Raw genomic sequence first — 90822 nt, forward strand, 5'->3', positions numbered from 1 at the left:
GCGTCACGGTGCCTTGGCCTTTGTCGTCCAGAGTGACTGGTTTACCAATCGGCTTGCCGGTCTGGTCCTGCACCTGCACGGTCGCGCCCGGCTTGCCGGTGACCACTACATTGCCAGTGGCTGGATCGACAGTGCCCAACTGCGGTGCCAACAGCGGCACATCAACGTTGGTGGCAGGCGACTGCGTGTCACCGTCCTTGACCACCACACCGACCTGCTGGCCGCTGGTGTTGCCCGGCAGCGTTACGGTGCCTTGGCCTTTGTCGTCCAGAGTGACTGGTTTACCAATCGGATTGCCGGTCTGGTCCTGCACCTGCACGGTCGCACCTGGCTTGCCGGTGACTACTACGTTGCCAGTGGCTGGATCGACAGTGCCCAACTGTGGTGCCAGCAGCGGCACATCAACGTTGGTGGCAGGCGACTGCGTGTCACCGTCCTTGACCACCACACCGACCTGCTGGCCGCTGGTGTTGCCCGGCAGCGTCACGGTGCCCTGACCGTTGTCGTCCAAAGTGACTGGGTTGCCAATCGGGTTGCCGTTCTGGTCTTGCACCTGCACGGTCGCACCTGGCTTGCCGGTGACCGGCAATTCCCCAGTGTCGGGATTTAGCGTGCCCAGCGTAGGCTTCATCAGCGGCAGGGTGAGTGCTACGGAAGGATCAGACTGAAGGCCATTCTCCGTCTGAGTCGTGGTGATAGTTTGATGACTGGCGCTTGAAGGTAGCTCGACCTGCACACGGCCATCATTACCCAGCGTGCCGGAGGCAAGTACCTGACCACCCTCCCCCTTGACCTCAAATGTAGCGCCAGGGCGGCCCTGGATAGCGAGCTTGTTGGCCTGGGTATCGAAACTGATCACAGGCGCAGACGGTTTGGTAGCGCTGACAGCAGCGTCTGCGTTTGCGCCACCACCACCGCCCCCACTGCCGCCACTGTGAGTCGCCAACGCCACCACGCCGCCGAGCCCAAGTGCGCCAAGGAGCCACATGAAGGTGTTGTCACCGTCCTCCACAAGCAGCTCATCTACATTGGAAATCTCTTTTAAAGAAAGTGATGCCTGGCTTGGCTCATAAGTCGCGTGCCAGAATTTCCCTTCGTTTTCCAACACCAACTCATTGTGCAGACCGTCAGCCGCCACAACAAAAAAGCCCTTGAGCACGACCTGCTCACCGGACTTCAACACGATGACCAAATCGTCGCCAGCCCGCGAAGCAGACTTCAGCGTTTCAGGATTCAACGAAATCTTTACGATACTGGGGCTGCCAACGGTGGTGGAATTACCCGTTGCCTGCTCTACCAGTTTTCCAGATTTGATATCTATCAAACTAACCTGCGCCATACGTGCTTTCGCTCCAACTATGAGAAATCGGACTGAGCGCCCTTCAAACAACGTCGAGGGCTGGTCAGCCAAACCAATAACGTCCGGTCACACATGCGGTGATCGGACATTTACCGGTGCACATACTCGTGAGAAATTTCCTGCCAATATGTAGGACATTTCCCAGCAGCATCACGACTGACTCGAGCAGGCGTTTCAGAAAAAAGGAGAGAAAACTCATAGCGATCGTTGACGAGCCAGCCAACGCTGGCCCGTTTTTTTGACGTGACTATCGAGCGGAACTGATCAGTTGAGAGGGCTCCCAACCTCCGCCTAGCGCCTTGTATAGCTGGACTTGACTGTCCAGCTTAAGCAGTTGATCACTCAACAGCCTTTGCTCGGCCGTGAACAACAGTCGCTGGGCATCGAGGAGGGTCAAATGGCTGTCAACACCCGTTTCATAGCGCTGCTGCGCCAAATCGAAATAGGCGCGACTGTCCATCACCAGATCACGCTGGGCTTGCAACTGCTTGCCAAAGGTGCCCTGAGCTGCCAAGCCATCGGCTACCTCGCGAAACGCGGTCTGGATGCTCTTTTCGTACTGGGCAACGCTGATGTCTTTCTGGATTTCGGCGTAATCAAGGCTCGCACGCAACCGTCCTCCATTGAAAATCGGTACGCTGATCTGCGGGGCAAAGCTCCAACTGCCCTGGCCGCCATTGAGCAGGTCACCCAACTCACTGCTGGCCGACCCAGCCGTCGCAGTTAAGCGGATCGAGGGAAAGAATGCCGCCCGAGCTGCGCCGATGTTGGCATTCGCGGCCAATAACTGGTGCTCGGCCTGCAGGATATCCGGACGGTGGCGCAGCAGATCGGACGGCAGGCCCACGGGTATATCTGCCAGGACGGCGCCCTCCAGTGGCGTGCCATTGGGCAGATCATCCGGCAGGTTGGCGCCCAGCAGCAGCCGCAAGGCGTTGACGTCCTGGGCGACTTGCCGTGTGTATTGCAGCATTTGCGCCTTGGCCGTGTCGACTTGAGTGCGCGCTTGACGCACATCGAGCTCGGAAGACGTACCTGCCCGATGCGCCTGGCTGATCAGCTTCAGGCTGGCGCTGTAGCTATCAAAGGTTCTGGTGGTCAGCTCAAGCAACGCCTGGTCGGTACGCCACGTCAGATACGCGCTCGCCACATCGGCGATCAAGCCGATACGGATGCTGTTCTGTGCCTGTGCGGTGGCCAGGTAATTTTCCAGGGCCGCCGCGTTGAGGCTGCTGACGCGTCCAAATACATCCAGTTCATAAGAGGTGATGCCGACATTCAGCCCATATTGACTCTGAATACCGGCGCTCCCCGTACTCGACAGATCAGCCGGCAACCGCTGCCGGTTGCCGCTGCCATTCATATCCACAGAGGGAAACAGCGCCGAGCGCTGGATCCGGTATTGCGCACGATACGCCTGGACATTCAGGGCCGCGACACGCAGATCCCGGTTGTTCTCCAGAGCCACGGCGATCATCCGTCGCAGCCCATCGTCGCGGAAAAAGTCATTCCACAGCACACGAGGTGCATTGGCCTCGATCATGCCGGGCTGGGCATAGGCAGCCCCTTGCGGCCACGCATTTTCAGCAGGAACTTCAAGCCAGGACTTTTCCGGAATCAGGCTGCACCCCGACACGCCAAGTCCGATACAAACGCAGAGCGTCAATGCTTTAAGTCTCATGCTTGCTCTCCCGACGGGGCGTTATCCGGTGTTTTCTTTTTGTTCAAAAGGCCGGTGACGAACGTGTAGAACAGCGGCACGAAAAAGATCGCCAGGAAGGTCGCCGCCAGCGTACCGCCCACCACGCCGGTGCCGATGGAGTGCTGGCTGCCGCTGCTCGCGCCGACAGCCCGGGCCAAGGGCAACACGCCCATAATGAATGCAATCGAGGTCATGATGATCGGCCGCAAACGCAGGCGGGCAGCCTCCACGGCGGCTTCGACCAGCGTGCGTCCCTGGTGCTCATAAAGGTCTTTGGCAAACTCCACGATCAAGATCGCGTTCTTCGCTGCCAAGCCCATGGTGGTGAGCATCCCGACCTGAAAGAACACGTCGTTGGACAGCCCGCGCAGCAAGGTGGCGCACACAGCGCCAAGAATACCCAGTGGCACCACCAACAGCACCGACACCGGAATCGTCCAGCTCTCATACAGCGCGGCCAGGCACAGGAACACAATCAGCAATGACAGGACATACAGCATTGGCCCCTGCGCACCTGCGTGTCGCTCCTCATAGGACAAACCGGTGTAGGACATCCCGATGCCCGCAGGCATTTTTGCGGCAATACGTTCAACTGCCAGCATGGCATCGCCAGTGCTGTAGCCAGGTGCCGGCGTCCCCAGGAGTTCGATGGCAGAGATACCCCCGTAGCGTTCCAGCTTCGGCGAACCATACACCCACTTGCCCGTGGCAAACGCCGAAAACGGCACCATTTCGCCCTGTGCGTTGCGTACGTACCACTTGTCGAAGTCTTCAGGCGCGATGCGTGAATCCTGATCACCCTGCACATACACCCGCTTGACGCGGCCGCCGTCGATGAAGTCATTGACATAGGCCGAGCCCCAGGCGACCGACATCGTCTGGTTGATGTCGGCGATGGACACCTGCAGCGCCCGCGCCTGCTCATCATTGATGATGACCTGGTACTGCGCTTCATCATCCAGGCCGTTAGGCCGGGTCAACATCAACGTCGGATCTTGTGCCGCCAACCCCAGGAACTGATTACGGGCAGCCATCAGGCCGGCATGCCCGACATTGCCGTTGTCCTGCAGGAACACGTTGAACCCGGTCGAGTTACCCATCTCCAGGATCGCGGGTGGCACCAGGGCAATCACGTTGGCGTCTTTGATTGCGCCGAATTTCGCGTTCAAACGCTTGGCGATAGCAAATACCGATAGCTCAGGCGATGTACGCTCGGCAAACGGCCGCAAGGCCACGAACACGATCCCGCTGCTCTGGCCGCGACCGGCAAAGTTGAAACCATTCACGGTGAAGGCCGATGAAATACCAACGCCTTCGTCTTCCAACAGAAATTTACGCACCTGCCCCAGGACGTCTTCGGTCCGTTCTGCGCTGGCGTTCTGTGGCAGTTGCACCTGAACCGCCATGATGCCCTGGTCTTCGTCAGGCAAAAATGCCATTGGGATCTTGGTAAACAGCAACCCAGCTCCCACGGTCAATAACAGGTAAATACCCATGAAACGCCAGCGCCGCGTGAGGATGCCTTTGACGCCGCGCTCATAGCGCAGGGTGTTTTTTTCGAACGTGCGGTTGAACCAGCCAAAGAAGCCCTTTTTCTCGTGCGCGCCGGCTTTGTGCGGCTTGAGCAAGGTGGCACACAGCGCTGGGGTAAATATCAGGGCAACCAGCACCGAAAAGCTCATCGCGGCAATGATGGTGATCGAGAATTGCCGATAGATCACACCCGCAGAGCCACTGAAGAATGCCATCGGCATGAACACCGCCGAGATCACCAGGCCGATACCCACTAAGGCTCCGGAAATCTGGTCCATGGATTTGCGTGTCGCCTCTTTAGGCGACAACCCCTCCTCGGCCATGATCCGCTCGACGTTCTCCACCACCACGATGGCGTCGTCCACCAGCAGACCAATGGCCAGCACCATGGCAAACATGGTCATCACGTTGATGGTAAAACCAAAGGCGAACAACACGCCGAACGTGGCCAGCAGCACCACCGGTACCGCCAACGAAGGAATCAGCGTGGCCCGAACGTTCTGCAAGAACAGGAACATCACCAGAAACACCAGCACGATCGCTTCGAACAGGGTGTAGATCACCGACTTGATCGAGGCTGCCACCACGGGCGAGGTGTCGTAGGGGAATACAATCTCGACCCCTTCCGGCAGGTAAGGTTTGAGCTCATCCGCGGTTTTCTTGACCGCCGCGACCGCATCCAACAGGTTGGCACCGGTGGCAAGGCGCAACGCAAGCCCCGAGGCAGGCTTGCCATTGAATTGACTGGAAATGGAAAAGTTTTCTGCTTGAAGCCCCACTTCGGCCACATCTTTGATACGCACCTGCGAGCCGTCGGGATTGACCTTGAGCAGGATCTCGCGGAACTCGTCCACGGTGGTCATGCGCGTCTTGCCAATGATGGTGGCCGACAGCTCAATACCTTTACGTGCAGGCAAACCACCTAGCATCCCGGATGACACCTGGACGTTCTGCGCCGAGATCGCGCTCATGACGTCCTGGGGCACCAATTGATAGCTGTTGAGCTTGCCGGGGTCGAGCCAGATACGCATGGCGTTCTGTGAACCCAGGACTAAAAAGTCACCGACCCCCTTGGTCCGTGAAATAGGGTCCTGGAGATTGGCGACAATCAGGTTGCCCATGTCGAAGTCCGACATTCGGCCATCGGTCGAGACCAGCCCCAGAATCAACATGAAGTTGACCTGATACTTCACCACCCTAATGCCTTGGCGCTGGACCTCTTCGGGCAACATGGGGGTAGCCAGTTGCAGCTTGTTCTGCACCTGCACCTGGGCGATATCCGGGTCGGTGCCCTGATCGAAGGTGACGATGATCTGCATGCTGCCATCGGTGTTGCTGGATGAGGAGATATAACGCAACCCATCCAGGCCATTGAGCTGCTGCTCGATCACCTGCACCACCGTGTCCTGCACGGTCTGCGCTGACGCACCCGGGTAGGTCACGGTGATCTGCACGGCGGGTGGCGCAATATTCGGATACTGGTTGACGGGCAGCGAAATCACCGCCAACGCGCCCCCCAACATGAGCATCAAGGCGATAACCCAGGCAAAAATCGGCCTGTCGATAAAGAAACGGGACATGGGTATCAGCTCCCTTCGCCGGTCGTGGCGCTGAAGTCGCTGATCAACTCAACGTTAGTGGCCGGGCTGGCCTTGACCTTTGCTCCCGCGCGCAAGCGTTGCACCCCTTCGGTGACCACTTGCTCTCCAGCTTCGATCCCCTTGCCGACCAGCCAGGCATTACCCACGGTGCGCAAGGTTTGCAGTTCACGCAGCTCGACAGTCTCATCCGGCTTGATCACCCAAGCCGTGGCGACGCCCCGGCTGTCGCGAATGATGCCTTGCTGCGGCACCAGTTTGGCCGCCTCGCGCACGCCTTCCTTAAGTTGTGCATGGACGAACATCCCGGGCAGCAACTTACCGTTGGGGTTAGGAAACACCGCACGCAGAGTCACAGAGCCTGTGCCGGGATCAACGCTGACTTCAGAGAACTTCAACGTACCCGGCAATGGGTATGCACTGCCATCATCCAGGGTCAGGGTGACGTGTGCCTGCCCCGCACCCGTGCTCTGCAAGCTGCCAGACTCCAGCGCACGCTCCAGTGCCAACATGCGAGTAATGGGTTGGGTCACATCGACATAGATGGGGTCCAGCTGGTTGACCGTCGCCAGTTCCGTGCCCTGCCCGTTCGTCACCAGTGCACCTTCAGTGATGTTGGAGCGCCCGATCCGCCCGCTGATCGGCGACAGCACCTTGGTGTACTGGACGTTGATGCTGGCGACCTGAACATCGGCCTTGGCCTGCTTCCACGCCGCTTGCGCGTCGTCATGCTGCTGGCGGCTGATGGCTTTGGTTTCCAGCAGGCTCGCGTAGCGTTTGGCCAGGTTTTGCGCGGTGTCCAGGTTGGCCTGCGCGCGGGCCAGGGTGGCCTGATAGGTCGCCGGATCAATCTGGTAGAGCTGCTGCCCTTCCTTGACCTGAGCACCTTCTTCAAACAGACGCTTTTGCAGAATGCCACTGACTTGCGGGCGTACCTGCGCAACGCGATAAGCCGAGGTTCGCCCAGGCAGATCAGTGGTCATGACCAAGGACTCGGCCTTGACCGTATAGACCCCAACCTCCACCGGAGCACTGGCGGTCGAAACCTGTTCGGATTGATTACAGCCCACCAGTAACGCGGTGGTGAGCGGAAGAATATGTACAGCACGCGACGGCCATCTGAGCTTCACCAGAAGCACTCCCCAGGAAGATGAAAAAAAAGATACGTGAACCACGATAAGGTTCAGTGTATCACTATACGATTCACCAAAATCAATCTGTACTTTTCAAAAACCCTTGGCGAACGCTCAAACATCACGCAATCACGTGCGCCAAATGTGGTGATCACCAGGACCTGAGGGCGCTATCGGGTAAGATGGGCGCCCGGCAAAAAGGCGAGCGAATAAGACATGAGCGACGAGACACTCAAGCAGGAACAAAAAAACGGTGGCATTCAGGTCATTGCGCGGGCGGCCGCCATCATGCGTGCACTGGGAAACAACCCAAAGGGCTTGAGCCATGCGGCGATTGCACAAGCCGTCGACCTGCCTCGCTCGACGGTGCAACGGATCATTACCGCCCTGGAAGAAGAACGCCTGGTTGAATCCATCGGCCCACAGGGCGGCTTTCGGCTGGGGACCGCATTGGGCTTGCTGATCAACCAGACCCAGACCGACATCATTTCATCGGTTCAGCCCTTTCTGATCGAGCTTGGCCAGTTGTTGAACGAGTCGGTGACGTTGTCGTCCTTGATCGGCGACAAGGTGTATGTGATCGATCGAGTGGTGGCTGAACGGGAATTGCGCATTGTTTTTCCAATCGGCATCAACCCCCCATCGTTTGCAACGTCCAGCGGCAAGATACTCCTGGCCGACCTGTCATCTCAGGACCTCGAAGCAATCCTGCCAAAACAGCTGCCGGCGCTGACAAGCACCACGCTGAACAAAAAGGCCCTGCTGGCAGAATTGGAACAGATCCGTGTCAGCGGCATCGCCCAGGAAACGGAAGAGTACATCGAAGGTATTTGCTCCTACGCGACCATCATCCGCACCTACCTGGGCAATTTCTCCATCACGGTCGTGGCCCCGGCCTCGCGGGCAAAGGTTCATGCCGAACGTTTTCAGGCCGCGTTGCTCGAGACCAAAGACGCCATAGAACGTGTGATTGGCCGCCAACACAATTGAGCTACAACACCCAACTTGCCAGCCCTGGCTATCACGGCCGAGCGCTGAAAAAGGCGTTGCGATAAGCAATTGGCCTTTATTCTACTCGGTGGCTTTTTTGCGGCCCGGTTTCTATGGCGGCGCATTGACCAACTCCAACTTGAGCAAAGCCCTGGGAAATTTCCTACATAAGCTGGCTCATCCCCCCATGTATTTTTGGGGTTCCTCCTTTGAGTTATCTCATGGCCGCTCGCATCGATGTGCTCCACTTCGCGAAGCGGCTTTTTTACGCCTCTAACCTGCCTGCAGGAGATCATAGAAAGCCTGTCAGTTACACCGACGCAATAACCGCATCCCGGTATCGCCGAGAGTCGAATCCACGGCCGGCAAGAGTCCGAGACTCAACCTGACCCATTTCTCTCTCAGCGTTACAGCGTTTGCCCAGCCAGCGTTTCGAAGCAGCCTTACCGGGGGACTTGCAGCTGGCATGGGTGAACTCCTTTTCTAGTGAAGCATCGCCCCTCAACGCGAAGCAGCCAGATGCCGCTGGTTTGGCAGTGATGCGATCCGTGCGAGGACAGGAGACCGTGATGAGCACGCCACTTCCCTGCTACCACTGCACCCTTCCCGTGCCTGTCGGCAGCCCCTATACCGCAGTCATCCTGGGTACGACCCGCGAGTTCTGCTGCGCGAGTTGTCAGGCCGTGGCCCAAGCCATTGCTGCCAATAATCTGGAGGGTTACTACGGCCACCGCAGTGAAGCCTCGACCAACCCCGAAACGTTGGCAAAGCAGTTGCCGGATGAGCAAGTGCTATACGACCGGGCAGATGTACAGCAACACTTCGTCCAGCATGAGGGTGAGCTGGCCACAACTCTCCTGATGATCGAGGGCATCAACTGCGCGGCCTGCGGCTGGCTGATCGAAAAACACCTGCGCGCTCTGCCGGCGGTGGCTGAAGCGCGACTGAACTTGTCCAACCATCGCTTGAACGTGCGCTGGGATGACCAGCAGCTACCCCTGAGCCAGGTGCTTAACGAGATCAGACAGATCGGCTACGCCGCGTACCCCTATCAGGCCGATCATGCGTCCGAACAACTGGCCAGCGAAAACCGCCTGGCCCTGCGTCAGTTGGGTGTTGCCGGGCTGCTATGGTTCCAGGCGATGATGGCGACCATGGCGACCTGGCCGGAATTCAATTTGGATTTGAGCCCCGAGTTGCACACGATTTTGCGCTGGGTAGCGTTGTTTCTCACCACACCCATCGTCTTCTACAGCTGCGCGCCATTCTTCAAAGGCGCCCTGCGTGACCTGCGCACCCGCCACCTGACCATGGACGTCTCGGTGTCCCTGGCGATAGGGATCGCTTATATCGCCGGGATCTGGACCGCGATTACCGGAGTCGGCGAGTTGTACTTCGATGCCGTGGGTATGTTCGCCTTGTTCTTGCTCGCCGGACGCTACCTGGAACGCCGAGCCCGCGAGCGTACGGCGGCCGCCACCGCGCGCCTGGTGAATCTGCTGCCGGCCTCGTGCCTGCGCCTGGACGCCGACGGCCAGAGCCAACGCATCCTGCTCAGCGAACTGCGCCTGGGCGACAAGGTACTGGTGCATCCCGGCGCCATTCTGCCAGCGGACGGCAAGATCCTCGAAGGCCAGTCGAGCATCGACGAATCCCTGCTCACCGGCGAATACCTGCCGCAACCGCGCAGCCCGGGCGACGCGGTTACCGCCGGCACCCTCAACGTCGATGGCACGCTGACCTTGGAGGTCCTGGCCCTGGGCCAGGACACTCGCCTGTCCGCGATCGTCCATCTGCTGGAGCGAGCCCAGACCGAAAAACCACGCCTGGCCGAAATCGCCGACCGCGCCGCCCAATGGTTCCTGCTGTTCTCGCTGATCGCTGCAGCCGCCATTGGTTTGCTCTGGTGGCAACTGGACGCCTCACGGGCCTTCTGGATCGTCCTGGCAATGCTCGTCGCCACCTGCCCCTGCGCCCTGTCCCTGGCCACACCGACCGCATTGACTGCCGCCACCGGCACCCTGCACAAACTTGGCCTGCTGCTGACTCGCGGCCATGTACTCGAAGGCTTGAATCAGATCGATACGGTGATTTTCGACAAGACCGGCACGCTCACCGAGGGCCGCTTGACTTTGCGTGCGATTCACCCGCTGGGCGATCTCGACAGTCAGCAATGCCTGAGCCTGGCCGCCGCGCTGGAGAACCGCTCCGAACACCCGATAGCCCGAGCCTTCGGCCGTGCGTCGCTGGCTGCCGAACACGTGCTGAACATACCTGGGTTGGGTCTGGAGGGCCGAGTGGGCGAGCAACACCTGCGCATCGGCCAGCCAGCCTTCGTGTGTGACCTGAGCGCTTGTGCAGTTCCGCCGATGCCGAATGAAGCCGGCCAATGGCTGCTGCTGGGCGATAGCCAAGGGCCGCTGGCCTGGCTGGTCCTTGACGACCACCTGCGCAGCGACGCCCCCGCGCTGCTTGCCGCCTGCAAGGCGCGTGGCTGGACCACGCTGCTGCTGTCGGGCGACAGCTCGCCAATGGTTGCCAGCGTCGCCACCGAACTGGGCATTGACGAGGCCCGCGGCGGCCTGAGCCCGAATGACAAGCTGCAAATGCTGCAACAATTGCATCGCCAAGGCCGCAAAGTACTGATGCTCGGCGACGGGGTCAACGATGTACCGGTGCTGGCCGCTGCGGATATCAGCGTGGCCATGGGCTCGGCCACCGACCTGGCCAAGACCAGCGCCGATGCGGTGCTGCTGTCCAACCGCCTGGATGCGCTGGTGCAAGCCTTCCGCCTGGCACGGCGCACACGTCGGATAATCATTGAGAACCTGCTGTGGGGGGCGCTGTATAACGGCCTCATGCTGCCGTTCGCCGCCCTGGGTTGGATCACACCCATCTGGGCCGCAGTCGGCATGTCCATCAGCTCGTTGACGGTGGTACTCAACGCCTTGCGTCTGACACAGATGCCGCGCCAACGCTCCGGCCCAAACCCATGAAAAGGGCATGGAGCGAACCTCCCTGCCCTGGGTGCCGAGTCTCACTCAGCCTGTAGCGCGCCTGCCACCGTCGAGATATCAGCGATCAGCGCCATGGCGGATAATGCGGCTTGATGCACGTGCGGCGCTGCCGCCGCACAGGCATCGGCGGCCACCGTGATGGCATAGCCCAGGTCTGCTGCTTCACGTACGGTATTCTCGACCACCGAATGGGTAGCCACGCCCGCAACGATCAGGTGCTGGACGCCCAACATACGTAGCGTCTGCTCGACGGAGGTGCCCTTGAACGCGCTGATACGTGTGTGCGTCATCACGAACTCACGCTCGCTCGGCTGCGGCGCAAGCGACGCCAAGAACTGCGCGCCCCACTCTCCATTTCGCACCGCGCCCAATTCCACGGTCTTACGGAATATCGGCGTATTCCTCGGACAGTCAGCATAATCGGGGCGAAAAGCAATGCGCACATGCAATATCGGTAGCTCTTTCTCACGGGCGCCCGCAAGCAGTCGTCTGGCCGCCTCGATTACTTGGTCGCGCATCGGATCGTTCTCAGCCAACCCCACGCGAATGCGCCCCTTGGGGTGCAGCACTTCGTTCTGGTAATGCAAGGCAAGCACGGCAGTACGAACAGTCATGAGCTTCATTCCTTATCGGTATCATTGAGTCAGTCAGGAATGACTGCGATGGCTTCGATCTCAAACAACATACCGTCGAGTGCTAGACGCGGTACCGGGATCAACGTACAAGCAGGTTTTGTCGATGCGCCCCACACTTCGCTCAGCGCTTTGCCGAAAATCGCCAAGCGATCATGGTTGTGATCAACGATCAGCACGGTCAGTTTGGCTACCTGGTTGACCTGTGCGCCTGCCGAAGCCAAGGCGATTTGCAGGTTATCCAACGCTTGCCGTACTTGCATTACGTAATCGGCGGCCAGCTCCCCTTTGGCGTTTTCACCGCCCTGCCCTGAGATAAATACTAACCGCGCGCCCGAAGCAATTTGCGCCATGTGGGAGTACCCATTGCCACTCGGATCGTACAACCCCAATGGGTTTGTCAATGTCAGCAGAGGTGCGTGGGTGAAAAGGTCTTGCTCGTTGTGGTTCATGGTGTTCCCTCTGTACCACTTCATTGTGGTGTCTGAGATTGCTAATCACGAGTGGTGGTTATGGCTATCTGCACCTGCACACAAGCACGTTATTTGGCCGTCGATCTGTTGACTTTGCGAAGTACCATGAACACCCCCATAAAGGCGCTGATCAAACCACTGATAAGTCCGGTAATGCCATGTGCTATTGAATTATCCAGAGAGGAAAGAGGAAGAGGTAAGTTCTGATTGACCAAAAAAGACATGACGGCTGACATGGTTGCGCCGATCAGGCCTGCAATCAGCGATTCTTTCAAAATAACGTTCATAGCGGCGTCCCCTTTACGGTTTTCAAAAAGGCAAAAGCTCACAAGTACCCTGAAGGCACATCGTGATAGTTCCCTGGACTCACCAGGCGTGATCAGGCGAGGCGGGCCCTGCCTCAGTCGAGAGGTTCCGGCCTTTCAGAACTACTCCTGGCGAGACGTGGCAAACCAGGCGCGTGGCGAGCGCCCCTGGTCGGGCCCCAGACAACTGAAGCCACCATCGACGGGTATGTCCGCTCCGGTAACCCAGGAAGCCGTGTCAGAACAGGCAAATGCGACCACCGCGCCAACTTCCTCTCCCCTGCCGACCCGGCCGAGCGGGTGAAGCGCGGCACCAACCTCATCGGCCCGATCAATCGATCCCGCGCTGTGTTCGGCCAGCGTCGGCGACCATGTCCAGGCCGGGGAAACACTGAGACAACGTATGCCCCGTGGGGCAAGTGTGACGGCGATGTTCTTCGTAATCTGCAATAAGCCCGCCTTGGAGGCTGGATATACCGCCCGGCCCGAAGCACCGAACTTCCCCCCGGTACTGCCCAGATTGACAATGACGGAGCCCGGTCCCATGACGACAGCTGCCCGCTGGGCAAAAATCGCGGCGGAAACCAGGTTCACCCCTAACGTGCGGTGCCAGTCCTGCCTCGATGAATCAAGCCCCTGATCGAGATAGATACCTGCACAGTTAACCAGTACATCCACCGCACCAAAACGCTCAAGTGTGCGTGCGATACAGGTATCGATCTGCTCATCACTCTGCACGTCGGTCGCAACGAACAGGCAGGTTTTACCCAGCAGCCTAAGCACGTCGTCGCTCAGGCGAATGTCGGCCAACACGACCTTCGCGCCCTGACCAAGCAGCACTCTGGAGATATCCAGTCCCACCCCCTGCGCAGCGCCGGTGACAATCGCCACCTTGCCCGCCAGAGGACCTTTTGCGCTGGCGCCACCAACGCTCAAGGGAACACCTCGATGTTGGTGAAGACACTGTCGCAATTGACCAGGTCAACCCGTTTGAGTGCGATCTTGAAACCTTCGGGCGACTCAACCAGCTTGTGCACCACACGACCGGATAGATACCTCAGGTCGAGCCGGTATTCGCTGACATGCAGCCGGGAACTCACGATCAGCCGCCCTTCAACATCACGTCCCAGCACGCAGACATTGCTCACCACGCGACTGGTTCTTGTCGGCGGCTGTTGTGACCAGTTGCGCTCGTTGAGCAGACGCCGCACGCGCGTCTCACGCAGCATGGCGTTTTCCCAAAAAATTGAAATGTGCTCGTGAGGACTCGCCTGGTCGGGGGCTCGCGGCACCCAGTAGCGACCGTTTTCGACCCAGAGCGCCAGCCAGCCATCGAACGCTCGTTCATCAAGCAACGACGCTTCGCGAAACAGAAATTGCTCCACCTGGAAGGTCAGTTGTGCGTCCGGCAACATCGGTTGTATGGGTTCGATCGAGATATCGAGAAAGCCATCATTCAACACAATGCACCTCCAGCTGCTGTTGTTCTTTATGTGGTGTCAACAGCTCACTTTCCATGTACTGCAGCCAGGCAGCGAACTGATTGCGCATCGGCAGCTCGCTGGTGCCATTGATCGAGACGGCGCCATCGGGCAAGACCACATCCGTACCCGCATAACGGTGCTGGCTGATCCAATCGCCACCTGCCGTCGTATTACCGACCTGGCAGCGGCGATACACCTCGACATCGTCCGGCATGACGTTCGAAGACGGCGAGTTCACCACGTTGGCGTACGTGAGTGCCCGGTCGAACACTTCCGGCGGTGCGCCCACACAGCGGAAAACCTGGATCTCGACCAAAGTCCTGTCCACCGATACCGGGCGAATGACGCGAAACTGCTGGAACACATTGTGAGGAGAGCCACTCCCGTAAATGATCGTGTTATGCCGGCTCATTCCGAGGATTTCATGCGCCCGTTCTTCACCATAGGCCTCGCTCAAGCACGCGAAATGCCGACGTGAAACGTCATCGCGCGTAGCTGCGGCGGGATCGAAAATACCTTCCATGTAGCCATGGCCATAGTGATAGGCACGCAGCTCCAGTTTTTCCCAAAAGCTGTACGGCTCGCCGTTACCATCCTGAATCAACAACTCGAATGGCATCTCGCCGATTTCCTCGGCCTGCTCGCGCGCGGCGATCACCGAGGACTCATGGGTAACCGGCCCATGCATCGTGTCATGCAGGTTTTCGTAGAACATCTTCCAGTTCGACAGCTGCATTACCCGGAATACGCCGCCTGCCACCTCGACCTTGCCAATAGGCGAACGGTCGCAAAGGTTGTCGATCGAACTCGCCGCGCCTCCCAGAAACTCAACCAAGCCTGGGCCGCCCAGGCTCTGTTTGGCAAAGACAAACCCTCGGTAGCTATCGACCTGAGCCACCGGCACCATGGAAACCTCGGGGCTGGTCGGGTCGAAGGTCGTGCCCTCGAAGCCTGCACGCATGGGAGTGCTCAGCAATGAGCCATCCAGCTTGAAAGTCCAGGCATGATAGGAACAACGGAAGAACTTACCGACGCAACCCTCACCATCGGCCACCAGGTTGGCCCCGCGATGTGGGCAGCGGTTATAAAGCACGCTGATCTTCTGGTCATTGACCCGCACCATGATGACTTTCTGATCGCCAAGCTGGGTGGTGTGATAGTCACCAGTCTTCGGCACCTGGCTTTCATGACCCACATAAATCCAGGCCTGTCCGTAGACTCTCTGCATTTCCAGGGAAAAGATCTCGGGGTCGGTATAGACACGCTTGTGAACGCCATCTGGACGTACAAGCTGCCTCAATTCATCCGTGCTGATCATGGAGGGAACCTCTTGTGACTGGCTGATCGAAAGGCCGCTTAAAGCACACTGCGGGCTACGATTTTGCCGCCTCCTCTAACGATCAAATAGCCGAGAATCGCAAGGCACTATCCGTATTTCGCTCGACGAGAGAGGTAATGGCCAACTTCCTCCAGACATAAGGTTAAGTTTTTCGTCGGCCTGAGCCAGCACCAGTCCCGGGATCAATCACCGCAAGTAACCCTCACACAGGTTATGCGAAAGGGGCCGCCACCCAACGGCAACAGCCCCTCATGCAGTCAAAACGACAGCGATGCAGAGATCAAGAAGCTGCCAGGACAGCCTCTTCGATAGCCGCGACAGTCACCTCATGCCGATCGGCAATGCGGTTCAACCCATCTTGAGAAATGGACTCGACAGCTTGCTTCGACACAATTTTTGCACCGCAACTCACGCGAGGGTGCACGTTCAAGGTGAAGATATCTGATCGGGAATAATGTCCGACAGTATCGATGATCGCCTTGGCGACCTTGATGTTGTGCGCCTCACAGGTGGCATAGACAATGGTGTCGCCATAGGTCGGCGGGGTAATCGGAACCCCAATCGGTGAATAGATCGCGCTACCGCCTTGCGCATAGTCGATATTCAAGGTGTCACGCAGCGCGAAGTCCTCGGGGAAATCGCTTTGCGTGATGTAACCGCAGGAACCCAATACAAAAGCGCCAGATTCAGAAGCATGGTTGCGACAACTGGAGTAGCCCCAGAAACTTTGCCCATCGGCATCCAACTCTTCGAGTCTTGGCCCTGTGTGCAACGTAAACGCCCCCGGAAATACCGACACATGAAAATCTTCGCCTTGTGAAATCAGGTGGGCACGGGCCAGTGTTATCAGGTTTTCTCCACAGATCAGACCACTGATACGACCGTAGTCCGTCTCAAAGCTTTGCAGATCGCTTCCATCGCCACGACCCCAGACGGTGCGTTCTGCGAAGGTCGGCATGATCTTGCGGTGCCGCCCAAGAATCCGACCGTGGTTATCAATGTACAGCAGGGTGTTGTAAATGGTGTGGATCGCTGGATGGGGGTCCATTTCGTTACAACCGATCACGACTACCGCATTCGCTCGCGCAGCAGCAGCACATAGCTGGGCGCACTCTTCCTGGCTGATGACCAAAGCATTGTCGAAAAACTTGCCGCGTACATCTACCCAATCACCAATGCGTGACTCCCAGCCTTCCCCCCAATAAGGATATCCGGCAATCCAAGCCTCGCTGAACACAACGATCTGAGCGCCTTGAGCGGCCGCCTCAGCGATTTTCAGACAGGCTTTTTCGATGGTGCGGTCACGATCGAGGAAGACCGGAGCCGTCTGCACGATAGCGACTTTTACTTCAGCGTGACCATTTAGAACTTTTTTTGTAGGCCTCATATAATTTCCTCGCTTTGCACGGTTGTAGGTCGCTGCACATCTGAATTACCGATTATCGGCCCCCTGTTTTTAAGACTTTCGTTCCAAACCATTGTTATGGCTAAAGAGCAATACATAACCGTACTTTCAAGTACGGAGGGCAAGATTGGTCAGAGTCTAGGTAGCGGCAAACAGGACGGATAGCCGGAAATCGCAATCGTGCATTGCGAAATTATCCGTTTCTGGCACTGGCAGAAAGCTGTCGAGCGTGACGTTGAATTTCTTTATTGCCGCTGAACGTAATTCGAACTGTACCTCACGTTTTCTGGCTCATTGATCAGCATTGGAGACAACAGGGCGTTGCGTTCGCCGTCGTATGCTCCAAAGCCGCGTCCTGGACTACTGGAGTGGATCTAGCTGTTGATGATGGTTTCGGTTGCCTGGAACCAGACCAGAGGCACTTGCCACACGCGAGAATTTTCGCGCACTGATAGCAAGCCCCCTCACCAACGGGTTTATCCCATCGGCCAGGTGCAGCCAAATCACGACGGCATGGGACTCTTGTGCAATATCACCGTGTCGCTTGGAAGCTCACCAAACCGATCCTTGTAGTACGCGGAAAACCGGCCCAGATGGCCGAAGCCGACCGCCAGTGCGATGTCCGTAATGCTGTACTGTGACCGGGCCTGGATTTTCCGGCGGGCCTCGTCCAAACGGATATCGCGCAACCACGTCATTGGGCCTACCCCAAACGCTTTCTTGCAGTAGGTATGCAGTGACCGCGAGCTGATTCCTGCCGCCCGAGCCAGATCCTCCAGCGATATCGGCGCCCATAGATGAGACAGGCTGTACTGCCGAGCCGCCTCGAGTGGCGAAAGCGTGTGGGCCTGGGCGAGCGCCGTATTGCAGACTACGCTATCGGGTTGCCTTCGCGCCTGGGTCAGAAGCAGCAACGCGAGGCCGATCTCCAAATACTCCAACCAGGCGGGATGACAGTGACCGAAGCCATCGCCCTGCCCCGGCCCTATCTGATTGATCAGCGATTGAAGGAGATTGCACCACTGCGCCGCCACATCGCTGTCAAGCACAGAAATAGGGGCGAAACCCTCCCATTCATTCACGCTGCTGAGCGGGGTACCAAGGCGCGCCGCCGCATCCTTGGCAAAGGCGTTGGGCACCCGAAGAATGAGCTGCTCGCAATGCTCGCTCCAGCGAAAGCAGATCTCGCGTCGTGGAGCGAGAACCGCAACCTGGCCGGGACCGATGGACGAGGTCTGGCCATCACTTTTGATGACCGAGCGCCCTCGCAGAGGTACCTGCACCAAGATGAACCCATCAAACACTTCAGGCCGGACTTCAACTGCAGGCCCGTAGCGCAGAATCATCAGCCTGAGGTGCCGGGTATCGACGCTGTACAGGGCCGAGTCCACCTCACCTGCGCTCCAGCTCATCATATGGTCATTGAGTGCAAAGCTAAGATGCTTTTGAAACTCCACCGCACAGTGGGACTGAAAGACAAGATTTTTGTATATCCGTGACAAGTCGAGTGTTTGAAAAAATGCGTTCATCATGGCTCTCACGGCAGCAAGAGAAGGTTTAACTTGCGCGCTCAAGCACCGCGCGCATCATCAAAGGTTTTCACTCGAGGCCCAGCGCCGCATCAGCGTGTTCGATGGCAGCGATTCATCGATCAGCTTCTTGGCTGTCTCGATACCTGCGACGGGCAGGCCAACCGGATCCAGCAAGCCGATTTGCACCAGCACCGACGCTTGATCCCAGTAAAGGTGTTCGTGGCAGAGCTTGTCGCCTCTGAAATTGATGACCCCAAGCATGGGGATTTCCACATACTTTCCAGTAGGGGCCACCCCTGGCAGCATCCAGTCGATCTCGGTGGTGTGGGTAAAGCACATGATGAACTCATCGACGACCTGAAACGCACCGACGGTGCGTGAGATAGGGATCGAACGAATGTCCGGTGGATTTGCGTGAACAAAATGATGCTCATAGAAACGTGAGAGCTGTTTACTGCCAACCCCACCTGTCAGAGTCGGGATGTGATTGACGTAGGGCTCCTTTACCATGGTGGCCATGGTCGCCGGTACGTCACGCGTGACGAACTCGTGATGAACGTGCTGATCCCAAAGATGCGAAAGGTTGTATTCAGGGCCGATGTATTTTTTCAACGCTCCAATTGTCCGCCCGTGAGCCATATGGGCAGACGATTTGTGATAGTGCTCGCTGCCCAAACGCGCGAAGGCATGGTCAGCCTCTGGGTATGTATAAAGCTCCACCCCTTTGCGTCCAGCCAAACCTGCAGCAATTCGGGTTCTGGCCTCGACGTCACAATAACTGTCCAGCTCTGCGTGGTGGAGTACCAACCCTCCCTGCAAGGCGTCCGCTTCGTCAAGAAAACCTTCGATGCCCATACCGTAATAACCGATCGATACCGCAAGATCGGTACGGGTTGCTGCCAGAAAAGCCAGCTTCCCTCCCAGGCAATACCCCACGTAGCCAATACTTGGCTGGTCGACTTCGTTGAGTTCACGAAGGGCGTCGATTGAAGCTGCAATGTCATCTACAGCCTTGTCCAGATCCAACGAACCATTCAGCCCCAACGCCTTATCGAAGTCTTTAGGGGTATAGCCCAGTTCTACGCCAGGCTCCAAGCGCCAGAACAAATCCGGGACGAGCACCACATACCCCTCTTCGGCGTACATATCCGCGGTCTCACGCATGTTGGCGTTAACACCAAATATTTCCTGCCCCAACACGAGGCCAGGGCCGTTACCGCAGGCCGGCACGGACAAATACGCCTTGAAAGCCCCTTCGCCATGACGAGCCTGAATATTAATATAGTGCCCCATCAACAAAGTCCTCATACAAGCATGCAATGATAGTTTTTATATGCACAGCGCTCTGAGTTGCGCTGCTTTCGGGTAGACGTTCGTTTGCAATTTGAATACGTTGATCAGGTCAGGCGAGTCCCTGCTGTTTTCGCTCAAGCACACGCTGAATGGCAAAACCGGTATCCCTGTAGTGTTTGGCCAAGAGTGCGCAGGCAAGGTCTGTTTCTCTCGCCAGGGATGCCTCGAGCAAAGCCAAATGCTCTTTGTCTACCCCCCTGACATGTTCATCTTTCATAGAGGCTAAACTGGGCCTTCTATACCGCTCAGTTTGAGCATATAGCTGCGTGGAGTATGTGAGCAGCCAGTCAGAACCACACGAGGAGATCATGCTGTAGTGAAAATCCTTGTGTCGCTGCTCAAGAAGTTCAGCATGCTGAACCATGTCCAGTTCATCAGGACTCGGCCTCTGCCGTGCCAGGCACAGCGCAGCGTATGCCTGAGTCAAGCGCCCCTCCCACGCTGCATCTTTACGCTCAATCGATTTACGTAACGCCTCACAGTCAATGAGGATTCGGGTATTGATTGCATCCCACATCTCGGGGATAGAAATCGCGAGCACCCTGAATCCCTTCGAGGGCGCCAGGAACACTAATTTTTCGGCTTGTAACCTAGTGAGTGCTTCTCGGATAGGCGAAAAACTTATGCCGTATCGTTCTCTTAAAGCTTCCAGCCTCAGAGCCTGACCCGGCTCGAACACTCCGCAGATAATGTCTTTTCTCAGTCTGTTGTAGGCCTGCTCCCCCAGCGTCCCCTCATTGACGCCAGCGCTTTTACCTTCCGGGACGAGAGACAGCTGAGGTTCTTCATCTAATGAGTTCATGCTAGTTCCATTCGGTTACCGGCTCCGCTCATACTGAACGGTGCCGTGTTCACATCCATCGGCCCATCACGTTATCAGTATCTGCCAGATAAAAGAGAGCCACAGCCAGGCGCAGATGTTTTTAGGCCGAGCTGTTTCAATATCATGTAGGTCGTTGCAATCGAGGAGGAAATGACAGGTAACCCTGTACGGTCCTCAATCAACTGGATGGAAGGGAGTGACGGCATTTGCACGCAAGCAGAGCCGACGATGGCATCGACGCCATCGACTTTAAGTTTTTTGGTGATTTCAGCCGGCGCATAGGGATTTAGCAGGCCTACTTCAAGGTTATCGGAGATCTCCAGGGAAATACTGTCGACAACCTCAATCCCTTCATGTTCAAGATAGTCGATCACCAAGCTAGTCAGCGGCTTCATATAGGGTGTCAGAATGGACACTTTTTTAGCGTTCAACGCTTTTAGCCCTTGCACCAATGCGCCTGCACTTGTGACGACGGGGGCCGGGCCACCATTTTCAACAGTTCGTTGATGAAGACGCGCCTCGGAAACACGGTGGTAACCAACCCCCATACTCATGATTGCAACCAGGCAAGCATATCCCAGCACATCCACGCGCGCGTCGGACAACTCCAACGCACATCTTTCGCTGTCCGAGTCCATCGCCGCCAGTTCTTCTTTAGTGACACGCATCATCCGCATGCGGCTGGAGTGAAAGGTAAATCGCTCTAACTCCACTCGCTCACGAGCCTGGAGAATCGCAGGGATTTCAGTCTCCATAGTGGTATTCGAGGAGGGGACTATTTGACCAATACGGTAGATACGTTTGTCCATTACTCTGTCCCCTCTTTACGATTGTCAGTTAGAACATCTTCTTCGCGCTTGACTGCATGCGCTGTCAAATTGTCGAAAAACGTAGCGGCATTCAATGCGCGGCGATTCACTTTCAGGTCAAAGATATCGAAGCGATTATAGTGCCCGGTAATATCATGCATTTGCCGAGGCTGAATGCAGCGTGACAAATCAATATCGGCATACACAATACCCTCCTTGTCGATAAGCGGGTCGCCGATGACTCGGCCGTCCGGACCTAGAATGCCGCTAAAAGCACTATTTTTTCGGGCGAGTAATTGACGCGCTTGCGGGTGCGTCTCGGCCATCGCTTCGATTATTTCTTCCGACACCGTAGAGCACGAAACGATGGTGAATACCTTGCCTTCAAAGGAGTGAGCAGCTGCGCGCAACTTGATAGCTTCGGCCATATCGTAATCCGAGGGGGCTACAGGCAGGGCGATATAGCTTGCTACATGCACTAGCTCGCCTTGAGCAAGGAGACTGAACCTCGCCAACGTATTGGTGTTCTCACCACACGCCAGCGCCCCCAGTGGCCCGATACTCGTTTGGTGGACCTTAAGAGACGAAGCATCACCATTTGACCACGTGAGTTTCTCCGCCCACGTTGGAACCAGTTTCCGATGCCGCCCCAGAATCTCCCCTTCGTCAGAGATCGTGACGACCGTGTTGTATAGAGTGCCAATTCCAACTGGACTACGCTCGTTCACACCGATGACAACATTTATGGAGTTCGCGCGCGCGGCACGTTGGATTCGTTGAATTTCCGGTCCAGGGATTTCAATAGCTGATTTGCAAAGTTTTTCAAACCAAGGACTTCCTTCCACTGGATTCATCAACCAATTCCAGTAGGGATAGCCGGGAATGAACACCTCGGGAAACGCTACTAATTTTGCCTCTTCGCGAGCGGCTTCGGCGATTAAGTCACATGCTTTCTCTACCGTGGCGAGAGTGTCCAGGAACACCGGAGATGCTTGAACCGCTGCTGCTTTAAAAGCATTTAATTTGAGCATCATGCACCTCGACTTGTTTTATACGGCGACCACGGGATTGCGCAGATATCCAATTTTTTCGATTTCAGCCTCGATGGTATCTCCGGGCCATACCCACTCTTGCGGCGTCCTGCCCGCCCCAACGCCTTCTGGTGTCCCCGTGGCAATGATGTCGCCAGGCTCCAGGGTGATTGCAGCGCTGATATCGGTGATCAACTGTGGGATTTTGAACAGCATGTGGCGGGTATTCGAACGCTGCTTGACTACGCCGTTGACCCGCAGACTGAGATCGAGTGTGTGGGGGTCAGGGATTTCATCAGCCGTGACGATGCACGGCCCGAAAGGAGCATAGGTATCCTGCCCTTTGGAGTAGATCCATTGCCCTGCCCGCCGGCAATCACGGGCACTCATGTCGATCATCAGGCTATAACCGAACACATAGGTCAGCGCTTGATCATGGGTGATTTTTTTTGCCGTACTCCCGATGATGACTGCAAGTTCCACCTCCCAATCAAGCTGCTGCGTGATCGCCTTGTTGTGTTCAACGGCATCACCCGGACCAATGACGGCGGTCGGGGGTTTTGAAAAAATCACCGGCTCCGTGGGCAGCTCCCGCGATGTATCCAATGCCTTGCTGGACTCGGCGACATGCTCGACATAGTTGAGGCCGATACCAAAAATATTCTTCTTGGGTCTGGGAATTGGGGCCAGTAACTTTACGTTTTCGAGTGGTATCGAAACGCCCATTGGAAAGTTTCCTTCGAAAACGCTTAACAAAGCCGTAGTAGTTTTTATTGCAGAAGGCCCCATCTCAATAAAATCGAGCATATTATCCGGGATAGGGTGGCCGTGGATGTTTCCTAACTTACACAGATCTACAACGTTGCTACCCACCAATGCCCCTAAGCGGGACGCAGCATTAACAGTTGGACGAAACGTGACTAAACGCATACAAAACCCCTTGAATTTAAATGATAGGTGCGCCCCCGGAAGACTCAGCGCTGATAGCCGTCGTTATCCATAAATGCCTGTTCTCGGTAAAAGTCGAACGACTCCATAACGGGAAGGTCATTGAAACAAAATAGGCAGGCATCTTCGTCGTTTGAACTATTGCTGTGTTCATGAAACGCCCAGGAAGGCACGCAAAATATATCTCGCTCTTTCCAGTCGAAACGCTCTCCATTAATGATGGAGTAGCCATGCCCCTTGGCAACTTGATAGATAAAGCTGCCTGTATGCCTGTGTGCCTTGCCTCGAAAGCCCGGTGCGAGGCGCTGCATACTCGCACCTATGGTCGACATCACATGCCCCCCGGTAACCGGGTTTGTGTAATGCATGAGATGGCCATCGAAGGCATTGGCCGGCGCCGCTTTCGCGTAACGCAAAAGCGAGTTGTAGGTATCTGCCCAACTGTATTTAAACAATGGTGAATACGGTTTGTCCCACATTACGTTTTGCGGGCGCAAGCCAGCCCCACCCCATAGACCAATGGAGTCATCCACAGGCGCGGTAACCGCTTGTGCCAAATCCGGGTGCACCTTGTAAAAACCGGCCTCCAGTGCGTTGGTCAATGGAATATCCAGACCATCTTGCCAAATGCACGTAGTCCCGGTGGCCTCAACACCATGTTCATGCCAGGAGCCATTTGGAGTGAGCACGACGTCATTGGTACCGAGTGTCATCTTGTGACCGTCAACAATGGTGTAGGCCCCTTCTCCTTCCATGATAAAGCGCAGTGCGGACGCGGAGTGTGCATGAGCCGAGGCCGCCTCCCCAGGACGCATGACCTGCAACCCGGAGTACAACATCCCTACGGCCGCCGATACATCCTGCCTGCCGGGGTTATTGAGAAAGACCACCCGGCGGCCTGCCTTCTCAGGCGTTACAAGCTCGACTGAACGCAGCACATGAGACTTGAGATCGCTATAGCGCCATAAAACCGGAACCGAAACAGACTTGGGCTCCCACGGCTCTATCTTGTTAGCTATCGTCCAAAGCGCCCCCGCCTTGAGTCGCTCCAACTCACTGTAATACGCCACTAACTCAGGGGTGTCCTCCACATCAGCACGCCCTGCAACCGTCTCGCGATGCGCATCATATTTCTGGTCAGCCATAGCTACATCCTTATTAGTCCCGACGGAAAAACTTTATAAAATGAAATAAATTTAATCAACTTCAACGTCACACAAAAAATTGAAAAAAATACAAAACTTATATATATCAATGACTTAATATACAAAAATAAATTCGAAAGGGTCGCCACATCATTCATAGACATGATTTTTTATAAAATATTCAAATTTTTACAGACGACACCACGGCCAGCGCCGCCCCTGATCCACGCTGCCTCTTAATTTACATGCCGCGCCCCAGAGCATTGATCCGCGCCATAAACGGATAAGCACACCGCAAAAATTGCGATTTCCGGATATACCCCACCTTCAGTGCTACCTAGACTTCTTTCGCATGCCCATGACGCTCTCCGTCGCCATAAGGTGGTACTGGCAGTCATACAGAGGGTGGGAATTACGCGAGTGAGCACGCCTTTCGTTGCCCCTTCACGGATGAGCACACGTTCGGCATTTAGAAACAGGACTTGATGACTATGCAGCCAATGAAGAATGAGCAGACTTTGTACGTGCAGGTATCCGAGGCGACGATCCTTGCGACGGGTGTACGCATGCTTCGGCTGCGCGCCTGTGCACCTACTCAGCAACTGCCGGACTTTACGCCGGGGGCGCATATTGGCGTTTCAGTACAACTGCAAGACTCGCAAAAGGAGTGGCGACAGTATTCGTTGATCGAGCTCGAACACAGGGACCGCCTGACTACCCCACCCGAGTCCTACCTGATTGCCATTCGTCTCGACGCGAAGGGCCGTGGTGGCTCGCGCTACCTGCACGAGGGCTTGAATGTCGGTGACATCATCGACATCACCGCACCACGAAACGACTTTCCCATGCGTAGCACCGGTAAACGCGTATACCTGATCGCAGGCGGAATAGGCGTAACACCGCTGACAAGCATGGCGGCAGCCTGCAAGTTTCACGGACGTGATGTCAAAATGCTTTATGCCGGACGCGAGCGGGCCTCCATGGCTCTCATCAATGAATTGCAAACCCTGCTGGGCGAGCATTTGCACGTGCACGCCGATAGCGAGGCTGGAGCCCCGGTTGACCTGAGGGCCTTGTTCGACGAATTCACCAATGACGACGACATTCATATCTGCGGCCCTGGCGCCCTAATCGACGGCATGATCGTAGAAGCCGAGCGGCGCGGCTGGGCTCACGGGCGACTGAACTTCGAACTTTTTTCTCCCCCTGCTGCTACCGAGGGCGATAGCGCCTTTGACGTAGTATTGGCCGCCAGTGATCGCACGCTCCACATCCCGGCGGATAAGAGCATTCTCGAGGTACTCATTGAGCAAGGCTGCGACCCTATGTTCGATTGCAAGCGCGGAGAGTGCGGCGTGTGTTCTACAGCAGTCATCTCTGGTGAAATCGATCATCGCGACTACGTGCTGTCGGAGCGTGAACGTGCGACCCACAGCGTCATATATCCCTGCGTTTCACGCAGCAAGTCTGCCGTTCTTGTGCTCGATTTATAACGTACACATCTGTCTATAAGAGCTGCTACCGATCGGAGACGTCTGGGACTAAAGTCCGAAGGGGTGGCGAGGAGTCGATGCGCAGCGCGAAAGTCCTGCCCGGCAGCGCAGCACGGGCAACGCCCAGGCTCTGGCAATTCACACTTAGGGCAAAGTGCCTTTGAAGCTGGATATTTCCAATGGTTTGCAAGTTTTTTGGCCTTCAGACGCATTTCCGAAAGCCCCTTCAACTGCTTGGCGACCTCCTCAGGCTATCCTCCCTGATCTGCACGACATGATGTCCGCCCTTCTTGAGCGGACGCGATTGCCTTTAAATGCGCCAACGAATCTCAGGCATTGTAATTTAGCGGCGTCTGCCCCCTCGACCGCATTCACAAAGGCCTGGAACTCTGAGCTGTTTGTGGTATCCCGCGTGCTGGTTACTTCCAGTCACCCGCGATGAGCAGTACAGCGCCGTTGAACGCAAGAAAATTTCATACATGATCTCCCATTACATTTCATATTTTTTAAATCTGCGTCACACACCCACTGAAAGAGTTGAAAAATACGATTCTTCAGCGATGGAACGTAACGCTGTCGGTGATTGGCGCGCGATCACTAGCTGCCTGATTGCCGGGTGTACTCTCATCCGGGTAACCAAACGACATTCCAAACAGCATTTTCATTTCGTCAGAAATACCGAGCACCTCCCTGATCGCCTTTGCGAAAAAACCGAGGGAGGTTTGCGGGATACCGCCTAAGCCCCGAGCGGCAAGCGATAAGAGAAAGGTTTGACCATACATACCAATATCTCCGGCCGTCCGGACACTGTCACCAAAAACCGGCATAAATAAAAAGACCGCCTGGGGTGCGTTGAAAAAGGAAAAATTCAAGGCTGTTGCTTGACGGCGCCCCGCCTCATCCTCGCGCGTGATGTTCATCGCCTCGTAATAGACTTTGCCCTGCGCGTTCTTACGATCCGCATAAATGCCGTAGAAAGCGTCCATATCGAATGAAAAGTCAGGAGTGAATTCGCCAACTGCATTTTTCGCATGAAGAACCTGCGACAGCTCTACTAATTTCTGGCCACTGACTATATGCACGTTCCACGGCTGGGTATTGCAGTTGGAAGGCGCACACTGGGCGTCTTTCAGAACTTCTTGAAGGATGTGATCAGGTACAGGGGTGTTTAAAAAACCACGGAAAGACCGTCGGCTCCGTGCTGTTTTTTGAAACGACAAAGTGTCATCCATCGGCGTTTCGTCATTCAAACCAGCCATTGCAAGTGTCATAATTTTCTCTTGATCAAGTATAAGAATTTCAGGCGCCCAGTAGTAAATTGAGCAATGAGCCATTGCGACCACATCCTATCAACGCATAAAGCTCCAACGGACGCAGAGGTGTTTGCAGTACCCCTCGAAGGGGAATGTCATGAGCTTTCGCCCAGAGAACCAGGTTTTGACGCTGTTGAGAATTTACGTCGGCAATCGCAACAACCGATAAGATCGCGCGGTATCGGGTAAACAATTTTAAGTTCTCTGCATCGTTAGGCAGGTCAAATGCGTCATACACCAAGTATTCGAAGTGCTTGCCCCCTTCCAGAGCATCGACCACCTCACTGACGTTGTTGCACAAGCAGAGTAAGAAATACCCCAGATCATTGAGCGTGCGGGCATAGGCAAAAAGCGTGCTGGGATTCTTGCTGATGATAAGAATTCGCCCCGATCCGGTATGCACGGCTTGCTCCTCGAAAAGCGCCAAATTACCCCTTTGTCGTCGATGGGCCTACGGGATAAATCTCGGCATTTTCTTGGTTTTTCTTGGAATTCAAAAACCGTACTACTCACAAAGAAAGCAAGATTTTTCTCGATTTCCGGCAAGAAATTTCGCCCCGTTGTAGAGCGCAAAACTTGGAGCTGAGCACATACCGGGTCTGCAATAATGGCTCACTACGATAAACAGACTGTTGACGTAAAAAATTCAACCATACTCAACCAGGTCAGTACCGAGTCGCATGGAAACAGCGCGGCGAACTCCTGAATCCCCTTCTGCATTCCATAAGGCTAAACAACTGAAAAATGAGAAAAAAAGTACTGATCGTCGATGATCACCCAATGGTTCGTCACGGTATTCGCGTAGCCCTTGAGTCCATCGGATTCCAGATAATAGGCGAGACCTCCGATGGAGCCGACGCCGTCCAATTGATCGAGTCGTTGAAGCCAAACGTGGTAATTCTCGACATTGGCCTCGAAAAAGTGGACGGCCTGACGGTGTTGAAACGTATCGTGCGGGAAAAACTTGAAACCCGAGTGCTCGTCTACACATCACAGACCAAAGATACCTTTGCCAGCCGGTGCTTTCAGGCCGGTGCCAGCGGGTTTGTCAGCAAGAGCGAGCCCATGGTCCAACTGCTCAAGGCGATCGAAACGGTCGCTGACGGCTATGTGCTCTTTCCAAGGGATGTCATGCCTTTTTTTTCAGGGACCTCTGTAGCAGGGGAAACTGACGCCTTGGAAAATCTTACAAATCGCGAAATGCATGTGATGCGGTTGCTGGCTGAAGGTTTTTCCAACCGTGACATTGCACAGAAACTCAACCTCAGCACCAAAACGATCAGCGGCCATAAAATCAACATTCTCATGAAGCTAAACGTCACCTCGGTAGTGGAGCTGGCTAACATCGCCAAACAACATAACCTCATCTGAGCCTGCGTTCGTGAAGACGATATTTCCCCAAATTAGTGCCCTCCTCTTTGTGCTGATGTTCGGGACTTGCAGTCAGGTTTTTGCCGAAACCGGTGATCTTCAGCCTAAGGCGCGACAAGCGCTTAACGCCGTGAAAATCCAGCTCGACGAGCAAGAACGGGCCTGGCTCAAGCGCAAGCATGCATTAATCGTCGGCGTGAGCATTGAATCCTTGCCGCCCTACCGGATCATCAACGACCACTCGACTTTTGAAGGACTTACAGCGGATTATCTCGTGGCACTGCAGCGTGAGTTGGGAGTGCCTATCAAGGTCAGGCCGTTCGACTCGAGTGAGGAGGTCTTTTGTGCGCTGCGCGAGGGGAAAATCGATCTGGTTGCGTACGCGACAATCCTGAATACCAGGCGTACCGATGCACTTTTGACGCCCCCCTATGCAGTGACACACCTGACCCTGTTTACCGAAAGTGGCGACCGTAGCGAAAACAACGCGCTGGGTTCCGACCTAAAGATCGCTGTGGCCAATGATATTGCCCTTGCACTGTACAAAAGCAACGGAGGTCAAGGCACATTCACTTCATACCCTTCATCGTTGGCGGCAATGACGTCAGTGTTGAGGGGCACTAATGACGCCTACCTTGGCGATCCTGCCTCCACCTACTCTCTATCCAGCCAGTTGTTCAGCACGAGAGTAGGCGTCAGCCAGCGCACACCGCAGCCAGAGATCAAAATCGGCTTTGCGATTGCCCCCGATAACCCGGTGCTGGCTGGCCTGTTCGAACGCGCACTAGGCGGGTTAACGCGCTGCCAACTGGCTGACGCCCAATATTTCTGGGGTGATAACCAGCGATGTGATGGGTACGGTTTTCGCGACCGTCTTACCGATTCCGAGCGCACTTGGCTGGACACCACCCAGACTGTGAAATTGGCAATAAGCGAGGATTTGGCACCCTACGCCTTTTTCGACAGCGATGGTCGCTTGAACGGAATTGCCTCTGACTTGCTGGAAATTATTCGCCGCAAGTCAGGCATTCAGTTCCAGATCATCCGTGTGAGCTCATTGGGTGAGGTTGATACCCTACTGGCGAATGGCAAGGCAGACCTCGGCATTCTCACAGAGGCCAGTCACGCACCTTTACGGTACCTGCGCAGCCGCCCGGTGGGGGCTAATGCTTACCTTTTTGCCACGCGCAAGGACCACCAGACAGTCCTGAATGACCAAAGCACGGCAACAGTGGCAGTGGCGAAAGGCTATCTTTTGTCCCCGATCCTCGCCCGACAATACCCCCATGTACGTATCCAGGAAACCGACACATTGGGTGAAGCCTTCAAGCTTGCTCGTGATGGCGACGTGGATATCGTCCTCGCTCCCGCGAGCGTCATACGCTACTACCTTTCGTACAAATTCGAGAGCAGTCTGAAAGTTGGAGGCCTTGTTAATATCCCCAACGCCAGCGTTGTGTTTGCTACTTCCAAGCATCATCCACAGCTGATCTCTATAGTCGATAGAGTGATGGCTGAAATCCCCCCGCGGGAGTTCGTGCAGATTCACGGTCGCTGGCGTGCCAACTCGGCAACCGATGAAAAATACTGGGAGGGGATAGCCGCTTACATCTGGCGATCGTTTGAAATTCTGGGCGCACTACTAGTGATCGCCGGGTTGTGGATCGTGACGCAGCGCCGCCGCATTCTGCACAAACGCCAGAACTTGAAGCAACGGCAGATATTGCTGGATGAACTGCAGGTAGCCAAGGAAGCGGCTGAGACGGCCAGCCGAAGCAAATCAGTGTTCCTGGCCACGATGAGCCATGAAATTCGCACGCCGCTCAATGCGATCATCGGCATGCTGGAACTGGTGCTTACTCGCAAAAACAAAGCCGAGTTAAACACACAGTCGGTACACATCGCGTACGAGTCAGCAACCGGTTTGCTGGCCCTCATTGGTGACATTCTCGACATATCGCGGATTGAATCTGGAAAAATCAGCTTAGTTCCAGAGCCCAACCGGATCAATACGCTTCTGGAGTCGACAAGCCATGTGTTCTCAGGCTTGGCGCGGCAGAAGCAGTTAGATCTGCGGCTCGATATCGCCCCGCTGTCGGCGGAATGGGTTTGGGTCGACGGGCTAAAAATCAAACAAATCTTGTCCAATCTTTTAAGCAACGCAATCAAATTCACTGAGCGTGGAAGTATCGAGGTTCGCTGCCAGGTAAAACCGACGAGCGATACACGCCTGCACTTTCAGATCAGCGTTACCGATACCGGCGCAGGCATTCCCGCCGAGCAAATCGATCAAATTTTCAAACCATTCTTCGTGACGAACGCTGCCGTCAGCGACCCTAATGCCGGCGCAGGTCTGGGCCTGGCAATTTGCAAGGAAATCAGCGAATTAATGGGCGCAAGCCTGGACGCTCAAAGTACCCCGGGGGCCGGGACCCGCATAACGCTCAGTGTCGAACTCGAGCGCGTCAGCTCAGAGCGCGCAGTCTGTGAAGACAACGCCTGCAAGCCCGTGAAAGCCGACAGTGATGAGCCCCTGACCGTGTTGATAATCGAAGATCATCTACCTAGCCAGTATTTGCTCTACCAGCAGATCTCCTATCTTGGGCACCACGCGCTGACCGCCAGTAACGGCCTGGAAGGCTTGGCTATGTGGCAAGAGCACGCTGTTGATGTCGTGATCACCGACAGTAACATGCCGGAGCTGAGCGGCCACGAGATGACCAGAAACATCCGTGCAATGGAGCAAGCTCAAGGTATCCGCCCATGTTTGATCATTGGGCTGACGGCCGATGCCCAGCCCGAAGCGCATGAGCGCGCTCTGGCCTCGGGTATGGATCACTCACTGGCCAAGCCGATCACGCTGGCCGTGCTGAACCGCTGGATTCCCATGCTCGACATCGACGCCGAGAACCTCAACCAAGCCTCCTCAGCGATGAACAACATCCGACAAGACTTGGTCGAGCAGGTAGCCGCGAGTAATACCGATGAATCCTTGGCCTTGAAGCAGGCCCTTGATACAGGGGACCTGGCTCAAATCAAACGCATCTCACACAAGCTCAAGGGCACGGCTTACATGCTCAATCACGCAAGGCTGCTCGACCACTGCAATGAGGTCGAAGACATGTGCGCTGAAGGCGTGATATCCGATGAAACCGTCGAGGCTGTGACGGAGCTGATCCAGCTACTGGAAACAATCAGTCAGTCGCTACGACCGGAATGACCACCCATCAGCCACCAAGAAAAATCTCGGTAAAACTCAGGAAAAAGCGCGCCCGAACGACAGATGCTTCTTTAGCAATGCCAAAGAGGATTCCCATAAGCTTTGCGAGTACTAACACCAGGCTTGGCCCTCATGCACTACAGCGCTTCAAGCTCGTTTCTATCGAGCTTGCTTCCCCGAACAAAGGAGATTTTACCCAGGCAATCGGACTGCCCTGACGAATTAGCACCCCCCGCTCAACTGTCCAGCGCGAAAGATGTGCAACTGGGCCTTTGGCTGCGAGAGTTTCGTGCATATCTACAACCCAAATTCGACCTTCACACCGGAGAGGTCAATGCCGCGGAAGTGCTCGCGCGCTGGCACCATCCACTGCACGGCGTACTTGGCCCTGCACACTTCCTCCCGCTCATTAAGCAGGAGCGCTGGCTCGACGACTTGTTATTTGCACTCCTGGAGCAAGGGCTGGCTTACCAGCTCCAGCTTCACCGCATGGGGCGGTCTCTCAAACTTGCGTTTAACCTGTCACTCAGCCAATTAAACAGCAGCAAGCTTGTCGAGCGATTGGAAACACGGTTACTCGAGCATCCCGTAAGACGTTCGTCACTGACTTTTGAGATTACCGAAGACGGCCCTGCCGACCTTTCCGATGCGCACATTGAGCAACTCAACCGCCTGAGCCGCCTGGGCATTCGCCTGTCAATCGATGACTTCGGGACGGGTTATTCATCACTGCTGAGACTGTGCAAGGTGGTGTTCCATGAAATCAAACTGCCCAGAGACTTCATTGGGTCGGTTGACAGTTCAGAGCGCCATCGGGCGGTTGTTCGCAATGCGCTGGCATTAGCTAATGCGTTAGGTATGGAGGCAGTGGTGGAAGGTATCGAGACACTCTCACAACGCAATCTCCTGGTCGACATGGGCGCTCGGGTGGGCCAGGGTTACTTGTGTGCCAAGCCTATGTCGCTTGAAGAATTTGATAGCTGGAAGATAAAGCTGTATCAGCGCTTCCAGACGCTGATCTGCAACTTGAAGTGATAAATACGAGGGGAGCAGGCAAGTAATCTTCTTTAAACGCCTCTTTCCTCCCATCATGATCCAACGCCTCCACCACAGCTACGCGAACACACGCAAACTTCCTATTGATCTCACCAATGACTTGGCTGGACTCGTCAGCACAAGAGTAGACCCGGCTGACTTTAATATAATGATCCTGACTGAGCGCTCGACCCAAGATCCCTCCAGCCAAAAAACAAGAAATTTCCGGTCGAAACGCAAGAATAGCGCTCTCCCCTCCGCTTTTTAATAAGAAGTATAGTTTGTCCGTGAACTCAACTCATGCGTCACTGCAGATGAGTCACCAACAGTTACTTTTTTAAAATATAGAAGAGCCAAAGATGAAATTCAGTAAACTCGTCCTCGCCATTGGCATTGCAACCTCACTCATCAGCGCCGCCCATGCTGCCGCCCCTAAGGATTCAGTATCCAAGAAGATCACGCTGACTGCGCAGATCAATGATGCGATTTTCGTGTCCAAGCCTGATGGTTCGACATGGTATAGCACAGAAGAACTGGACGCAGATGATTACCAGCAGAAGAAATTCAGCAAAACTCTACCAGTACGTGTATGGAGCAAGAACTCCGAATTCAATGTTTCTTTGGCTCAACCATTAAAAATGAGCAACGGAAACTATGAGATGACTAATCCAGAAGTCACCATCGGTAGTGGCCAAGGTGAAGTCCCCGTTTCCTTCGGGAACTCGCAAAAAATCACTCAAATCACTGCCGGCAACGGCGGCTTTGATGAAATTCACGACCTTAACATAAAAGTCGACGCCCCCGTCCAAAATGGCCAGTTGAGCACCAACGGTAGTTACAGTGGTGATCTGGTCATGGTATTCGAACCCGTTGCAGCTACAGGCCCATAATCCCCTAATTATAACTTACCGCTAGAAAGCCTTGAGATACTCGAGGCTTTCCTTTCCTTGGTGCTCTATTAAGAAATGAAAGGCCTCTCTGCTTGTAGGCGCCAGCATTTGGTCACAACATTATTGCTAAGTGCGCTATTTTTAAAATCCGGCTCATCGAGTGCCGAAGTTAAATTCTCCTATGGCATACCTGAAGGCTTCAGCGAAGTGGAAATGGACACTAGCGCAAGCTATGTTGCGACTTACAATGGTCGAACGCTTCCCGGAGTGATGGCCTTTGAACCTTCAGAAAAGACATTAATATTTGACGCGGAAAAATATCATGAGAACGGCATTTCTCTACAAGACATCTCTACTATACGACAAGTATTGAGCAAACTTAACTACAGTCAATGCAAAAGTGGCTGCGACCTAAAACTCATGGACCATTACATCACCGTAGACAAAATCAAGCGTACCGTAGCCATCCGAGATACCCAAGAGGACGTTATTGTTCCAAATACTGCGTGGGGATTAGTAAACAACCAATCCGTCGACTTGCGAGCCTCTACCGAAGGCTACCGCGCCATGAATATAAATGGCAATACCTTTTTGGGCATGCCCGGTCAGAGTTTCGGTTATATGAGTTGGTATGCTGGCCGCCAAAGCACCCGAAACTACAGTCGTAGCAACCAGGACATTTCATCCTTTTATTTTCAGAAAAACTTATCAAATACTTATTTGCGTGCTGGCAAACAGAACAGCCTCGACTACACGTCGGGGTCAGTCAATACTTTATTATCTCCAAGTTTTGATAAATTCATAACCCTGGGTAGCCAAAACCATCTACAAGCGAATCGAAATATTAATACGCTGTTGCTTTACTCGACGACAGAGGGCAACTATGAATTCTACCGAAACGGGCGTCTGATCCTCAAACGACCCGCGACTTTAGGACGAAATCAGATAAACCTGGCTGACTTGCCGGGCGGGTACTATTCAGTACAGCTAAAACTGGTGGACCGGAACGGGAATCAGATCAGTGAGGTTACTCAAGAGATAAACAACCTGGATTTTGTCGGTAGTGGTGGAAATGCCTGGCATCTGACGGTCGGAGAAGACATGACTGAAGGTGGTAGCTTACTCGAAGGTGGCGTGAGCCGAAACTTGCGTCAGTTTTTTTTGAATGCCTCTGTGATAAGCGGAAACCGACACCGCAATGCCGGCGAAATTAATATCACTCGGCCAAGCCAAGTCGGGGAAACTCAGTTCACGCCAACGGTGGGCCTGCTCAGCGGTGAGCGCGCAACAGGCGGTTACGCCAGTGTTTTGGTCAGTCATGAGAAACTAGGTAATCTTATGGTAAGCCGATACCAGAACAACAACATTTCTCAATTCTATCAAGGGTCCCCAAGTTCGAGTATTAGTTACAGCAATATCCTGGGAGGCATCACGCTGGCTTACAATTACCAGAAATACCTGAGCGGCGAGTCACAACAGCTTGAAGCGCGGTGGAACTACCGCCCCAATGGCTTATGGTCGACCTTTTCAGTGGGGCTACAAAAAGGCGGTTACCAGCAAAGTGGCAATGACTTCGGCATATACATTAATACGACTTGGACCCTGGACAACTCCCAATCTTCCGTCAGCTCGACATATTCTGGAGGAAAAACTCAGTTAAGTGGAGACTATCGCAAGGACTTTCAAGACACCTATGGCATTACAACTGCAGGCGTGACAGCCAACCACATCAACGATCGCAACAGTATCAATATGTATGGCAGCCGTTCTGGTACCCGTGGCGAAGCCTCTGTCAATATTGGACACGACAACGACAATAGCAACATTGATGCTAACTACAGGGGTATGTTTGCTGCCAATTCTCAAGGGCTCGCTTTTGGCCGTTATAGCAACAGCGGGGCTTCCATGCTGCTTAAAACCCCGGAAGTAAACAATACCGACTATGGCTTTCAAGTTGAGGGTTACCCCGTGGCTGGAAATAGCCTGTATGCGATCCCTCTTAGCAGCTACAGCGACCTTCCGTTTGCCCGAGTCATCAGCGAAAGCCTCGATATGGACATGAACATCGAAGTGCCGGCGAATATTACTCGCTCACATCCAGGCCAAGTCTACAGTTCAGAGGCGAATGTAAAAATCAGCATGATCTATAGTGGTTTTCTGATTGATGCTGGAGGGAAGCCAATTAGCGGCACAATATTAGAGACCGGCGATACCGTCTACCAGAATGGTTTATTTTCCATTTTCAGCAAGTCGTTATTGACCAAAATCAGTGTGACGCAGATGGGGCGTCGCTATACCTGCGACCTCACTAAAACCACCGGCAGCTACTACCACTGCCTTTAAATGCAAACTTTTACTCACAGGTCTTCCCTTGAAAATTCGAACATTACTGACACCATTTTTTGTATTTTTTTATTTCACCTCAAACCTTGCCTTGGCTGAAGGAGAGTTAATGGTTATGCCTGCCAGCACCAAGGTCTTCAACAGCCACGAGCAGAAAGTCAAACTACGCAACATGGGTGACAGCACGCTGTATCTATCCATCAATCTCCAAAAAGTCATAAACCCCGGATTGGCTCCTGAAAAAAAAGTGGCGTTAGCAGAGCTGGCTCATCCTGAACTGATTTCCAGCCCGGACAAATTATCCTTAGGCCCAAATCAAACTCGCGTGGTCACACTGAAATCTCTTGTCGAACCCGATCAAGAGTCGCTCTATCGACTTTACATAGTGCCAGTACGCTCATTGCGAGTTGAAGACGCGCCACAGGACAAGATTACCGCACCGATGTCAGTCTCTATCGGTTACGGGGTGCTTATTCGACATATGCCCTCCCCCAAAAATCAACACGTGGCCTGGACATACCGTTGCGAAAAGGGTGGCCTTACGCTGGTTAATAACGGAAATGTACGGCAATTATTCACCCGCGTTGTTGTAGGAGAGAGCGTATCGGAGCAAACCATAGCGGTATTTCCTGGTGTACCACGACACTTCAAAAGTTCTCGAATAAATCTGAGCGTTGAAGATCAGCCACAATCGCTGGTATGCCCATGAAAAAACGTTCACACCTGCAGATGCTTGGATTTTTTGCAGCCATATATTCGGCCTCAAGCACGGCCACCGGAATACTTAAACTATCAAGCAACGAACTGTCTCTGCTGCCCGGACATCCCGCCGGAGAGTTGTTTGCAGAAAACGTTGGGGACACACCATTATATTTACAGGTGGATCAAGCTTTGCTGACTAACCCTGGTGAATTACCCGAGCGCTTAGTGCCTATTTCACAGGTTAAAAAACCGAGTTTATTGGTGACTCCGAACCGCATAACCATTGCTCCGGGACAAAGATATAAATTAAATATAAAAATTATCCAGCAGGTTGAGCAAGACCATATCTGGCGCATTACCTTTCGACCAAGCGAGCATCTGATTGTAGAAGGCGAGCCCACTAAAAATGCCACTCCAATATTTTTTAAAGTTGGATACGGAGCAGTCATTTACCAAAAAAAACGACCGAAGGAATTAGTTACCACCAGACAAAACATAGAGGCTACAGATTAAAACTCCGCAGACACATGCCAACACTTCCGTGTAGAAAATACATTATATTACGCACCAGGAAATGCTAACCATTGAATACCACCCCCTACAAAGCAATGAAATCAAAGTTGCCAATGACTTTATACATAGCTGCTATCTTTTTTTCTTGCCCAATCGTAAGCGCGATGGATCAGCCGACCGGAAATATCTCAGGTGAATACCGCAATTGTCGGTTTCAAGACACTGGCGATGGTCAATTGAATTTTTACGTCACCGTTCCATTCAACCAAGTCAAACCTGGTGAAAATTCGTCCTCGCGTCATAGCTTTTATAGCCGGGCAATAGCTGTATATACTTATGGCAAAGATGGAACCCCCTCAAACACATACGATGCCACTGTCTATATTAACGACATCAGTGCTGCCTTTCACTATCCATCATTCAATACCCAAATATATATTTCGGGCCACTACACCTGGACTAATCACGATGCATTTGATGCTGAAATCAGAGTACGCCTTCCCAAATACAGCGTCTCTGATTGGCCAGGTATCGCAATTAGGACAGCAAACTATGCAAGCACACCCCAAGTGAATCAAGAAACTTATTTTGATGCAAAAGGCGCAGTTTACATTCCCCAAACCGATGGCCCCGCCGGTTCCTGCAGGATAATTAACCCAGAAACCCCACCCCCTCAGGATATCACCCTGAACGTCAGTGTACCATCATGGAACTTTGGCGAATTACAACCTGGCATTGCCGAAAAAACACTTGGCAACACTAAAGACCAACTTTGCTTTACTTATAATAGCGCTGAGACCATAGGGCAAAAATTTGTTATAAATGCTTCCAACACCCACGGACTTATCGACAATAACTACCGATTAAGACATCTTACGAATTTAAGTAGCTTCCCTTACAGCTTGATTCTCAACGACGGAAAAAACAAACCACTAAAGATCCCTAACAATACGAGAAATACTATTACTCTCGACTCCAGCGGGCGTACCTGCTTCTCACCGACTATCAGAACAAATATTTCAAAGTCTCAGCTAGAGGGTAGCTACTTTGACATCCTTAACTTTAACGTAACCACCAAACCATAACGACCATGAAAAAAAAATTTATCGCCAGCATCACATTGTTAACTACCCTAGCGTCCAGCCATACATTTGCTGAGGTGGTACTAAAGGGCAATACAAGGACCTGGATTAGTGCTAGCGTCACTCATCCTGACTTATTAATTGTTACAGATGATAAAGGCTCCTGGTTCGACCAAGGCCTGGAGCTACAACAAATGGGGGACAGGGATGCTCCATATCAAGTCGAGGCACGCATACGCGTGTTGTCCAGCAGTGGCGAATTCCAGGTTCGTCTAGATGACCCCGTGCGCATTCAGCATACAAAAAACCCAATGCTCGCTTTTCGAAATCCTACCGTAACATTGGGTAACGAAGGTGGAGTCAACAAGCGGTTGATGATTGAGCAAAGCACAGTGTTTCATAACCCTGCTTCGACTGGACAGGGAGAAGACTCTCTCGGCTACTATAATTTGTCTGTTTCAGCCTACCCGCCCGAAGGCGCGCTCACAGGCACTATCGGAGTATATACAGGAGTGCTCTCCCTGACCTTCGAACCCGTGGTCAAAGTTCCGTGAATCGCTTACCACACTCGCGTTTTATTCCGGCGCTGGTTCTTTGCGTGGCCGGTTCATTTGCCTCCCAACGCGCTGATGCCACAATCGATATTTTCCCCAAGGAAGTTCAGATACGCAATGTTCCTTTGAGTGTCCATATTATTAATAGTGGGGACCGCGCTGAATACGTGTCCATTTCCTTACGTCTGCTAAAGAACCCTGGCGTGCGCATAGAGGAAGAAACACTTGAGGCGGTTGCTGACATAGCGCAACCTGCACTCTACGCATTCCCCTTCCAGGTTACGTTGGCCCCAGGGCAGAGTAAAAAAATCGTACTCAAACCTGTCAGAGCAGTTGAAGCAGAAACAGTATATCGGTTGGACATCAAACCAGTCATACGACCTCGGGAAGAGAACGGGCCAGAAAAATTCAAAGGTGTAATCATTAACCTTAGCTTCAGTGCGCTCGTTCGCCAGTTACCAACCACTGAAACTGACACCCTGAAGGTAGTCTGTGTCTCAGACGGAGCTGAACTGATTGCAAGCGGGACGGTGCGCCATTCAATAAATAGCTTGCACGTCGATGGAAAATCGGAGCCCGGTTTTAATATTTATCCTGGCGTTCCTCACAAAGTGACCGGCCATTTAGTTGAGGTTCCTGGCCATCCTCCGTGCAAATCTGGCCGTTGATAAAGCTGATGATACTGCCGCAGTTAGCATGTAGGGGATCGAATCGGCCCTAAGCCTGCGAGCGGAAATAACTTGAACTATCGTTTATTGGCGGCCGGGTGTGGTGGCGGCCTACTTGAGTCCGGGCCGCAGCCAATCATTTCATAACTCCTGCGGCCATCAGCTAACCGCAGTGCCCTGTGGCCTGATTGTTCCTAGAACGTCCATGAAGCTATGGCAGAGGTGCTCTCGTCGTGAAAGCGCTTACCTATTTCGCCTGTGTACCTCAGCCCCACGGAAAAGGCCGGCGTCAAATCCAACGTAGCGCTGAACGCCAACTGAGCCGTGTCCTGCTGCACGGGCAAGCCGGAAATATTCACGAAGTCTCCTTGGGACTGCAACTTCAAACGAGTGTGCGTGGTTTTCTCCGTGAATGCGTGTTGCAGCCCGGCGCTACCGTTCAGACGCACGGCCATGCCATTGGCCAGAGGATGAACAGCGCTCACGCGTGCACCGAGTCGGGCCGAGGTCACGTCCATGCGGCTTTTTTTGCCACTGAGGGCGAAGAGGTTTTCCTTCTCTGAAAATGCTTTGGTTTCAACGTGGACGTAGTTGAGCCCGATAAAGGGTTCCAGCGTCACTGTGTTGAAGTGAAAAACCACTGGCGAGAACCTTGCTGAAACTTGTCGAGTTCTATTGGCAGAACAAACGGCGCCAATGCCATTCCGCACTTCGGCAGCGCTCCGTCCGGGCGGTTTCACTGAGATACCCAATCAATCGCAGCGCAGGAAATTTCCTACATGAATTTCGGACAATGCATGGAATTAATGGCCCGAACATTCACCCCAATTTGAAAGGTGCTGCCATTGCTACTTATCACTAGGAGGACCGGCGAACGCTTACGTATCGACGACGAAATTCAGATCAAGGTGATTGACGTTATAGGCAGTCATGTCTCTTTAGGCATCCAGGCACCCAAGCACATCTCGATCGCTCGATCCGAACTGCATGAAAGGGCTATAGATGCCGAGGACAAAGACAAAAAGCCAGACTCGCCATCCGCACCTGAATCACCATTGCCAAAAAATCGGTCATGACAGACCGTCCCGCGATTGATAAGCGCAGTCACGCTGCGAACTTATTATTTTGCGTCGCTCTGAATCATATCGAGTACGCAAATGATCGAGGCATACGACATGGCTCTACATTTTCCCTCCCGCAACATCTGTCGGTTTGATACTGCGGGCGAGCGCCGTCTGGCTGAACGCCTGGAAAAGAAACTGTCGGACGATTGGCTGTGCTGGTTCAATGCACCTGTGGGCCCTAAAGGCTTGCGGCCAGACTTCGTGCTGATGCATCCGCAACGAGGATTTTTGGTGCTGGAGGTAAAGGACTGGAAAGTTGAAACCATCGAAAGCATGACCGCTGAGCACGCCAGGATCCATGTCGAAGGTCAATTGAAAACCGAGGCCAACCCGTTAGCGCAGGCTCGGATCAACACCCTTGAGGCCGTGAAGTTGCTGCAAAATGATCCTGCATTGCAACAGCCGACAGGTTCTATCCGCGAGCGTAACTTACTGATGCCCTACAGCTGGGGCGTGGTCCTGACAGAGATCACCCGTAAGCAGTTCGAGAGCGCCGGGCTTGCCAATGTGCTGGCTGAACAGCGAGTCATCTGCCGAGATGAAATGACTGAGGCGGTAGAAAGCGAGGGCTTTGAGGCGCGCCTGATCAGGATGTTTGCTCAGGTGTTCGCCTGCCACCTCACAGATGAGCAAATCGACCGCGTGCGCTACCACTTGTTTCCGGAGGTACGAGTAAACCTCTCACCGGGTCAGTTTGGTCTGTTCAACGCTCACGAAGAGCCGGTGCCGAGCTTGATCAAGGTGATGGACTTACAACAGGAGCAGTTGGCGCGGTCCATCGGCGAAGGCCATCGCGTGATCCATGACAACGCAAGGGGCGCATCCTGGACGATATGGCCGTTATTTAACGACATTGGGCTCAAGCCGAGCACATTGAAAAAATCTTGAAGGACGCTGGCATTCCGTTTGTCTCCACGCGCCTCACCCAAGACCGCAGCAAACTCTACAATGATGCAGATACAGTCAAAATCGTCAGCATGCATTCCAGCAAGGGCCTGGAGTTCGGCTTGGTTATCCTCCCCTATCTGCACGACATGCCCATCAACGGCGCAGATGACGAAGATGAAACACGCGTGCTATACGTGGCCATGACCAGGGCCATTGATCGTTTGGTGATGATGCACCGTGATCACTCCAGCTTTACCCGGCGGGCCCAGGAGGCGATCGGGGCGGTCAGCGAGCATTTGGCGGGGAACGATGCGCAGAACATTGAACTATAAAAAGACCTCGAACTGAGCAGCAGTGAGGTCAATCATTGGAGGTCACGTCGCGCGGACGTCTCATTGCTCCTAGGCTTCAGGCATCGCCGAAGAATGGTGATTGAGAATCTTCCAATGGCCGTCCACCTGTTCATAGACAAAGGTATAGCGCGCCTGCACCTGACGCGTCTTGCCGGTCGCCTCGGTCAGGGTGAAGGTGTAGACGCCGCTGTCCACGGCCACGTTGCTGCCCAGCAGGCTGATGTCGCGGTAGTTGATTTGGCCTACAGGCTTGAGCGCTATGAAGTGATCGAAGTAGTCCTTGATCTGAGCCGACGTGGTGCGCAGCTGATTGGACATGGTTGGCTGCAGCACCGCGTCCGGCGCGTACAGGTCGACCACCGATTGAGCGTTACCGGTCTGCAACATGCTGTTCCAACGGTCAAACAAACCGGCAATCTCACGGTCCTTCACGCCGTCAGGCACTTGGGCCACAGTGTTGTAGACATACGGAGACGTCTGCGCTGCTTGAACAAACGGTGCGCTCAAGGCAAAAAGCAAGGCAATGGTCGGGGTTTTGAATTTCATTGCGATATTCCAGTGGTGGTCGTTGCGCACACTTTGCCAACCCGCCAGCCACCCGACATCGGCCAACCGGAATCATTTAGCTATGCCATTTGGCAGATGGCACACCGTACCGTTAACAAGGTTTAATGACCCTCCCTGCGCCCGTGGCGCTTGCCCCAACGCCGGAGCCCAAGCATGCAAACCCTGCCACACGACCCCGGTAGTGCCTTGGCCATCCGCACCCAATATCGGCAATCGGAGAGTCGCGCGGCGCGCCTGCGGCTGTTGGTACATACCGGGCAGGAGTTGACCCGGCTGGCCCCGGACGCCATGCGCGAGCAAGTATTGGCACGGGCTTGCGCCTTCCTCGCGATGGACCACGGGATGCTGCTGGAGTGGGACGCTGACGGACGCGTTAGCACCACCGCCCGGCATGGCTGCCGTGATCGACTGAACAGTCTGGAGATCGCCGCCGACCGTACAATGCGCACGCCGAACTGGCAGGATCGTCCGGGGGAATCCTTGCCCAATGTGCTGCGGGTGCCGTTACGCGGTGGCGACGGGAATGCCTTTGGCGCCCTGGTGCTGGCCAACAGCGTGAGCCTGCGGGCGCCGGACAACGAAGACAGCGAATCCATGCAACTGCTCGCTACCCTGCTGGCTGCGCACCTTGAAAATGACCGATTACTGACGACGCTCAAAGCCCGGGATCGCACTCTGTCGGATCTGGTCAGCCGATTGTTTTGTGCGCAAGAAGACGAACGTAAGCACGTAGCTTATGACCTGCACGACGGCCTGGCGCAAACCCTCGCGGGCTTGCACCAGCGGCTGCAAGGTTTTGCCGGCCGCTGCCCGACACTGCCGGACACCCTCGGGGCAGACTTGCAGGCAATTCTGGCACTGGCCCAGCATTGCGTGGTTGAAGGCCGGCAACTGATCAGCGGCCTGCGCCCGACGGTGCTCGACGATTTCGGATTGCTCAAGGCGGTCGATAAAGAAGCTGATCGGCTGCGCGAAGCCGGAATCAGCGTGCATTGGTTAACGCGTTGCGAGGTGCGCTTTCCCAGTCAGGTGGAGATCGGTTTGTTCAGGATCGCCCAGGAAGCGATCAACAATATCCTCAAACATGCGCACGCCAAACAGGTGCAACTGGCGTTGGAACTGCACGACGGTCAGGCCTGGCTGCGGGTAAAAGATAACGGCAAAGGCTTTGCTGCCCCCGAACTCCAACTCGATACCGACAAAACTCGACATCTGGGCCTGGCCACCATGCAGGAACGCGCCAGCCTGTTGGGTGGACGCCTCACCTGCACCAGCGCAATCAACGGCGGCACCCAACTGCACGTCGGCGTGCCCGTGAACCTGGATGGAACACCCCAATGACCCACCTCCTACGCCTCGTGCTCGCTGATGATCATGAAGTCACGCGCACCGGTTTTGTCGCCTTGCTGGCCGGTCATCCGCAATTCGAAGTGGTCGGTCAGGCCCGCGATGGTCAGGAGGCCGTCGAGCTGTGCGAACGGTTGCTGCCGGATATAGTGATCCTCGACATCCGCATGCCGTTGCTCAACGGCCTGGGCGCTGCACGTCTGCTTCAGCAACGCCTGCCGACCCTGAAAGTGGTGATTTTCACCATGGACGACAGCCCCGACCATCTGGAGGCGGCCATGAGTGCCGGCGCCGTCGGTTACCTGCTCAAAGACGCCAGCCGCGACGAAGTGATCGACGCCCTGCAGCGCGTCGCTGCCGGTGAAGAAGCCCTCAATCGTTCCGTCAGCGCCCGCCTGCTACGCCGCATGACCGAACGTAATACGAGTGGCGGTACACCCACCGAAAACCTCACTGCACGAGAACGCCAGGTACTTGGGCTGGTGGCCAACGGCATGAGCAATCGCCTGATCGGTGAGAAACTGGGGATTACCACCGGTACGGCAAAAGCCCACGTCGAACGGGTCATCGGCAAACTCGGGGCGGCTGACCGAACCCAGGCTGCGGTGCGTGGCATTGCTCTGGGCCTGGTGACCCCACCATGAAGGTGTTTTATGCCGGACGCTGGGCCGACCTGCCGCTACGGGGCAAGGCCCTGGTGGTGATTTCCCTGCCATTGGTGATCCTGTTGCTGTCACTGGTGTTGATCTACATCACCGAGCGCCAGACTGCCCGTGCCGAAGAAGACGTGCGCCGGGTATTGCTGGTGCAAGGCGATATCCAGACTGTGCACACCTTGCTCGCCGAAGCGGCCGCCAGCGTGCGCGGTTATCTGCTTACACATCGAGAAGATTTCCTGCCGGGCTATCTGAAAGCCAAGCCCCTGATCGAATCGGCCCTGCGCCGCCTCGACAGCCATGTGCGTGATGAACGGGTGCGTGCACAACTTACCGCCATCGCACCGCTGATCAACAGCAAAATCGATGGGCTGGAGCAAATGCTTCGCGATCGAGAGGCTAAACCGGAGTCGCTCACCACCATCCTGGTCAATAACAAATACATCCTCGATGAATTGCGCGAGCATATCGGCACCATGCTCACCCTTGAGGACACGTTGCTGGCCGAGCGGACTGCGGCGGCATACGCGACCCGTCAGCGGCTGTTGTTCTCAACCTTACTGGCCGCCCTCTGCGGACTATTTGGTGCCATCGTGGCGGTACTGTTTTTGTCCAAAGGGATCGTAGCCAGGGTGCAGCAGGTCCAGGGCAATGCCCAACGCCTGGCCCTGGGGCAACCTTTGCAGCCACAACCGCCGGAGAACGATGAGATTGGCCAGTTGGGCACTCGTCTGGTGGAAGCCGGCCTACTGCTGGCTGAACGTGAACGCGCGTTGCGCGACAACGAAGAACGCTTGCGGCTGATCATAGACGGCGTGAAGGACTACGGGATCTTCGCCCTCGACACCCAGGGTTATGTCACCAGTTGGAACGCCGGCGCCGAGCGAATCAAGGGCTATACCGAGCAGGAAATCATTGGCCAACACTTCTCAATGTTTTACCTGCCGCAAGAGTGCCCCCAGCATCCCGCAATGGCCTTGCGTGAGGCCACTCGCGACGGGCATTACATGGAGGAAGCCTGGCGTTGCCGCAAGAATGGCAGCCGCTTCTGGGCCAGCGTGGTAATCACTGCGCAATACGACAGCAGCGGCACGTTGCGTGGGTTCTCTAAAATCACCCGGGACATTACCGATCGCCGCGCGGCCGAGATTGCGTTGCGCACTGCCCGCGAAGAGGCCGAGCGCGCCAGCCTGGCTAAAAGTGAATTCCTGTCGCGCATGAGCCACGAACTGCGCACCCCGCTCAACTCGATCCTGGGCTTTGCGCAACTGCTGGACATGGACGCGCCCCCTGGGCAAAAGGCGCAGATCGGTCACATACTGCGTGCCGGCCAGCACCTGCTGATCCTGATCAATGAAGTGCTGGACATTGCCAAGATCGAAGCCGGACGCCTGCCGCTGAACATCGAATCCGTGCCCTTGGAAATCGCCTTGCAAGAAGCCTTGACGCTGGTCTCGCCAATGGCCGCCGATGCCGGCATCCAGCTGGCACCGCTGCCAATCCTGGCCGCTGACAGTGGGATCGTCGCCGATCGACAACGCCTGACTCAGGTGTTGCTGAACCTGCTGTCAAACGCCATCAAATATAACCGGCCTGAGGGTCAGGTCAGCATCGAGGTCAAGATTGATCAGCAACGAATCGCTGTGTCGATCAGCGATACCGGCAAAGGCATTGCGGCTGATCGCCTGGTTCGCCTGTTCAAGCCGTTTGAACGCCTGGAGACCGACCCGAATGTGGAAGGCAGCGGCCTTGGTCTGGCACTGAGCAAGAGCCTGCTGGAAATGATGAACGGAAGCCTGACCGTGCAAAGTCAACCCGGCGTCGGTTCCCGATTTACCCTGGAGCTGGCGTTTGTACACTTGCAGGACCCCGTCGGGGCAGCCGCTGCCGCGCTCGATAATCGACCGCTGACCCCTGCACTTGCAGACCCCGAAGTTCAGGGCAAGGTGTTGTGCATCGAAGACAACCTCTCCAGCCTGGCGCTCATCGAAACCGTGCTGCAACGGCGACCCGGGATAAAACTGCTCTCGAGCATGCAAGGTCAATTGGGGCTGGACCTGGCTGCCCAACATGCGCCACAGCTTATCCTGCTGGATGTCTCGCTGCCGGACATCGACGGGCTGAACGTTCTGCAGCGCTTGCGCCGGTGCGCAATCACCCGAACCACCCCGGTGCTAATGATCACCGCCGATGCCACCGACCTCACCCGCCAGGCCTTGAGTGACGCGGGCGCGACCGCCGTGCTGACCAAACCGATTCACATTCCTTCGTTCCTTGCCCACCTCGACCAGTACTTTCCGGAGCCCGTGTGAACCCCGACCTGCGCATTCTGATCATCGACGACAAACGCCCCAACCTCGATCTAGTGGAGCAATTGCTGGTACGTGAAGGGCTGACCAATGTGCTGAGCAGCACCCAACCGTTGCGGACTCTGGAGCTGTTCAACAGCTTCGAGCCGGACCTGGTGATTCTCGACCTGCACATGCCCGAGTTCGACGGCTTCGCCGTGCTGGAACAACTCAACCGGCGTATCCCAAGCAGCGAATACTTGCCGATTCTGGTGCTCACCGCCGACGCCACCCGCGACACACGCTTGCGCGCCCTGGCCCTGGGAGCCAAGGATTTCATCAGCAAACCACTGGATGCGCTGGAAACCATGTTGCGCGTCTGGAACCTGCTGGAAACCCGCGTGCTTTACAAGACCTTGCGCACCTTGGTGCCAGCGGATCAAATCAATTTGCTGCAAAGGCGCGGTTCAAAGTCATCAGACTGAATAGCTCGATCACGCAACGCCCAAAGAACGCGCCGAAGCGTCTATTCCCCAAATCGCAGGCAAAAAAAAGCCACTCGTTAGAGTGGCTTTTTCTTTAATGCTTGGAGCGGGAAACGAGACTCGAACTCGCGACCCCGACCTTGGCAAGGTCGTGCTCTACCAACTGAGCTATTCCCGCTTGGTGATGCGCATTCTATAGAATCCTCAGCACCCGTCAACCCCTTGATTCAAAAAAGTTTTATTTCTTTTCAACCGTGGTTCGCAGATGAGGCCAGGCGGCGCGCAGGTATTGCAGCATGGACCACAGGGTCAGGCCGGCGGCGATGAGCAGCAAGGCGTAGCCGGTGAGTACCCAGAATGTGAAGTCCGACGGGTTGGCCAGCAGGATGACCAGCGCGAGCATCTGCGCGGCGGTTTTCCATTTGCCCATGTTGGAGACGGCGACGTGGGCGCGGGCGCCGATTTCGGCCATCCACTCGCGCAAGGCCGAGACGACGATCTCGCGGCCGATGATCACGGCGGCTGGCAGGGTCAGCCACAGGTTGCCGTGTTCCTGTACCAGCAGGACCAGGGCAACGGCCACCATGAGTTTATCGGCCACAGGATCGAGGAACGCGCCGAAGGGCGTGCTCTGCTCCAGGCGGCGTGCCAGGTAGCCGTCGAGCCAGTCGGTGGCGGCTGCGAAGGCGAATACCGAGCTGGAGGCGACGTAGCTCCATTCATACGGCAAATAGAACAACAGAATGAAAATCGGGATAAGCAGGACGCGTAGAACGGTAATCAGATTAGGGATATTCATCGGCACAACTGGCTACGAGGTGAGAAGGCATTCTATTCGCTGTGCAGGTTTGCATAAATCAGCTCAGCGAGCTTTTTACTGATACCGGGTGCTTTGGCTATCTCGTCAATGCTGGCACGGGACAGCTCCTGCAAGCCACCAAAATGTTTAAGCAAGTCGCGACGGCGGGTCGGGCCTACCCCCGCAACCCCTTCCAGGGTTGAGGTTCGCCGGGTTTTGCCACGGCGGGCGCGGTGGCCGGTAATGGCAAAACGGTGCGCTTCGTCGCGGATTTGTTGAATCAAGTGCAGTGCGGGTGAGTCGCCCTTCAAAGTGAACTCATGGGCGGCATCATTCAAGTACAACGTTTCAAAACCAGCCTTGCGCGTGGTGCCCTTGGCGACGCCGAGCAGGATCAGGTCGGGCACCGCCAGTTCGTTGAGCACGTCACGGGCCATGGACAACTGGCCCTTGCCGCCGTCTACCAGCAGGATATCGGGCAACTTGCCCTCCCCGTCCTTCAACTTGCTGAAACGCCGCGTGAGCGCCTGGTGCATGGCGGCGTAGTCATCGCCTGCGGTGACGCCTTCGATGTTGTAGCGCCGGTAGTCGGCCTTGATCGGCCCTTCCGGCCCGAATACCACGCAGGAGGCCACGGTGGCCTCGCCGCTGGAGTGGCTGATGTCGTAGCACTCCAGGCGCTGGGGCGGCTCGTCCAGGTTGAGGACTTCGGCCAGGGCGTCGAAGCGTGCGGCAACGTGCTGTCGATTGGCCAGGCGCGCGCTCAGGGCCTGTTCGGCGTTGGTCACGGCCAGTTGCTGCCAGCGGGCACGGGTGCCGCGTACGCGGTGGCTGATGTCCAACTCGCGACCGCGCAGCTCGTGGATCGCTTCGATCAAGGTTGGGAAGTCTTCATGCACCACGTTGACGATCAGCTCCGACGGCAGGTCGCGCTCTGGGCTGCTCACGTAGTACTGACCAAGGAATGCGGCCATCACCTCGGCAACGTCTTCATCGATACCGGTCTGCGGGAAGAAGTTCTTGCTGCCCAGCACCCGCCCGCCACGCACGCTGATCAGGTGCACACAGGCGCCGCCCGGATTGACGAACGCGGCGATCACGTCGACGTCACCGGTGCCGCCTTCCATGCTTTGCTGGTCCTGGACGCGACGCAGCAGAGAGATCTGGTCACGTAGCTCGGCAGCCTTTTCGAAATCCAGGGTGCTGGCCGCCTGCTCCATGGCCCCGGACAGCTCATCGGTGAGCGCGTTGCTGCGCCCTTCGAGGAACATCACCGAGTGGCGCACATCCTCGGCGTACTCTGCCGGCTCAACCAGGCCCACACAGGGCGCCTTGCAGCGCTTGATCTGGTATTGCAGGCACGGCCGCGTGCGGTTCTTGTAGAAGCTGTCTTCGCACTGGCGTACAAAAAAGGTTTTTTGCAGCAGGCTCAGGCTTTCACGGATCGCACCTGCGCTGGGATAAGGCCCGAAATACTTGCCCTTTTGCTTTTTCGCCCCACGGTGAATGCTCAGGCGCGGGAAGTTGCCATCCGATAAAAACACGTAAGGATAGGATTTATCGTCACGCAGCAGGATGTTGTAGGGCGGCCGCCATTCCTTGATCAGCGTCTGCTCAAGCAGCAGCGCCTCGGTTTCATTGGCGGTGATGGTGGTTTCGACCTGGGCGATACGCGCCACCAGGGCGGCGGTTTTCGGCGCAAGGCCGGACTTGCGAAAATAACTCGCCAGCCGGTTCTTGAGGTTCTTGGCTTTGCCCACATACAGCAGGCGTGCCTCGCTGTCGAACATGCGATACACGCCGGGGCGGCCACTGCAGGTCGAGAGAAAGGCACTTGGATCAAACGGCGTAGTCATGTCAGGCGCTGGCGTCCACCATGCCGTGGCGCACCGCGAGCAGGGTCAATTCAACATCACTGCTGATGGCGAGCTTCTCGAAGATGCGATAGCGGTAGGTATTGACGGTCTTGGGCGACAGGCACAGCTTGTCGGAGATCGACTGCACTTTCTGGCAACCGACGATCATCAAGGCGATCTGGATTTCCCGCTCCGACAGCGTATCAAACGGCGAATCGCTGGTGGGCTGGAAGGATTTGATCGCCAACTGTTGGGCGATCTGCGGGCTGATGTAACGCTGGCCGGCAAAGACCAGGCGAATGGCCTGCACCATCTCCGCCAAGCCCGCGCCTTTGGTCAGGTAGCCCGCAGCACCGGCCTGCAGGAGCCGCGTCGGAAACGGGTCTTCCTCGCACACCGTCACCACCACGACCTTGATGTCCGGGTGGCTGCGCAACAGCTTGGTCGTGGCACCAAGACCGCCGATCCCGGGCATCTTGACGTCCATCAACACCACATCGGGTTTCAATTCCCGAGCCTTGATCAGAGACTCCTCCCCTGACTCAGCCTGGCCGACTACTTGCAGGCCGTCGATGTCAGCCAGCATTCGTGTAATGCCTGTACGAACGAGATCATGATCATCGACTACTAGCACCCTAATCAAGCAGACACCTCGCGATATGGTCTTATAGATTGCTGAACACCTTAGCAAAAAAGCTGGGCGCAGACCTAGCCGCAAGCGTCATATATATGGAGTTTGCCTGCTCGGTAGTCGTCCACCGGCTGGCGGACGACCGGATTTATTGGGCAAAAGGTCAGGAATCCTGGGGCGCACGCCCGCCGTTTTCATATTTGCCTTGAGCGTTGGCTTCAACGCCTCCGATTTCACCAAAAACTTTCTGCGACAGGCCGAGTCGCTCTCTTTCTTGCCTTAAACGCGAACCGATTCCACTCATTTGGATGCATGATCCCATTTTGCACACATCAAGAGGTGACACACTCATCTCTTCGTTGAACGAACTTGAGCGGTTTTGAACCATGCCCGGAATCCGCACCGCTGCACAAGCCAAGGCCTGGCTGGAACATCAAGGGAAGTCGGTTCCTGAATCAGTATGCGCTTATTAGGATTTTGTACAGGGTTTAGCGTACGCGACAGACACGCTCCATCCGCCAGAAACCATCCTCCTCGCCAACAATGCTGAACCCCATGCGTTGATAGAGCCTTCTGGCCGGATTGGTCTTGAACACGGTCAACCGCAACAGCCCAAGCGCCTGCGCCTTCAGCGCTATTTGCTCCAGCACCCAGGTGCCTGCGCCCTGCCCGCGATACGCCTGGAGCAAATGCAACTCGCGGATGTATAGAGCGCCACCGTCACGGCTCAGGCTGATAAACCCCAACGTGTCGTCATCTCGGCAAATCAGCCAGTTTTCCCGACCGGCCCAGGCCGTGTCGAAGCCGGCATTGGACCAAATCAGCTGGTTTTGCACGTAGTAGCGGTTCATCGCCTGGTGGGTCAGGGCTCGCGCAAACGACAGGTCCTGTTCTGTGGCGGCACGCAGGTGAAAAGCCATTTACACGGCCACCACTTGGCCCACCCAATGCTCGTCGTCGCGGCGGGCAATCACCAGCGCTTCGCCGACACCGGGCACCGCTGCAAGCAAACGGCCATCCGCGGCCCAGATCGCACTGCGACCTGCACAGGCCCAGCCACCCGAGGGGCCACCGTGGTTAGCCATCAGCACCAGCAGACGATGCTCCGCGGCATAGCCCTGCAGCAGCGCGCTGTCTTTTGCGTAGCCGCCTTCGCTGATCAGTACGCCTGCTGCGTACACATTGGCACCCGCTTGCGCCGCATGACGTGGATGACTGGCGTGGGAGAAGTCGGCGCAAACCGCCAGGGCAATACGGTCATTGCCCCATTCGAGTGCCTCACCACCCTGCCCGGCCGCAAACGCCACGTCTTCGCCTGGATGCAGATGCTGCTTGGTGTACACCGCCAGTGAGCCGTCGGCCCCCAGCACCAGGGCGCCAATCAAAACATCCGCTTGCGGGGCCAGTCGGATCGGCATACCCACCACTGCCGTCAGCTGCAACTCGCGCGCCATCTCGCGCAGGGGCGCCAACACTGGCGCATCGGGAGCGATGGCCAAGTCAGCGGCCAGCGCAGGTTCATAACCGGTCAAAGACAGCTCCGGAAACACCAGCAATTGCACACCCTGCTCTGCCGCAGCCTGCATGAACACCCGGTGCCGTGCGATATTGGCTTCAACGTCGCCAGCAATGGAAAGGGTTTGCGCCGCAGCAAGGGTCAAGGCAGTCATGGTCGCGTCCTGGCAATCATCGTTTATGAGCCACCAGCATAGCGACACTCACCCCATAGCCGTAAGTACCCTCAAGCAATAGAAATTACTGATTGAATCCACCCGTGCGCCTCTAGTAAGCTCCCCCCATCATTTGGAGAGCCACCATGTTGCAACTCACCCATACTCAGGTTTGCCCTGCTGCCAGCGCCTTGCGCTCGGTGTCGGCTACCCGCGTGAACGGTTCGAGCGCACTGGCCGGCTTTTATTTTGGGTATTGGTTTAGCCACTGGCGCGCCTGATACCTGAAATCGGCGCCCACTACTCAAGGGGTCGCCTACCAGAGAAATCTAAACCCCCGGTCGGCTCCCCGACCGGGGGTTTTGTTTTTCAGCCGCTAACCATTTTGTTTGTTCAAGAACACTTAAAGGAATCACGCCATGAACTACGCCACTTATTACCGCTTCGACACTTGCACTGCATGGCGATTTAGCCAGCTCCGTTCGGGACAGCCTGCCGCCTCCGATCGGTCACCTATTGGTGGCAAACCAACACACCTCGCCAGTACGGCCAATTGTCGAACACCCCAGTAGGCCAAGCGCGCGGGAACAACCCGCCGCTTGCCCAGGAAGCCTTGAATATGAACTCCTCCGTCGCCGCTTTGCCCGTCTGCACCCTCAACAGCGCCAATGAAGCCCTGACCCAGCGCCTGCCCAGCTCCCTTGAGCTGAAACACCAGCTGCCCCTCAGCCCGTTCCTCCATGAACAGATCCACGCCCATCGCCAGGCCGTGCGTGCCATCCTCAATGGCGAAGACTCGCGCTTACTGGTGATTGTCGGCCCGTGCTCGATCCACGATCCGCAATCGGCCATGGAATACGCACGCAACCTGAAGCAACTCGCGCTTGAAGTCAGCGACCAGATGCTGCTGGTGATCCGCGCCTACGTCGAAAAACCGCGTACCACCATCGGCTGGAAAGGCCTGGCCTACGACCCGCACCTGGACGGCAGCGATGACATGGCCGCCGGCCTGACCCTGTCCCGCGAACTGATGCGTGAAATGCTGCGCCTGGGCCTGCCGGTCGCCACCGAGCTGTTGCAACCCATGGCTGCCGGCTACTTCGATGACCTGCTCAGTTGGGTCGCCATCGGCGCACGCACCACCGAGTCGCAGATCCACCGCGAGATGGCCAGCGGCCTGGGCATGCCCGTAGGGTTCAAGAACGGCACCGACGGCGGCGTCGCGATTGCCTGTGATGCAATGCGCTCAGCGTCCCACCCGCATCGCCATTTCGGTGTCGACAGCCAAGGCCATCCCGCCATCATCCAGACGCCAGGCAACCCCGACACACACCTGGTACTGCGCGGCGGTCACCGTGGGCCAAACTACGATGCACAGAGCGTGGTCCAGGTGAAACATGACCTGGCCAAGGCCAAAGTGGCGGCGCGGATCATGGTCGATTGCAGCCACGCCAACAGCGGCAAGGACCCACTGCGCCAACCGGCAGTGTTCAATGACGTAGTGGAGCAGCGCTTGCAGGGTGATACGTCGCTGATCGGCATGATGCTTGAGAGCCACTTGTTCGAAGGCTGTCAGCCGCTGAGCGCGTCAATGCAATACGGCGTGTCAGTAACCGATGGTTGCCTGGGTTGGGACGGAACCGAGCAGTTGCTGCGCAGTGCGGCCGAACGCCTGCGCGCCTCTCACAAAACCAACTGACGGGTGTGGATCAACATGCGGCAGCAGCGTTGAAGCGAAGCTAGGCCCGGGCCACCCGCGCCCGGGACAACTCCCGTAGCCACGGCAGTACCCGCAGGCCATGGGCAGCCTCGGATGGGTCGACGATGTCCATGAAGTGTTCGAGGCTGACGTTGTCCGGCACGCCCGGCAGACGCACCCGCACCGTCGCCCATGAACTGGCAGGCTCGCCCAGGTCGATGTGCTCGTATACCAACACGTGGTGCACTGACTGCTGGAGCCCAATGGCATGGTCCAGCAACCCGGCATTGATGATGAGCGCATCGAAGGGTTCGGCTGGAATGGAGGTCAGAATCTGGACTTCTTCGAGCGTTTGCACCGGCACGATCCGGTAATACCCCAACTGGTTGAGCATTTTCTCGATGTACAGGCGTTGCAGATGCTGTTCATCGGCAATCAGGATGGTCAGTGCTTTGTTTGGCATGGCAAACCCCTGGGGCAGGCAGTGCTCGGCAGTGAGCGTCGCCCATTTTCCAGACATATGCCGACGACAAAATCAGGCATTTTCCCCGTTTACGTAAGAGTTTTCCCAAATCGCCTGAATGGTGATCAACCGCGGTCAAGGCCGATTGCAATACGCGTTCAAGCCTTGCTGCAAAATACCAATCGCTTCACTGACGCCATCAACCGCAGGGCCCAATGCCAGGCGGTCCCGCTGTTCACACACCGCCTCCAATGTTTCACAACACGCGACCAACCCCTGCGCCTTTACCATCCGTGCGCCACCCTTGGCGCGATGGGCCAGGTCGTGCAGCTTGGCAAAGTCGGCCTGGCTTGACAGCTGTGAGAGCAAGGCACGGTCCGTTTCCAGGCTGTCGAGCAACGGCACCAGCAACTCGATAAGCGCGGGGCGATCATCCCCCGTCAATGCGACCAGGGTGCTCAAGTCAAACGCCTGCATTTGTGGCGGGCCCAACTCGGCGGAACGCGAAGCCAATGCCGAGCGCAAGTCGTCCAGCCCGGTGGGTTTGAACAGGCAGCCGTCCATACCGGCTTGCCGACAGCGCTCGGTTTCCTCCGGCTGGGCGTTGGCGGTGAACCCCAACAGCAAGCAAGGTGCCTGACCCCGTTCACGTTCTTGCGCACGAATCTCGCGCGCCAACTGGTAGCCATTCTTGAACGGCATATTGCAATCGGTGATCACGCCGTCGAATTGTCCCGTCCGCCACTGCTCAAACCCTTGTACGCCATCTTCGGCCGTAGTGATCTGGTGGCCCAGGAAGGTCAACTGGCGCGCCAGCAGCAAGCGGTTGGCCGGGTAGTCATCCACCACCAGGATGCGCAGTGCGCGGCCATCTGGCACGGCATCAGCAGTGTGTGCGGCGTGGGTCGGCAAGCTGTCCGTCAGGGCCAGCGCCAGTGTCACATCCACCCGGGTGCCCTGCCCCAACACGCTGCTCAAGTGCAACTGGCCGCCCATCATTTCGCACAAGCTGCGGCTGATCACCAACCCCAGGCCAGAACCGCTGCGGGCCGACTGCTGGTTATTGCTGCCCTGGATAAACAGGCTGAACAATCGCTGCTGATCTTTGACGCTGATCCCAATGCCGGTGTCTTGCACCCATAGCTGCACATTCAACCGGTCGCCCTCGACTACCGCCCGCGCCCCGAGGCTTACCTGGCCGCTGGCGGTAAACTTGATGGCATTGCTCAACAGGTTCGACACCACCTGTTTGAAGCGTAGCGGGTCGACCAGCACCGTCCGCTCAACCAAGGACTCCAGCTGGACTTGCAGCGCCACCCCCTTGGCTCGCGCCAATCCCTCGAACACGCGCGCCACCGATGCCAGCAGCTCACGCAGATTGGCCGGCTCCAGGGTCAGCGACAAATGCCCGGACTCGATCCGCGCGATATCGAGAATGTCGCCAATCAACTCCAGCATGCCGCGCGATGCCACGGATGCCACTTCCAAGGCATCACGGTCGGCCCGCCCCTGTTCGGCATTTTTCAAGGCCAACTCGATCATGCCGATCACGGCGTTCATTGGCGTGCGGATTTCGTGGCTCATGGTCGCCAGGAAGGTAGTCTTGGCGCGGTTAGCGGCGTCGGCATCGTCCTTGGCTTCCTGCAATTGGCCCAGCAAGCGATGACGCTCGCTGACATCCACCCAACCGGCAATCATGCCCACCACCTTCTCGTCGCCGTCGCGATACGGCAGCATCCATTGGTAAATGGTCAGCACGTCGCCGTTGGGTACCTTGAGTATCCGGTCATGAATCTGCGGCTCGCCGGCGGCCATCAAGCGCAGGTAATCCTCATGAAACGACTGGGCCTGTGGAGGATTGTTGACGTCGGTTTCCATCACCGTCTTGCCGATCACGTCTTCAAGCTTGTAACCAAACACATCGAGGTACGCATTGTTACAGGCCATCAACCGACCCTGGCGGTCGCGTACATAAATCGGATGCGGGGTGCCGTCGATCAATACGCTCATGAACCGCATCTGATCGCTGAGCGCCCGCTCGGCCTGCACGCGCTTACGAATCAGGCTGCGCAAGTAGATGATCCAACCCAGCGTGACCACCAACAACAGTGCGGCCAACCCGAAGCCCTGAATGATCACGTTGCGATAACGCAGCCAGTAGCTGTCCTCGATGATGACTTCGCTGCGCCATTGGCCAATCAATTCATCCATTTCCTGCGGTGTGATGCTCAGCAGTGCCTTGTCCAGGATCGAATACAGCTCCAACTGACTGCGGTTGACCCCGAAGGTCACGCGCGCCGGTTCAGTGCCGACCGTACTGGTGATACGCAAGCGGTCTCGGTAATGCCGGGTGATCAGATAGCGCGCACTGATCAGCGAGTTCACGGCGCCCTCGGCGTCGCCATTGGCCACCAGCGCCATGGCTTGCAGCGGGTTTTCAACGTCGATAAACGCAACCCCTGGAAAGTTTTGCGCTATCTCATCATGCAGGCCATTGCCGGTCACCATGGCCAGGCGTTTACCAACCATACCCTCCAGCGTGAGCGGGCTATCAGGGCTGTCGCGGGTCACCAGCACAAACGGGCTGGTCAGGTAGGGCCGGGTAAAGCGCACTTTGTCGGCACGTTCCGTACTGGGGGTAACCACCGCCAGCATATCCGCCGTGCCCGCACTGACAATATTGACCTGGCGCGGCAACGAACTGCCCGGGACCACATCGAACTTCAAACCGGTGCGCAAGCTGATGCGCGACAGCACCTCCGCACTCAACCCTTCGAATTGCCCCTTGTCACCGATAAAAGACAATGGCAGAAAGTCGTTTAGCACCGCGACTCTGACCCGTGGATTTTTCTGCACCCAGCGTTGTTCATTGGCACTCAAGTGCAGCCGGTCGATGCCCACGATGCCCAGGTTGCCACCGCTCCAGCGGCGCAGGATTTCCATGTGCTCACTGGCGGGAATGGCCTCCAGCGCCGCATTGATGATCTGCAGCAGCCGCGTATTGTCCCGGGTGACGGCAAACGCAAACGGGTTGACCTCCAGGGTGGAAAAATCAGCCATGCGTACATTGTTCAGGTGGTTGCGATTGATCAGGTAATTGCTGCTGATGGCATCGCCCAGGTATACATCGGCGCGACCAAACGCCACGGCGCCAATGGCCTCGAAGGTCGAGGCAAAAAGCTCCAACTGTGCACGGGGGTAAAATGCCCGGACAGCGTCGGGCTGCATATAGTGATACAGCATTGCCACCCGCTTGCCTGCCAGGTCGTCACTCAACGCTTGGCTGTCACCGCTGCGAGTCACCAGGGTCGGTTGATCGTTGGCGTAGGAACGAGACAACTGCAATTGCTTGTCGGCAGCCTCATAGCCATTGGCGGAACCGAGAAAATCCACGTCACCCTGCTTCAGGGCCTGGACCACATCATCACGGGTTTCGTAACGCCGAACCTCGATGGAGATATGCAGGGCCTGGCCAATCAGCGCGGCAAAGTCGGCCGTGATACCTTCGAGTTCGTCGTTGTTATTGGTCAGGTCAAAAGGCACGTAATCGGGGGCAGAAATCCCCATGACCAATGTGCGCCGCTCGCGTAGCCAGCGCCAATCAGCCTCGGTCATCTCTACTTTGGGGATTTCGAGGTGGGAGTGCCCCAACAGTTGCAAAGCCTGGGGCTCTTCAAAGGCCACCGCGATCAGGGGTAATAGGCTCATCCAAAGGATCGCGACGAACCTGGTCAACGCGGTGGTGATCATTTGCAGCTCAGATCAGATGGTTGCGCTGGGCAAACTTGGACAAATGCACCACCGAGGACATACGTAACTTCTCCTTGAGTCGAGTCTTGTAGGTGCTGATGGTCTTGTGGCTCAGCAGCATTTTCGCGGCCACTTCCTTATTGCCCAGCCCCAGGGCCAGCATCTGCAATACGGTCAATTCACGGTCCGACAATGACTCGATCATTTGTCGTTCCGTTTCCTGCAGGTCATCACGGCGTACCGAACTGGTCGGCAAACTGGGGAAGCAGCTGTAGCCCGACCTGATCGCCCTGATGGCTTTGATCAACTCGTCCAACTCCCCGGTCTTGGCCACGAACCCCATCGCTCCGGCACGCATACAGCGGGTAGAAAAGAACACCGCCATGTAAGAGGTGAGCACCAGAATCTTGCACGGCAGGGCCAGTGCCTTGACCCGGCTGATAACCTCCAACCCACCCAGTTTCGGCAGCGCAAGGTCGAGAATGATCAGCTCGGGACGTTGCTCCCTGGCCAACTGCATTGCATCTGCCCCATCCCCTGCTTGGTAGATTTCAGTAAACCCTTCCGATTTCAGAAGGTGTTTGACCGTCGCGCAGATAAATGGATGGTCATCCACAATTAATGCTTTGCTCATAAAACTTCCCTATGTGGACAAAATACCCTTACACATAACACCGGGACTGGATACCTGTGAGAAATGACAGTTCCGACGAGCGGCACTGCATACCCTCATGGCGATAACCAGGCGATGTCTGGCCCCTTCAATTAACTCAGCATAACCACGGACGCCGGACCACAACGACCCAACAGCCGCAAGTGCCCAACCTTACCAACGCCAAGATGTTTCAATTGAAGGGATATTCCTGACTATATGTAGGATTTTTCCACAACTAAGCTTAGCCAATCCTGGCGTGCCCAGAGGGATCAGTCGGTGGTACTCGGGCTCCAGAAGGCCTGTACCACCAGGGTTGACGTGGAGATGCGCGTCACCAGTGCATCCAGCTCATCGCCATCGACCGACGTTGCGGCCAGAGTGGCCTCGATTTCCACTTCTTCACTGCCGAATGGTCGCACGTCGACATCGCTGGCCGGGTAGTTACAGCGCGCCAGCTCGGCTTCCAACAGGACCATCACTGCCTGTTGCTGGCTGCGCCGCGCAATCACGTAAAGGATGTTGGTGACCTCTGCCGATACCACGTCCAGTGGCTGACGGTTGATGTTGTTGACGATCGGTCGCAGCAAGGTATTGGCCGCCAGCACAAACAGCGTGCCCAGCAATGCCTCAAGGATCAGGTCGGCACCGGCACAGGCGCCCACCGCCGCCGAAGCCCACAGGGTGGCCGCCGTATTGAGGCCGCGCACGTTGCCTTCTTCACGCATGATCACACCGGCCCCCAGGAAGCCGATGCCCGACACCACGTAAGCGACTACACGCACAGCGCCTTCCGCACCACCGAGGCGGTTGGCCATGTCGACAAAAATCGCCGCGCCCACCGCCACCAGCACATTGGTACGCAAGCCCGCGGTGCGCTGGCGGTACTGGCGCTCGAAGCCGATCAAACCACCCAAAATAAACGCCGCGCTGAGGCTGACCACGGTATCGATCAGGGAGTTGAGGTTGATGTTGTTGATTGCCTGCATAAAAAAATCTCCATGAATGCAGTGGCAAATTGGAAGCACCGCAGGTCCCTGTGGGAGCTGGCTTGCCTGCGATAGCGGCGCGTCAGCCAATGAATCAGGCGACTGATACACCGTCATCGCGGGCAAGCCCGGCTCCCACAGTTTTTGCGGTGTTGCATAAAACGTATTACTGCCAGCCAAACTTGCGGATGTAGTAGCCCTTCACCGCTTGGATCAGCGCCATGTACGCCAGCAAAATCGCGGGCAAAAATACGAAGTACAGCGACGCCAGCGCCTGCAATGTGAAGTAGTGCGCCAGGCTGGGCGGTACTTCGCGGCTGACACTGGCGTCAGTCACAGTCTCAAGCATCTCCAGGCGGAGAAAATGGCCCGCCGGCCGTAAAAGGCAGGCGCGTCCGTAGCATCCAGGCGTTACCCCGGTGCTGGTCAGCGTCGATGAGAGGGATTCAGGCAGGCGCCAGGACGGGCCACTGCCGGGATACCGCTTCTCGCTTTGTGAGGCGAGACAACGGCATCTGGAAAATGCGCGTTACCTTGCCAAGTAGATGCCGGTTACCGAAACCGGCCGACGACTGTCACTCGAACAAGTACCCACTGAGGGTCTCCGCTATTAATGAAAACGCGCGAAGCTTACGCCCCGATGGTGGCCGAGTAAACCGTAGGAAGGTGCCCACATGGAGAACACGAAAATTCTTCAGGATGGGTTCAGGAATGCCTTTCTCAACCCCATCTGCCAGCAAATGTGGGAGGGGGCTTGCTCCCGAAGAGGTGTGTCAGCTACGCATTCACTGCCTGACACACTGAATTCGCAGATACGCCCCAGCTATGGGCCAGGTGCTGTGCTTTCATTCATGAGCTTGCCTGCTATCGGCCGGCGCTTGGACACGATCTTCGAGACTGTAATCGCGCACTACCTGAGCAATACGCAGGTGGTAGTCAGCAAAAACCTGCCGACGGCCTGCTGATTGAGCTGCTCGATGTAGCTCAAGGCTGCGCCACTGCTGGATTGCTTCCTCGTCACGCCAGAATGATAGCGACAGCAGTTTTCCAGGTTCACTCAGGCTCTGGAAACGCTCAACTGAAATGAAACCATCGATTTGAGCCAGCAGGGGCTTGAGTTCGGCAGCGAGGTCGAGATAACGCTGGTAGTGCTCCTCGTGCGGCCAGGCTTCAAAAATAACAGCGATCATTGTTGAGTCTCCTCATCACGGCAGAACTGTGGGATACGGCCATTCAGGGAAGGCAAATAACGCCAGCGATAATCACGGGCAGAAGCGTTGGGCTGTCGATGCAAGAATGCCGAAATCACTTCTGAGGCAATAGCCAATGCCAAGGGTTGGCCTGGACATTGATGTCTGCCTGAGCCGAAGCTGAAGGTTCGTCGTCGCGCCCGCTTGAGCAAGAAGCTGTCGGGGTCTGGGTTGGCGCAGGGGTCTCGGTTGGCAGCAGCGAGCAATAATAAAATGGTATCGCCCGCCTCTAAAACGCTGTCGCCAATCTTGCATCGCCTGGCAACAAACCGCCGAGTGTTTTGTACCGGTGAATCGTGGCGCGCGACCTCTGCCACCCACTCAGCGACAAGCGTCGGTGTGGCTTGCATGCCTTCAAACAGCTCAGGCTTACGTTGGAGCGCTATAAGGGTGTTGCCGATCAGCCCGGCGGTGGCTTCGCAGGTCTGTGACAATAGCCCGATCAGATTCGCGATCAATGCATCATCGTCTTCCCAGGCTGAAGCGTCGTAATCGCTATAAAGACGGCCCAACGCACCACTACCTTTATCATCGTTACTCAGCAGCGTTTGGAACATTTGGCTCAGCCGTGCCGCCGCGCAATGGGCTTTACCGAGTTGAGCCTCGTCACTTAACGGCGACAGACAGGCAACAAAATCCCGTGTCAGCGGCACGACTTCCTTTAGCTGGCTGGATGTGAAACCTATCAAGGATGCAATGACCGAAACCGGCAACGTGAACATCCACTCATTCGGGTTATCGCCCGAGATATCAAATGTCTCGACGACCTGCGCCACGAGGCCTGCGATGTTTTGCGTGCCCATCGAGGCCAGGATGGGCTCGATAACCCTGCGCGGGCACTGATGTTGCGTCCCCTCGTTCATGCGCATCAAACGACCGAAAACATGGCCTGCGGCGCCTTGCGCAAGGGCAGTTGGAATCGGCTCGTGCAGTGGACGTACAAGGCAGTCGGGATGTTCCAGAATGGCCTCGACAACGCCGGCGCCACTGGCAATCCATACACCAAGATCTGCATCGAACAACAGTTCCCTTTGCTGCCTGAGGCATGAGTAATAAACGTAGGGATCGACATGAGTAGCGGCTTCAAACGGCGTCATTTTGGCAGTCCTTTTCACAAAGAACGGCTACTATCGAGCAATCGTCCCCCCCACAATTCGCTCAGGAACGAAATATGGATTCCCAAAGCAATGACACTGCTATTTCCCGTGTCGCAGGCGCCATTGCGGAGCCCGCGAGGACGAAAATGCTTTGTTCGCTGATGGACGGTCACGCCCGTACCAGCACCGAATTGGCAGTCATCGCCGATGTCAGTGCATCCACGGCGAGCGCGCACTTGGCAAGGCTCAAAGAGGACGGTTTGATAAAACTGCACACGCAGGGCAGGCACCGCTACTTCAGCCTGGCAGACGCGCACGTGGCCCAAGCTATTGAAGCTCTCATGGTGATCAGCCGAAACGCGCAGACCCAGTTCGTTTCGACGGCCCCCGGTCGATTGCAGTTGGCGCGGACCTGTTATGACCACATGGCAGGATCCCTGGCTGTACAACTGCACGACTATTTCATCGACGCCGGCTGGTTGAGCATGCCAGTCGCTGGTGACGGTACGTATCAGCTCAGCGTGGAGGGCGAAAAAGCGATGACAGGGCTCGGTGTCGAGATAGAAACCGTAAGGGCACAGCGACGTCGTTTCGCTTGCTCATGCCTGGATTGGAGCATGCGCCGCCCTCACCTCGCCGGCGCACTCGGGGCCGCTGTTCTACAAGCCGTTATAAGCCGCAAATGGGTGATCCAGGACCTTGATAGTCGAGCATTGGCCTTGACGCCCAAGGGGCGAAAGGAGCTGTACGGCAGATTTGGGATCACGGTTGAAAGCAAGGAGCTGGAGAAATCAGGCGCCGCCTCCATATGAGGCCATATTCAATCTCTTCAATCATCCCGCGTCAGCACTTCCAGCAATTCAATCTCGAAACGCAGGTTGCTGTTTGGCTTGATATGCACGCCCATCGAGCGTTCGCCATAGGCCAGGTGCGCCGGTACGTACAAGGTGCGCAGGCCGCCAACCTGCATGCCCATCAAGCCCTGGTCCCAACCCTTGATCACGCGACCGGTACCGATAACACACTGGAACGGTTTGCCCCGCTCCCAAGACGAATCGAACACCGTGCCATCTTCCAGGGTGCCGGTGTATTGGGTGGTGATCAGCGCGCCCTTGACCACGGTTTTGCCGGTGCCCAGGCGGATGTCAGTGACTTGCAGTTCGTCGTTGCTCATGGGGGGCTCATTGAAGGGTGAAAGGCTGGGGTTTTCCCAGATTCGGCTGGGTTTGGCAAGCGTAGGAACAGTCGGAACAATGACATTTCCCTTTAACTTGCAGGACGCTTCCGAGAGAATCCCAACCGCTTGCGCCGTTCGAATCACGTGGCTAGTCTTCGTCGGTCACTGCCAATTAGATAGCCGTCCGCTGTCAGGCTGCCAACAGCCTCGCCACAGAACCAGCGCCGTACCGCAATCTACTGTGGGAGGGGGCTTGCCCCCGATGGCGGCGCATCAGCCCCTGCATCATTGACTGACACCCTGCTATCGGGAGCAAGCCCCCTCCCACATATTGATTTGCGTGCAGCCCCGGTTTCTACAACCAATGCCAGAACCGGCTCCAGAAGCCTCGCCCCAACTCATCCTTGCACCCGGCATATTGCCGCGCATACATCTGCGAACGCGCCTGCACCTTGCTCGCCACCGGTAGCAACCAGGCTTTGCTGGCGTAGGTGCGCTGGCGGTAGCCGCCCCAACCTTCGTGGTAGTTCAGGTATTGACCATAGGCGTCGTATTTGTAGACGCCATTGATGGTGTAAGTCTTGTCCATGTACCAGCCGATAAAATCGATGGCGTCGTCGAAGTCTTCGCGATCAGCGCCGCTGCGGCCGGTGGCTTTGCGGTAGTCGTTCCACACTTCATCCTTGGCTTGGGCGTAGCCCGCAGCGGTGGACACTCGGCCCCAGGGGATGATCCACAACAGGTATTTACGCGGGGTCTTGGCGTCGTAGCGAAAGCCCGACTCCTGATACATGATCGCAAACGGCACCTGGATCGGCACGCCCCAGCGCTTTTGCGTGACCTTGGCGGCGTCGTACCAGTCATCTTTTTCGCGAAAGATGCCGCACAGGTCATTGGGCGTGCGTGGCGGCGAGGTGCCACACGCCGCCAACAGAGAAGTGAGTAATAACAGTCCAACGGCTTTGCCTGCGCTCAAGGGGCACCTTTGCGGGATACGGGTAAAAGGCCAGCATTTTACCCGTTCCCACAGACGGCGTCCTTGCCGCAGACAGTTTTACGCCAAAGGTACGCGACGGGTAGTCAACGCGATACGACCAATAAAGAAGCTCAAAGCCGCGCCCAACAGCAGCATGGCCAAGGTGCTCCATGCAGCGCGGGACAATTGCTTGGCGGCCACTTCACCGGCTTCACGGGCTTTTTGTTCAGCCTGTTTTTTCAGCTCATCGACCTTCTGCATGGCTTGCTGATATGCCTGGGCATAGTTGTCGACAATCTGGGTGGCTTCTTCTTTGCTCTTGCCGGTACGGGCCGCAACGATGTTGACCAGGGCCTCTTTATCCGCTGCATTCAAGGCTGGCTCGCCGGACGCTTTCACGCGTTCAAACCACTGCTTGAGCTCGTCACCGGCCTGGGCAGGGTTGGTCGCTGCATCGGTGGCCGATTGTTTGCCATCGGCAGCCGCCTGGTCGGCTTTTTGCTCAACGTTGGCCGGGTCCAATTCCGCCTTGCCGCTTTGCTTGAGCAAGGTATCGAGCTGGCCTTGCAGGCTGTTCCAGTCCAGCTCGATCCCCTGCTCGTTCAACTGCTGCTTGATGCTGTTGCCGATCCCCGGCGCTGCGGCCGCAATGCCACTGCCGGCAGCAGACAAGCCTTTACCCACGACGTTGCCGGCGGTGCCGACGACGCTGGAAGCCAAGCCTGCCAACAGCCAGGTGGTCAGCAAGGTGGTCAGGGTCCAGGTCAGCACCCCGTGCAGGCCGCCACGATCCGGCGCCGTGCGTCCAGCCACAAACGCACCCAACGCAATGGCGACCAAGGTCGAGACAAACAACCAGATACCCGCACCCGTGCCGAAGCCGCTCAACGGGTTACCTGCTTCCATCGGGTCAACGGCGCTGGCGCCGATAGCCGTACCCAACACACTCAACACCAGGTAGGTCACCAGTGCGATTGCACTACCGGCCAATACCGAGCTCCATGACACACGAAATAGCGATCGATTGGTTTCATAGACAGTGGTCATACAAAGGTCCTTTTCAAATTTAGAAGCAAGGCAATGCGCCTTGTTGAGTGTGAGTGTGGCGAAACGACATACGTTCAGTCCTGGCTCATATGCACCAGGCCGGGTGGTGCATTCGCACTCCTCCCAAGGCAAATTCTCTGCACTATCCTGAAGCCGGGATGTCGTATTCGAATGCACTCAAGCCTCGCCCCTTCGGAGACGTTATGACCCACGATGTTCTCGCCAAAGAAACCAATCGCCGCCAGTTGCAGCAGATCATTTCCGGGTTGTCCGACGGTGTGATTCTGGCCGAGGTCGACCAGACCATCCTCTGGGCCAATGACGCTGCCTTGACCATGCACGGGGTCAGCGCCGTCGAAGACCTGGGCGCCAATACCGAGGCCTACGCCGAGCGTTTCGCCTTGCGCTATCGCAATAACCATCCGTTACAGCTGGACAGCTACCCGTTAAGCCGCGTGGCCGCTGGTGAAGAGTTCAGCGATGTGGTGGTGGAAGTCACCCCTGCCGCCGACGAGAGTCGCTACTGGGTGCACCGCTTGCGTAGCCTGGTGCTGACCGACGCGCAGGGTGAGCCGGAGTTGCTGGTGCTGATCCTCAGCGACGCCACCGAATGGGCGAGCGCCGAGCAACGCTTTGAAAAAACCTTCAACGCCAACCCCGCACCCGCCGTGATCTGCCGCCTCAGCGACCTGCGCTACATCAAGGTCAACCAGGGTTTTCTGGAGATGACCGGCTACAACCGTGACCAGGTCATCGGCAAATCCGTGTATGAACTGGACGTGCTGGAACAGGCCGAGCGCAAGGACCTGGCGATCCAGCGCCTGGGCGAAGGCGCAACTATTCCGCAGATGCAGGCCGAACTGAGATTGCCCGAAGGTGGCAGCAAACTGGTGATCGTCGCCGGCCAACCGTTGGACATGAACGAGGAAGACTGCATGTTGTTTTCCTTCACTGACCTTGAGCCGCGACGCAAAGCGGAAATTGCCTTGCGACAGAGTGAAGAGCGCTTCGCCAAATCCTTCCGCCTGACGCCGGTGCCGACCCTGGTGTGCAGCGCCGACAACCGCCAGGTGGTGGATGTCAACGAAGCCTTCATGACCATCACCGGCTACATCAGCGAGGAGTTGATCGGCAAATCCATCGAAGACATCAACTTTATCGACAGCCCCCAGGCCGGCGCGCAGTTGTTCGCCACCCTGGAAAAAGCCGGCAACCTGGACGGCCAGGACCTCAAGGTGCGCAAGAAAGGCAACGAGGTGATCGACTGCGTGGTGTCAGCCGACACGGTGATCATCCAGGACGTGCCCTGCTACCTGATGGTGCTGATGAACATCACCGAACGCAAACGTTCGGAGCTGGAACTGGTGGCGGCCATCGAGGAAGTCATGCAGGACGCGTCCTGGTTCAGCCAGACCCTGATCGAGAAACTGGCCAACGCCAAGAGCGTCAACAGCCCCAACCTGCCGAATGTCTCATTCACCGACCTGACCGCCCGTGAGCGTGATGTGCTGGGCCTGATCTGCGAGGGCCTGGCAGACAAGGAAATCGCCTCGCGCCTGAAACTGGCGCCCAATACCGTACGCAACCACGTGGCCACGGTGTATTCCAAGCTGGGGGTGCACAGCCGCAGCGCGGCCATCGTGTGGGCCCGTGAACGCGGGCTGTTCGCCGGTGAATTGCGCCTTAAAAACAAACCCTGACCCTTGCAAATGCACTAGTGCACCTAGTGCGAATTCGCCTTATGGCGCGAGGGTGCACGCCATAACCTTCAAGGGATCGTATTTATGCCTTGAAGGAACCTGCATGTTTACCCTCTCTCAACTGCGCAACTGCATCGAAGAAGGCCTGTCACCGCTGACGTGCGAATTCACCCTGTGCCGGGATGCGTCCTTGACCCTCAAGGTCTACGACGCAGAAACCGGCCGTGTCGACCTGGTGGTTACCGGCATCAGCACCAACCGCCTGCAAACCCCGCAGGAAGTGGCGAAGATGGTGGATGAGTTGCGCTACGAACTGCAAAGCAACAACGTCGGCAAGCTCACGCTGGATGATTTGCCTTCATCGCCGCTCCCATGAAATAGAACACCCCGCCGCCAATGATAAACGCCCCCAGCATATAGAACATGTAGTGGGCCGGCAGGCTGGCCAGCACCAGCCCACAAAGCACCGGCCCCAGCGCGGCACCGAGATTGGACAGGTTCTGCGCCCCGTAATACATGCCCCGCAGGTGGTCCGGGGCGATTCGGTCGATAAACATGTACTCGGCCGGGAACACGATGATTTCCCCGACGGTAAACACCGCCATTGCCAATACCCACCACAACACGCTGGTGGACAGCGCGAAACCGATCAACCCCAGCATGAACATGCTCAAGCCCGCGATCAGCCATTGGCTGAGATAGCGATGCGAAATGCGCCGACCAATCAGGTACTGCAAGGCAATCACCAGCACGGCGTTGGTGGTCAGCACTGCGCTGATCACGGTGTAGGTGTATTCGGCGGTGGTGGTGGTTACCAGGTATTGAGACAGGTAGGCCGTGAACTGGCCGAACACCACCGCACTGAGCAAACCGCCGAGGGTGAAACACACCAGGCGACGATCTTGCAGCAGCACACGGGCGACGGCCAGAAACGGCACCGGTTTTTGCGTGGCATCCACAGTGGCCAAGGTGCGGTCGCCCCACCGCCAATACAGCAGGAAAAAACCGAGCCCCAACAGCGCCGACAGAATAAACGGCAGGCTGATATCCAGCTTGGCCACCATCGCCCCGAAGGCCGGCCCCACGGCATAACCGATATTGGTGAGGGTATATTTGATTGAAAACACTTCACTGCGTGCGTCTTCGGGCAACAGGCTGGCGAAGCCGGCTTTCACCGCAATGTCGATGACCGCGTAGGCCAGGTTGATCAGGATCAGGCAGCCATAGAACGCCCAGATATCCTGCGCCAACAGCGTGCCGATAAACCCCAGTACAAACACCAGGCTCAATGCGAGCAACAGCCGATAGCTGTTGATGCGGTCGACCAGGAAGCCGCCGTACACGCTGAGCAGCGAGCCGACGATCAGCGAACTGCCGATCACCAGGCCAACCTGGGTAATGTCCAGGGCGAAGTGGCTGGTGAGGTAGATCACCAGGTAGGGAAAGGTGATGGCCTTGGCCAACGTCAGCAGCAAGGTGGCGCACAGCAGCAGGTTCACCGTGCGGGGGTAGGTTCTTATTGTGGCAAGCATCCTGCTTCTTTCCTGTGAAGGTAACGCGACCATTGCGGTCGGTTACCTTAACGCATGAACCACGAAACGAGCAGGTGGCCCGGCAGAATTATTTCTTGACCGGCGTAATTTCAAGGATGGTGCCGTTGGTGGTTTTGAGCAGGACGTACTTGTCGCCTACACGCGCCCATTGGCTCTCATCCTCAGGCTGTTTGAGGCCGCGCTTTTTCCAGTCTTTAATCGCTGATTCCTCGCGCATCAACATGTCCGGGGCGCGATCACCTTCTTTCAAATCACGGGCGTTGATGTTTGAAGGTTGCACGGTTTCCTGAGGGGTATCGCCGGCCTGCACTACAGCGCTGGCGGTGGAAAAGCTGGCAGCGACCAGCAGGCAAGCGGCTAAGGTTTTCGACTTCATGGGTGCTCCTTCAATTAATGGTGCGTACCCAGGTTCCGACCGCGGCGGCGCAGAATCATTCAGCCCGCTCAGTTTCCCCTGTGGCCAGCTCGGCCTTGCTGACCCATACAGTCCGGCCAACAATTGTCCCACCCGATCCGCATCCGATCGCGTGCTACACCCCTGCAGCTCCTGTTCCAGCAAGAATAAATACGCTTCAAACTCCCTCCCGATTGCCTCCATGAAATTAATCATGTAATTTTTCATGAAATTATTCGAACTAAATTTCATGAACCAGCAACAAGAACTCGCCACTCTCGCGACCCTGATCCACGACCTGCGCAAGCACAAGAAACTCACCCTGGCGCAATTGGCGCAAAAGATCGAGCGCTCGGTGGGGTTTGTGTCCCAAGTGGAACGCGGGTTGTCGCAACCCACCGTCGCCGACCTGACCGCCATCAGCCACGCCCTCGATGTGCCCACCACCTATTTCTACAGCCTGCCCAAACCCAAGGCGGTGGACTGGGTGACACGCCCCAACGAGCGGCGCACGGTGTATTACGCCAATGGCATCACCGACATCCTGGTGTCGCCGAGCATGAACGGTGCTTTCTCGATGCTCGACAGCTTGTTGGCCCCCGGTGCCAACAGCGGCGAGCAAAGCATGAGCGATCGCGCCGAGCAGGCTGGCTTTGTGCTGGAGGGCGAGCTGACCCTGTGGGTTGAGGGTGAGTCCGATGCAGTCACCCTCTACGAAGGCGACAGTTTCCACCTGGCCAGTTTCGCCCACTGCCGCTACGCCAACCTGACCGACCTGCCCGCCCGCGTCCTGTGGGTTTACAACTAGGAGCTGCACCCGTGAAAAGCCCATCTGCAACGTTGCTGGCCGAAGTACGGACCTTTCGCCAGAACCACCCCGACGTGCGTTATGTCGACCTGATCGCCCTGGACATTCCCGGGCATTTCTACGGCAAGCGCTACCCGGTGGAGATGCTTGAAAAAGTCGCCGCCGGCAGCCCGTTGAAGTTGCCGCAGAACGCGGTATTGCTGGGGGCTCAGGGCGGGTTGTTCAAGATTGGCGACTACTGCTTCAACGACGGTGACCCGGATGCCAATCGCCGCCTGGTGCCGGGCACATTGAAGCCGGTTAGCTGGGAATCGCAGCCCTTGGGGCAAATGCTCATCACCTCGGACGGCACCGCAGCGCCGATCGAGTTCGAGCCCCGCGAAGTATTGGCCAAGGTGCTGGAACGCTTGCAGCACAAGGGCATCCACCCGGTGGTAGCGTTTGAGCTGGAGTTCTATCTGTTCGATAAGAAGCTCGACAACGGCCTGCCGCAATTTGCCCGGGACCCGCTCAGTGGTGACGCCGACGACCAGCCCAACCTGCATATCGAGCGGCTCTCGCGCTTCAGCGAAGTGCTCGACGACATGGCGCAAACCGCCCAGGAACAGGGTATCGACATCACCGTGATCACGGCCGAGATTGGTCCCGGCCAGTTCGAGATCAACTTTGGCCACTGCGACGACGGCTTGCGCGCCGCCGACTGGGCCGCGCTGTTCTGCCGCAGCACCCGGGGCGTGGCACTCAAGCACGGTTACCGCGCCAGTTTCATGGCCAAGCCCTACCTGCAATTTCCCGGCAGCGGCATGCATGTGCATGTCAGCCTCTACGACGCGGCGGGCAATAACCTGCTTGCCGCCCATCAACAGCAACCGCTGCGCCACGCCGTGGCCGGTTGCCTGGAGCTGCTGCCGCATTGCATGCCGATCTTCGCGCCCAACCACAATGCCTTGCGCCGCCTGGGTGGCACCGTCAACGCCGCCACCCGTGCCAGTTGGGGCTTTGAAGACCGTGACGCGTGCGTGCGCATCCCCGAGTCCGACCCGCGCAACCTGCGGATCGAGCACCGCCTGGCCAGCGCCGACGCCAACCCCTACCTGGTGCTGGCGGCGATCCTGATGGGCCTGGAGCATGGGCTTGAGGCCAAGCGCGAGCCGATCACATCGCTGAACGAAGACCGTAACAGCGGTACCGATTTCCCGGTGGAGATGCTCGACGCCGTGCGCGCCATGCAGCAGCAACCGGTAGTGCGCGACAAGCTGGGCGCGGAATTTGTCGATGTATATTGCGAGAACAAGCGCCAGGATCACTTGGCTTTCCAGCAAGAGATTCATGCGCGGGAATATCGCTGGTTTCTTTAAAAACTACCGAAACTGACTTGCCCAAAACCTGACTTAAATCAAAGAAAGGCTCTAGCACGGGCCTTTCAGACGGATAAATTGTCGAACAATCCTGGCTTTTGCCGTTGAGACCCATTATCATCCGGCGCCTTCTCGCTACCCGCCGGGTAGCTGTTTCAATGTGTCACCCGAGGCGCCCATGTACCGTTTTTCGTTTCACCGCCCTTTGATTGCCATCAGTCTGGGGCTTGTTTCCCATTCCGTCAGCGCTGCCCTGCAACCTATTGCCGAAGCGCCGTTGGCCAACGACACCGAATTGCACTGCCACTTCAACCGCGACGCCAGTACCGACTGCACCACCACTTACCGCTACACGATCCTCAAGCCCAACGGCCGCGAAATGCTTTCGCGCATCGACTTCGATTACTCCGAAGGCGATACCTTTGAGGTGATCAGCGCACAGTCCACCCAGCCTAGCGCCAAGCCGGTCCCCCTGGCGGCCACTCAAATCGACACGCGCAGCGCGCCCAACCCGGACCAGGGCTTCAGCCGCGACAAACAAACCTCCCTGGCCTTCCCCAACTTGCGCGTGGGCACAAAGATCCGCTACACCGTACGCCAGCACTACCCGGCCAAACCGCTGATGACCCAGTTCCATTACGTGCTCAAGTTCGGCCCCGGCGCGGCCCGCCGTGATCGCTTCAAGGCGCGCTTTACCGCCGAACGCCCGATCCAGTGGCGCAGTGAAATGTTCGACGCGTTCAACGTGACCCCTTCGAGCAACGGCAAGACCCTGGACGTGGCGCTTAAAGCCCCGATCTACCTCAACTACATCAATGAATCCTCCGCTGCCGCCCTGCTGCGCATCCCACGCCTGGAAGTCGGTAGCGCCGTGGAACGCCAGGCTTACTTCGGTGATTTCGCCCAGCGTTACAACCAGATTCTCGGCGCCAACCTGCCGGCGCAAGCCGCCGCCGCCGTGGCCGCCGCACGCAGCCTGGCACCGGCCGAGCAAGTGGCTGCGCTGATGCAGCACATCAATGATCACTACCGCTACCTGGGTGACTGGCGGGCCAGCGAGCGTGGTTATGTGCCATTCAGCCTGGCGGAAATCGAGCAGCATGGCTACGGCGACTGCAAGGACCTGGCGACGCTGCTGACGGCCATGCTCAAGGCCAGTGGCATCAAGGCCGAGACCGCGTGGGTGAGCCGTGGCGATGTGGTCGACTCCTTGCTGATTCCGGGTACCCAGGCGCCTAACCACGCCATCGTGCGTGCCGAAGTGAATGACCAGGTGTGGTGGCTTGACCCGACCAATCCGGTCTTCGCCCCGGGCCAGATCATGCCCGACATTCAGGACCGCTGGGTGCTGGTCAACGACGCCCAGGGCCAGGTGCGCGAAGAGCGCATCCCGCTGGAGCGGCCCGAAGTTTCGATCCGCCTGGACAAACAAGTGCAGTACGGCAAAGAGGGAGATGGCGCGGTGAAGGCGACTATCACCTTCAGCCGCCTGCCACTGATGCAAATGAGCGTCGCCGACCGCCAGCAAGGCACCACCGCCACCGACCAGAATATCTGCGCCAACTTCGGCAACGACATCAGCGACTGCCAGATCACCCGTGAACCTACCGGCTTTGTGGTGCATGACGGTTATAGCGTCACCGCGCGCATGAATGATCAGCGCGCCCTGGAAAAACTGGCCAATGACTATGTCTACACCGACCCGTCGTTGAAAGACCGGTGGGAGGGCTACATCAACTATCGCCGCCAGGGGCAACAGGCCGACCTTTACCTGGGCAACCCGGAAACCTACGACTACACCTACACCCTGACAGGCGGGAAGATGGAAAAAGCCATCCCCGGCTGCACAGTGCGCTCGCCCTGGTACGACCTGGACCTGGACGGAAAACTGCAGGATGGCTCGCTGCGCTACCACTATCGCCTGAGCCAGAAGAAACGCTGGCTGACCCATGCTGAAGTGGCCAGTGATGCGTTCGGCAAGATGATTGACGAGGCTCGGGCGTGTGCCGAGCAGGTGCATCAGGTAGTTAAGCTCTAAAATCAAACTCAGATCAAATGTGGGAGCTGGCTTGCCTGCGATAGCGGCGGGTCAGCTTGCACATGAGTGACTGATACACCGCCATCGCAGGCAAGCCAGCTCGCACCTTTTAGTCCGTGTGTGTCAGCGGGATTCGCCGAGTAGTAAATGCTGCTCCCGTGCACACAACTCCACCACATAATCCCACAACACCCGCAACCGCACAGACTTGTGCAGCTCTCGGCGCGAGCTGATCCAGTAGCTGCGCTGGATGCTCTCTGCCGGCAGCAACGGCACCAAATCCTTGTCGCCCGCCGCCATAAAGCATGGCAACACGGCAATGCCCAACCCCGAACGCGCCGCCTGGTGCTGGGCGATCACGCTGGTGCTGTGGAACACCACCTTGGGGTTGCGACAGAAGCTGTTGAGGAACTTCAGTTCCTGGCTGAACAGCAGGTCATCGACGTAATCGATCCAGGCATGGGCGGCGAGGTCTTCGCGCTTTTCGATCGGCGGGTTGCGCGCAAGATAAGCGCGGCTGGCATACAGCGCCAGACGGTAGTCGGTGAGTTTGCGTGTCACCAATTGATCGACGCTGGGGCGTTCCAGGTGGATGCTGATCTCCGCTTCGCGATTGAGGATGCTGACAAAACGCGGTACGGCCACCAGCTCCACTTCCAGACCTGGGTAACGCTCGAACAACCCGCCCATGCGCCCGGCGAGGAACATCACGCCCAGACCTTCGGCCACCCCCAGACGTATCTTGCCCAAGGGCGCGGCTGAGTGGGTGAGTTCGTCTTCGGCCAGCAGCGCCACGTTCTCCATGACTTCGGCATGTTTGAGCAGCGCCTCGCCCGCGGGTGTCAGTTCGTAGCCTTGGGCGTGTTGCACAAACAGCGCGGTGCCGAGGCTTTTCTCGATGGCCTCGATATGCCGGGCCACGGTGGCATGCGTGGTTTTCAAGCGTTGCGCGGCGGTGAGCAGGCGGCCACTGCGCTGCAACTCGAGAAAAAACCGCAGGTCATTCCAGTCGAACATATCGCCTCCATTGCCTGAGCCCGGACCGCGCTGTTTAAAAACGCACAGCAGCTGGGTAAAAACTAACATTTTTAAGACGAAAACTAACAACTAGGATGGGGCCAACAAGAAAAACAAGCGAGCCCCCAGATGCCCATTGCAACTGCTGAATACGATTACATCGTGGTCGGCGCCGGCCCCGCCGGTTGCCTGCTGGCCAATCGTTTGTCCGCCAACCCGGCCCACCGCGTCCTGCTGCTCGAAGCCGGTGGCCGCGACAATTACCCCTGGATCCACATCCCCGTCGGCTACCTGTTCTGCATCGGCAACCCGCGCACCGACTGGTGCTTCAAAACCGAGGCGCAGGCCGGCCTGCAAGGTCGCGCCCTGAGTTACCCACGGGGCAAAGTGCTCGGCGGCTGCTCGTCCATCAACGGCATGATCTACATGCGCGGCCAAGCCCAGGACTACGACGGCTGGGCGGCAGCAGGCAACCCGGGCTGGGCCTGGAACGATGTGTTGCCGCTGTTCAAACACAGCGAAAACCACTTTGCCGGTGGATCGGAATTCCACAGCGATAGTGGCGAGTGGCGCGTCGAGCAGCAGCGCCTGTCGTGGCCGATCCTCGATGCGTTTCGTGAGGCGGCAGCCCAGAGCGGCATCGCCAACATCAACGATTTCAACCAGGGCGACAACGAAGGCTGCGGCTACTTCCAGGTCAACCAGAAGGCCGGGGTGCGCTGGAACGCGGCGAAGGCGTTCCTCAAGCCGATCCGCCAACGCCCCAACCTGACTGTGTTGACGGAGGTGGAGGTCGACCGTGTGCTGCTGGAAAACGGCCGAGCCTCCCAGGTTGTCGGGCGCCAACACGGCCGACAGCTCAGCTGGAAAGCGCGCAAGGAGATCATATTGTGCGCCGGTGCCGTGGGCTCACCGGGCATTCTGCAGCGTTCCGGGATCGGCCCCACCAACGTGCTCAAACCGTTGGGCATTGATGTGGTGCATGAACTGCCGGGCGTGGGCGGCAACCTGCAAGATCACCTGCAACTGCGTCTGATCTACAAACTGGAAAATGCGCGCACCCTGAACCAGATCGCCGGCACGCTGTGGGGCAAGATGGGCATGGGCCTGCGCTACCTGTACGACCGCAGCGGTCCGCTGTCGATGGCGCCCAGCCAGCTTGGCGCATTTGCCCGCTCCGGGCCGGAGCAGACGTCGGCCAACCTTGAATACCATGTGCAGCCGCTGTCCCTGGAGCGCTTTGGCGAACCGTTGCACGGCTTCCCGGCGTTTACCGCATCGGTCTGCGACCTGCGCCCGCAAAGCCGCGGCCGCGTGGATATTCGCTCGGCCAACCCGGCGGATGCCCCGCTGATACAACCCAACTACCTCAGCCACCCCGAGGACTTGCGCGTGGCCGCCGACGCCATCCGCCTGACCCGGCGCATCGTCGCCGCGCCCGCCTTGAGCCAGTTCAAGCCGGTGGAATACCTGCCTGGCGATGCGCTGCAAACCGAAGCACAACTGCACGAAGCCGCGGCACGCATCGGCACCACCATTTTCCACCCGGTGGGCACCTGCCGCATGGGCGATGACAAGGACGCCGTGGTCGACAGCCAACTGCGTGTGCATGGCATCCCCGGGCTGCGCATTGCCGATGCGTCGATCATGCCGCGCATCACCTCCGGCAATACCTGCTCACCGACGCTGATGATCGCCGAGAAGGCCGCGCAGTTGATCCTTTCACCGAACACTGTAGGCGCGAGCTTGCTCGCGAAAAACCCACCCGCACCGCGCACCGCAGGGCACCCCGCGTGATCGTTGACGATATATGAAGAAAAACAGCGGCGCCGAAGTTGGCGCCGACAGTGGGACAACAATAAATAATCACTGTGAGGGACACCCAATGTCAGAACATGCTCAACCCCTAGGCTCGGCGGCCAGTGCAAGCACTGCCAGCGAATCAAGAAAAGTCATCTTCGCCTCGTCCCTGGGGACGGTGTTCGAGTGGTATGACTTTTTCCTCTACGGCGCCCTGGCGGCGGTGATCAGCAAGCAGTTCTTTGCCGGGGTCAACGACACCACTGCGTTTATCTTTGCCTTGATGGCCTTCGCCGCAGGCTTCGTGGTGCGCCCGTTCGGAGCATTGGTGTTCGGCCGCCTGGGCGACATGATCGGGCGCAAGTACACCTTCCTGGTCACCATCATTTTGATGGGCGTGGCAACCTTCTGCGTCGGGCTGCTGCCGACCTACGCCAGCATCGGCATCGCCGCACCGATCATCCTGATCGTACTGCGTATGTTGCAGGGCCTGGCGCTGGGCGGCGAGTACGGCGGCGCGGCCACCTATGTGGCCGAACATGCGCCACCCGGCAAGCGCGGCCTGCATACCAGCTGGATTCAATCCACCGCCACCCTCGGCCTGCTGCTATCGTTGCTGGTGGTGCTGGCCTGCCGTTACTTCACGGGCGATCAGTTCGAAGTGTGGGGCTGGCGCATCCCGTTCCTGTTTTCCATCGTGCTGCTGGGCATCTCGACCTGGATCCGCATGAGCCTGCACGAGTCGCCGTCCTTCCTGAAAATGAAAGAGGAAGGCAAGGCCTGCAAGGCGCCGATCCGCGAATCGTTCGGTAAATGGGAAAACCTCAAGGTCGTATTGATCGCGCTGTTCAGTATCAACGGCGGGCAGGCCGTGACCTTTTACGCGGCGCAGTTCTATGTGCTGTTCTTCCTGACCCAGTTCCTGCGCATGGACCCGGCTCTGGCCAATATGTTGCTGATCATCAGCGTGGTGATTGGCGCGCCGTTCTTTATCCTGTTTGGCTGGCTGTCGGACAAGGTCGGGCGCAAGCCGGTGCTGATGCTCGGCCTGCTGCTGGCGACCGCGCTGTACTTTCCGATCTTCAAGGGCCTGGCGCACTACACCAACCCAGCGATGGACCAGGCCAGCCGACAGGCGCCGATTACCGTGCTGGCCGACCCGGCCACCTGTACTTTCCAGTTCGACCCGGTGGGCAAGGCGCGTTTTGACAGCCCATGCGACAAGGTCAAGACCTTCCTGGTCAAGCAGGGCCTGCCCTACAGCAGTGCCGCCGCTCCGGCAGGCAGCCCGGTGCAGGTGAGCGTGGGCGATGTGCGCATCGACGGCTTTGACGAGGCGGCACTGCGTGGCGCCGTGACCCTGGCCGGCTACCCGTCTTCGGCGGACGTGGCCCAGGTCAACAAGGTGATGGTGGTGGTGCTGATCGTCGTGCTGATCCTGATCGCTGCCATGTGCTACGGGCCATTGGCGGCGCTGATGGTGGAGCTGTTTCCGACGCGTATCCGCTACACGTCGATGTCCCTGCCCTACCATATCGGCAACGGCTGGTTTGGCGGGTTCCTGCCGACCGTATCCTTTGCCCTGGTGGTGTACACCGGCGATATCTTCTATGGCCTGTGGTACCCGGTGGTGGTGACTGGGGTGAGCTTGATCGTCGGTTTGTTCTGCCTCAAAGAAACCCGGCATGTGGATATCGATAACAACTGAGTTCGTTTGAACACCGAAGATCCCTTGTGGGAGGGAGCAAGCCCCCCCTCCCACATTTTGGTTGTTGTTGCTCACACAAATTGCTGTACATCCATACAGATAATGGTTGCTCAAATCCTTCTGACTAAGCATCCTGCAAGGCATCAACCCGATCTGATGTGATGACCATGCGGCTGTACCTCTGTGAAAAACCCTCCCAGGCCAAGGATATCGCGGCCGTGCTCGGCGCCACACGCCGCGGCGACGGCTGCTGGCTGGGCAATGGGGTTACTGTCACCTGGTGCATCGGGCACCTGTTGGAAACCGCCCCGCCCGACGCCTACGACGCCAAATACAAACGCTGGGTGCTGGCCGACCTGCCGATCGTTCCGGAAAAATGGAAGATGCTGGTCAAGCCCAAGACCGCCAGCCAGTACAAGGCGGTCAAGCGCTTGCTGGGGGAAGCCCAGGAGCTGGTGATCGCCACCGATGCTGACCGTGAGGGCGAGATGATCGCCCGTGAACTGGTGGAGCATTGCCGCTACCGTGGGCCGATCCAGCGGCTGTGGCTGTCTGCACTGGACGAGGCCTCCATTCGCAAGGCCCTGGCGGCGCTCAAGCCGGGCGCCGAAACCTTCAGCCTGTATCACTCGGCCCTGGGCCGCTCCCGCGCCGACTGGCTGATCGGCATGAACATGAGCCGCCTGTTTACCCTACTGGGGCGCCAATCCGGCTATCAGGGCGTATTGCCGGTAGGCCGGGTGCAAACCCCGACCCTGCGCCTGGTGGTGGACCGTGATCGCAGCATCGCCGATTTCGTACCGGTGGCGTATTGGGCCATTGATGTCGACCTGCGTCACGAAAGCATGACCTTCACCGCCCAGTGGCGCGCCAATGAAGATGCCTGCGATGATCAGGGCCGTTGCCTCAACCCGCAACTGGCGCGGGACGCTGCCGACGCCATGGGCAACGCGAACACGGCGCGGCTGGTAAAGCTGCGCACCGAACGCATGCGCGAAGTTGCCCCCCTGCCCTTTGACCTCGGCACACTGCAGGAAATCTGTTCCAAAAAGCTCGGCCTGGGCGCCCAGGAAACCCTGGATATTGCCCAATCCCTCTACGAAACTCATAAGGTCATCACCTACCCGCGCAGCGATTGCGGCTACCTGCCGTTGAGCCAGCACAGTGAGGCGCCAAAGATCCTCTCGGCGCTGGGCCGTGCGGATGCGGCGGTCAACGAATTGATGCCGCACATCGACCCTCAACGCCGCTCGCGGGCCTGGAATGACGCCAAGGTCAGCGCCCACCACGGCATCATCCCCACTGGGGCGGGCAAGGATTTAAGCCAACTGACCGGCAAGCACCGTGCGGTCTACACCTTGATACGCGCGCGCTACCTGGCGCAGTTCCTGCCCAACCATGAATACGACCGCACCCAGGCAGATTTCGACTGTGCCGGCCAGGCGTTGCGTGCGGTGGGCAAGGTCATCATCGAAGCCGGCTGGAAACGCGCATTGCCCGAGGCACTGGCGCCCGCCAAAGGCCGTGAAGCGCCTGCGCCCCAGGCCTTGCCGACGCTGGTGCAGGGCCAGGACTACGCCGTGGCCAAGGTCAACCTCAAGGACCTGTGGACCCAACCACCCAAGCCCTTTACCGAAGGCGACCTGATCAAGGCGATGAAAAACGTCGCCAAACTGGTGCAAGACCCGCTGCTCAAGCAAAAGCTCAAGGACACCACCGGCATCGGCACCGAAGCCACTCGCGCCGGGATCATCCAGGGCTTGCTGGACCGCGGTTACCTGGTGAAAAACGGCAAAGCCCTGTCGGCAACCCCAGCCGCGTTCAGCCTGATTGACGCGGTGCCCCGCGCCATTGCCGACCCAGGCACCACCGCCATCTGGGAACAAGCGCTGGACATGGTGCAAAGCGGCGAAATGAGCCTGGAAGAATTCGTTGCCAAGCAGGCGGCGTGGATGAGCAAGCAGGTGGCGCGCTGTAACGGTATGCGCATGACCATCACCGGCCCCGCCAGCCTGGCAGGTCGAGGTGCCACGCCCTGGAAGAAGAAACGCAAGAGCGGTCCACGCAAGGCTGCGGCCAGTCCAAAGCGCACAAAGAAACCGACAACGGCGGGCTAGAACGCGTAAAAATCCGGCAAATGACGTTTTTCGACAGGTTTAACGCCGCTTTGGGTCTTGCCCTGCCGCAGGCCGTCTAGGATTCTTTAGGGGACCCTGACTACCTAAGAACAACACCGGAGTGGCCGCCATGAAAACCGTCGCACAATTGCTCAAAGCCAAGGATCAGAAAAACCAGGACGTTCACACCATTCAATGGGACCACACGGTGTTCGAAGCGCTGGTGCGGATGTCTGAGAAAAACGTCGGTGCCTTGCCAGTCGTCAAGGAAGGTGTGGTCGTAGGGATCATCAGCGAGCGTGATTACGCACGTAAACTCATTCTCAAAGGCCTGTCGTCGGTGACCACTCGGGTCGACGATGTTATGAGCTCTCCCGTCATCACCGTCGACACCCATAAAAGTGTCGAGGAATGCATGAACATCATGACCGACAGTCACCTGCGCCACCTACCGGTGGTCGAAGACGGCGAACTGTTGGGCCTGCTGTCCATCGGTGACTTGGTGAAGGAAGCCATCGCCGAACAGGCTGATCTGATCAAACAGCTGGAGCAATACATCCGCGGCGAATAGGGGACACCATGCTCGACACGCTGGAACATCAGGCAGACCACCTCGAAATCCTGCACCGGGCTATGGCTGAACGACGCTTTTTAGCCTTGACCGGCGCAGGCATCAGCACCTCGTCGGGCATCCCGGATTACCGCGACAGTGAAGGTGTACGCCGGGGCAAAGCACCGATGATGTACCAGGAATTTCTTGCCACCCCGGATGCGCGACGCCGTTACTGGGCGCGGGCGATGCTGGGTTGGCCGCGTGTGCGCATTGCGCAGCCGAACAAGGCTCACCTGGCACTGGCGACACTGCAACACCATGGCCATATCAGCGGGCTGATCACGCAGAACGTCGACACCCTGCATGACCAGGCCGGCAGCCATGACGTGATCGAGTTGCACGGCAGCTTGCATCGGGTGCTGTGCCTGGATTGCCAACTGCGCAGCGAGCGCGATGTGATCCAGCGGCAAATGGAAGTTGATAACCCGCATATGGCGCAGGTTCACGCCGTGCAAGCGCCGGATGGCGACACCTTGCTCGATCCGGCGTTTGAACAACACTTCCAGGTGCCCCACTGCCCCCATTGCAACGGCGAGCGGCTCAAACCTGACGTGGTGTTCTTTGGCGAGAATGTCGCACCGGCGACGGCGCTGAAGGCGATGGCGGCGGTAGAACACGCTGAGGGCCTGCTGGTGGTGGGGTCGTCACTGATGGCCTATTCGGCGTTCCGATTGTGCAAGGCCATGGTCGAGCAGCGTAAGCCGGTGATTGCGATCAATCTGGGCAAGACACGCGGGGATGAGCTGCTGCAGGTTAAAATCCAGGCCTCCTGCGAGCAGCTACTGCCGTTGCTCGTCGACCGGCTCCTACAGGAGGGTTGAAACGCCCGACCTGCACCTCCAAAAAATGACGCCCAAGTCACGTTTTCCCGCATTCCCCCGCCCCCACAACAAATTATGTAGTGATCAAAAATAATCACTACATAATCGTTGACGTAACCTTTTTGTCCTTGCATGATCTAGACGTCTCCCGGATCGGGAGCGTTGGTAACAAGCGTTTTGAACAGGCTCGTCTGACCGCCGAGCTGTTTTTCCGGATGTGCACTGCCCACAAGGCAGATTGATGAAGCTGACCAGCCCCGAAAGGGTCTGGTACAAGGAGCTAAAACGCTGCTTGTCTTCGTTATGAAAGCGTTGCGTAGCAGTTCATCAGCAAGACTACATGCATCAGGTTCAAGACCCTGCCCGTATTCGGCAGACCGTCACTGACGCCCGGTTTTCGGAACCGGAGACAACTACGCAGTTTTAACGAATCAATTGATAGATCGCCAACTGGTCAAGGGGCTTACACATGAATCTGAACAACCAACCAACTATCGATGAATTGGCTGAGATGTTCGCAGCGCAGAAAGACACACTCGACGACCATATCCTGTGGATTGGCAAATCGGGCGAAGTGCAAATTGACTGCCTGGCGCCCCATACCGAAGAAGCCGAGTTCGACCGCAATAACCGTGAACTGGCGGCGCGCCTGAAGATGTACCGCCGTGGCCAGGGCTATGTCGGAAAGAAGGCTGCGGCTGATCGAAACTTTATCGAGCAGGTGTTCGATACACTCAACAATGCCTGGGCATCTTTCAAAGACAGCTCGCAAGTTAAAGTGATCGACCGCTACTACTAAGTATTACTCAATCAATGCGGGAGCTGGCTTGCCAGCTCCCGCATTTTTTATAACGTTAGAAAGTTGGAAACCTGCCCTTCCCCGCCTCATCCCGAAAAATATCGAACAACACTTGCGCCGCCGCCGACAACTCATGGCCCGGTTTGGTCAACACGCCAATTGGCCGCTCGATCACCGGGCCGGTCAAGGTAATGCAATGAGCACCCGCCTCCTCCATCTGCCGGGCACATAACGCTGGCACGGCGCTGACGCCCAGCCCGCTGGCGACCATCTTCCCCACGGTCGCCAGTTGATGGCTTTCCAACGCTACGGGCAATTTCATCTGCAAGGCACCAAGGTGTTCTTCCAACATCACCCGTACCGTGGAGGGGCGTTGCAACGTGATAAACGGTTGCTCCAGCAAGGTTTTCCAATCGATCTCGGCACGCTGAGCCAACGGCGAATCCCCTGGCACCACGGCGATAAAGCGATCCAGATATAACGGCGTAAATGCCAACGATGACCCCTCGGACGGCTCGAATGCCACGCCCAACTCCACCTGACGGTCGCGCACCATCTCCAGCACTTGCTCGTTGATCAGGTCATGCACCGTCACGTTCACCTGAGGGTAACGTGCGCGGAAGATCTTCAGGATCGGCGGCAACAGGTTACCGGCAAACGACGGCATGGCCGCCACCGTCACGCGCCCGCGTTGCAGGGTAAAACGCTGGCGCAGTTCGTCCTCGGCGTTGTCCCAGTCGGCAATCAACCGGCGCGCCAGGGGCAACAGCGATTCGCCCTCCGGGGTCAACGCGACGTTACGGGTATTGCGGCTGAACAGGCGCCCGCCCAACCCTTCTTCCAACCCCTTGATGGTCAAGCTCAGTGCCGACTGAGAAAGGTGCAGGCGCTCGCAAGCAGCAGCAAAACTCAGACTCTGAGCAACGGCGAGAAAGGCACGCATCTGTTTGACGGTCATGAGGCAGCTCCAGACAGCAGTTGGACTATGCTGTTTTCTAAATCAATCAACCTTAAAAAACAACTTAACAAATCAATCCACTGGCGCAACACTCAACGCACTGGCTGGACCACAAACAATAAAAGAGGTGCATATGGCAGGTTTCGATAAACGCGTGGCGTCCTATGAAGAAGCACTGGCAGGCCTGGAAGACGGCATGACCGTGCTCTCCGGCGGTTTTGGCCTGTGTGGCATTCCGGAAAACCTCATTGCCGAGATCAAGCGCAAAGGCACCCGCGACCTGACGGTGGTTTCCAACAACTGCGGCGTCGATGGCTTCGGCCTGGGCGTGCTGCTCGAAGAAAAACAGATCAGCAAGGTGATCGCCTCTTATGTGGGTGAAAACGCCTTGTTCGAGAAGCAGCTGCTCAGCGGCGAAATCGAAGTAGTCCTCACCCCCCAGGGCACCCTGGCGGAAAAAATGCGCGCAGGCGGCGCCGGCATCCCGGCCTTCTTCACCGCCACCGGCGTCGGCACCCCAGTTGCCGAAGGCAAGGAGACCCGCGAATTCAACGGCCGCCCGTATTTGATGGAAGAGTCCATCACCGGCGATTTCGCCATCGTCAAAGGCTGGAAAGCCGACCACTTCGGCAACGTCATCTACCGCCACACCGCCCAGAACTTCAACCCGCTGGCGGCCACCGCGGGCAAGATCACCGTGGTCGAAGTCGAGGAAATCGTCGAACCGGGCGAGCTGGACCCGGCGCAGATCCACACCCCTGGCATCTACGTCGACCGGATCATCTGCGGCACCTTCGAGAAGCGCATCGAACAGCGCACCGTCCGCAAATAATCCACGTCCAGAACAATAAGAGGAAACAACCATGGCTCTTACCCGCGAACAAATGGCTCAACGCGTCGCCCGCGAAATGCAGGACGGTTACTACGTGAACCTGGGCATCGGCATTCCGACCCTGGTAGCCAATTACATCCCCGACGGCATGGAGGTGATGCTGCAATCGGAAAACGGCCTGCTCGGCATGGGACCGTTTCCTACCGAAGAAACCATTGATGCCGACATGATCAACGCCGGCAAGCAAACCGTCACCGCACGCATTGGCGCCTCGATCTTCTCGTCCGCCGAATCCTTCGCGATGATTCGCGGCGGGCATGTCGACCTCACCGTGCTCGGCGCGTTTGAAGTGGACGTACAAGGCAACATTGCCTCGTGGATGATCCCCGGCAAGCTGGTCAAGGGCATGGGCGGTGCGATGGACCTGGTGGCCGGTGCGGAAAATATCATCGTGATCATGACCCACGCGTCCAAAGACGGTGAGTCCAAATTGCTCAGCCAATGCAGCCTGCCGCTGACCGGCGCCAACTGCATCAAGCGTGTGCTCACGGACCTTGCGTACCTGGAAATCGAAAATGGCGCTTTTGTCCTCAAGGAACGCGCACCTGGCGTCAGTGTTGAAGAGATTGTGAGCAAGACCGCCGGTAAACTGATCGTCCCGGACCACGTTCCAGAAATGCACTTCCAGTGAGGACAGATTCCATGCAAGACGTCGTGATTGTTGCTGCCACCCGCACCGCCGTGGGCAGCTTCCAAGGTTCGCTGGCGAACATCCCGGCCCCGGAACTGGGTGCCGCCGTGATCCGTCGCCTGCTGGAGCAGACCGGCCTGGACCCGGCCCAAGTCGATGAAGTGATCCTCGGCCAGGTGCTCACTGCAGGCAGCGGCCAGAACCCGGCGCGCCAGGCTTCGATCCTCGCCGGCCTGCCCCACGCCGTGCCGAGCCTGACCCTGAACAAGGTTTGCGGCTCGGGCCTCAAGGCCCTGCACCTGGGCGCACAGGCCATTCGTTGCGGCGACGCCGAGGTGATCATTGCCGGCGGCATGGAAAACATGAGCCTGGCACCCTACGTACTACCCGCCGCGCGCACCGGTTTGCGCATGGGCCACGCGAAGATGATCGACAGCATGATCACCGACGGCCTGTGGGACGCATTCAACGACTACCACATGGGCATCACCGCCGAGAACCTGGTAGACAAGTACGGCATCAGCCGTGAAGCCCAGGATGCGTTCGCCGCCGCCTCCCAGCAAAAAGCCGCCGCTGCCATTGAGGCCGGACGTTTTGCCGACGAGATCACCCCGATCCTGATTCCCCAGCGCAAAGGCGACCCGGTGGCTTTCGCGGTGGACGAACAACCCCGCGCCGGTACCACGGCCGAGTCCCTGGCCAAGCTCAAGCCGGCGTTCAAGAAAGACGGCAGCGTCACCGCCGGCAACGCCTCCAGCCTCAACGACGGCGCCGCCGCCGTGCTGCTGATGAGCGCCGACAAAGCCCGCGCCCTCGGCTTGCCTGTACTTGCGCGTATCGCCAGCTACGCCAATGCGGGCGTAGACCCGGCCATCATGGGCATCGGTCCGGTATCGGCCACTCGCCGCTGCCTGGACAAGGCCGGCTGGCAGTTGGCAGACCTGGACCTGATCGAAGCCAACGAAGCCTTCGCTGCGCAATCTTTGGCAGTGGGCAAAGAGCTGGAATGGGACGCCGATAAAGTCAACGTCAACGGCGGCGCGATCGCCATCGGCCACCCGATTGGCGCCTCAGGCTGCCGCGTGCTGGTGACCCTGCTGCATGAAATGATCAAGCGCGACGCCAAAAAAGGTTTGGCGACGCTGTGCATTGGCGGCGGCCAAGGCGTGGCCCTGGCACTCGAACGCGGCTGAATCGGATCGCTATTGTGGCGAGGGAGCTTGCTCCCGTTGGGCTGCGTAGTAGCCCCATGCCAATAAGAGCAACACAGAAAAGGCCCGGTTCCACGAAAAGCCAGGCCTTTTCTTTTATCGATTCCCTACCTGTAAGCACTCGGTCAGACGGTGGGAGCTGGCTTGCCTGCGATAGCGGTGTGTCAGTCAAATTATTGCTGACTGATACACCGCTATCGCAGGCAAGCCAGCTCCCACATTTGATCTCATTGCCTGTCACCCTGTGGCACCGCAAACACCGCACTCGCACGCAGCACAATGCGCTCCTGCACTTGCAAACTCAGCGTCGCAAACGCCATCTGCCGCCCGCGCTTGTGGCTTTCCAAACGTACCACCATCCACTCCCCCACCTGCACGGCGCCCAGGTAGTCCAAGGTCATGCTGGCAGTAATCAACGGCAGCGGTGGCTCACTGGAAAACGCCATGGCGTATCCCATGCCAATATCGGCCAGGCAAATCCCCGGCAATGCTTTGCGTTAATGGACCAGACCGGCTTTAATCGCGATCAATTTCTCCTGCACATTTCAAGGAAACGTAATGCGCCACCTGGACGGCAATTCCCACCCGCTTCGCGCGCCGCTGTTGATTTTGCTCGCTGGCCTGGCCTTGGCCGGTTGCTCACCCAAGGACCACTCTCGCGCCACGGTCATCAATGGCGAACAGGGCAAGGCCGGGGCGCAACTGGCCTATGAGCATGAACTGACCCTGGCCCTGCCCGGCGCTCTGCTCGCGCCGCGTATGCAGGCCACCCGCGAGGCGTGTGAAACGGCACGCTTTGGTGCCTGCAATATCCTTGGCATTACCGAAGACAGCAACGGCGGCCAGATCATCCTGCGGATCGCACCCACGGGTGTGGAACCGATGGTCGCCCTCGCGGCTGAAGGCGGCAAACTCGGCCAGCGCATCACTACCGCCGAAGACCTGGCCGATGCGATCGACGATGTGCGCCGCCGCCAGCAGCGCCTGCAAGCCCAGCAGCAACGCCTCGACGAACTGGCCAAGCGCAAGGATATCAACGTCAGTGACTTGATCGTTCTGAGCAAGGAGCAAGCAAGTATTGAAAATGAGTTGCAGGCATTGGCCCAGGTTGCCGCCGGCCAGCAACGCCGCCTCGATACCAATCGCGTGACCCTGAATTTCCGCTCTTCTGACGGTGCGAACCAAGCGTCACGTTTCAGCCGGATGTTCAGCCACCTGGGAGACAACCTGGTGAACGGCACGGCAGACGCCCTGGAGCGTGCCAGCTATGTGCTGCCGTTTGTGATCCTGGCGTTCCCGGTGGTGTGGCTGTGGGTTGGGTTGTGGCGCCGGTTCGTCAAGCGTCGCAGCTGATCAGCGCTTGATACAGCGCTGATAGCGCTCATCCACACGCTTGGCAAACCAGGCCGTGGTCAGGTTGCGGGTGATCTTCGGGCTCTTGAGCACAATGCCCGGCAGGATCGCCCGTGGCAGCGGTTTGCCGGCCGCCTGGTCGGCCAGGCTGAAGACGCGCTTGTACAGCGTGGTGTCCTCGAAGTCCAACTGGTCGCCCTGCTCCAACTGGCTGCGGATGCTCGGGTTGCGCATGTCCAGCTTCGCCCCCAGTGAGCGCACTGCCAGTTCGGTGGTGCCGGGCAGCAGGGAGCCATAGCGGATCAAGTCCCCATCCAGCGCCAGCTCTTTACCCGTCACGCGGCTGACCGCGGCCTGGAACGCAGCATTGCGGCTGGCGTACCAACCGGCATTGAAATCGGCAAAGCGGTACAGCGGCTGGTCGTAGCTCACCGGGTAGCCGAGCAAATGGGCGATGCCGAAGTACATACCGCCGCGACGGGTGAACACTTCACGGCGAATCGTACCGTCCACCGTGTAGGGATAACCCCGCGCCTGTTTTTGTGCAAAGTCGATACTGACCTGCATCGGGCCTGCGGTGTGCACCGGGTTGAAGCCGCCAAACAAGGTATTACCCAGGGGCACCATGCTGATGAAGTCATCGAAGATCGCGCTCAAGTCCTTCTCCGTGCGTGCGGCATTCAAGCGGTCGGCGTAGGTTTTGCCGGTGGGCGAACGCAATTGCAGGGCGCTGCGTACCACGAACGCGGGCACATGCACCTTGCCGGCGCGACGCAGGATTTCATCCTGGGCGATCTTGCCCATGCCCGGCACAGGCGGGTCGACCTGATAGGTAGACTCCTGCTCGGTCACCGCCAGCACGGCGCAGATGTTTTCGGTGCTGGGGTAGATTTTCTGGGTGTCGAAGGCGGTGTAGATGTCCTGCGCCCAACCGTTGCGGTCCGACACCTTGGCCGGCAGCAGGCGCACGATCTGCGCCTTCACCTCGGCCTCACTGCGCTCGGGTTGCTGCGGGCCACGGGAGGTGGAACAACCGGCCAACACCAGTAAAGGCATAAGGCAAAAGAGCAGACGACTTGGATACATGAGGCTTCCTTGGTTAACGACAGACCGGGCAGTGCAGATATCGACAGGTAAGTCTAACCGGGGTTCGTCGGTGAGCCGAAGCGGATGCCTGGCTTTAGCTGAAACATCCCACATAACTGCCGGATAAGCGCTACTCCCCTGCCCTGTGAACCGCTGCAAAGTCCCTCGCCTGATTGAACAGTGCGAGGGATTGCAGATGGTTGTTTTCGTTACGCCCCCGGTTGATGGGGTTGGCGCTTGAACCCGGTCATTGGCAGGCTGGCCCTGACCCCAATGAACGTGAAAACGGTCGACGTTGAAGGCGTCTTCCGTGACTTTCGCGATTGCTTGAACACCTTTGACGATTGGGCCAATAGCTTCTGGAGCTTCTCGGCGCTGGAGCTTGAGCAGGTGTTCAAGGTCGGCGATGAGGTAACGCTCGTTGCCCCGATCAATCGCTCCCTGTTTCCCAGCAGCACCGTCGCCACCTGCCGGGCCAACGGTACGTTGACCCTGGTGCATATGTTCCAGAGCACGCGGTTCGTGCCGATCGGCGACACAGCGGTGATGCTGCAACGCGTTGATCCAAACGGCGGTCCGCTGGGCGAGCCCATCCACAAGACCATCGGCCCGAGCGGCATCCTTGAGATCACCGAGTGTGATCGCAACCAGCAATATCGGGTGAGCTTTTACCCCAACGTTTCCCAGGATCACCTCAAGGCGCTGTATGCTTCCTACCAGTCGGTGATCGCAGCGCTGGAAGCCCGGCTGCGCAAAGAGTGGACCGACACTTTCCAAGCCCAGTGGAAAAGTTACGCAGACGCTCGCCCGCTTGAGCGGCGCCGCCTGCTGGAGGCGGCCTTTGCCAGCGGCATGGTCAAGGCGCTTTACAGCCTGTGGGACAACATTGGCGAGCTGTCGGCGCTGCTGGCGGACCTCAAGCCCAACAGCGAAAAACTGCTGCAATACCTTTCTCAAACTGAGCTCGATGAACTGCTGACACTGAGCAGTGACGCGATCGCCCAGGGCTTGCTGGTGCTCAGTGATGAGCCGCTGTTGTTTATCTATCTATCGGCGCTGGTCAGCTGGATGCGCATGCTCCCGCCGCCGGAGATGGCTGAACTGTGGGGCGAAATTACCGGTGAGGTCCTGATCAATCTGCTGCTGATTCGCGTCTTGGGTGCGATGGGCGTAGTGGTGCGATTGGGGGCTGGTGTGCTCAGTCACGTCAAATCCGGGCGCGCACGAGCGTTGTTGGAATTGCTGGCCAAGCAAGTAGTGGGGCCAGGGTTGGGGCCGCATGTCGAGGTCGCCAAGCCTGTGTTGCTGAGCAGTGCCGCGACGCCGGTCAAGGCCGTGCCGGTGGTGCCGTTGAAGGCAGGCGATACGCTGGTTTCGAACCCGGTGTCGATGGTGCGCAGCAAGACCCAACGCACCACGTTGGTCCGCCAGGAATCGGTGGATGATGCGCCTGCCGTGGCGTCGAATCCGAAGGGAGATGCGGCGGCTCCAGCAGATAAGACGGTCACTCATGGTTGCCCGGTGTCGATGGTCACCGGCGAGGAATTGCTGACCCTTACCGATGGCGCGCTGGACGGGATTTTGCCGTTTGAGTGGACGCGGCTGTATCGCACCAGTGCGGTGGAACTGGATTGCGGGTTGGGGTTTGGCTGGAGTCATGCGCTGGCGCACAGGCTTTGTGTGTCGGGCGATTCGGTGGTGTGGACCGATCATGAGAACCGCTCGACTACCCTGCCCTTGCCGACTTCTGCTCGGCCTGCGATTACCAACAGCCTGGCGGAAGCGGCGATCTACTTGGGCTCGGCTCCTGATGAGTTAGTGCTGGCCCAGGCGTCGCGGTTCTATCACTTTCGCGACGGTGTACTGACTGCGATCAGCGATGCGTATGACAACCGCCTGCGCATTTGCCGTGATCCTTCCGGGCGGATCGAGGGGCTGGATAACGGTGCTGGTCGCTCGCTGCTGCTGCGTTATGAGCTGGATCGAATCGTGGCGGTGGACTACCAGGTGCATCGCGCCAAAGGGCGTGAGCCCTACGTCTGGGAAACCGAGCAGAACGTTGTTTCCTACGCCTATGACGAAGACGGACGACTGGTTTGCGCGACCAATGCCGTCGGTGAAAGCGAGCGTTATCGGTACGACGATCAGCACGTCATTGTTGAGCGGCAGTTGGCCGGTGGGGCGAGTTTCTTTTGGGCGTGGGAGCGTTCCGGCAAGGCGGCACGTTGCGTCCGGCATTGGGCGAGTTTTTCGCAGATGGACACGCGTTATGCCTGGGGGGATGACGGCCGTGTCACGGTGCATAACGCCGATGGTAGCCAGGAAGTCTATGTCCACGACGACCGGGCGCGGTTGGTGCAGCGCATCGATCCGGACGGCGCGCAGCATTTCAAATCCTACGATGC

General features: G+C 57.3%; 80 protein-coding genes, 1 tRNA gene and 3 pseudogenes. 39 read left to right on the plus strand and 45 right to left on the minus strand.

Going from position 1 to position 90822, the window contains the following annotated elements; genetic code table 11:
• The 4 genes from E4O97_RS25815 to E4O97_RS25830 form a co-directional block, all read right to left on the minus strand.
• On the minus strand, positions 1-1339 hold a 1339-nt coding region (locus E4O97_RS25815; RefSeq protein WP_248162657.1), incomplete at its 3' end, for an Ig-like domain-containing protein.
• Between the two features lie 268 nt (positions 1340-1607).
• Complete coding sequence (locus E4O97_RS25820) at positions 1608-3041, minus strand: efflux transporter outer membrane subunit (protein ID WP_248132747.1); 1434 nt, start codon at positions 3039-3041, stop codon at positions 1608-1610.
• Positions 3038-6175, minus strand: a complete 3138-nt coding sequence (locus tag E4O97_RS25825; RefSeq protein ID WP_078820924.1) for an efflux RND transporter permease subunit — start codon at positions 6173-6175, stop codon at positions 3038-3040. Before E4O97_RS25825 ends, E4O97_RS25820 begins: the two co-directional genes overlap by 4 nt.
• 5 nt (positions 6176-6180) lie before the next feature.
• Positions 6181-7266 carry an efflux RND transporter periplasmic adaptor subunit gene (locus E4O97_RS25830; RefSeq protein ID WP_282443269.1) on the minus strand — a complete coding sequence of 362 codons (1086 nt, stop codon included), beginning with the start codon at positions 7264-7266 and terminating at the stop codon, positions 6181-6183.
• 276 nt (positions 7267-7542) lie between these two features.
• Here E4O97_RS25830 and E4O97_RS25835 point away from each other — a divergent pair, with 276 nt between their 5' ends.
• Together E4O97_RS25835 and E4O97_RS25840 are read left to right on the plus strand one after the other, a co-directional pair.
• A complete protein-coding gene (locus E4O97_RS25835) occupies positions 7543-8316 on the plus strand; it encodes an IclR family transcriptional regulator (RefSeq protein WP_078820926.1) in 774 nt (257 codons plus the stop codon).
• 569 nt (positions 8317-8885) lie between these two features.
• The gene (locus tag E4O97_RS25840; RefSeq protein WP_078820927.1) at positions 8886-11312 is read left to right on the plus strand and encodes a heavy metal translocating P-type ATPase; all 2427 of its coding nucleotides are present in this window, start codon (positions 8886-8888) and stop codon (positions 11310-11312) included.
• Between the two features lie 41 nt (positions 11313-11353).
• Here the strand turns inward: E4O97_RS25840 and E4O97_RS25845 are convergent, their stop codons facing one another.
• The 14 genes from E4O97_RS25845 to E4O97_RS25910 all read right to left on the minus strand — a co-directional run bounded on the left by E4O97_RS25845 (position 11354) and on the right by E4O97_RS25910 (position 24612).
• Entirely contained in the window at positions 11354-11947 is a 594-nt protein-coding gene (locus E4O97_RS25845) for a cysteine hydrolase (RefSeq protein ID WP_248162659.1), read from the minus strand.
• Positions 11948-11976: 29 nt separating this feature from the next.
• On the minus strand, positions 11977-12417 hold the full coding sequence (locus tag E4O97_RS25850) for a RidA family protein (protein ID WP_078820929.1): 441 nt from the start codon (positions 12415-12417) through the stop codon (positions 11977-11979).
• Positions 12418-12506: 89 nt separating this feature from the next.
• Entirely contained in the window at positions 12507-12725 is a 219-nt protein-coding gene (locus tag E4O97_RS25855; protein ID WP_078820930.1) for a hypothetical protein, read from the minus strand.
• A 141-nt stretch (positions 12726-12866) separates the two neighbouring features.
• On the minus strand, positions 12867-13679 hold the full coding sequence (locus E4O97_RS25860) for an SDR family oxidoreductase (protein ID WP_078820931.1): 813 nt from the start codon (positions 13677-13679) through the stop codon (positions 12867-12869).
• Complete coding sequence (locus tag E4O97_RS25865) at positions 13676-14206, minus strand: aromatic-ring-hydroxylating dioxygenase subunit beta (protein WP_078820932.1); 531 nt, start codon at positions 14204-14206, stop codon at positions 13676-13678. Before E4O97_RS25865 ends, E4O97_RS25860 begins: the two co-directional genes overlap by 4 nt.
• Positions 14196-15545: an aromatic ring-hydroxylating dioxygenase subunit alpha gene (locus E4O97_RS25870; RefSeq protein ID WP_216091120.1), complete on the minus strand. Its 1350-nt coding sequence runs from the start codon at positions 15543-15545 to the stop codon at positions 14196-14198. The genes E4O97_RS25865 and E4O97_RS25870 overlap by 11 nt, the downstream gene beginning before the upstream one ends.
• Before the next feature lie 301 nt (positions 15546-15846).
• Positions 15847-16953 (minus strand): carbon-nitrogen hydrolase family protein, encoded by a 1107-nt coding sequence (locus tag E4O97_RS25875; protein ID WP_216091119.1) that lies wholly within the window; start codon positions 16951-16953, stop codon positions 15847-15849.
• A gap of 521 nt (positions 16954-17474) precedes the next feature.
• Positions 17475-18503 (minus strand): AraC family transcriptional regulator, encoded by a 1029-nt coding sequence (locus tag E4O97_RS25880; RefSeq protein WP_078820935.1) that lies wholly within the window; start codon positions 18501-18503, stop codon positions 17475-17477.
• 57 nt (positions 18504-18560) lie between these two features.
• Positions 18561-19796 carry a dienelactone hydrolase family protein gene (locus E4O97_RS25885; RefSeq protein WP_078820936.1) on the minus strand — a complete coding sequence of 412 codons (1236 nt, stop codon included), beginning with the start codon at positions 19794-19796 and terminating at the stop codon, positions 18561-18563.
• A 109-nt stretch (positions 19797-19905) separates the two neighbouring features.
• Positions 19906-20658, minus strand: a complete 753-nt coding sequence (locus E4O97_RS25890) for a GntR family transcriptional regulator (protein WP_078820937.1) — start codon at positions 20656-20658, stop codon at positions 19906-19908.
• Positions 20659-20732: 74 nt separating this feature from the next.
• Complete coding sequence (locus E4O97_RS25895) at positions 20733-21488, minus strand: Asp/Glu racemase (protein ID WP_078820938.1); 756 nt, start codon at positions 21486-21488, stop codon at positions 20733-20735.
• Positions 21488-22522 (minus strand): carbon-nitrogen hydrolase family protein, encoded by a 1035-nt coding sequence (locus E4O97_RS25900; protein WP_248162661.1) that lies wholly within the window; start codon positions 22520-22522, stop codon positions 21488-21490. The genes E4O97_RS25895 and E4O97_RS25900 overlap by 1 nt, the downstream gene beginning before the upstream one ends.
• A gap of 15 nt (positions 22523-22537) precedes the next feature.
• Positions 22538-23449, minus strand: coding sequence for a fumarylacetoacetate hydrolase family protein (locus tag E4O97_RS25905; RefSeq protein ID WP_216091118.1), 912 nt, complete (start codon positions 23447-23449; stop codon positions 22538-22540).
• A 44-nt stretch (positions 23450-23493) separates the two neighbouring features.
• Positions 23494-24612: a cupin domain-containing protein gene (locus E4O97_RS25910; protein ID WP_078820940.1), complete on the minus strand. Its 1119-nt coding sequence runs from the start codon at positions 24610-24612 to the stop codon at positions 23494-23496.
• A gap of 491 nt (positions 24613-25103) precedes the next feature.
• Here E4O97_RS25910 and E4O97_RS25915 point away from each other — a divergent pair, with 491 nt between their 5' ends.
• The gene (locus E4O97_RS25915; protein WP_248132757.1) at positions 25104-26105 is read left to right on the plus strand and encodes a PDR/VanB family oxidoreductase; all 1002 of its coding nucleotides are present in this window, start codon (positions 25104-25106) and stop codon (positions 26103-26105) included.
• A gap of 554 nt (positions 26106-26659) precedes the next feature.
• Here the strand turns inward: E4O97_RS25915 and E4O97_RS25920 are convergent.
• Both E4O97_RS25920 and E4O97_RS25925 read right to left on the minus strand, forming a co-directional pair.
• Positions 26660-27376, minus strand: a complete 717-nt coding sequence (locus E4O97_RS25920; protein WP_248132759.1) for a nitroreductase — start codon at positions 27374-27376, stop codon at positions 26660-26662.
• Between the two features lie 28 nt (positions 27377-27404).
• Positions 27405-27821: a hypothetical protein gene (locus E4O97_RS25925; protein ID WP_216091115.1), complete on the minus strand. Its 417-nt coding sequence runs from the start codon at positions 27819-27821 to the stop codon at positions 27405-27407.
• 341 nt (positions 27822-28162) lie between these two features.
• Between E4O97_RS25925 and E4O97_RS25930 the strand changes: the two genes are divergently transcribed.
• From E4O97_RS25930 to E4O97_RS25975, 10 genes are all read left to right on the plus strand, one after another.
• A complete protein-coding gene (locus E4O97_RS25930; protein ID WP_248162663.1) occupies positions 28163-28789 on the plus strand; it encodes a response regulator transcription factor in 627 nt (208 codons plus the stop codon).
• A gap of 10 nt (positions 28790-28799) precedes the next feature.
• Entirely contained in the window at positions 28800-32009 is a 3210-nt protein-coding gene (locus E4O97_RS25935) for a transporter substrate-binding domain-containing protein (RefSeq protein ID WP_248132761.1), read from the plus strand.
• Between the two features lie 132 nt (positions 32010-32141).
• A complete protein-coding gene (locus tag E4O97_RS25940; protein WP_216091113.1) occupies positions 32142-33044 on the plus strand; it encodes an EAL domain-containing protein in 903 nt (300 codons plus the stop codon).
• Positions 33045-33403: 359 nt separating this feature from the next.
• A complete protein-coding gene (locus E4O97_RS25945; protein WP_216091112.1) occupies positions 33404-33934 on the plus strand; it encodes a CS1 type fimbrial major subunit in 531 nt (176 codons plus the stop codon).
• 75 nt (positions 33935-34009) lie between these two features.
• On the plus strand, positions 34010-36277 hold the full coding sequence (locus tag E4O97_RS25950) for a TcfC E-set like domain-containing protein (protein WP_248132765.1): 2268 nt from the start codon (positions 34010-34012) through the stop codon (positions 36275-36277).
• 28 nt (positions 36278-36305) lie between these two features.
• Positions 36306-36986 carry a hypothetical protein gene (locus E4O97_RS25955; RefSeq protein ID WP_216091110.1) on the plus strand — a complete coding sequence of 227 codons (681 nt, stop codon included), beginning with the start codon at positions 36306-36308 and terminating at the stop codon, positions 36984-36986.
• Positions 36983-37492 (plus strand): hypothetical protein, encoded by a 510-nt coding sequence (locus tag E4O97_RS25960; protein WP_248162665.1) that lies wholly within the window; start codon positions 36983-36985, stop codon positions 37490-37492. The genes E4O97_RS25955 and E4O97_RS25960 overlap by 4 nt, the downstream gene beginning before the upstream one ends.
• Before the next feature lie 71 nt (positions 37493-37563).
• On the plus strand, positions 37564-38577 hold the full coding sequence (locus tag E4O97_RS25965; RefSeq protein WP_248162667.1) for a hypothetical protein: 1014 nt from the start codon (positions 37564-37566) through the stop codon (positions 38575-38577).
• Positions 38578-38582: 5 nt separating this feature from the next.
• Entirely contained in the window at positions 38583-39128 is a 546-nt protein-coding gene (locus tag E4O97_RS25970; RefSeq protein WP_248132772.1) for a hypothetical protein, read from the plus strand.
• Positions 39125-39796, plus strand: coding sequence for a hypothetical protein (locus E4O97_RS25975; RefSeq protein WP_216091106.1), 672 nt, complete (start codon positions 39125-39127; stop codon positions 39794-39796). The genes E4O97_RS25970 and E4O97_RS25975 overlap by 4 nt, the downstream gene beginning before the upstream one ends.
• Before the next feature lie 194 nt (positions 39797-39990).
• Here the strand turns inward: E4O97_RS25975 and E4O97_RS25980 are convergent, their stop codons facing one another.
• Positions 39991-40437 (minus strand): autotransporter outer membrane beta-barrel domain-containing protein, encoded by a 447-nt coding sequence (locus tag E4O97_RS25980; RefSeq protein WP_248162669.1) that lies wholly within the window; start codon positions 40435-40437, stop codon positions 39991-39993.
• A gap of 195 nt (positions 40438-40632) precedes the next feature.
• Here E4O97_RS25980 and E4O97_RS25985 point away from each other — a divergent pair, with 195 nt between their 5' ends.
• The 3 genes from E4O97_RS25985 (at position 40633) to E4O97_RS25995 (ending at position 42140) form a co-directional block, all read left to right on the plus strand.
• Positions 40633-40872 carry a carbon storage regulator gene (locus E4O97_RS25985; protein WP_290443064.1) on the plus strand — a complete coding sequence of 80 codons (240 nt, stop codon included), beginning with the start codon at positions 40633-40635 and terminating at the stop codon, positions 40870-40872.
• Between the two features lie 81 nt (positions 40873-40953).
• Positions 40954-41808 (plus strand): nuclease-related domain-containing protein, encoded by an 855-nt coding sequence (locus E4O97_RS25990; protein WP_248162671.1) that lies wholly within the window; start codon positions 40954-40956, stop codon positions 41806-41808.
• The gene (locus tag E4O97_RS25995; RefSeq protein ID WP_248131942.1) at positions 41805-42140 is read left to right on the plus strand and encodes a 3'-5' exonuclease; all 336 of its coding nucleotides are present in this window, start codon (positions 41805-41807) and stop codon (positions 42138-42140) included. The genes E4O97_RS25990 and E4O97_RS25995 overlap by 4 nt, the downstream gene beginning before the upstream one ends.
• Before the next feature lie 69 nt (positions 42141-42209).
• Here E4O97_RS25995 and E4O97_RS26000 read toward each other — a convergent pair whose 3' ends face one another.
• Positions 42210-42707, minus strand: a complete 498-nt coding sequence (locus E4O97_RS26000; protein WP_216091103.1) for an SgcJ/EcaC family oxidoreductase — start codon at positions 42705-42707, stop codon at positions 42210-42212.
• A gap of 174 nt (positions 42708-42881) precedes the next feature.
• Here E4O97_RS26000 and E4O97_RS26005 point away from each other — a divergent pair, with 174 nt between their 5' ends.
• From E4O97_RS26005 to E4O97_RS26020, 4 genes are read left to right on the plus strand one after another with little or no spacing between them, the layout of a single operon-like run.
• Complete coding sequence (locus tag E4O97_RS26005) at positions 42882-44069, plus strand: sensor histidine kinase (protein WP_248162673.1); 1188 nt, start codon at positions 42882-42884, stop codon at positions 44067-44069.
• On the plus strand, positions 44066-44719 hold the full coding sequence (locus tag E4O97_RS26010) for a response regulator transcription factor (protein WP_078820944.1): 654 nt from the start codon (positions 44066-44068) through the stop codon (positions 44717-44719). The genes E4O97_RS26005 and E4O97_RS26010 overlap by 4 nt, the downstream gene beginning before the upstream one ends.
• Positions 44716-47043, plus strand: coding sequence for an ATP-binding protein (locus tag E4O97_RS26015; protein ID WP_078820945.1), 2328 nt, complete (start codon positions 44716-44718; stop codon positions 47041-47043). The genes E4O97_RS26010 and E4O97_RS26015 overlap by 4 nt, the downstream gene beginning before the upstream one ends.
• Positions 47040-47504, plus strand: coding sequence for a response regulator (locus tag E4O97_RS26020; RefSeq protein WP_248131938.1), 465 nt, complete (start codon positions 47040-47042; stop codon positions 47502-47504). The genes E4O97_RS26015 and E4O97_RS26020 overlap by 4 nt, the downstream gene beginning before the upstream one ends.
• A 102-nt stretch (positions 47505-47606) precedes the next feature.
• Here the strand turns inward: E4O97_RS26020 and E4O97_RS26025 are convergent.
• The 5 genes and pseudogenes from E4O97_RS26025 to E4O97_RS26045 form a co-directional block, all read right to left on the minus strand.
• Positions 47607-47682: transfer RNA gene (locus E4O97_RS26025), tRNA-Gly, on the minus strand.
• 60 nt (positions 47683-47742) lie between these two features.
• Complete coding sequence (gene pgsA, locus E4O97_RS26030) at positions 47743-48303, minus strand: CDP-diacylglycerol--glycerol-3-phosphate 3-phosphatidyltransferase (protein WP_044273195.1); 561 nt, start codon at positions 48301-48303, stop codon at positions 47743-47745.
• 32 nt (positions 48304-48335) lie between these two features.
• Positions 48336-50159 (minus strand): excinuclease ABC subunit UvrC, encoded by a 1824-nt coding sequence (gene uvrC, locus E4O97_RS26035; RefSeq protein WP_248162675.1) that lies wholly within the window; start codon positions 50157-50159, stop codon positions 48336-48338.
• A 1-nt stretch (position 50160) separates the two neighbouring features.
• Positions 50161-50802, minus strand: a complete 642-nt coding sequence (gene uvrY / locus E4O97_RS26040) for a UvrY/SirA/GacA family response regulator transcription factor (RefSeq protein WP_005786991.1) — start codon at positions 50800-50802, stop codon at positions 50161-50163.
• Between the two features lie 160 nt (positions 50803-50962).
• Positions 50963-51094 (minus strand): annotated as a pseudogene (locus tag E4O97_RS26045) (transcriptional regulator); the annotation flags it as partial.
• A gap of 82 nt (positions 51095-51176) precedes the next feature.
• On the opposite strand from E4O97_RS26045, the pseudogene E4O97_RS26050 reads away from it, so the two are divergent.
• Positions 51177-51239, plus strand: a pseudogene (locus E4O97_RS26050) (DNA-binding protein); the annotation flags it as partial.
• A gap of 39 nt (positions 51240-51278) precedes the next feature.
• Here E4O97_RS26050 and E4O97_RS26055 read toward each other — a convergent pair.
• Complete coding sequence (locus E4O97_RS26055) at positions 51279-51710, minus strand: GNAT family N-acetyltransferase (RefSeq protein WP_078820876.1); 432 nt, start codon at positions 51708-51710, stop codon at positions 51279-51281.
• A complete protein-coding gene (locus E4O97_RS26060) occupies positions 51711-52460 on the minus strand; it encodes a carbon-nitrogen hydrolase family protein (protein WP_248162676.1) in 750 nt (249 codons plus the stop codon).
• 619 nt (positions 52461-53079) lie between these two features.
• Between E4O97_RS26060 and E4O97_RS26065 the strand changes: the two genes are divergently transcribed.
• Positions 53080-54159: a 3-deoxy-7-phosphoheptulonate synthase gene (locus tag E4O97_RS26065; RefSeq protein ID WP_248162681.1), complete on the plus strand. Its 1080-nt coding sequence runs from the start codon at positions 53080-53082 to the stop codon at positions 54157-54159.
• A 40-nt stretch (positions 54160-54199) separates the two neighbouring features.
• Here E4O97_RS26065 and E4O97_RS26070 read toward each other — a convergent pair whose 3' ends face one another.
• From E4O97_RS26070 to E4O97_RS26100, 7 genes are all read right to left on the minus strand, one after another.
• Positions 54200-54622: a chemotaxis protein CheY gene (locus tag E4O97_RS26070; protein ID WP_078820873.1), complete on the minus strand. Its 423-nt coding sequence runs from the start codon at positions 54620-54622 to the stop codon at positions 54200-54202.
• 135 nt (positions 54623-54757) lie between these two features.
• Positions 54758-58330, minus strand: coding sequence for a transporter substrate-binding domain-containing protein (locus E4O97_RS26075; protein ID WP_248162683.1), 3573 nt, complete (start codon positions 58328-58330; stop codon positions 54758-54760).
• Positions 58331-58379: 49 nt separating this feature from the next.
• Positions 58380-59006, minus strand: a complete 627-nt coding sequence (locus E4O97_RS26080; RefSeq protein WP_032876719.1) for a response regulator transcription factor — start codon at positions 59004-59006, stop codon at positions 58380-58382.
• A gap of 290 nt (positions 59007-59296) precedes the next feature.
• Positions 59297-60013, minus strand: coding sequence for an MgtC/SapB family protein (locus E4O97_RS26085; RefSeq protein WP_005786976.1), 717 nt, complete (start codon positions 60011-60013; stop codon positions 59297-59299).
• Between the two features lie 166 nt (positions 60014-60179).
• Positions 60180-60350: a hypothetical protein gene (locus tag E4O97_RS26090; protein WP_216092241.1), complete on the minus strand. Its 171-nt coding sequence runs from the start codon at positions 60348-60350 to the stop codon at positions 60180-60182.
• A 508-nt stretch (positions 60351-60858) separates the two neighbouring features.
• A complete protein-coding gene (locus E4O97_RS26095; protein ID WP_032876723.1) occupies positions 60859-61203 on the minus strand; it encodes an antibiotic biosynthesis monooxygenase in 345 nt (114 codons plus the stop codon).
• Positions 61200-62360, minus strand: coding sequence for a cytochrome P450 (locus E4O97_RS26100; protein ID WP_248162685.1), 1161 nt, complete (start codon positions 62358-62360; stop codon positions 61200-61202). The genes E4O97_RS26095 and E4O97_RS26100 overlap by 4 nt, the downstream gene beginning before the upstream one ends.
• Positions 62361-62434: 74 nt before the next feature.
• Between E4O97_RS26100 and E4O97_RS26105 the strand changes: the two genes are divergently transcribed.
• Entirely contained in the window at positions 62435-63172 is a 738-nt protein-coding gene (locus tag E4O97_RS26105) for a helix-turn-helix transcriptional regulator (RefSeq protein WP_078820870.1), read from the plus strand.
• Positions 63173-63189: 17 nt separating this feature from the next.
• Here E4O97_RS26105 and E4O97_RS26110 read toward each other — a convergent pair whose 3' ends face one another.
• The 3 genes from E4O97_RS26110 to E4O97_RS26120 all read right to left on the minus strand — a co-directional run bounded on the left by E4O97_RS26110 (position 63190) and on the right by E4O97_RS26120 (position 65560).
• The gene (locus tag E4O97_RS26110) at positions 63190-63534 is read right to left on the minus strand and encodes an FKBP-type peptidyl-prolyl cis-trans isomerase (RefSeq protein ID WP_078820869.1); all 345 of its coding nucleotides are present in this window, start codon (positions 63532-63534) and stop codon (positions 63190-63192) included.
• Between the two features lie 358 nt (positions 63535-63892).
• On the minus strand, positions 63893-64513 hold the full coding sequence (locus E4O97_RS26115; protein WP_032876738.1) for a lipoprotein: 621 nt from the start codon (positions 64511-64513) through the stop codon (positions 63893-63895).
• A 78-nt stretch (positions 64514-64591) separates the two neighbouring features.
• The gene (locus E4O97_RS26120) at positions 64592-65560 is read right to left on the minus strand and encodes a hypothetical protein (RefSeq protein ID WP_019821429.1); all 969 of its coding nucleotides are present in this window, start codon (positions 65558-65560) and stop codon (positions 64592-64594) included.
• Positions 65561-65763: 203 nt separating this feature from the next.
• Here E4O97_RS26120 and E4O97_RS26125 point away from each other — a divergent pair, with 203 nt between their 5' ends.
• Both E4O97_RS26125 and E4O97_RS26130 read left to right on the plus strand, forming a co-directional pair.
• On the plus strand, positions 65764-67260 hold the full coding sequence (locus tag E4O97_RS26125; protein WP_032876741.1) for a helix-turn-helix transcriptional regulator: 1497 nt from the start codon (positions 65764-65766) through the stop codon (positions 67258-67260).
• A 103-nt stretch (positions 67261-67363) separates the two neighbouring features.
• Positions 67364-67636, plus strand: a complete 273-nt coding sequence (locus E4O97_RS26130; protein WP_005786957.1) for a DUF1652 domain-containing protein — start codon at positions 67364-67366, stop codon at positions 67634-67636.
• Here the strand turns inward: E4O97_RS26130 and E4O97_RS26135 are convergent.
• A complete protein-coding gene (locus tag E4O97_RS26135) occupies positions 67599-68792 on the minus strand; it encodes an MFS transporter (RefSeq protein ID WP_032876744.1) in 1194 nt (397 codons plus the stop codon). The genes E4O97_RS26130 and E4O97_RS26135 overlap by 38 nt on opposite strands.
• A gap of 88 nt (positions 68793-68880) precedes the next feature.
• Positions 68881-69189 carry an RcnB family protein gene (locus E4O97_RS26140; protein WP_005786954.1) on the minus strand — a complete coding sequence of 103 codons (309 nt, stop codon included), beginning with the start codon at positions 69187-69189 and terminating at the stop codon, positions 68881-68883.
• Between the two features lie 268 nt (positions 69190-69457).
• On the opposite strand from E4O97_RS26140, the gene E4O97_RS26145 reads away from it, so the two are divergent.
• The 3 genes from E4O97_RS26145 (at position 69458) to E4O97_RS26155 (ending at position 73411) form a co-directional block, all read left to right on the plus strand.
• Positions 69458-70015 carry an XRE family transcriptional regulator gene (locus tag E4O97_RS26145; protein WP_032881000.1) on the plus strand — a complete coding sequence of 186 codons (558 nt, stop codon included), beginning with the start codon at positions 69458-69460 and terminating at the stop codon, positions 70013-70015.
• Positions 70016-70026: 11 nt separating this feature from the next.
• Positions 70027-71373 (plus strand): glutamine synthetase family protein, encoded by a 1347-nt coding sequence (locus E4O97_RS26150; RefSeq protein WP_032876747.1) that lies wholly within the window; start codon positions 70027-70029, stop codon positions 71371-71373.
• Positions 71374-71551: 178 nt separating this feature from the next.
• Positions 71552-73411, plus strand: coding sequence for a DUF3857 domain-containing transglutaminase family protein (locus E4O97_RS26155; RefSeq protein ID WP_248162688.1), 1860 nt, complete (start codon positions 71552-71554; stop codon positions 73409-73411).
• A gap of 123 nt (positions 73412-73534) precedes the next feature.
• Here E4O97_RS26155 and E4O97_RS26160 read toward each other — a convergent pair whose 3' ends face one another.
• Positions 73535-74428, minus strand: a complete 894-nt coding sequence (locus E4O97_RS26160; protein WP_032876753.1) for a LysR family transcriptional regulator — start codon at positions 74426-74428, stop codon at positions 73535-73537.
• A 129-nt stretch (positions 74429-74557) separates the two neighbouring features.
• On the opposite strand from E4O97_RS26160, the gene E4O97_RS26165 reads away from it, so the two are divergent.
• The 6 genes from E4O97_RS26165 to E4O97_RS26190 all read left to right on the plus strand — a co-directional run bounded on the left by E4O97_RS26165 (position 74558) and on the right by E4O97_RS26190 (position 82286).
• Positions 74558-76225 (plus strand): GMC family oxidoreductase N-terminal domain-containing protein, encoded by a 1668-nt coding sequence (locus E4O97_RS26165; protein WP_248162691.1) that lies wholly within the window; start codon positions 74558-74560, stop codon positions 76223-76225.
• A gap of 88 nt (positions 76226-76313) precedes the next feature.
• Complete coding sequence (locus tag E4O97_RS26170) at positions 76314-77936, plus strand: MFS transporter (RefSeq protein WP_216091031.1); 1623 nt, start codon at positions 76314-76316, stop codon at positions 77934-77936.
• A gap of 167 nt (positions 77937-78103) precedes the next feature.
• Positions 78104-80053, plus strand: a complete 1950-nt coding sequence (locus E4O97_RS26175; protein ID WP_248162692.1) for a DNA topoisomerase III — start codon at positions 78104-78106, stop codon at positions 80051-80053.
• Between the two features lie 130 nt (positions 80054-80183).
• Positions 80184-80624 (plus strand): CBS domain-containing protein, encoded by a 441-nt coding sequence (locus E4O97_RS26180; RefSeq protein WP_005786938.1) that lies wholly within the window; start codon positions 80184-80186, stop codon positions 80622-80624.
• A gap of 8 nt (positions 80625-80632) precedes the next feature.
• The gene (locus E4O97_RS26185; RefSeq protein WP_216091029.1) at positions 80633-81487 is read left to right on the plus strand and encodes an NAD-dependent protein deacetylase; all 855 of its coding nucleotides are present in this window, start codon (positions 80633-80635) and stop codon (positions 81485-81487) included.
• A gap of 469 nt (positions 81488-81956) precedes the next feature.
• On the plus strand, positions 81957-82286 hold the full coding sequence (locus E4O97_RS26190; protein WP_003190335.1) for a hypothetical protein: 330 nt from the start codon (positions 81957-81959) through the stop codon (positions 82284-82286).
• A gap of 55 nt (positions 82287-82341) precedes the next feature.
• Here E4O97_RS26190 and E4O97_RS26195 read toward each other — a convergent pair whose 3' ends face one another.
• Entirely contained in the window at positions 82342-83244 is a 903-nt protein-coding gene (locus tag E4O97_RS26195) for a LysR family transcriptional regulator (RefSeq protein ID WP_032876764.1), read from the minus strand.
• 133 nt (positions 83245-83377) lie between these two features.
• On the opposite strand from E4O97_RS26195, the gene E4O97_RS26200 reads away from it, so the two are divergent.
• Genes E4O97_RS26200 through E4O97_RS26210 form a run of 3 tightly spaced genes read left to right on the plus strand, consistent with a single transcriptional unit; the run spans position 83378 to position 85960 of the window.
• On the plus strand, positions 83378-84076 hold the full coding sequence (locus E4O97_RS26200) for a CoA transferase subunit A (RefSeq protein WP_010211319.1): 699 nt from the start codon (positions 83378-83380) through the stop codon (positions 84074-84076).
• A 31-nt stretch (positions 84077-84107) separates the two neighbouring features.
• Positions 84108-84767: a CoA transferase subunit B gene (locus E4O97_RS26205; RefSeq protein WP_005786928.1), complete on the plus strand. Its 660-nt coding sequence runs from the start codon at positions 84108-84110 to the stop codon at positions 84765-84767.
• 11 nt (positions 84768-84778) lie between these two features.
• Positions 84779-85960, plus strand: coding sequence for an acetyl-CoA C-acetyltransferase (locus E4O97_RS26210; RefSeq protein ID WP_248132999.1), 1182 nt, complete (start codon positions 84779-84781; stop codon positions 85958-85960).
• 245 nt (positions 85961-86205) lie between these two features.
• Here E4O97_RS26210 and E4O97_RS26215 read toward each other — a convergent pair.
• Positions 86206-86451: pseudogene (locus tag E4O97_RS26215) on the minus strand (acyl-CoA thioesterase domain-containing protein); the annotation flags it as partial.
• 85 nt (positions 86452-86536) lie between these two features.
• Here E4O97_RS26215 and E4O97_RS26220 point away from each other — a divergent pair.
• On the plus strand, positions 86537-87331 hold the full coding sequence (locus E4O97_RS26220) for a DUF4349 domain-containing protein (protein ID WP_148854151.1): 795 nt from the start codon (positions 86537-86539) through the stop codon (positions 87329-87331).
• Here E4O97_RS26220 and E4O97_RS26225 read toward each other — a convergent pair whose 3' ends face one another.
• Entirely contained in the window at positions 87332-88417 is a 1086-nt protein-coding gene (locus tag E4O97_RS26225) for a DUF1615 domain-containing protein (protein ID WP_248162695.1), read from the minus strand. It abuts the gene before it with no gap.
• A gap of 273 nt (positions 88418-88690) precedes the next feature.
• On the opposite strand from E4O97_RS26225, the gene E4O97_RS26230 reads away from it, so the two are divergent.
• Positions 88691-90822, plus strand: a 2132-nt coding sequence (locus tag E4O97_RS26230) for a DUF6531 domain-containing protein (RefSeq protein WP_248162697.1), incomplete at its 3' end; no start/stop codon positions are given.

The organism is Pseudomonas sp. W15Feb34, from assembly GCF_023127765.1.
Lineage (GTDB): Bacteria > Pseudomonadota > Gammaproteobacteria > Pseudomonadales > Pseudomonadaceae > Aquipseudomonas > Aquipseudomonas synxantha_A.

Bases quoted from the DNA above. Each gene is read 5' to 3' on its own strand.
- E4O97_RS26130 (WP_005786957.1), top strand. From the start codon at position 67,364: ATGTTTACCCTCTCTCAACTGCGCAACTGCATCGAAGAAGGCCTGTCA.
- E4O97_RS25840 (WP_078820927.1), top strand. From the start codon at position 8,886: ATGAGCACGCCACTTCCCTGCTACCACTGCACCCTTCCCGTGCCTGTC.
- E4O97_RS26160 (WP_032876753.1), bottom strand. From the start codon at position 74,428: ATGTTCGACTGGAATGACCTGCGGTTTTTTCTCGAGTTGCAGCGCAGT.
- E4O97_RS25960 (WP_248162665.1), top strand. From the start codon at position 36,983: ATGAAAAAACGTTCACACCTGCAGATGCTTGGATTTTTTGCAGCCATA.
- E4O97_RS26060 (WP_248162676.1), bottom strand. From the start codon at position 52,460: ATGACTGCCTTGACCCTTGCTGCGGCGCAAACCCTTTCCATTGCTGGC.
- E4O97_RS26010 (WP_078820944.1), top strand. From the start codon at position 44,066: ATGACCCACCTCCTACGCCTCGTGCTCGCTGATGATCATGAAGTCACG.
- E4O97_RS26080 (WP_032876719.1), bottom strand. From the start codon at position 59,006: ATGAGCAAAGCATTAATTGTGGATGACCATCCATTTATCTGCGCGACG.
- E4O97_RS26190 (WP_003190335.1), top strand. From the start codon at position 81,957: ATGAATCTGAACAACCAACCAACTATCGATGAATTGGCTGAGATGTTC.
- E4O97_RS26065 (WP_248162681.1), top strand. From the start codon at position 53,080: ATGAACTCCTCCGTCGCCGCTTTGCCCGTCTGCACCCTCAACAGCGCC.
- E4O97_RS26075 (WP_248162683.1), bottom strand. From the start codon at position 58,330: ATGAGCCTATTACCCCTGATCGCGGTGGCCTTTGAAGAGCCCCAGGCT.
- E4O97_RS25990 (WP_248162671.1), top strand. From the start codon at position 40,954: ATGATCGAGGCATACGACATGGCTCTACATTTTCCCTCCCGCAACATC.
- E4O97_RS25855 (WP_078820930.1), bottom strand. From the start codon at position 12,725: ATGAACGTTATTTTGAAAGAATCGCTGATTGCAGGCCTGATCGGCGCA.
- E4O97_RS26120 (WP_019821429.1), bottom strand. From the start codon at position 65,560: ATGACCACTGTCTATGAAACCAATCGATCGCTATTTCGTGTGTCATGG.
- E4O97_RS26055 (WP_078820876.1), bottom strand. From the start codon at position 51,710: ATGGCTTTTCACCTGCGTGCCGCCACAGAACAGGACCTGTCGTTTGCG.
- E4O97_RS25940 (WP_216091113.1), top strand. From the start codon at position 32,142: ATGCACTACAGCGCTTCAAGCTCGTTTCTATCGAGCTTGCTTCCCCGA.
- E4O97_RS25875 (WP_216091119.1), bottom strand. From the start codon at position 16,953: ATGAGGCCTACAAAAAAAGTTCTAAATGGTCACGCTGAAGTAAAAGTC.
- E4O97_RS26195 (WP_032876764.1), bottom strand. From the start codon at position 83,244: ATGACCGTCAAACAGATGCGTGCCTTTCTCGCCGTTGCTCAGAGTCTG.
- E4O97_RS26210 (WP_248132999.1), top strand. From the start codon at position 84,779: ATGCAAGACGTCGTGATTGTTGCTGCCACCCGCACCGCCGTGGGCAGC.
- E4O97_RS26095 (WP_032876723.1), bottom strand. From the start codon at position 61,203: ATGATCGCTGTTATTTTTGAAGCCTGGCCGCACGAGGAGCACTACCAG.
- E4O97_RS26155 (WP_248162688.1), top strand. From the start codon at position 71,552: ATGTACCGTTTTTCGTTTCACCGCCCTTTGATTGCCATCAGTCTGGGG.
- E4O97_RS25820 (WP_248132747.1), bottom strand. From the start codon at position 3,041: ATGAGACTTAAAGCATTGACGCTCTGCGTTTGTATCGGACTTGGCGTG.
- E4O97_RS25835 (WP_078820926.1), top strand. From the start codon at position 7,543: ATGAGCGACGAGACACTCAAGCAGGAACAAAAAAACGGTGGCATTCAG.
- E4O97_RS25910 (WP_078820940.1), bottom strand. From the start codon at position 24,612: ATGGCTGACCAGAAATATGATGCGCATCGCGAGACGGTTGCAGGGCGT.
- E4O97_RS25895 (WP_078820938.1), bottom strand. From the start codon at position 21,488: ATGGACAAACGTATCTACCGTATTGGTCAAATAGTCCCCTCCTCGAAT.
- E4O97_RS25890 (WP_078820937.1), bottom strand. From the start codon at position 20,658: ATGAACTCATTAGATGAAGAACCTCAGCTGTCTCTCGTCCCGGAAGGT.
- E4O97_RS25850 (WP_078820929.1), bottom strand. From the start codon at position 12,417: ATGAACCACAACGAGCAAGACCTTTTCACCCACGCACCTCTGCTGACA.
- E4O97_RS26225 (WP_248162695.1), bottom strand. From the start codon at position 88,417: ATGTATCCAAGTCGTCTGCTCTTTTGCCTTATGCCTTTACTGGTGTTG.
- E4O97_RS26200 (WP_010211319.1), top strand. From the start codon at position 83,378: ATGGCAGGTTTCGATAAACGCGTGGCGTCCTATGAAGAAGCACTGGCA.
- E4O97_RS26220 (WP_148854151.1), top strand. From the start codon at position 86,537: ATGCGCCACCTGGACGGCAATTCCCACCCGCTTCGCGCGCCGCTGTTG.
- E4O97_RS25825 (WP_078820924.1), bottom strand. From the start codon at position 6,175: ATGTCCCGTTTCTTTATCGACAGGCCGATTTTTGCCTGGGTTATCGCC.
- E4O97_RS25845 (WP_248162659.1), bottom strand. From the start codon at position 11,947: ATGACTGTTCGTACTGCCGTGCTTGCCTTGCATTACCAGAACGAAGTG.
- E4O97_RS25945 (WP_216091112.1), top strand. From the start codon at position 33,404: ATGAAATTCAGTAAACTCGTCCTCGCCATTGGCATTGCAACCTCACTC.
- pgsA (WP_044273195.1), bottom strand. From the start codon at position 48,303: ATGAATATCCCTAATCTGATTACCGTTCTACGCGTCCTGCTTATCCCG.
- E4O97_RS26180 (WP_005786938.1), top strand. From the start codon at position 80,184: ATGAAAACCGTCGCACAATTGCTCAAAGCCAAGGATCAGAAAAACCAG.
- E4O97_RS25920 (WP_248132759.1), bottom strand. From the start codon at position 27,376: ATGACACTTGCAATGGCTGGTTTGAATGACGAAACGCCGATGGATGAC.
- E4O97_RS26145 (WP_032881000.1), top strand. From the start codon at position 69,458: ATGAACCAGCAACAAGAACTCGCCACTCTCGCGACCCTGATCCACGAC.
- E4O97_RS26205 (WP_005786928.1), top strand. From the start codon at position 84,108: ATGGCTCTTACCCGCGAACAAATGGCTCAACGCGTCGCCCGCGAAATG.
- E4O97_RS26105 (WP_078820870.1), top strand. From the start codon at position 62,435: ATGGATTCCCAAAGCAATGACACTGCTATTTCCCGTGTCGCAGGCGCC.
- E4O97_RS26170 (WP_216091031.1), top strand. From the start codon at position 76,314: ATGTCAGAACATGCTCAACCCCTAGGCTCGGCGGCCAGTGCAAGCACT.
- E4O97_RS25970 (WP_248132772.1), top strand. From the start codon at position 38,583: ATGAAAAAAAAATTTATCGCCAGCATCACATTGTTAACTACCCTAGCG.
- E4O97_RS26110 (WP_078820869.1), bottom strand. From the start codon at position 63,534: ATGAGCAACGACGAACTGCAAGTCACTGACATCCGCCTGGGCACCGGC.
- E4O97_RS26070 (WP_078820873.1), bottom strand. From the start codon at position 54,622: ATGCCAAACAAAGCACTGACCATCCTGATTGCCGATGAACAGCATCTG.
- E4O97_RS25870 (WP_216091120.1), bottom strand. From the start codon at position 15,545: ATGATCAGCACGGATGAATTGAGGCAGCTTGTACGTCCAGATGGCGTT.
- E4O97_RS25880 (WP_078820935.1), bottom strand. From the start codon at position 18,503: ATGATGAACGCATTTTTTCAAACACTCGACTTGTCACGGATATACAAA.
- E4O97_RS26185 (WP_216091029.1), top strand. From the start codon at position 80,633: ATGCTCGACACGCTGGAACATCAGGCAGACCACCTCGAAATCCTGCAC.
- E4O97_RS26135 (WP_032876744.1), bottom strand. From the start codon at position 68,792: ATGCTTGCCACAATAAGAACCTACCCCCGCACGGTGAACCTGCTGCTG.
- E4O97_RS26100 (WP_248162685.1), bottom strand. From the start codon at position 62,360: ATGACGCCGTTTGAAGCCGCTACTCATGTCGATCCCTACGTTTATTAC.
- E4O97_RS26000 (WP_216091103.1), bottom strand. From the start codon at position 42,707: ATGAAATTCAAAACCCCGACCATTGCCTTGCTTTTTGCCTTGAGCGCA.
- E4O97_RS25905 (WP_216091118.1), bottom strand. From the start codon at position 23,449: ATGCGTTTAGTCACGTTTCGTCCAACTGTTAATGCTGCGTCCCGCTTA.
- E4O97_RS26175 (WP_248162692.1), top strand. From the start codon at position 78,104: ATGCGGCTGTACCTCTGTGAAAAACCCTCCCAGGCCAAGGATATCGCG.
- E4O97_RS25930 (WP_248162663.1), top strand. From the start codon at position 28,163: ATGAGAAAAAAAGTACTGATCGTCGATGATCACCCAATGGTTCGTCAC.
- E4O97_RS25885 (WP_078820936.1), bottom strand. From the start codon at position 19,796: ATGGGGCACTATATTAATATTCAGGCTCGTCATGGCGAAGGGGCTTTC.
- E4O97_RS26125 (WP_032876741.1), top strand. From the start codon at position 65,764: ATGACCCACGATGTTCTCGCCAAAGAAACCAATCGCCGCCAGTTGCAG.
- E4O97_RS25950 (WP_248132765.1), top strand. From the start codon at position 34,010: ATGAAAGGCCTCTCTGCTTGTAGGCGCCAGCATTTGGTCACAACATTA.
- uvrC (WP_248162675.1), bottom strand. From the start codon at position 50,159: ATGACTACGCCGTTTGATCCAAGTGCCTTTCTCTCGACCTGCAGTGGC.
- E4O97_RS26015 (WP_078820945.1), top strand. From the start codon at position 44,716: ATGAAGGTGTTTTATGCCGGACGCTGGGCCGACCTGCCGCTACGGGGC.
- E4O97_RS25900 (WP_248162661.1), bottom strand. From the start codon at position 22,522: ATGATGCTCAAATTAAATGCTTTTAAAGCAGCAGCGGTTCAAGCATCT.
- E4O97_RS25915 (WP_248132757.1), top strand. From the start codon at position 25,104: ATGCAGCCAATGAAGAATGAGCAGACTTTGTACGTGCAGGTATCCGAG.
- E4O97_RS26165 (WP_248162691.1), top strand. From the start codon at position 74,558: ATGCCCATTGCAACTGCTGAATACGATTACATCGTGGTCGGCGCCGGC.
- E4O97_RS26140 (WP_005786954.1), bottom strand. From the start codon at position 69,189: ATGAAGTCGAAAACCTTAGCCGCTTGCCTGCTGGTCGCTGCCAGCTTT.
- E4O97_RS26085 (WP_005786976.1), bottom strand. From the start codon at position 60,013: ATGCAGGCAATCAACAACATCAACCTCAACTCCCTGATCGATACCGTG.
- E4O97_RS26005 (WP_248162673.1), top strand. From the start codon at position 42,882: ATGCAAACCCTGCCACACGACCCCGGTAGTGCCTTGGCCATCCGCACC.